Genomic DNA, 103404 nt, shown 5'->3' on the forward strand with positions numbered 1-103404 from the left:
GAGGGGTTCGGCGAAATTGTAGTGGCGGTGAAGATGCCGTCTTCCCGCGAATAGACGAAAAGACCCCAGAACCTTTACTGTACTCTGGTATTGGATTTTGGTCCAGTATGTGTAGGATAGGTGGGAGCCTTTGAAGTCCCGGCGCTAGCCGGGATGGAGGCGACGTTGAAATACCACCCTTACTGTATTAGAATTCTAACCTCGTCCCTTCTAACAGGGCGTGGAACAGTGCTAGACGGGCAGTTTGACTGGGGCGGTTTCCTCCTAAAGAGTAACGGAGGAGCACAAAGGTTCCCTCAGTGCGGTTGGCAATCGCACGGTGAGTGTAAGGGCAGAAGGGAGCTTAACTGTGAGTCTGACAAGACGAACAGATGCGAAAGCAGGTCCTAATGATCCGGCGGTTTAATGTGGAATTGCCGTCGCTCAACGAATAATAGGTACTCTGGGGATAACAGGCTTATCGGTTCCGAGAGTTCATATCGACGAACCGGTTTGGCACCTCGATGTCGGCTCATCGTATCCTGGGGCTGGAGAAGGTCCCAAGGGTCCGGCTGTTCGCCGGTTAAAACGGTACGCGAGCTGGGTTCAGAACGTCGTGAGACAGTTCGGTCTCTATCTTTCGCGGGTGCAGGATACTTGCGAGGAGTTGCCCGTAGTACGAGAGGACCCGGGCAAACGAACCTCTGGTGTTCCAGCTGTCACGCCAGTGGCAAAGGCTGGGTAGCCATGTTCGGAAGGGATAAGCGCTGAAAGCATCTAAGCGCCAAGCCCCCCTCAAAACTAGGTATCCCCCATCGCAAGATGGTCTAAGGCACCTTGTAGTCTACGAGGTTGATAGGCCGGAAGTGTAAGCCCTGTAAGGGGCGAGCTTACCGGTACTAATATGCCGATCGGCTTGGCCACTTTAAATTTTAAGTGGCAAGTTCAGGGTTGTAGTCAATATTCTGCTATGCAGTTGTTGAATGTGGTAGTCCGCGGTCCCGTATGGGGCCGCGGCTACCATCGATATTTGATGGTTTGAATATACCCGTATGGATATATTCAAACCACCTAGAGGTTTCCTGGTGGTTATACCGAGGGGGTCACACCCGTTCCCATACCGAATACGGAAGTTAAGCCCCTCAGGGCCGATGGTACTTAGCTGGCAACGGCTCGGGAGAGTAGGACGCTGCCGGGATAAATAGCCCCCGCATTTCACTATGCGGGGGTTTTATTTTACGCGCTATCCGCCTTGACACAAAGTCAATATATGGTATAATTCTTTTGCGATGAAGATCTTACGTTATGGGCAAAGAAGGGCAGCCGGTTATACTCTCATTGAGATGACTATTGTCCTGTTCATCATCCTGGCGTTTCTCGCTATGAGCGTGCCTTTCTTCGGTAGATTCTCGTCATCTACCGGCCTCAGGACCGCGGAGAGGGAGGTCGGCACGGTCCTCAGGACGGCGAGGAGTTACGCCATTTCGCGGAACAGCAATTTTAACGCGGAATTCGATACGAGCGTTACGCCTAATACATACCGCATTACGGATTCCGGAGGCACAACAGTCGATAGCACAAAATTATATCAGTTGCCGGCGGGCATAAATTTTACCGCTACGGTCACGGTCACATTCACCCCGAACGGCGGGCTTACAAGCGCCATCGATGCGAGCGTGACGGTCGCAGAAATAAAAGACGCTACAAAATTCAGGACAATAACAGTGGATGCCGTGACAGGGGCGGTAACAATGCCATGATAAAATTCATTTCTAATGCAAAGGGTTTTACCTTAATAGAGATAGTCATCTCTCTCGGCATCCTGATGATAGGGATACTCGCGGTCCTGGCGCTATTCCCGGTCGGTTTCGATTCGGCGAGCCGTTCGGCCGATTTGACTAAGGCCACGATATTTGCGCAGGATCGGATGGAAGAGATAAAGAGGTTAGGCTATCCGGTCGCCGCTGTTCCATCCGCGACGGCTTTTTCCGATCCGAGGTTCAGCTATATGGTCACGGTCTCTACCGCCGGGTTGCCGGCAAATTGCCAACAGGTCACGTTAACCGTATCATGGAATTATAAACAGAGAACCCTTAATGAGAATTTCGTCACAATCATCGCGTCGCTCGGCCCGTAGAAAGGGCCTCACCTTAATAGAGATACTGGTCGTATCCGTCATATTCTCTATAATCGCGACCTCGCTCTTTATAGTCTTCAAGGCCGGCCTGGATTCATGGCGCAGGACCCAGGGCCATCTTGAGATCTATCAGAACGCGCGCGCCTCCCTGGATATGATGACGAGGGACCTTTCGGCCGCATATTTGAATTCCGGCAATGCGGATATCACGTTCCGCGGTTTTGCTTCCGGCTCCGGCAGCACATGGGTAACCCCGAGCGGGGGGAGCGAAGTCTTTTTTGTCGCCGCGCTTAATCCTACCCAGAACGATCCTAACGTCAAGTTTGAATTATGCCAGGTGGGATACTGGCTTAACAGCACTACTCATGAACTTACCAGGTATTATTACCCTCAGCTTGCGTCCCCGCCCGACTACGACTTCAGTGCGCACGCCGGTGACGCCGGGCAGAACCACAAGATCGCCGATAACGTAGTTGCTTCTGCTACACAGCCGGCATTCTCCCTGACTTTTTTCGATTCCGCGGGCACTCAAACGACTACGTGGGATTCAAGGGCCGGCGGCGCCCAGGCAGGGCAAAAGCCGTCTAAAGTCCAGATAATTTTAACTATTCAGGAACCGAATTCTACAAAGACCCAAACCTTCTCAACCGGTGTTTATATTCCGTAGAAGAGGGCTATTTATTAAGCAATAAATTCATCCCAAAAAGCAAAAGAGTACCATTGACAAGGCCGTTTCTATCGTCTAAACTTATATAGAAACCGATCCCTTTGGCGTGCTAACTGTGGAGAGGATAAGCTGAAGGGATTAAAAAAGTGGAGAATTTCGAAACGTGATGAAACATTGGACAGGGAAAAATAGGCGGGGCATAGCGTTACTGTTGACGATAGGTGTTTTGGGCCTGATATCGCTCATCGGGATAAGCTTTGCCCTGAACATGCTCCTTACGCGCAAGGAAGCGGCCAATTTCCTCAATTCCTCGAGGGCGCGTTATATAGCTGAGGCGGGCATAAAGAGAGCGGTGATGGATATACGCGCACAGGTAACCTCCGTCTCCTATACTAATCTCAAGACTTATATCGCGAATTATGTTGTTTCCAGCGGAACGAACGTCCCTCTTGGCGAAGGGACCTATACCCTTACCATCACGTCCGAGGAAGATAAGGTAAATCTCAATACATTCGACGAAACGGACGCCAGTCAGATCGATATCCTTAAGACATTCCTTACAAATCAGCAGGTCGCGAACATAATAGATTACAGGGATACGGATTCGACAAACACGGCAATAAGCGGTATATCGGGCAATATCGAGGGAGCCGCGCAGTGCAAGAACAAACCTTTTGATTCGATAAACGAGATAAGGGCCGCGACGGGAATAGACCAGAATACTTTCGCGAACAATAAGGACAAGATCACGGTTTATAAGCCTATAATGAGAGGCGGGCTTCTCGGGAAGTATTACGGGGGGGCATCCGGGCCGGGGATATCAGGGGTCTCGCCGGACGTCACCATAGATAAGGCGGGATTTGCCAAGAAGGTCGTCGAACTTGGCCCTGTTTACCAAACCCCGAACGACACCCAGCTTCCCGGCACGGACGGATATGAGTCCACTCCTTCCGATGTGGGCTGGTCTGAGACGCACGACGCAGAGTTTGCCGGCGGAAGCTCGGTTGCCACTATCGTGAATTTCGGAGTCGACAGGTTCGGCGTCATATGGGACGGTTATATCGAGATAATGCCGGATGAGACCGGGGCGCCCATCACTTTCCGCGTGATGGTCGACGACGGCGCCAAACTTTTTTTGGATGACAATACGGCCAATGTCCTCCAGGGTACGAGCTGGCAGGACCAGGACAAGACCGAATACAGCGGGGATTATACGTTCCAGGCGGCGGGCTGGCATAAGATCCGGATCGAATATTATGATAACACCTACGGGAATACGGTGATGTTAAAGTGGAAAGGCGCCAGCTGGGCGGGCGCATCGGTCGTCCCGGCCGAAAGGCTCGGCTATGACCCCCTGATGAAGACGGGCCTTACATACAACCACGCGGGGATATACACCATAACTTCCACGGCTTCTGTCCTAAGTAGCGGCCTGACGGCGGCGACCAGGCAGTTGACCGCGACGGTGGAGGTCTTCGGCACCTGGACCCAGACGACAAAAGAGGAGTTTTGCGCCGCCTGGTTCAATGAACAGGGTAATTTCCGCGACGGCGAGGTCTTTAACGTGAACTGGCTCGACAGCTGCCCGACCGAGGGCGATTACTGGGATGCCGGCGCCTCAAAGATGCGCTGGGAAGAGGCCGGAACATATACCAAAACGCCTGATTCGGTAAAACTCGGCTATTGGGACAATTTCGACGAAGACCCGGCTTTTTCCACCGCCATGATGAAGGGCTATCAATGGAATCGCTCGTGGTGGAATATCCCGGACGTGACCTTAAATATAAGTTTTCAGGATGTCAGGGATAACGACGGGGACGGCGACAACGAAATTTACATCAAATGCAATACGTTTGAGGCGAAGCATTTTGAGCTGAACAGGTATTATTTTAAGCCTGATACCCAAAGCGTGTTCGTGAGGGCTTATCTGAAAGAGCCTGCCCCGTCTACCAGGATAGCCTGGAGAGGGAACGGGATATTATATCCGTTTGCGGTTCCGCCGGCGCCTCCTATGGGACTTTATCCTGGTGCTGGAAGAGACCAATCGGGTAATTATAAAAGTATTTATTATTATGACGAAAACGGTAATGGCCAACTAGATTATCATCAAAATCCAGTTTATCCTTTTAATTACATCTTGGACGACCCACAAGTTTTTCCTGTTTATGACGCCTATAACGGCGATGCCCCGGTGTATATATACAGTCCGGAGGGCAAAACCAATACCGCTTTGGAACCTATTCCCGCGCCGGGCAGTTATCACTATTGGCAGCCGGAAGGGACCGGCTGCGGTTGCTGGCTTTTCGCCAAAGGCTCTGCTGATGATCCTCAACAGTGGGCGAATTGCCTGCAACCTAATGGTTACAAGACATTGTTAACCGATGCGCACGGAACCGTCCAGGTATTGACCGAGCCCAGACCTCTCTGGCCGGACGGGGACACTTGCGAGATACGGCTCTATCAGGGTGCGTTCTTCCATCCGCAATTTGATTATCTTGCGGAGAAAGTCATGGCGATGATAGGATCCGATAGCGACTACTATTATAGTTGGGTAAATGGAGTTATAGAAAATAGTGATCCGAACTGGGCGGCCGGTTATCCCTCCAATCCCATATTCAAATTTGTGGCAAACAACCAGTATCTGGGCGCTGACTGGACTGACCTTGATAGGGGACAACATATAATAGGCGCTAACGACACCTGGCCTTATGCCGGTGCCGTCACCGAGATGCAGACGCATTGGGACGATATACGCTGTATCCCGCCGAGCGGATATCTTGTCTCCACGCCGTTTTACAGCGGAGGATCGATAAAATGGGGGACCGTCTCCTGGTCGGCCCAGACGCCGTCCGGTAACACCGCCGGAGTTTATTTCAGGACAGCCTCTTCCTATAATAATATCCCGGCGTTAGATTCGGGATGGACCGCAGCTGCCAGTAACGGCGCGGCCATAGGCGGGACCAACCCTTGGATACAATACAAGATCGCATTAGCCAAATCGGATATCAACAAGGGCCAGTATACAACAAGCTCGCAGACCCCGGTCTTTGAAGACCTGACATGCACTTATCTGCCTACGGCGCGTATTAAATATTGGAGGGAAGGGTCATGAAGAAGGCGTTCATATTGTTGACAATCGCGATAGTTATTTCTATGCCGGTTTCGTCACGTGCCGATACAATAACTCTCCAGAACGGCAGGACGCTTAACGGGCAGATAATAGGCCAGCCCGATGATTATATAGAGATAAAGCTGGGCTCCGGAAAGATGAAGCTGAGCAGGAAAGATATCAAATCTTTTGAGATAAAAGAGCCGGCCGAGGGTTATTCCAATCCCGACTCCAAAGAGACGGCGCCTGGTAGGACTAACGCGCCGGCAACGCTTTCGAACATAAATTTAAAAGCCGAATACGCAAAGAGCAAGATAAGGATCACGGGTAAGGCCGACCTGCCGCGCGGGACAAAACTTACGCTCAATTTTAAGAGGCAGGACAAGGTCCTCATAACGAAACGTATTACCGTCCGGAGCGGTGATTTTTTCACTCTTATCGAGCCGTTCGAAAGACAGCTTTCGCCTGGTAAATACGCCATCGAAGCGAGAGCGGAAGCGGATAATAAGGAAATAGCCGCGGGGTCATGCGACCTAGTTGTGGGTTCCGTCTCGCAGGTATCCGAAAGGGAGAAGAGCGATAAGCAGCGTCTCACCGAGACCGCGGACAGGGTCCAGTCGCTTTACAACGATTTGAATACGGCCTACGAAACGAACAAAAAGAATTTCGACAAGAAGAAATGGGATGAATGGTCCGCCTCATGGCTCCGGATGACGAACGACCAGATGCGGATGTTCATGGATTACTCGAACGGCAATGTCGAAACGTTATACCCCAAGGTGCATGGTAGCCTGGAAGTATCCTTCCGCCAGCTCGTTCTTCTTAATACGGCCTATTCGATGGAATTTGCCGCGCAAAAGAAACCTGGCGAAGTAGGACAGGGGCCAACCTCGATGATGCTCAATCCGCAATTCCTCAAAAATTCCATCGATTCGACGCTGGCCGACGCGCGGAAAGAGATCAACCTGACCGTTACAAGATAAGAGGCCGTTTTTTCCGCTTGACAAGGATTTGCGCCTACGTTATATTGACTAATACTTATGGATAGATACCCCGCGCAGAACATCCGTAACGTAATTTTTGTCTCGCATTCCGGTTCGGGGAAGACTTCACTGATCGAGGCGCTCCTCTTTAACGCCAAGATGACCACCCGGCTCGGAAAGGTAGCGGAAGGCAACACCCACTCCGACTACAATGCCGACGAGATAGAACGAAAGATCTCCATCACCTCGAAATTCCTTCACCTTATCTGGAAGAACACAAGGGTCCATATCCTCGATACGCCGGGGTACGCCGATTTCGTCGGCGACGTGATAGCCCCGCTGCGGGCGGCTGATGCGGCCGTGCTTTTGATCGAGGCGGTCCACGGCATAGAGGTCGGGACCGAACGCGTATGGCAATTCCTGGAGGAGAGGAACCTCCCTCGCGCGATATTCATAAATAAACTTGATAAAGAGAACGCCAATTTTGAGAATACCCTCAACTCGATACGTGACAGGTTCGGGAAACAGTGCGTCGCGCTCCAGCTTCCCGTAGGGGAGGAGCTTTCGCTCAAAGGCGTAGAGGGCGTCCTGCCGAAGGACGGCAGATATAAGGAAGAGTTGCTCGACGCGGTCGTCGAGACCGACGACACGCTTACCGAGGAATTCCTGGAAGGCAAAGAGATCTCCCAGGAGGAGATGGCCAAGGCGCTAAAGTCGGCGTGTATCTCGGGAAAGATCATCCCGGTCTTTTGCGGCTCGGCAGTCCAGAATATCGGGGTGACGCAGCTCCTGGACGCGATCGTCGACCTTTTTCCGTCGCCGGCAGACAGGCCGCCGGTCGAGGGCATAAACCCGAAGACGAAAGAACCGGCCAAGAGAAATCCCGTCGATACCGAACCCTTCTCTGCTTTCATATTCAAGGATATATTCGATCCTTACGTGGGCCACCTTACGCTCTTCAGGGTATTCTCAGGGACGATAGAATCGAACACCGGATTCTATAATTCATCGAGGGACCTCAAGGAACGCATAGGGCAGATTTATGTCCTGCAGGGCAAGGAGCAGGTGCCCATACAGAAGGCCGGCGCCGGAGATATAGCCGCCGTCGCCAAGCTCAAGGATTCCCACAATAACGACACCCTTTGCGACGAGAAGAACCCCATCGTCTTCCCTGCGACGACATTCCCGGAGCCGTGCATATCCGATTCCGTAAAACCCAAGACGCGCCAGGACGAGGAGAAGATAATGGGCGCATTGACCCGGCTCGCCTCGGAAGACCCGACATTCAAGATAACCCGCGACGAACAGACCCACGAGCTCGTTATATCGGGAATGGGAGACCTCCACCTGGATGTCATGCTCGACAGGATGAAGAAGCGTTTCGGCGTCGATGTAGAGGTGGGCGTTCCCAAAGTCCCCTATAAAGAGACAATAAAAAAGACCGTCAAGATACAGGGCAAATTCAAGAGGCAGTCCGGCGGCCGCGGGCAATACGGTGACTGCTGGCTCGAACTTGAGCCCCTGCCGCACGGACAGCAATTTGAGTTCGTGGATAAGGTCGTAGGCGGCGCGATCCCCAGGCAATTTATTCCGTCGGTCGAGAAAGGGGTAAGGGAAGCGATGAACAAGGGCTTCCTTGCCGGATACCCTGTCGTTGATATCAGGGTGACCGTTTACGACGGCTCGTTCCACGAAGTCGACTCCTCGGATATGGCCTTCCAGATAGCCGGCTCGATGGCCTTTAAGAGCGGGCAGGAGCAGGCGGGCCCGGTCCTTTTGGAGCCGATAATGAGCGTTGAGATAATCGTCCCTAATGATCACCTCGGACAGATAACCGGCGATATTAACTCCCGCCGCGGGAGGATAATGGGCATCGAGGGAAGGGGCAAGCAGGAATATGTCAAGGCCACGATACCCCTGTCCGAGATGTTCAAATACGCGACCGAACTCCGTTCCATGACAGGCGGCCGCGGCTCATATTCGATGAAGTTCGACCACTACGAGGAAGTCCCCGCCAAGATCACCAACCTGATAGTCGCTAACACCAAGAAGGCGGCCGAAGAAGCAGCCGGCGGCCACGCCAACCACGGCCACGAGCACCATAAATAGCGCGGTTCCCGCCCAAAAATCCTTTACATTTTAACTCCCAAAATGGTATAATTTTGTATTCAAATTCCACGAAAAATTAATCTAAATCGGAGGTATTTTCTGAGATGTCCGGACATTCAAAATGGAAAACACAAAAGAACAAAAAAGCCGCCGCTGATGCCGTAAAAGGCAGGGCGTTTACCAAAGCTACCAAAGAGATCACCGTCGCCGCGAAGGACGGGGGCGGCGACCCGGATGTGAATCCGAGGCTTCGCTTTGCCCTGGCAAAGGCCAGAGAAGTGAACATGCCCAAAGACAACATAGAAAAGGCGATAAAGAAGGGCACCGGCGAGCTTCCCGGCGTGATCTATGAAACTATCAATTATGAAATCTACGGGCCGGGCGGCGTAGCGATAATGGTCGAAGCCCTGACCGACAACAAAAACAGGGCCTCGGCAGAAATAAAGAATATCCTCTCGCGCAAGGGCGGCAATATGGCCGGCCCGGGCGCTGTCGCGCGCTTTTTCCATAAGAAGGGGCTGATCGTCATCGAAAAAACGAAGATCGACGAGGATAAGCTTATGGATATAGCCCTCAACGCAGGCGCCGAAGACATGAAGACCGAAGATAAGATCTACGAGATAACGACAGACCCCAAGGATTTCGAGAAGGTCAAGAAGGCGCTTGATGACAACAAGATCGAATGCCAGCTGGCCGAGGTGACTAGTGTCCCGACAATGACGGTAAAGGTCGCCGGCGGCCCCGCGAAACAGGTCCTGGCGCTCGTCGAGGCGCTGGAAGATTACGAGGACGTCCAGAACGTATACGCGAATTTCGATATTCCCGACGAGATACTGGAACAGGCGAAGCAGGAATGACAAATCCCGTTAGAAATCCGATTTCTAACGGGGTTAAAATACTGGGCATCGACCCAGGTTTATGCATGACCGGTTACGGCCTGATAGAGGCCGGGCCTAAGGGAATAAAGCTCATTGAAGCGGGTGTCGTAAGGACCTCGGCGAAAGAAAAAGTAGAGGCAAGGATAGAGAAGATATATAAGGCGATAAAAGGCCTCGTCAGGGAGTCGAAGCCGGACGTGCTGGTCCTCGAACAGTTATATTCCCATTACAGGCACCCCGCCACCTCCATACTTATGGGCCATGCCCGCGGCGCGATATGCCTCCTGGCGAAAGAGACCGGGACGGAACTGGTGGGATATTCGGCCACGCGCGTCAAAAAGGCGGTCACAGGCGCCGGCCACGCGAGCAAATACCAGATGCAACGCATGATACAAAACCTTTTCAATATGAAGTCGGCCCCGAACCCGCCTGATATCTCTGACGCGTTGGCGCTCGCGGTCGCTCACGCACACATCTCCCGGATGGACGGGATAGCGGGGTCAAGATGATATCTCATATCCGCGGCAAGATAGCCAAACGCAAAAGCTCATCCCTCATCATCGATGTCGACGGCGGTATCTCTTACGAGGTATTGATCCCAGGCTGCGTGATGAAGTCGATCGACGGACACATCTCCCCGGACGGTTCCATCAAGCTGATAACATACCATTACCACCATACCGACCCCGCGCGCAGCATACCCGTCCTCATAGGTTTCTTAAACGAGATAGAAAAGGAATTTTTCGAGAAGTTCATCACGGTTTCCGGCATCGGGCCCAAGGCTGCGGTCAGGGCCTTAAACGCCTCTATACCTCAGATAGTAAAAGCGATAGCCGACGGTGACCTCGCCGCGCTAAAATCCCTGCCAGGCATCGGGGAACAGCGCGCCAAGGAGATCGTCGCTAAGCTCCAGAATAAGCTCGGGAAGTTCGGGCTGATACAGGAATACGGCGTAGAGATAACGGTCACCAAGGAACCGGATTTTGTGGAAGAGGCGACCGAGATCCTGCTGCAATTGCAGTATAAGAAACCGGAGGCGAAAGAGATGATACGGAAGGCGCTCGAGCGTTCGCCGGGCATCAAGACCGCCGAAGACCTGTTAAACGAAGTCTATAAACATAAGAAACATTCCAAATGAGCGAAGAGAAGAAAGATAAAGAAGGGCGGTTGCGCGAAAAACTCGTCTTCAGCCAGGAGACAGAGGAAGATATAATATTAAACCTTTCCTTGCGTCCCGCGAAGGTCACGGAGTTCGTAGGGCAGAAGGCGGTCGTTGATAACCTGCTCATCGCCGTGTCGGCCGCGAAGAAGAGGAAAGACCCGCTCGAGCACATCCTGTTTTCGGGCCCGCCGGGCCTCGGCAAGACGACGCTAGCCCATATAATAGCCGGCGAGATGGGGACGAAGATAACCGCCACGTCCGGGCCGGCTATCGCGAAGGCCGGCGACCTGATCGGAATCCTTACAAACCTCGGCGATGGAGATATCCTTTTCATAGACGAGATCCACAGGCTCTCTAAGATCGTGGAGGAGTTCCTTTATCCGGCGATGGAGAATTACCAGATAGACTTTGTCATCGACAAAGGCCCTTACGCCAAGACTATTAAATTCAATCTAAAACCGTTCACGCTTATCGGAGCGACGACCCGCTCCGGCCTGTTGAGCGCACCGATGCGCGGCAGGTTCGGGATGTTCTACAGCCTCGATTTTTATCCCGCGGAGGAACTCGTTCATATAATCAAACGTTCCGCTAAAATACTCAAGATAACGCTCGATAAAGATTCCGCCGTTGAAATTGCTCAGCGCGCACGCGGGACTCCGCGCATAGCCAACAGGCTCCTGCGCAGGGTAAGGGATTACGCCGAGGTGAAGAACGCGGGGAAGGTAGACAAAGAGATCGTGGACAAAGCGCTGGCGATGCTCGGCATCGACGCGATGGGCCTCGACGCCCTCGACAGGAAAGTGATGAAAGCTATCATAGATACGTATAGCGGCGGGCCGGTAGGAATAGAATCCCTTGCTGCGACATTGAATGAAGAGGCGGATACTATTTCTGACGTAGTCGAGCCGTTTTTGTTAAAGATAGGATTCCTGAAACGCACACCCCGCGGCAGGGAAGCCGCAAAGTCCGCATATGAGCATTTTAAAGTCCCCTCCAAAAAAGAATCCCAGAAGGAGTTGTTTTAACCGGTCATGCGAACCCGCCTCTGTTTTTTGACGATCTTCGCGGCAATATCGGTAATTACCGCTCCTGCGGTCCACTGCTTACAGGAGTTCACCGCCGCGCACGATCCGGTCCGCGTCCGCGTCGCAGTCGCAAAGGGCGCCGATTCGGTAAGGATCTTCATCGCCGGGAATTTCAGGATAATAGACCATCTCTCAAAAAGCGTCCTACTGGAGGAGAAGTACCTGCCCGAAACAGGCCTTATAGCGACCGATACGGGATTCGGTCTGGACGGTAAGGAGATCAGCGCCAACGCTATCTCGGTGGAACCCGTAGGCGGCTCGCGTGTCTATATAAACGGGCGCATATTCAGGGGCGAGATAAGGGTATTTAAGGACGGAATGAAATTGACCGTCGTAAATACGGTTGACCTGGAAGAATACCTTTACGGCGTCATGCGCAACGAGGTCTCGACGTGGTGGCCGATGGAGGCGCTTAAGGCCCAGGCGATAGCTGCAAGGACCTATGCGTTGAGCCAGATAAAAGAATCGAAGGCGAAAGATTATGATGTCACGGCTGATGTGAGTTCCCAGGTCTACGGAGGTATCTTTTCCGAGAAATGGCGGACAAACAAGGCCGTGGACGAGACGAGGGACCAGGTCCTGACGTATAACGGGGTTATATTCCCGGCTTTTTTCCACGCCACATGCGGCGGCAGCACATTCGACGCCGCTTACCTTTGGAACATCGACCTCCCTCCGCTGAAGGGGGTAAAGTGCAGGTGGTGCAGGAAATCGCCGCACTTTTACTGGGAAAAATGGATGTCGGTAAAAGAGGCGGAGGAGAAACTCGCGGGCGCCGGCTATCCTGTCGGTGACATAATCGGGTTTGAAGCCGTGAAAAGAGATCCGTTCTCAGCCCGGATATTGGAATTAAAGATCAAGGGCGACAAAGGGGAGGCGGTCCTCCTCGCGAAGGATTTCAGGCGGATGATCGGGGCCGATATAGTAAGGAGCACGAATTTCAAGGTCACGGTGATAGGGGAATATGTGGCCTTCGAAGGGCTGGGGTGGGGGCACGGGGTAGGCCTTTGCCAGTGGGGAGCATATTACATGTCCCGCGCCGGCAAGAAGGCGGACGAGATACTTGGATTTTATTATCCCGGCTCAAAGATAACCTATCTTAAGGACGCGAAATGAGACTGAGCGAATTCGATTATAAACTTCCGGAAGAGCTTATCGCGCAATATCCGGCGCAGGCGCGCGAAGCCTCACGGCTTATGGTAGTCCATAAGATATCAAAGAAGATAGAACACAGGAACTTCCGCGACATCGTCGATTATATCGGGCCCCAGGATTGCCTCGTCGTAAACGACACGAAGGTCATAAAGGCGAGGCTTCCGGCGAAGAGAGCGGATACGGGAGCAAAGGCCGAGATAACGCTCATAGAAAAGATGAGCGAGAGGCTCTATAAGTGCCTGATAGATACTTCCACAAAGATAAAAGTCGGCACGAAGTTCACGTTCGGCGCCGCCGAACTCACCGGCGTCATCCGCGGCGAGAGCGAAGGGATAAGGCTTATCGAATTCAGCATAAACGGCGCGGATTTCGGGGCTATACTGGATAAGATAGGCATAGTGCCCCTTCCGCCTTATATAAAGCGTCTGCCGGAGAAATCCGACGAGGAGAGGTACCAGACCGTCTATGCCAGGACGCCGGGAGCGGTCGCGGCACCGACCGCCGGACTGCATTTTACCGACGAGACCCTGGATAAGATCAAAGCCAGGGGTGCGCAGGTCGAGTCGGTGACCCTGCATGTCGGGTATGGGACGTTCAAACCGGTTTCGGTAGACGAGGTCTCTAGGCATAAATTAGAGCCCGAGGTATTTGAATTTAAGGAAGAGGCCGCGCTGAGGTTAAACGATGTTAAAGAGAAGGGCGGTAAAATATTCGCGGTCGGGACAACTACCTGCAGGGTGCTGGAGAACCAGGCGCAACTCGTAAAGGGCTCGAAGAACCGGGTCGAGAAGGGCAAAGGATGGACCAATCTTTTCATATATCCGCCGTATAATTTTAAATTTGTCGACGCGCTGGTGACGAATTTCCATCTGCCGAAAACGACGCTTCTGATGCTCGTCGCGGCTTTTTGCGGCAGGGAAGTCCTTTCCCGGGCCTACGACGAGGCCGTGAAAGAGAAGTACCGGTTTTACAGTTACGGCGACTCGATGTTGATAATATGAAGATAGAGATAATCGCGAAAGACAAGGGGACGAAAGCCCGTGTGGGGAAGGTAAAGACATCGCACGGAGAGTTTGATACCCCGGCGTTCATGCCCGTGGGGACGCAGGCGACGGTAAAGACGCTCTCGAACGACGAGTTGGACGCTTGCGGCGTGCAGATACTCCTGTCGAACGCGTACCACCTCTACCTGCGTCCCGGCGAAGAGATAATAAAGAACGCGGGCGGCCTCCATAAATTCATGAATTGGCAGAAGCCGGTATTGACCGACTCGGGCGGGTTCCAGGTTTTTAGCCTCGCGGTGCTGAGGAAAGTGAGCGACGAAGGCGTGGAGTTCCAGTCGCACATAGACGGCTCGAAGCATATGCTTACGCCGGAGAAGATGTTGGAGTTCCAGACTTGCCTCGGAAGTGATATAATGATGGTACTTGACGAGTGCGTCCATTATCCATGCGAATACGAGATGGCGAAACGCGCCGCCGTAAGGACGCTCGAGTGGGCGAGGCGCTCCAGGGAGCGGTTTGAAAAGGATTTCGATTCCAAGCCCAATAAGAAGCAGGCCATCTTCGGTATAGTGCAGGGCGCCTCCTATAAGGACCTGAGGGAAGATAGCGCGAAGATGCTGGTCAAGATGGATTTTGACGGTTACGCGTTGGGCGGACTCGCGGTAGGCGAACCCCGGGAGATCACCAACGAGATGACGCAATTCACGGCAGCGCTGCTGCCGGAGGGTAAACCGCGTTATCTCATGGGTGTCGGCGAGCCGCAGGATCTCTTCGACGCGGTATCCGCCGGGATCGACATGTTTGACTGTGTCGTCCCGACCAGGAACGGCAGGAACGGCACCGCTTTTACCTCGAACGGGCGTTTCTCCGTGAGGACGGCGGTGAACGCGAAGGGACTGGGCCCTATAGAAGAGGGGTGCGGCTGCTACGCGTGCAGGAACCATACAAGGAGTTATATCAGGCACCTCTTCAACACCGACGAGATCCTCGGCCTGAAGCTGGTATCGCTGCACAACACATATTTTTACCAAGGCCTAATGAAAAAGATAAGACAGGCGATAAGGGGCGGAAAGTTCGTAAAGTTCAGGGATGATTTTATGGAGAGGTACGAACCCGCCGGGACAACGGCGGCACAAAAGAAAGGATAGACGATGGAACAACAAGGCGCAAACGCGATAGCAAGTTTTTTACCACTGATCCTCATATTTGTGGTATTTTATTTCCTGCTCATAAGACCCCAGCAGAAACAGAAGAAGGAACACGAAGAGATGGTGAAGAACCTCGCCAAGAACGATGAGGTCATCACGAGCGGCGGGATACACGGCACGATAGTCAACGTAAAGGATACATCCGTGGTCCTCCGCATTGACGATAACTCGAAGATGGAAGTCGAGAAATACGCGATAGCTTACACGACAAAGAAGAGGACAGGAGAGGAGAAATGAACAGAGGGCTTCCCTGGAAAGCGGGATTAATATTCGCTTTAATAGCGGCTTCATTTTGGCTCATCTATCCGCCTTTTGACGTCAAGGATAAAGACGGGAAGGTGATACAGGAAGGCAAGATAAAGCTCGGCCTCGACTTGAAGGGCGGGATGCATCTTTTGCTTAAAGTCGATACCAGCCACCTGCCGGAGAACGCGCGTGAAGACGCCGGCGACAGGGCTATCGAGGTCATAAGGAACAGGATAGACCAGTTCGGGGTAAGGGAGCCGTCTATCCAGAGGCAAGGCAAGGACGAGATAGTGGTCCAGCTTCCCGGCGTCACCGACCGCGAGCGCGCCTTGAGCATAATCGGGCGGACCGCCCTGCTTGAATTCAAGCTGGTCTCAGATGACGCGGAAAAGATGAAGCAGGCGTTGACCGGCAATGTCCCCGAAGGCTATGAGCTAAAGACTTCCCTAGACGATGAGGGTAAGCTGCTGCTGGAAAAGCAGGCTGTCATGACAGGCGAGGGGCTCTCGAACGCCGCGATACATTTCGACCAGAGCAAATTCAACGAGCCGACGGTCAATATTACGTTTAATTCGGAAGGAGCGAAAAAATTCGCGAGGATAACAAGCGAGAATGTCGGCAGGAGGCTGGCAATAGTCCTTGACGGCAAAGTGCAGTCTGCCCCGGTCATAAGGGAAGCGATACCTTCAGGCGAGGCCGTGATAAGCGGAAGGTTCACGGTCGAGAACGCCAGGGACCTCTCATTGGTATTGAGGACCGGCGCGCTACCTGCCCCCATGTATATCGAAGAGGAGAGGACTGTCGGCCCGTTGCTTGGGCAGGATTCCATCAATAAGGGTATAAAGGCGAGTTTGATAGGAGGCGTGCTTATCCTTGTATTTATGGCCGGTTATTACCTCCTATCCGGTCTCATCGCCGACGTAGCCCTCAGCTTAAACTTGTTGTTCACCCTCGGATGCCTCGGATTTTTGCCTTACGTATTCCCCGGCATATCCGCCACGCTGACCCTCCCCGGTATCGCAGGTATAGCCCTTTCGCTCGGCATGGCAGTCGACGCGAACGTGCTTATCAATGAAAGAATAAGGGAGGAATTGCAGGCCGGAAAGGCGCTGCGGCAGGCAGTCAGCCTCGGTTATGACAAGGCATTCAGCGCCATATTCGACTCGAACCTTACGACGCTGGTCGCGGCTCTATTCCTCTTCCAGTTCGGGACAGGCCCGATAAGGGGCTTTGCTGTGACCCTGACCATCGGCCTCATGGCGAGCATGTTTACGGCGATCTTCGTTACGCGCGTCATAATGGAAACCCTCCTGAACGCCGGGCTGGTAAAATCCCTGCCGATGTTGAAGCTTATCAAGGAGACAAAAATAGATTTTATCGGGAAGAGGAAGATATTTTATGCCATCTCTATCATCGTGATAGGCGTAGGGCTCTTCTCATTTTTCTCGAAACAAGATAAGGCGTACGGAATAGACTTCTCCGGAGGCCAGCTCCAGGAGTTTATGTTCAAGTCCGCCCCGGATATCGAAGGCGTCAGGAAGACGCTGAAAGAGCTTAACCTCGAGGATGCCTCGATCCAGCAGTTCAAGGATAATCCGAGGGTCATACTCATAAGGACCGCAGCCGACAAGAGCACGGACCTTACGAACAAGCTGAAGAGCGCTTTCCCGGACCAGGATATACAGATGCTCAAGATAGAGCATGTCGGGCCGGTCGCGGGAAAGCACCTCAAAACAAAGGCCGTATACGCGATCATATGGTCGCTGATCGGCATATTGGTATATGTCGCTTTCAGGTTCAAGCACTTTAATTTCGCTGTGGCGGGCGTCATAGCCCTTACACATGACGTCCTGGTGGCGTTGGGCTTCCTGGCGTTGACGAACAGGGCAATAGACCTGTTGAGCGTCACGGCTTTCCTTACCATCGCCGGTTATTCGATAAACGATACCATCGTCATCTATGACAGGGTAAGGGAGAATTTGCGGCTAAACAGGAAGATGAGCCTGTATGATGTGATAAACCTGAGCGTCAACCAGACTCTGGGAAGGACGCTATTGACCTCGGGGGTCACGCTCCTCGTGGTATTGGCGATCTTCCTTTACGGCGGCGAGGTCCTGAGCAATTTCGCGTTCGCGCTGCTGGTGGGTTTTGTTTCCGGCGTATATTCGACCGTCTATATCGCCAGCCCGCTTGTGTTGGCATTTCAGCCGAGGAAGAAAGTAATTGGGAAATAATAGGTATATACAGATAAGAAATATCCTTATCTGGATACTCGCACTCAACTGGGGAGTGGCCGTGGCCAAGATCGTATACGGCCTTTTGACGCAGTCCCTGGCCATGACATCCGACGGTTTCCATTCGCTTTCGGACGGGTCGTCGAATATAATCGGCCTGATCGGGATAGCGGTGGCGTCGCGGCCCAGGGATGTCGGCCATCCTTACGGCCACGGCAAGTATGAAACCCTCGCCTCGATGGCCATCGCGGTGGCGCTCTTCTTCATAGCCTTCAAACTCATAACGGAATCTATACACAGGCTGGTCCACCAGGAGCTTATCAATCCCGTGGCAAACGTGGGCAGCTTCATTGTGATGGGCGTGACCCTGGCAGTCAATATAGGCGTGATGAGATATGAATATAGAAGAGGAAAGCAACTGGGCAGCGATTTCCTTGTCGCCGACGCGATGCACACGGGTTCGGACATTTTCACTTCCATCACGGTCGTGATCAGCCTGGTCAGCGTCAGGATGGGGCTTCCCATCATAGACGTCATCGCAGGCATAATAATATCGCTGTTGATCGCGTATATAGGGGTCAGGATACTCATGGAGAGTTCGAAGGTCCTAACCGATTACGCGGTCATCGAAGTGCAGCAAATATGCGACGCGCTCTCCGATATAAAGGAGATAGTCGGCTGCCACCGTATAAGGACGCGCGGCCGCTCCGATGATATCCATGTCGACCTCCACGTGACCGTGGACAAGAACATGCCTGTCGGGAAGGCCCACGACCTGTCTACTACCATCGAGAAGCGCATTCGCGAAAAATTCCCCGGCGTCACAGATGTGATAGTCCATATAGAGCCCGCCTGATATGCAAAAGGCATGGGAGATGGAATCGTTAGACGACAGCGCCGGCGCCGGACTTGCCGAGGCGCTGGGTATATCGCCTGTCCTCGCCCGCCTTCTTATAAAAAGAAGCGTAAATAACCCGCAGGAAGCCCGCAGTTTCCTGTCGTGCGGCCTCTCATCGCTCCATGACCCTTTCCTTTTCAAGGACATGGAGAAAGCGGCCGCGCGGATAAGGTCCGCCATAGAAAATAAGGAGCGCGTCCTCGTTTACGGCGATTACGACGTCGACGGCCTGACAGCCACGGCGCTGTTGTATGCGACGCTGAAGAGATACGGCGTCCACGCGCACAATTATATCCCTGACCGCGTGAAGGAGGGGTACGGCCTTAATCTCGAAGCGCTTGAGAACGCGCGTAAGGACGGCGCAAAACTTGTCATTGCGGTCGATTGCGGTATCACGGCCGCCGAAGAGATAGGTTTCTTAAATAAACATCGCATCGACTCCATAATCCTCGACCACCATCAGCCCGTGAAGGGCAACCTGCCGGAGGCATTAGCGATATTGGACCCGTTCGTTCCGGGCTGCCGTTATCCGTATAAACATCTGGCGAGCGTGGGCCTCGTGTATAAATTAATGCAAGCATTAGGTTGGAGCAGGGAAGAGGACCTCGACTTGGTGGCGCTCGGGACGATATCGGATGTCGCGCCTCTTACCGGGGAGAACAGGGTGCTCGTAAAACACGGCTTGAAATATCTCGCTAAGACGCAGAGGGCCGGCCTAAGGGCGCTTATGGAAGTCGCAGGTATAGGAAAGAAGAAAGAATTTTATACCGAGACTGTGGGATTCATCCTGGGGCCGCGGCTGAATGCCTCGGGCAGGATGAATTCGTCGATGCATTCACTGAAATTGCTCCTGACAGACGATAAAGAAGAGGCGAAAAAACTCGCCGAAGACCTCGATAAGAGCAACCGCGAGCGGCAGGCGATGGAAGCGGCGATACTTAAAGAGGCGATATCGAAGGTCGAGCGCGAAGTGAATTTCAAGGAGCACAGGGTGATAGTCCTCCACGGCGATAAATGGCATCCCGGCGTGATAGGCATAGTCGCCTCGCGCATAGTCGAGAAATTCTACAGGCCGACGATACTGGTCGCGTTCAACGAGAATACGGGCAAGGGGTCGGGGCGCTCGATACGGAATTTCCATCTCTTCGATGCGCTCTCAAAATGTAAGGAGCACCTGATAGAGTTCGGCGGGCATGAGCACGCGGCCGGCATAACCATCTCGAAGGAGAATATAGACGCCTTCCGCGACAGCTTGAACGCCGTCGCTCACGAGGTCCTCCAGCCCCTGGACCTGGTCCCGCGTCTCGAGATAGACGCGTGGATATCCCTTAAGGATATCACCAGGAAATTCCTCAAAGAATTAGAATTGCTAGAGCCGTTCGGGGTGGGCAACCGCAAGCCGGTATTCGCGGTGAAGGGGCTATCGCTTAAAGCGAAGCCGAAGATACTTAACTATAATACGCTGAAGATCTGGGTGACGGACGGGGAACTGACTTACGAGGCGGTCGGTTTCAAGAAAGCCCTTGATTATAAACTCGATTCCGCCTCGCTGGTCTTCGATCTCGCTTTTACGCCTTTGATCAATGTATGGCAGGGGCAGGAGTCGATACAACTGCAGCTTAAGGACCTGAAGTTTAATTAAACCCCTTGCGAGGGACTACGCCTTAACTATCTTACCCGACCTGATGCAAGCAGTGCAGACTTTGAGGGTCTTGATGACGCCTTTCAGATTTACCTTTATCCTCTGTAGATTGGGGGCGAAACGCCTTATGCTTCTGCCCGTTATCTTCTGGCCGACACCGCCGTCCTTCTTGGCCATACCGCGGCGTTTGATGGCCTTACCTGCCATCTTGCCTTTGCCGCATATATCGCATACCTTTGACATGACTTCCTCCTTGAAGTATTATTTAGGGGTATAATGATAACACAAGCGGGGCAAAACATCAACACCAAAAATCAGCCTTTAAATGAGATCCCGGTGCGGTATGTGAAGGGAGTCGGGCCTGCGAGGGCCGAGATACTCGCGCGCCTGGATATCGCCACCGTCGAGGACCTTTTATACCATTTCCCGCGCAGGTATGAAGACCGCAGCCATTTCAATTCCATTAATAAAGTCAAGGTGGGCGATTACGCCACGATAAAAGGGGAAGTGCTTACCGTAGGCCTGCGCCGCGGCAAACCCCGCTTCGGGCGGGGTAAAGTCCTGGCGTTATTCAAGATGGCCGTGGGTGACGATACCGGCGTCATCTACGCGGTCTGGTTCAACCAGCCGTATATGCAGAAAATGTTCAGATCCGGCGATAAGGTAGTCCTTTACGGGAAGGTCGAGAGGTACAAAGATATCCAGATAACGAACCCCGAGTTCGAGATAATAAAAGACGACGGCGAGCCCCGCTCTTCCATGGAAGAGCGGGACACGGAACTGATACACACAGGGAGAATTGTTCCGATATACCCACTGACGGAGGGGATAAGCCAGAGGGGTATGCGCTCGGTCATCAAGAACTTGCTCGACAGGTATCTCGACGGCGCGGAAGAATTCCTTCCCGCCGGTCTAAGGGCAAGGAATAACCTGCCCGAATTGAAAGAAGCTCTCTTCAATATCCATTTTCCCAGGAGTGAGGGCCTGCGCAAAACCGCGTATGAGCGCATCGTCTTCGATGAATTTTTCGCCCTGCAGGCCGCGCTCGCGCAGAGGAAGGCCAGGATAAAGGGGTCGGATGACGGAGTCGCGCATAAGGTCGGGGGGGAACTCCTGGAATCTTTCAAGGAGGTGATACCGTTCAAGCTGACCGGCGCCCAGGCAAAAGCTATAGCAGACATCGAGAAGGACATGGCCAGCACGAAGCCGATGAACCGCCTGCTAGAGGGCGACGTCGGCTCCGGAAAGACGATAGTCGCGGCGTATGCGCTCGTACTGACCGTATCGAACGGCTATCAGGGCGTGCTTATGGCGCCGACCGAGATACTCGCCCAGCAGCATTTCATGAACCTCAACAAATTGCTCAGCCCGCTCGGCATAAATATCGTCATACTTACGAACAGCGTCGTAGATGAGGCGCGCGACGAGGCGAAACGCCTCATAGAAGAGGGCCGGGCGAACATAGTGATAGGTACCCACGCCCTCATCCAGGAAGGTGTCAAATTCAAGGATCTGGGCCTGGCCGCGATAGACGAACAGCATAAGTTCGGCGTCGACCAGCGGGTCCAGTTGAAGCAAAAGGGCTTTAATCCCGATATGCTTTTCATGACCGCCACGCCCATACCGCGGACTCTCGCGATGACCCTGTACGGCGACCTCGACCTCTCCATACTGGACGAAATGCCCAAGGGGCGGATACCTCCGAAAGCCTATTGGGTCGGGGAACAAAGGCGGGAGGGGATATATAAGTTTATCGCACAGGAAGTCGCTGCCGGAAGCCAGGCGTTCATCGTCTATCCGTTAATAGAAAAGGGCAAGAAAGAAGACCTTAAGGCAGCGGCCGATATGTATGAAAAATTCAAAAAAGAGGTCTTTCCGCAATTTAAGGTCGGCTTGGTCCACGGCAGGCTCGATAGCGAAGAGAAAGAACGCGTGATGGCTGATTTCAAATCCGGAAAGGCGCAGATCCTCGTATCGACGACGGTCATAGAGGTCGGCATCGATAACCCCAATGTCTCGGTGATGCTCGTCGAAAATCCCGAGAGGTTCGGGTTGAGCCAGCTCCACCAATTGCGGGGTAGGATAGGAAGGGGCAACCAGCGCTCTTATTGCATCCTGCTTTCCGATACCGAATCCGAAGAGGCGAAGAAGCGGCTCAAAGCCCTTATCGGCACGACCAGCGGATTTAATATCGCGGAAGAGGATTTACAACTGCGCGGGCCGGGCCAATTCTTCGGCACAAGACAGCACGGGCTTCCGGAATTGCGCTACGCCAACCTTGTTGCGAACGTAAAACAGCTTGAGGCAGCGCGCAAGGAGGCATTCGACCTCGTGAGAGGCGATCCCGAGCTTAAGGCGCCCGGGCACAGGAAGATCAGGGAGATCATCAGGCGCAAGTTCTCCGGGAAGACGGAGCTCAAGGCATGATATGCGTATAACAAGCGGCATCTTCAGGAGCAGGATAATCAAGGCGCCGGGCGGCATAAGGCCCACCCTTGATAACGTCCGCAAGGCCATTTTCGATATTCTGGGAGAGGCGGCGGAGGGAGCGGAGGCGCTAGACCTTTTTGCCGGTTCCGGGGCGATGGGCCTGGAGGCTTTGAGCCGCGGCGCTGCATCCTGCATATTTGTGGACAATAACCGCGCCTCAATAAAGGCGACAAAAGAGAACATAGGCGCCCTTGTCCCACACTTTCATGAAAGTGTGGGACAAGGCCCGGGCCGAACCGAGGTCATTTTCGCGGATTCTTTGGCAGCTATACAGAGGCTTGCCCGGAATAATGCCAAATTTGACATTATCTTCATGGACCCGCCTTATTATAAGGAGATCGCCAAAAAAACCTTGTCATTACTGGCCGATTGTGATATATTATCCGAAACTGGCGTAGCGGTTATAGAGCATTCCAAGCATGACCTGTTACCCGATTCAAGCGGGGGTCTGAGGCTCTTTCGTACCGCAAGGTACGGCGACACGCTGGTTTCTTTTTACTGTAAGGGCCAAACCAAATAATGAAGAGAAAAGCGGTCTACCCGGGGACTTTCGACCCCGTAACCTACGGCCACATAGACCTTATAAAGAGAGCGCTCAAGATCTTTGATACCGTTATAATCGCGGTCGCGCACAACGCGGAAAAAGAACCCCTCTTCAGCGTGGATGAGAGGATAGCGATGCTCAAGAAGGCGACCAGGGGCATGAGGGGCGTTGTCATTGAGGATTTCGGCGGCCTGGCCGTCGATTACGTAAGGGGCAAGGGCTCAAGGGTCATGATCCGGGGTATGAGGATGCTGTCGGATTTCGAATACGAGTTCCAGATGGCCTTGACCAACAGGAAACTGGCCCAGGATATCGAGACGATATTCATGATGCCCTCCGAATCCTATTCTTACCTTTCGTCAAAACTTATAAAGGAAGCGTTCGCGCTCGGGGCCGACGTAAAGAGCTTTGTCCCGCCTTTCGTCGCCAAGGCGCTGGCGCAAAAATCAAGATGAAGATAAAGATAAACGATATCCCGAATGAAGGGCTCGCTATCGAGGAGAAGCAAAACGCCTCGGAATTGGACCTGGCGAGGGACGACCTGAAATTCGTCACGCCGGTATCCCTTTCCGTTTTTATAGGCAGGGATAAGGACGAGGCATACGCGCATGTCTCCGCGAGCGGCAAGATCGAGGCGGTATGCAGCCGCTGCCTTTCTTCCTACACCATAGATTTCAAAAAGGATTTCGATTTCAGTTATGACTTAAAGGGCAAGACGACCCTGGACCTCACCGACGATATACGCTCGGAGATAATACTTGAATACCCTGTCAAGCCGTTATGCAAGGACGGCTGCAAGGGACTCTGCCAGGTCTGCGGCAAGAACTTGAACGAGGGCAGCTGCGGCCACAAGACAGACGTGCAGAAATGGAACCGTATAGAGAAAAGCGGCAACTAAAGAAGGAGTAAATAAATGGCATTACCAAAAAGAAAACATTCCAAAATGAGGCGCGATAAATCGCGCACGCACCAAGTGCTGGCTACCCCCGAGGTCACTAAATGCCCGCAATGTTTCGCGCCCGTAAGACCGCATCAGATATGCCCGAGCTGCGGATACTATAAGGGGCGCAAGGTCATCAACATCAAGACTAAGGAAGTGAAGAAGAAATGAGGATAGCCGTTGACGGTATGGGAGGGGATTACGCGCCGAAGGTAGTAGTCGAGGGCGCGATCCTTGCCGCTACAGAATATGGTTTTGAGGTCGTGATAGTCGGAGACAAGGCAAGGATAGACGAGGAGCTTTCGAAGGCCGGCTCAGTCCCGACCGGAGTCACGGTACACCATGCCTCCGAAGTGATCGGGATGGACGAGCCCGGTGCGACAAGCGCGCGCAACAAGAAAGACTCTTCGATATGCGTAGCGACCGACCTGGTCAAAGAAGGCAAGGCCGACGCGGTCGTCTCAGCCGGCAATACGGCGGCTTTTGTCAGCGCCGCTATAATGTCGTTAAGGCGCCTTCCGGGCGTCGAGCGGCCCGGGATCGCGGTCCTGCTTCCTTCCATGAAAGGGCCGATCGTGATGATAGACTGCGGCGCGACGATAAATCCGGAACCCTCGCATCTCATGGGCTTCGGCCTTATGGGTGATGTCTATGTCAGGCATATATTGGGGAAGAAAAACCCGTCGATCGGGCTTTTGAATATAGGCGAGGAATCGAACAAGGGCCCGGATTTCCTGAAGGAGACTCACCTGCTGCTCGAATCGAGCAAGCTTAATTTCCAGGGCAACGCCGAAGGAAGGGATATATTCGCAGGGAAATTCGACGTAATCGTTTGCGACGGCTACACCGGCAATGTCGTCCTGAAAGTCGCCGAATCCATAGCCAGCACAATAGGCTCATTCATAAAAGACGAACTCAAGAGAGACCCGCTCAGGATACTCGGCGGGCTGCTTACCGCCTCGGCGTTCACGGCTGTCAAGAGGCAGATGGATTACGCCGAGCATGGCGGAGCGCCGTTACTCGGGGTCAACGGCATCTGCATCATAAGCCACGGTCGTTCTTCGGCGAAAGCCATAAAGAACGCGATCAGGGTGGCGGGCGCGTTCGTCGAACATCAAGTCAACCAGCATATCCTCGAGTCAGTCAAAAAAATTTCATGACACCAAAATCCAAAACAACAAAAAAACACACAGGGATAACCGCCGGGATCACCGGCCTGGGCGCTTATCTTCCCAAGAAGGTCCTGACCAACGCCGACCTCGAAAAGCTGGTCGATACCTCGGATGAGTGGATAAGGACGCGCACCGGCATATCCGAGCGCAGGATAGCCGACGAGAAAGAAGTTACGTCCGACCTGGCGGCCAACGCCGCGAGGATGGCATTGAAGGACGCAAAACTCGAGATCAAGGATGTGGAACTTATCATATTGGCGTCCATCTCCCCTGATATGCCTTTTCCCGCGACGAGCTGCATCGTCCAGGCGAAACTGGGCGCGGTAAACGCGGCCTGTTTCGATATCAACGCAGCGTGTTCCGGCTTTATACATGAATTGGCGATAGCCCAGCAGTTCGTCGAAAGCGGTATGTACAAGAACGTGCTCGTTATCGGCGCGGAATTGCTTTCGCGTTTTACGGACTGGAAGGACCGTAATACATGCGTCCTGTTCGGCGACGGCGCCGGGGCGGCGGTAATAGCGCCCGTAAGATCAGGAGGCATTATCTCTTCCTATCTGGGGGCCGACGGCACAAAGAGCCAGCTTTTGATGTGCCCGGCAGGCGGGTCGGTCCATCCGGCCTCGCACAAGACCGTCACCGAAGGCATGCATTTCCTTAAGATGCAGGGCAACGATGTATTCAAAAATGCGGTGCGCGTCATGACCGACGCGTGCTCAAAGGTCCTGCATAGGTCCGGGTTAACCGCGAAAGACATAGATTGCGTCATACCGCACCAGGCGAACATAAGGATAATAGAGGCGGTATTAGAGCGCGTGAAGATACCGATGGAGAAGGTCTTCGTGAATGTCGACAGGTACGGCAATATGTCGGCCGCTTCCGCTATCGTCGCCCTTTTCGAGGCGGTCAAGGAAGGCCGCGTCAAAAAAGGAGACAAGGTCCTTTTGGTGGCTTTCGGCAGCGGTTTCGTATGGGGCTCTTGCATAATAGAATGGTAGACTTCGCTCTAATCTTCCCCGGCCAGGGCGCCCAGTATGTCGGCATGGGCCGGGACTTATACCAACAGTTTCCCGCCGCTAAAGTCATATTCGAAAAAGCAAACTATATATTAGGTTTCGATATAACAAAACTCTGTTTCGAAGGGCCGAAGGAAGAATTGACGCGCACGGATATCTGCCAGCCGGCGATATTGACGGCGTCTATTGCGGCCCTGAGGGCGCTTGAATCGGCATCGCCGCTTTCCGGGCAGCTCCTCCCGAAAGCCGCGCTCGGGTTGAGCCTGGGGGAATACACGGCGCTTGTCGCCGCGGGCTCGCTCGCGTTCGAGGACGCGGTCGCGATCGTGAGGAAACGCGGGCAATTCATGGAAGAAGCTTCGCGCCGGAATCCCGGCATCATGGCCTCGGTAATAGGCCTTTCCCTCGAAGAGGCCAAAAAAGTATGCGCTGAGACAGGCGCGGAGATAGCCAACCTTAATTCCCCGGGCCAGATAGTCATCTCAGGGGCCAAAGAAAGGGTCGAGGCCGCCTCGAACCTCGCTAAAGAAAGGGGCGCCAGGAAGGTCATACCTCTCGATGTAAGCGGCGCCTTCCACTCTGGGCTGATGGAGCCTGCCGCCCAAAGATTAGAGGCGGAGGTGGGCAAGGTAGAGATAAGGACGCCGAAGATAAAAGTGGTCACGAACGTCAACGCGGGATACGAATCATCTGCCGATGAGATAAAAGCAAACCTGGTCGCGCAGGTCAAGTCATCGGTCCTTTGGGAGGATTCGATAAAGTTTTTGGCAGGCCAGGGTATTAAAAGATATATAGAAGTGGGGCCTGGCAAGGTCCTGGCAGGGCTTTTAAGAAGGATAGACCCGGCGCTCGAGTGCCTGAACGTAGAGACCGCGGCGGACGTCGCAGCAGTTAAAGAAGCGATAGGAGGCTGATATGATATTTAAGGACAGGGTGAGCCTGATAACCGGCGGCGCAAGGGGCATAGGCAAGGAGATAGCCCTGGCATTCGCCAAAGAGGGCTCGGACATCGTCATTTGTGATGTAAACCAGGAGGCGCTTAACGCCGCCAAGAAGGAGATAGAGGTTCTGGGCCGCAAGGCGGAGACTTTTGTCGTCGACGTCACAAGCCTCTCCCAGGTCGAGGATATGGTCAATAAGACGCTTGACAAATTTCAGAAAATCGATATACTGATTAACAACGCAGGCATAACCAGGGACGCCCTGATCGTGCGGATGAGCGAACAGGATTTCGACTCCGTAATCGCCGTAAACCTAAAGGGCACCTTCAATTGCACGAAGGCGCTTGCCAAGGTTATGATGAAGCAGAGGTACGGAAAGATAGTGTCGATCGCTTCGATAATCGGCATCATGGGCAACGCCGGACAGGCCAATTACGCGGCCTCGAAAGCCGGAATAATAGGGATAACAAAGAGCGTCGCAAAGGAACTGGCATCGAGGAACGTCAATGTCAACGCGATAGCTCCGGGCTTCATCGAAACGGACATGACTGCCAAGTTGCCTGAGAACGTCAAGTCCCAGATGTTGTCCTACATCCCTTTAAATAGATTCGGGAAGGCAAGCGACGTAGCGCAACTGGCTATGTTTTTGGCATCTGACGCGTCGTCATACATAACAGGACAGGTAATCAAGATTGACGGCGGAATGGTCATGTAGTCAACCCAAAAAGGAGGAGTACATGTCGGCTGTAGCGGATAAAGTAAGAGAGATCATAGCGAAACAATTAGGCGTAAAACTTGAAGAAGTCACCCCCCAGGCGACGTTCATCGACGACCTGGGCGCGGATTCGCTTGATACGGTAGAGATAGTAATGGCCCTCGAAGAGGAGTTCAAGGCCGAGATACCTGACGAAGACGCAGAGAAGATGAAGACCGTCGGCGAGGCCATCAAGTATATAGAAGAAAGGGCGGGCAAGGCCTAACCCCACAAGGGGGTAGTCCTTAAGTTTTTTATGGATAAGAGAAGAGTAGTCGTAACCGGCCTTGGTGCCGTCACGCCTGTCGGAAATTCCAAAGACGAATTGTGGAAATCCCTCCTAGCCGGTAAAAGCGGCGCAGGAAAGATAACCCATTTCGACCCCACGGGTTTTGATTCCCAGATCGCCTGCGAAGTCAAGAACTTCGACGCCTCCAGGTATATAACCACGGCTAAGGAGCTGAGGAGGATGGACCGCTTTGTGCAATTTGCGGTCTACGGCGCGAAGATGGCCATGGAGGACGCAGGCTTGGACATAACCAAGGAAGACCCGTACCGCATAGGGGTCCTTGTCGGTTCCGGCATCGGCGGATTAAAAGTCATCCAGGACCAGACCCTCGTGTGGAAGGAGAAGGGTCCCTCGAGGCTCGGCCCGCTCCTTATACCGATGCTTATCGTAAATATGGCCCCCGGACAGATCTCGATATCGTGCGGGATAAAAGGTCCAAATTCCTGCGTCGCCACGGCGTGCGCGACCGGGAACCATTCGATAGGCGAAGCGACCAGGCTTATCCAGCACGGCTACGCAGATATGATGATATGCGGAGGCACCGAAGCGGCTATCGTCGAGACGGGTGTGGGTGGTTTCTGCGCCCTTACGGCCCTCTCAAAGAGGAATGACGCGCCTGAAAAGGCGAGCAGGCCTTTCGATAAGGGCCGCGACGGGTTCGTGATGGGCGAAGGCAGCGGCATCGCTCTGCTGGAATCCCTAGAGCACGCGAAAAAACGCGGCGCGAAGATATATGCCGAGGTCGCCGGTTACGGGATGTGCGGTGACGCTTACCATATGACCGCGCCTGACCCGAACGGCGAGGGCGCAGCGATGTGCATGAAACTTGCCCTCCAGGACGGCGGTTTAAAGCTGGAAGACGTCTCTTATATAAACGCCCACGGCACATCGACCGAGTTGAACGATAAGATAGAAACGCTCGCCATAAAGAAATTATTCGGAAAGCAGGCATATAAGATCCCGGTCAGCTCCACCAAATCGATGACCGGGCATTGTCTGGGCGCGGCCGGAGGAATAGAGTTCATCGCCAGCGTTAAGGCCGTACAAGAGGATATAATCCCGCCCACTATAAATTACGAGACTCCGGATCCGGACTGCGATCTCGATTACGTCCCGAATAAGGCGAGAAGCGCCAAGGTGAACGTCGCCATATCGAACGCCTTTGGCTTCGGCGGGCACAACGCGTGCATCGCCGTAAAGAAATTCCTTCCGTAAAACACAATAAGGGGTGACAAGATGGATTATTTATTGACCGAACAGCAGGTAATGGTGCGTGACCTGGCGCGTAAGATCGCAAAAGAGAAGATAGCGCCTGTCGCCGCCGAGCACGACGAGAAAGAGACCTTCCCGTGGGATATAATGAAGGTCATGGCCGAGTCCGACCTCTGCGGCGTATATATAGAGGAGAAATACGGCGGGCTTGGCGGCGGCGCGATGGAACTTTGCCTCGTGACCGAGGAGCTCTCGCGCGCGTGCGGCGGCATCGCGATATGCTTCGCGGCGACCGCCCTCGGGACATATCCGATAATATTGTTCGGCAATGACGAGCAGAAACAAAAATATCTTCCTGACATAGCCAGCGGCAAGAAACTTGCCGCTTTTGCTTTGACCGAGGCAGGCGCCGGATCAGACGCGGGCGCCATCGCCACGACCGCCAGAAAAGAGGGCGATTACTACGTATTGAACGGCGTCAAGCAGTGGATAACCAACGGCGGAGAGGCGGAGATATATTCGGTCATCGCGATGACCGACAGGGAGAAGGGAGCGCGCGGCGCAAGCTTTTTCATAGTTGAAAAAGGCACCCCTGGTTTTGATTTCGGAAAGAAGGAGAAGAAACTCGGCATTCGCGCTTCGGCGACGCGCGAGCTCATATTCAATGAGTGCAAGGTCCATAAAGATAACCTGCTCGGGCGGGAGGGCATGGGTTTCATAGTCGCGATGAAGACTTTTGACAAGTCGCGCCCGGGTGTCGCGGCGCAGGCAGTCGGCATAGCGCAGGGCGCGCTGGACCACGCGGTCAAATATTCGCGCGAGCGCAAGCAGTTCGGCAAGACGATATCGTCGTTCCAGGGGCTCCAGTTCATGATCGCGGACATGGCTACCCAGATAGAGGCGGCGCGCTCTCTGACCTATGCCGTTGCGAGGATGGTAGATTCGGGAGCGAGGGATGTTTCGAAGGAATCCGCGATGGTGAAGTTATTCGCGTCGGATACCGCTATGAAGGTCACGACCGACGCGATCCAGGTACTCGGCGGTTACGGTTATATGCGCGATTACCCGGTAGAGAAGTACATGCGCGACGCTAAGATAACCCAGATTTACGAAGGCACCAACCAGATACAACGGAACATAATAGCGCTCGAAGTGCTGAAAGAACAATTGAGAAAATGAACCCCACGCATCTCTATATAATACAAGCGCTGAGAATGAAAGTAGGAGGTGTGGGGTGAACATAATCGTCTGCATAAAACAGGTCCCTGACACGCAGGATATAAGGATCAACCCCGAAACCAATACCCTGATGCGCGAGGGCGTGCAATCGATAGTAAATCCGTTCGATATGTACGCCATAGAAGAAGCGTTGAGGATAAAGGAGAAGCTCGGCGGCAAGATCACGGTCATCTGCATGGGCCCGCAGCAGGCGGATTCAGCGCTGCGCGAGGCGGTCTCTATGGGCGTCGACGAGATGGTCCTTATGTGCGACCGCGCCTTCGCCGGCTCCGACACATGGGCTACGAGCTACACCCTCGCGAAAGGCATCCAGAAACTCGGCAAGTTCGACCTTATAATCTGCGGAAAGCAGGCGATAGACGGCGACACGGCGCAGGTCGGGCCGGGGATAGCCGCTACCCTCGATATTCCGCAGGTCACATACGTAAAGAAGACGGAAGAGATAAAAGAGGATATGGCAAGGTTCGAGAAGATGACAGAGGAAGGATTCGAGGTCATCGAGACCCCGCTGCCATGCCTTATCACCGTCGTAAAAGAGATAAATATCCCGCGGCTTCCCTCGTTAAAAGGGAAGATACGCGCCAAACAGGCGCCGGTGACGACGCTGACGGCAAAAGATATCGACGCCGAACCGGAGAAGCTCGGGCTGAAGGGCTCTCCGACGGTCGTAAAGAAGGTGTTTACGCCGCCCAAGAGGACAGGCGGGCAGATCTTGCAGGGCGAGACGAATGAGGTCGTGGCTAAACTCGTCGAGGCGTTAAAAGACATGGTTGTCGCGGCGGGAAAAACATAAAATGGCAGAACAGAATAATTCCCAAGAATGTTCCATACGGATATTGCTGGATAAATGCACGGGATGCACCTTGTGCGTCAAGAGCTGCCCGTTCGGCGCGATAACCATGCAGGACAAGAAGGCCGTCATAGATTTCGGGAAGTGCACGCTCTGCGGCGCCTGCGTGGCTATATGCAAGTTCAAGGCGATAGAGCTTACCACCTGCAAGGTCGAGCCGAAGGCGGACCTTAGCGCTTACAAGGGCGTCTGGGTGTTCGCCGAGCAGAAGAAGGGCAATGTCCAGAGCGTCGTATATGAACTCCTCGGTAAAGGCCGGGAGCTCGCCAATGACCTAGGCACAGAGCTCGCCTGCATCCTGATAGGCGACGGGATGGAAGTCAAGGCCCAGGAGTTATTCTCCCGCGGCGCGGATAAGGTATATCTCGTCGAGGACCCGAAACTCAAGAATTACATGGACGAGCCTTATACCAATGTCATCGTCGAGCTCGTCAAGGAATTCAAGCCCGAAATACTTTTATACGGCGCGACCTCGATCGGCAGGTCGCTTGCCTCACGGGTGGCCGTAAAACTCTATACGGGCCTTACGGCCGACTGCACCGGGCTTGCTATCGACAAAGAAAAGAAATTGCTTTTACAGACCCGCCCGGCGTTCGGCGGGAATATCATGGCGACGATCGTCTGCGAGAATTACCGGCCGCAGATGTCGACGGTCCGCCACAAAGTCTTCAAGGAAGCCGTTGTCGACAAGGCCAGGACCGGCCAGGTAGTAAAGAAGAGCTATCCGGGAAACCTTTACGATTCCCGCACGAAATTACTGGAGATAAAAGAAGAGGAATCAACTACGGCGAACCTCACCGAGGCGAACATAATCGTCTCGGGCGGCAGGGGGCTCGGAAAACCGGAAAATTTCAAGATCATTGAAGACTTGGCGAAGGTATTGGGCGGGGCTGTCGGCGCCTCGCGCTCTGCCGTTGACGCCGAATGGATACCGTACTCGCACCAGGTGGGCCAGACAGGAAAGACCGTCTGCCCGAAGATATATTTCGCATGCGGCATATCCGGGCAGATACAGCATTTGGCCGGCATGTCGTCCTCGGATATCATCATCGCGATAAATAAAGACCCTCTAGCGCCGATATTTACAGTTGCCACCTACGGCATAGTAGGCGACTTAAACGAGGTCGTCCCGGCACTTACACAGAAATTCAAGGAAGTCCTGAAGAAATAATCCCAGAATAGGCCGAAATGGACAACTAGTAAGAATAATGCCCTCGTGGGCAATTTTTTTTGCCTTTATTTTTCCCCTTTTGTGTGGTATATTTAGACAGATAGGAGGTGAAGATGCAAAAGAGTTATTTTAAGGTATTTTTAATTACCTTGTATTGTCTTTCTTTTTTTCTCTCCTCCTCCTCCGCAGAGAACCTTGTCCTAAATGGCAGTTTCGAAGAGACCTTGGATAACAAAAATCCCGGCGCGGCCGGAGATTACGACGCTATCCGATATTGGTTAAGATGGTTTCATCAAAACAGCGAGCGTTCGGAACTGGCAGCGCATAGCGGCAGGTACTCGTTTAAGGCTTGGGCGATCGGCGGTATATTCCAAAATTTTGCGGCACCGATAGAAAAAGGGAAGACCTACCAGATCAATTGTTATATGTACACCCCGGGCAAAGACCGCCTTAAAGGCGCTTCTTACGGTCTAGTAAAATTAGAATGGCTGAATGCGGACGGGATCGTGTTGAATGACCTGACGGTCCGGAGCCCGCATTTTGATAGTAATATGTCGCCTGATACCTGGCATCTGATGTCCGTCCAAGGAGTTGCCCCGGAAAATGCGGTAAATGGACGCGTATCTTTAGAATTTGTAGCCGCTCAGAAAAGCTCGGGCGTGATATTATGGGACGATGTGGAAGCGGGTATCCCCGGCGGGGGAATAACACAATCGAAAGTCTCTAAAGAGGAAGTTAAGAAGGAAGAGGCGCCGAAAGAAGTGACGCCAAAAGAAAAAGAGGATGGAACTATCGATTGGGAATGGTAAAATTCTTTTTATCTGCGATATTGATTTTTTTCACTATATTCAGTTCCATGAATTCAGCAGGCGCCGAAACAGACAGCGAGTTATTTTCCCGAGGAGAAAAATCTTTAAATAACGGCGAATTCGACGGCGCTGTTAAAACTTTCCAGATCTTAATAAATAAATATCCTTACAGCAAATTTCTCCCGTATGCCATTTACGACCAGGCCTTCGCTTTTTTGGAAACCGGCGAATACCAGCGGGCAGAAGAGAATTTTAAGAGGATCAACAAAGACTTTTCATATTTGAAAGATTTGATGCCGAAAGTCCAGTTTGGATTGGCGGAATGTTATTTAAGGATGGGAAAAGATGATCTGGCGGATTCATTCTATAGCGCCTCATTGTCTAAAGACCGGTCCAGGGTCCCCGATGTGATCTTTAGCAAGGCATGCGTTTATTACAAGCGGGATAAGCTGGATTTAGCGGCGACATTTTTTAAAAAAATGATCGAAGGTTATCCGGCCGATCCAAGGGCCTTGGACGCCAAATTCATGCTGGCCAGTATCTATAAAGAGCAGGGAAAATATAAAAAGGCGGTGGATACTTTCAAAACGATCCCCAAGGACTCAAGGATGGGAAACGACGCATGTTTTAAACTGGGCGAGATCGCGTTTAAGGTCAAGAATTATCCCAAGGCGGTGGAATTTTTCCGCAATGTAAGACCCAAGAGCGAGATTTTCGGGGAAAAAACAAATTTGGAAGAACTCGCCCGGTACCAAATGGGGCTGGCTTATTATGAACTGGGCAAAATATACGAGACGCGGATAGTATGCGAGGATTTCCTGGAAAGATATCCCGGAAGCGAGTCGATAAAAGACGTGCGCCACCTGTTGGTCATCGCTTATTTAAAACAAAAAAAGGTTGACGAGGCGGTCCAGGCATTTAAAGATTACGCGCGCCTTGACCCGAAAGGGGCGCAAAAACTTGATGTAAATTTCTTCATAGGAGAATCCTTTTACGAAAGGGGAGAATACAAAGAGGCGATAGGATTTTATAAAAAGCAGCTTGCGGAATCCAAAGACGCCGGGTCTATCGAAAAGAATCTATCTAGATTAGGGGAATGCTACTTTAGCCTTAATGACTACGCTAAGGCGGAAGAGGCCTATAAGGAATATCTAAAAACGTATCCGAACGGGCCGTCAGCGCCGCAATTCGCTTTTAGGTTGGCGTATGTCTTCGCGACCCAGAATAATTATGCCTCAGCGCTGAAGCTCTATAAGATGATCGAAGAGAAGTTCCCTAAGTTGGAGTATATAGATAATGTGATCTATAATATAGGGTGGTGTTATTCCAAATCGGGAGAGCCCGGTGAAGCGCTAACCTATTTTAAAAAATTCATAGAGAGCTATCCGGAAAACAAATTGGCGCCGGCCGCTACGTATGAGATCGGGAATATATATTTTAATAACAGGCAATACGCCCAAGCCGCCGAGTATTATAAGCAACTGGTCGAGAGATATCCCCAAAGCGAAACAATAGAAGCTGCTTCGTACCGGCTCAGCGTAAGTTATCTCTATTCCGCAAAACGGGAGGAGGCGCTGAACGAACTGGTAATTTTCCTGGATAAGAACCCGACCAGTCCTTTAGCCATTGAAGTCATAGGCAGGATCTACGATATCTATTTGAGCCAGAAGAAATACAGGGAAGGGATCGCGGCTTTTGAGGAATTAGCGAAAAAACATTCCCAGCAAAAGGCCATCTTGGCGGAATTATACAGTTGCCTTGCAGACCTGTACCTTATTTCCGGAAATTCGCCGGATGCCGCCAAGACCGTGCAGAAATTACTGTCGTCATATGACGGTTTTTCCGATACTCCTCCCTCAGGAAATGCCGCTTATATTATCGGCCAAGTCCTGGTCAAAGGGAATAATGGACCGGAAGCCGTTAAATTTTACAGCGATATATTGGCCAAATATAAAGATGATGCGCTTACCGAAGTGTCTTTATTCGGGAGGGGCCAAGCCTACCTGAAATTAAAGTCATGGCGGGATGCGATCGGAGATTTCAGCGAATTAATATCCAGATATCCAGATACAAAATACGCAAGCAGGGCCAAATTAGGGATCGCGAATTCCTATTATAATCGCGATATCCTCAGCGAAGCGATCAAATATTATAAAGATGTCGTAGATAATTACAAGGACGAGACGACCGTTGAGGCCCTCTTTAAATTAGGCGACAGCTATTTTTTGCAAAAGAAATATGCCGAGGCCTTACCGAGCTTCCAGCGCGTTGCTATACTATATTCGAATCGCGAAGAATTGGCCGCCGAGTCCCTCTTTAAGGCCGGAGAATGCCAGGAAAAACTGGAAAACAGGCAGGAAGCAAGAGCTTTATACGAGAAACTCGCAGCCAATTACCCTAAAACCGAAGAAGCGAAAAAGGCGCGGGAAAGGTTAAAGGCGATAAAGCGATGACAGCCAAGAAATTCGGGTTGCTTTTTAAGCTCTTATTTGCCTGCTTTTTATTCAGGTGCGCTTTATCTTTTGCGCAGGACGAGATCATATTAAAGAACGGAAACGTTATAAGAGGTTCTATATTAAAGACAGACAGGTCCGGATTAAGCATAGAGGTTTCCGGACAAAAAGCGGTCATAATCGTGCCGTTAACGAATATAGACAGGTTCACGATAGAGGCGCCGGATTTTTTCCGTACGGCGCAGGATTATTATCTCGCTAAAAAATATGAACAAGCTTACCCGCTTTATTTAAATACTATTCAAAAATACGGAGGATTAAGCTGGGGCGAGGAGGCTTATTTTAAGGCGGCCGATTGCCAGGTAAAAATGGGAGATGGCCCCAAAGCGATAGAACTGTATAATAGCTACATCGGCGATTATCCGGACGCCAAATCGGTAAATAAGGCCAGGATGAACTTAGCGGCTCTTTTATCCGGAAAGGGCGATCATGACAATGCGATCAAGATCTACGACGCGGTGATACGCTCAAAAGACGAATCAAACCGTCCTGATGCCTATTACGGAAGCGCAGAATCCTATTTTGCCCAAGGCGCATACGAGCAGGCTTTGGTCAATTATCTTAGGGTAGAGGTGCTTTATTATGATAGAAGCGATCTAGTCGCGAACGCTAAATTTAAAAGCGGAGAGTGTTATGAGAAATTAGGTGAAGACGAAAAGGCGCTGGTAACTTACAGGGAGATAATAGCCGGATTTCCTAAAAGCGATTTCGCCAAAAAATCGAAGGCTAAACTGGAGAAGCTAGAAAAAGGGAGGAAGAAAGATGCTACGTAAAGATGCGGTGCGAACGGTTGGGTTTATTATGGCGTCGGTAATAATCTTATTTTCATTTGCTGTTTTTGCTCAGGAAGTCGCGGTCCCTGCGGCGACAAAAGGAATGACATTTTGGCAGATATGCGTTGCCGGCGGTTGGACCATGATCTTCATCGGCTTATGCTCCATACTCGGCATGGCCCTGATAATCGACCTATTCATCTCGTTGCGTAAATCCGTCATGATGCCGGCCGATTATCTGATGGCGGTCAAGACTTCGATAAAGAACGGGGATATGCAGGGGGCGACAAATCTAGGCAGCCTCAGGAAAGGTTTCCTGGTCAACGTCGTCCAGGCAGGTATAGATAAAAGCGGCCATGAACTACAGATCATCCAGGACTCGATGACCATAGTAGGCGGCAAGGAAGCTACGGGCCTTCAGCAGAAGATCGGCTATCTTTCATCGATAGGAACGATATCCCCGATGCTCGGGCTTCTCGGTACGGTCTTAGGTATGATCCAGTCATTTAACGTTATCGCCTTTGAGGCAGGTTTGGGTAAACCGACACTATTGGCCGCCGGCGTGTCCCAGGCCTTGATCACGACCGCCTTCGGGTTGATCGTCGGTATCCCGGTAATGGCTTTCTTTTTCTACTTCCGTAATAAGGCCCAGGAGATAACCACCGACATAGAGATCACCGCCGGAGAGATAGCGCTGATGCTTGCCGGAAAATCAAAGGGATAAGGGAATGAGATTCCTTAGGCAGAAAATCGAAGAACCGGGGTTCCAGATGGCACCGATGATCGACTGCGTATTCCTGTTGCTGATATTCTTCATGTCCGTATCCACTTTCCACCAATTGGAATCGGTGGAGGGGATAAATTTGCCGGTCGCGGACCAATCCCGGGCCGTCGAAGACGCGGCTCCGAAACTTTCCGTAAACATAAAAAGCGACGGGGCGATAGTCATGAACCAGAATATATACGAGCCTGAACAACTCGCGAAAATATTGTCCGGAACCGGAATAAAACAAACGATCGTAATAAGGGCGGATAAAACTGTCCCGCACGGCAGGGTCCTTGATGTTTTAAGCGCCTGCGCCGCGGCCGGGATCTGGGATATATCGTTCGCTACATTTCAGGAAGAGCCAAAAAAATGAGGCGGAAAGATGAGATTTTTTAAGGGAGGCAACGAAGAGCCGGGGTTCCAGATGGCCCCTATGATCGATTGTGTATTCCTACTGTTGATATTCTTCATGTCCGCCTCCAGTTTTAACGCACCCGAGGCCCAGCTGAACATAGATCTGCCGGCGGTGTCGAGCAAGACACAGGCAAAGATCGGGGAAGATGTAGTAGTAAATGTCCTGTCGGATGGCAGTGTGATGGTGAATGACAAACAATACGGCGGCCCGGGATCAAAGGACCTTCCCGAATTGGTGGGTATGTTGACCGATCTGACCAAGATATTCGAAACACAGCCGGTCATAATATTCGCCGACCCGGATGTTTCGCATGAAAGGGTAGTAGATGTTTTAAACGCTTGCGCCGCAGCGAAGATTAAGTCAGTATCTTTTCTTGTTCCCGAAGAGACAATTTTAAGGATCGGCAACAAATAAAAAGAGCAAAGCGAGGAATGTTAATGCTTAAAGAGATAAAAAAATCCAGAAGTTACGTGTTGGCGTTATGTGTGCATATAGTGATATTGCTGATCATAGGAAATATTCTGATAATGAAGCCCCAGGTAAGACAGGCGTTCTTTGAGGGAAAAATACTATCTTCAAAAGATGTTAATTTTCAGCGGGCTAAGTTCAAACCGGAAGTAAAACTGCCGCAGGAGGCGGCTACTTCGCCGACGAAAGAAATAACCACGCCGGAACAAAAACCCCTCGCGGTCGATAGGCCTCTCGAGCTCCCGGCTCCGGCTATTGCCAAAACCCCTGAATTGGTGCCCGGGGAGATGAAAATAGGGGAACGCAAGGAGGTGATATCCGCAAAACCCTCCCGCGCGTCGTTAGATTTTTCCTCAAAGGCCCGGGTAACCGGAAGCGGCGGTTCGATAAAAGGCACTTTCACCTTTCCTATCTCTACCTACTCCGATTGGGATAACGACCCTTCGACGATCCCGAACTTAATGAACGAGTTCGGCAGGAGGACGAAAGTCAAAGTTTCCATCGACCAGCAGCCCATCAATTTCGGGAATAAGGAAAAGATTTTTCAATACCCGTTGATATATATGAATGGTCATCAAAGTTTTAGTTTTACACAGGATGATGCGGATACCATCCGTGAGTATCTTAAGCGCGGCGGCTTTTTATTCATTGTAAACGATAATGCGAAAGGCGGAGCTTTCGAAGACTCGCTTTACAAAGAGATGAAAAAGATCCTCCCCGGTTCTGAGTTTCAAAAAGTCCCGATGAGCCACCCGATATATCATATTTTTTATGATTTTAAAGGCGATAGGCTGCCGGATGGTTTATATAAAAATTTACCGCCGGAAGGGTACGCGATTTATTACGGCGATAGAATGGTCGTTTATTATCTGGCGACCGGAGACGTTTGCGATGGTTGGACAGAAGCGGAAGGATCCAGATGGCCAGGAACAAGATACATCCCGACCCAAAGTCATAATTTCGGAAAGCTTTCTAATCAAGGCCCCGGTATCGGTTCCGGAGAAGGTGCCGGAGAAGAGGGAATAGAAAATTCCTTCAAGATAGGAGTAAACGTTCTTGTTTATATCCTTTCGAATATGCCATAATTAAAGAAATTAAAGCGATTTTCCCCGCCTTGACAATTCTAACCCTATGTGATATACTTGGTTACAAATATCAGGAGAATTATCTTGCCAGAAGTTTTCCAGCGTATCAATTGGGTCGATGTCCTGATCGTAATTCTTTTATTTAGAACGAGTTATATTGGAGCGCGTAACGGACTTTCCGAAGAGCTCTTCAGGATAATAGGCGTCTTGATGGGCCTCTTTTTTTCGATCAAGTTCTATTCCTTGATCGGAAGCCGCATTAATTCCACCATGGCCCTTCCGCAGGAATATGTCGACGGCGCAACTTTTTTAATACTAATTTTACTGTCTATGTTAAGTTTGAAATTAGTAAGCCTTGGCTTGACCAAGATAGTTAAGTTGGCTTTCGCCGACAAGATAGATAAATGGGGCGGGTTCCTGGCGGGTTTATTCCGGGGCGCGGTCCTGATGAGCCTGCTGTTCATGTTCTTCAGCATCATCCAGGCCGATTACCTGGTAAAGTCGGTCGAGGAGCGTTCCCTGACAGGTCCCTACGTAGCGAAGATAGCGCCCAACGTATATCAGGTCGTAGCGAGGACTTCCCCGGAAATCGTAAAAGCTCTTCCGAAGGTGAAGTAAGCAACTCATTTTTCGATAAGACCACAGGAGGGTAAATTGAAGTTATCTAAATTATATGATTTCGCGGTAAAGGAAGGTATGGCCGCCGACCCGCGCGGCAAGGAAGCGATCGCGAAAGCGCTCGCCAGGGTCAGGAAAGAATACGAGTCGCTTAAGGAGAAGGACAAAGAATTTTTCGATAAGGAAAAACTTACCAATCCCTACGCGGACACGCGCGTATTGAACGGCGCGGGTTCGGCAGAGATAAAGAAAGCGCTCGTCGGAGTGGATATGGAAGTGGGCGAGGTCCTGCTTGCCGACAGGTTGAGGGAAAAGGGAAGGAAGATAGACCTCATACTCTCGCATCATCCCGAGGGGAGCGCGTTGGCCAATTTTTACGAAGTGATGAACATGCAGCCGGATATCTGGTACAAATTCGGCATTCCCATAAATACCGCCGAAGGGCTCATGAGGGACAGGATAAAGGAAGTCGAGCGCCGTGTATTAGCCGGGAACCACACGAGGGCGGTCGACGCCGCGAAACTCCTCGGGATCCCTATGATGTGCATCCATACGCCGGCCGATAACCATGTCACAAGCTATCTCCAGAAGATCTTTGACAGCAAAAAACCCGAAGCATTGGCCGAAGTGGTCGAGATATTGAGGGAGATACCGGAATACAGGAACGCGGCGAAACGCAACGCCGGTCCGAAGATACTTTTCGGCGAGCCGAGGAACAGGCCGGGCAGGATATTCGTGGATATGACCGGCGGGACCGAGGGGCCGAAGGATATGTTCGAGAAGCTCGAGGCCGCAGGCGTCGGGACGATAATCTGCATGCACCTCGGAGAAGATCATTTCAAGAATGTCCAGAAGGGCCACCTGAATATCGTGATAGCCGGGCATATCTCAAGCGATAACCTCGGCTTGAACCTCCTTTTCGACAAGGTCGCGAAAGAGGATAAGATCGAGTTCATCGGCTGTTCGGGATTCGAAAGGATAAGCCGTTAGCGTAATGGCGTTCTCGGAACAGGTCTTAGAAGAGATACAAAGCAAAGCCGATATAGTCGAGATAGTCGGGAGTTACATCCCGTTAAGGCGCGCCGGAAGGAACTATAAGGCGAACTGCCCTTTCCATAAAGAGAAGACCCCGTCCTTTATGGTCAGCCCCTCGAAACAGATATTCCATTGCTTCGGATGCGGAGCCGGAGGCAACGTCTTCGGTTTCGTGATGAAGATGGAGAATATAGACTTCCCGGAAGCGGTCAGGACGATCGCGGAAAAGGCGGGCGTAGAATTGCCGCGTTTTACCCGGGCACAGTTTGAGACGAGCGGATACGCCCTCCAGATATATAAGCTGAACGAATTGGCGGCCTCTTTTTACTCGTCGATGCTTTCAGGGACCGATGCCGGCAGGCGCGCCGCCTCTTACCTCAAGGAACGCGGCGTAAGCGATGAGGTTATCGCGAAGGCCAAGCTGGGATTCGCGCCTGACGACTGGAGCGGCCTCATAAATTTCGCGAAGAGCAAAGGGGTAAGCATTGAGCTTCTTGAGCGCGCCGGTCTGGTCATGCCGCGCGAAGGCGGCGGCCATTACGACAGGTTCCGTAACAAGATAATGTTCCCGATCTTCGACATCAAGAACAGGGTCGTGGCGTTCGGGGCGAGGGTGCTGGACGATTCGACCCCGAAATACATAAATTCCCCGGAGACGGAAGTATATATAAAAAGCAGGCATCTCTACGGGTTTAATTTTTCGATACAGGCGGTAAAGGAGAAGGATTTCTGCATAATAGTTGAGGGTTATCTCGATTTCCTGGTCCCGTACCAGAACGGGATCACGAACATAGCCGCCTCGCTCGGCACCAGCCTTACCGAACTCCAGGCGAGGCTGATAAAGAGATACACCAAGAACGTCGTCATGCTCTACGACGGCGATTCGGCCGGGGAAGCGGCATCGCTGCGCGGCCTCGATATATTCCTGCAGGAGGGGATGCAGGTCAGGGTCGCGACGCTGCCGAAGGGCTGCGACCCGGACTCGTTCGTGAGAAGCAAGGGCGCCGGGGAGTTCGATTCACTGATAGCCGGAGCCGCGGACCTTTTTGATTATAAATTGGGTGTCCTCTCCGCTAGATACGACGCGAAGAGATCGTCGGATAAGGCGAAGATGTGCGCCGAGATGCTGCCGACGATCGCGAAAGTGGCCGATGCGGTCCTGAAATCCGAATATGTGAAAAGGCTCGGCGAGAGGCTGCAGGTGAGCGAAGGGGCGTTGCTTTCGGAGTTGAAAAAGGTCAGGCCTGACCGTGAATATGAGCCTTCGGAAGAGTTCTCTTCATCGTCCGGGAAGTCTAAGGCGGCGATGGCTGAGAAGATAATAATAGGGCTAATGCTCGACGACCCCGGTACGATCGCCCAGGTAAAGGAAACTTTGAAGCCCGAAGATTTCACTGACGAGGGGACGCGGAAAATAGCGGAAGAGATCTTCAGTTCATACGGGGACGGCAAATCTTTCAAGCCGGCCCAGTTGATAAATAAACTAGCGGAGACCGACCTGACCATGCTTATAGCTGAAGCTACGAGCCTTACGGACGATATAAAAGACAAGCCCAAGAACCTCGCGGATTGCATAAGATGGATGAGGTGCAATAACTCGAAGTCGAGGCTCTCGGAACTGCAGAATTTGATAAAGGCAGCGCAGATGATGGGCGACGAGAAACGGGTCACCCAGCTGGTCGCGGAATACAGCGGCCTGGTAAAATGCCAAAAGGATTTCGCAAGGAGATGAAGGCCGTGAAGAAGACGACTAAGAAGACAGCGAAGAAGGCCGATATAAGGAAAAGGATAAAAGGCCTCGAGAAGCTTATAGCGCTCGGCAAGGAGAAAGGGCACCTCACTTTCGAGGAGGTCAATAACCTGCTGCCGGAAGAGGTCACTTCGTCCGAGGACATCGACGAGATCTTTGCCGTTCTCGACAAGGAGAAGATCGAGATAATCGACGCCGACGAGGAGAAGGAGCTCAAAGAGGAAGGCCTCGAGGAAGAGGAGGAGAAGGTCCATAAGCCGGAACCCGAGGCGGAAGAGATCCCTCGCATGGCCCAGATGGAAGACCCTGTCCGCATGTACCTCAAACAGATGGGGCAGATCTCTCTTTTGACGCGCGAGCAGGAATTGGAACTTGCCAAGAAGATCAAGGAAGCCGAGATGCGGTTCAGGGAGGCGGTCTTCGAATGCTGTTTCTGCAGGAAAGAGGTCCTGCGGCTCGTCAACGATATCCTCGCCAGGCAGGTCAATATAGACGAGGTCGTGGATATAGACCCTACCGACAAGATCGAGAAGGTGGTAAAGAAGATCCAGCGGCTGATGAAGAGGCTGCGCGGCGCGAAAAAGACCACCAACCTCGTCCCGCTTTTGATGGAATTCAGGTTCTCGACCTCGGTCGTGGAAGACCTCGCCGCGAAGATGAAGTACCTGCTGTATGAGATAGAGAAGATCGACAGGGATGTCATTAGGTTGAGCGGCAAGGGTTCGCGCGGCCAGATATCCGGGCTCAAGGAGAGGAAGCGTCAGGTAATAAGGGATTTCGGCGAGCCGCTGCTCAGGATAAAGGACCGCATAGCGTATATAAGGAGGCGCGAGAGGCAGTTCGAGAGCGCGCAGAAGAAACTCGTCGAGGCCAATTTAAGGCTTGTTGTTTCGATCGCGAAGAAATACACGAACAGGGGGCTCTCGTTCCTCGACCTCATCCAGGAGGGCAATATCGGGCTCATGCGCGCGGTCGATAAGTTCGAATACGAGAGGGGATATAAATTTTCCACATACGCCACATGGTGGATAAGGCAGGCGATCACGCGCGCGATCGCCGACCAAGCGCGCACCATCCGCATCCCGGTCCATATGACCGAGACGATAAACAAGCTCATCCGCGTATCGCGCAACCTGGTGCAGGAGACCGGCCGCGAGCCGTTGCCTGAAGAGATCGCGCATTCGATGAGAATGGCTACTGAGAAGGTCCGCGGCATTTTAAAGATAGCGCAGGAGCCGATATCACTGCAGACGCCTGTCGGCGACGAGGGCGACACGCACTTCGGGGATTTCATAGAAGACAAGAGGGCTATATCGCCGGCTAACGCGACCGCTTATTCGATGCTGAAGGAACAGCTCGAGGATGTCCTGACGACGCTCACCGAAAGGGAGAAGAAGGTCCTGAAGCTCCGTTTCGGGATAGGCGACGGCTGCCCGCGCACCCTCGAAGAAGTGGGTTCGATATTCAACGTCACTCGCGAGAGGGTAAGGCAGATAGAGGCGAAGGCGCTGCGCAAATTACGCCATCCTATACGTTCCAAGAAACTCAAGACCTTCCTCGAAATGGGCCTTGGTCTGGGTGAAGAGAATACCACGTAATAGTAGCAATTGTTAAACTTGTGCCTGGCATGAAAACGAAAAGATGGGTAATTCTGCGCAGGACATCGCAGGCGGTTTTTTTCCTTTTTTTCGTCTACGTACTGTGGTCGACGACATATCCGCTTAACGGCCCGGTCTCTCCCCGGCTGTTATTTAAGATCGATCCCCTCATCATAATATTCACTTCGGTAAGCGGAAGGGTTCTACTTCCGGGCCTTTTATTTGCCGCCGCGATGCTCGCGCTTACGCTGGTATTCGGGAGGTTCTTCTGCGGATGGCTGTGCCCGCTGGGCTCGACGATAGACCTCGTTGGTTGGCTACGCAGAAAAGGCTGTTTGAAAAGGGAAGAGAAAGATGCGGTCAACGCGAAAGCCCGAAAACCAAAATTCTTTATCCTTGCCGCGATAGCGGTATCCGCGGCGGCGGGTCTTCAACTGGCATGGGTATTCGACCCGCTGGTCATATTTGCGAGGTTCGTCTCGCTTAACCTCATCCCCATCGTCACACCGGGTATAAACCCGCATTTCTTCTCGCATTCTTTTCCCATTTTTATGTATTTCGCCGTAATATGCGGGCTGGCGCTTTTTATACCGCGCCTGTGGTGCAGGTCGTTTTGCCCCCTGGGCGCCATATATGCGCTTACCGCGAAAGCGGCCCTATTGGGGCGGACGGTCAAAGAATGCAAGAACTGCAAAAAATGCAAGAGCGGCTGCCGGATGGGCGCCATAAGGGACGATTCGAGTTATTCGAAGGGCGAGTGCGTCCTTTGTATGGATTGCATCTACGATTGCCCTGCGAATACCACCCGCTTCGAATGGCCGGCCGGAAATAAGATCTGTCCCGCAGCCGGGCCGGCGGAAAAAGAGGGGATAACCAGGCGGGATTTCCTGCTCCTGTCGTCATTGGCCGTATCTTCCTTGGGTTTTAAGTTCGACATGCTGCGTTCCGGGAGAGAGAGGAAAGTGATAAGGCCGCCTGCCGCGCTGGAAGAGAGCGAATTCATAGACCGCTGCGTTAGGTGCGGCAACTGCATGAAGGTCTGCCCGACGAACGGCCTCCAGCCGGTCTCATTCCAATCGGGCATAGAGGGCGTCTGGACGCCGCAGCTCGTCCCTGAGATAGGATATTGCGAATACAATTGCACGCTTTGCGGCAGGACCTGCCCGACCGGGGCGATACGCGGGGTCTCATTGGAGGTAAAGCATGAGACGCGGTTAGGGCTCGCGGCGGTCGACCGTTCGATATGCATCGCCTGGGCCGAGAACAAACAATGCGTCGTCTGCGAGGAGCATTGCCCGGTGGCCGAAAAGGCCATAAAATTAAAGAGGGACACTATAAACGGCGTCGAAGTATTAAGGCCGCTTGTCGACGGGAACCTTTGCGTAGGATGCGGGGCATGCCAGAACAAATGCCCCACGCGCCCGGTCCGGGCGATAAGGGTCACGCCGTTTTAAGGCCGCATTTTGAGCTTGCTAAAACCCCCCCAAAATAGTATCATAGTTATTTACTTTTCGTGAATCTACCGGGGCCATCCCGCGCTTCGCTGGGATTGGGCCAGGGTGTATTATAAGGGCCCATAGCTCAGTTGGTTAGAGCAGCTGACTCATAATCAGCGGGTCATAGGTTCAAGTCCTATTGGGCCCACCATTTTCACCAGTGAGCTAAAGACGGGCGATTGGCTCAGTTGGTTAGAGCGCCACATTCACATTGTGGAGGTCAAAGGTTCGAATCCTTTATCGCCCACCATAGCCATTTTACCGAACGCAGAAAGGCCGTATGCAGAAGGTAAACGTCGAAGAACAGCTTGCGCATCTTATCAAATTGCAGGCCCTCGACAGCAGGCTTTACAACCTGCGCAGGGACAGGAAGGCCAAGCCGAAATTGATACAGGACCTTGAGGTCCGCCGCAACGAGGAGCAGGCCGCGGTAAAGGCGATCGAGGAGAAGATAAAGGACAACCAGGTGAAACGCAAACAGCGTGAGCTCGACCTCTCGACGAAAGAAGAAGGCATTAAGAAGCTGCAGGCCCAGCTCTACCAGCTAAAGACCAACAAAGAATACCAGACGATGCAGCATGAGATCGAAGGGCAGAAGGCCGACAACTCGCGCATCGAGGACGAGATACTGGTATTTATGGAAGAGGCGGAGAACCTGAACAAGGACCTCGGGAAAGAAAAAACGCTCTTTGCCGAGGCCGAGAAACACCTGAACGAGGACAAGAAGACGATAGAAGCGGAGATCGTTTCGCTCGACGGCGAGATCTCAACTCTCGAGACGCAGCGCAAGGATATAACCGCGCTGGTCGACAAGAAGGTCCTCGCCCACTATGAGAAGGTCCTCTCCGGCAGGGACGGCGTCGCGCTCTCCGCGGTGAAGGGGAAGTCGTGCCAGGGCTGTTTCATGAACCTCCCGCCCCAGGTCATAAACGAGATAAAGATGAAGGACAAGATAGTGACCTGCGAGAGCTGCGCGCGGATCCTTTATATCGAGAACGAGGCAGATGCGTAAACGGCTGACCATATTCACGGACGGGGCTTGCCACGGAAACCCCGGGCCGTCCGGCGTGGGAGCAGTAATCCTCAACGATAAAGGCGAGACGGTAAAGAATATCTCGGAATATATCGGCGAGACGACGAATAACGTCGCGGAATATATGGCGCTGATATACGGCCTCCAGCAGGCCTTGATTTTGAGGGCCGACGAGGTTATAATTAATACGGACTCCGAGCTTCTCGCGAAGCAGTTGAAGAAGGAATATAAGATAAAAGACGGTGACCTCAAGATATTGTACAGGCAAGTAGGCCACCTTCTCGGTGGATTCAAGAAAGTTGAAATAAACCATATTGACCGCTCCGGGAACAAGGGGGCGGATAAGCTGGCGAATAAGGCGGTAGGGCAGGAATCGCTCTTTTAGAATAACGGATTTGGGCAAGCCGGATGGCCGCTCCCGGAAACGGGGGAGGAAAGTCCGAGCTCCATAGAGCAGCGTAGCGGGTAATACCCGTCGTCCGTAAGGGCAGGATTAGAGCCACAGTGACGAACAATCCCAGGCGGGAGGCCTGACGGCCTCAACGCCGGGAAGAAGTGAAACGCGGCAATCTCTACGCGGAGCAAGGCCAAATAGGCGCATCTTTCGGGGTTGCTCGCCCCGGTCCCCGCAAGGGGTGGATGCGCGGGTTGGCTGCATGATCCCGCAGGTAACTGCGGGGCTAGATGGATGGCCACCGTCCCTGCGTTAGAACGCAGGGAGACAAAACTCGGCTTACAGGCTTGCCCGATTTTTTTTAAAAAGGAAATGCCGATGGGGATGGAAAGCCGCGCCGGCGCGCGCGTAAGCATAAACGCGACTCTCACGGTCGATGTGGATACGGGAGGGAAGGGGAATATCAGGTTCCTCCGCGAGCCACAGAAAGCCGTGATAGCAGATATAAGCGCCGTCGGCATCGGGGCGGTCTCCCCGATATTCATTCCCAAGGGCGCCGCGTTGACGATCGACATGGACGCCCCGGCATTCATGACCGAGAAACCCGCCAGGATAAAAGGCGAGGTATGTTATTGCCGTCCAGCGAAAGACGGCAAGTACCGGCTGGGCATAAAGTTCGTTGATATAGATAAGGCGTTCCTCGACAAGATAAAAGAATACGTCGAGAAGAACAAAGACAAGGCCGTTTAGGATATTTTATCCAGGGGTTATATGGATATAAAGACAATCTTCAGGTCGATGGTCGATACCGGGGCTTCCGATATCTTTCTCAAGGTCGGGAGCCCGATTAATTTCAGGATAGACGGCCTGCTTAAGCCCCAGGGCCAGGACCCCCTCGCCGAAAAAGATATACGCAAGATGATTGACGATGTATTGAATGAAGGCCAGAAGAAGGCCTTCGAGGACGATCGCGAGATAGATTTCGCGTTGAACGTTGATGGGATCGGCAGGTTCAGGGGCAGCGTATTCCACCAGGACGGGAAGCCTGGCGCGGTCTTCCGTTTTATCAAGGGCAAGATACTTTCGTTCGATGAATTGAACCTTCCCTCAAAAGTCCTGACGAAACTTTCGGTCGAGAAGCGCGGGTTGATCCTCGTGACCGGCGCCACCGGGAGCGGCAAGTCGACCACCATTGCGAGCATCATAGAATATATCAACCAGAACCTTCCAAGCCATGTCGTCACCATCGAAGACCCGATCGAGTTCACGTTTGCCGACAAGAGATCGTTAGTAGAGCAGAGGGAGCTTGGCATCGATACGCCGTCATATCTAGACGCGCTTAAACATGTCATGTACCAGAGCCCGGACGTCATATTTATAGGCAATATCCGCGACCAGGAGACGATGACCGCGGCGATGAACGCGGCCGAGACCGGGCAGCTGGTCGTATCGACGATACATTCGGTAAACGCGACCCAGACAGTCGAAAGAGTGGTCAATTTTTATCCGCCTTACCAGCACGAAGAGATAAGGATGCAGTTGTCGCTGCTCCTTAAGGGCATCATCGCGCAGAGGCTCATCCCTATCAAGGAAGGAAAGGGCAGGATCCCCGCCTGCGAGATAATGCTTCTTACCCCCACGATCTCCTCTCTCATAAGGGAAGGAAAGACGAACGAACTCCTGCAATATATCGAGGAGGGCAACCTCTTCGGGATGCAGACGTTCGACCAGTGCCTCGCCAGGTTCTGCCTCGAGAAGAAGATCTCCGTAGAGGACGCCAGGAGGTTCTGCGATTCCGAAGCTATCCTCGAGCTCGCCCTCAAAGGCATCAAACGCACCGAACGCGGCACCCCCTTTTCCGGACGCTAAATCCCACCAATTTAATCCAAAAATAATATTCCTTCATTAGCCATTAGTCTGCCGCAAATTTTCCCTTGACAAGGGTGGAGGGAGGGTATATACTTTGTATCGTTAGGTGGAGTAAAGTGGTTCAAAGTGGAGGATAAGGTTGTGGATTCCAAATTCGCCTTTGTCGGGGAGCCCTCGTGAGAGGGAAAGGCAAAGAGAAAAAGGTCCAGCCGGTCCTTTTTAAGATTTCGGGATCCACAACCTTTAATTTCTTTATAAGCGGTTACGGGGGGACGGCAGATGTTCTACGGCGAATACGAACATACTATCGACAGGAAGGGGAGGATCATCATACCCTCCAAGTTCCGCGACGTGTTCAAGGAACAGTTCGCCGAGAAGTTCTACGTCACCCGCGGGCTCGACAAGTGCCTCTTCGTATTCACCGAGGAGGAGTGGAAGACCCAGGAACAAAAATTCAAATCGATGTCGTTCACAAAGGCGGTCTCGAGAACATTCAACCGCCTGTTTTTTTCGGGCGCGGCCGACATCACCTGCGACAAACAGGGGAGGATCCTTCTCCCGCAATACCTCAAAGAATATGCCGGGATAAAACGGGACGTCATGATAATCGGCGTCTCGAACAGGATAGAGATATGGTCGAAGGAGGAGTGGCGCAAGTACTACGAGGGCGCCGCGCCGTCGTTCGAAAAGACCGCTGAGAATTTGCTGGACTTGGAAGAGAAAGGCTAAGCAATTAGCGGGGAGATAATACATAAGCCCGTTCTTTTAAAAGAAGTTGTTGAGGCGCTCGCGCCGGCGCCGGGCAAGACGATAGTCGATTGCACGCTCGGGCTCGGCGGCCATGCCGAGGCGATACTGGAAAAGATATTACCCGGCGGCAGGCTGGTCGGGATAGACCGGGACGGCGAAGCGCTTGAGATCGCCAAGGAGAGATTAAGGAGGTTCGGGGAGACGAACATCCTTTTAGTGCAGGGTAGTTTCGGTGAGTTGAAAGCGATCTTTGAAAAATCGAATATCGAAAGAGCCGACGGTTTCTTATTCGATCTCGGCGTCTCTTCGATGCAGTTCGACAAGGCCGAAAGGGGATTCAGCTTCCGTTACGACGCTCCGCTGGATATGCGGATGGACAAGGGGGCTGAATTGACGGCGGAAGAAATGGTTAACAGCTACCCTGAAGCCGATCTGAGCCGGATCATATATGAGTACGGCGAGGAGCGGTTCAGCCGCAGGATAGTTAAAGCTATCGTCGAACGGCGGAAGGAGGGCCGGATCGATACGACGGCCAAGCTTGTTGATGTCATCATGCGCGCTGTCCCGTATCAGGGCAAACACGGGAGGGTGCACCCGGCGACGAGGACTTTCCAGGCGCTAAGGATAGCGGTCAATGACGAATTGAACATCCTCGGGAAGGCGCTGGATGACGCGATAGGGCTGCTGGTTTCCTCAGGAGTGATATGCGTCATTTCGTATCATTCGCTCGAGGACAGGATCGTAAAGAACAAGTTTAAAGAAGCCAAGGCGAATAAGGTTTTGGATATTCTTTACAAGAAGCCACTGACCCCCGGGGACGGGGAGATCGGGGAGAATCCGAGGTCGCGGAGCGCGAAGCTGCGGGCCGCGAGAAGGGTTTAGGGTTTTAGATGAGCACATACAAATTTTTGTCGACAACAGTTATAGTGACCATGGTCGCGCTGGTGTATGTCTTCCAGCAAACGGCCCTGGTGCGCCTTAGCTACGATATAAAGGCCAAGGATAAGATGTATTCCGACCTCCTTGACCGCAGTAAGATATTGCTATATAATGTAAGGCAGCTGGAATCCCCGGCGAGGCTCGAGCGGACGCTGCTCGCGAAACAACAGATGAAGTTTGAGATCCCGTCCAGGGAACGCGTGATCCTCGTCTCGTCAGGGACAGGGGAGACCGGCGTGAAAGATATCACACGCACCGCGGGTTTCTTCGGAAAGATGCGCCAGACGGCCGCCAGCCTCTTCGCTTTAGGCCCGGAAGCGCAGGCAAATTTAGCTAAATAGTCGTAGTTTCTACATACCCATAGTTTTCCGCCGAAAACAAGGGTAGGATACAAGTGTATACAAGAGCCCACAAGACCCGCCTCAACGCGGTATTTTCTTTTTTTATAATTTTATTAAGCATTCTTTTAATCCGCGTTTTATACCTTCAACTCGCCAGGTCCTACAACCTCACTCTCCTAGCCAAAAAACAGCACACTGCGCTAATAGAACTCCAGCCTACCCGAGGCACTATCTTCGACAGGAACATGAGGCCGTTGGCCGTCTCGCTCAACATGGAATCTGTCTTCGCGGACAACAGGGTGATAGCGGATAAGAAGGCCGCTGCGAAAAAGCTCGCATCGGCGATGGGCCTGAGCGAGCAGTACGTCTACCAGCGGATAAACAGGGACAAGGGTTTCGTCTGGATCAAGCGCAAATTAAGCCCCGCCGAATCAGCCAGGGTAAAAGCGCTCAAGATAAAAGGCATAGATTTCCTGAAAGAGTCGAAGAGGGTATACCCCAACAATTCCCTCGCCAGCCAGATAGTCGGCTATGCCGGCACCGACAACAAAGGCCTCGAGGGGCTCGAACTCAAAAACGACGGGTACCTGAAAGGCTCGCCCGGATACAGGGCCACTTACAGGGACGCCCGCCGCCGCGAGATAGCGTCATTCGAATACGAATATTACCCCGCGGCAGACGGCCTCGACCTTGTCCTCACAATAGACGACATAATACAGCATATCGCCGAGCGGGAGCTCGACTGGGCCGTTAAGAAATTCCACCCGATAGGCGCGTGCATAATCGTCATGGACCCTAATAACGGCGACATCCTCGCGATGTCGAGCAGACCCACCTACGACCTTAACGCTTTCCAGCGCGCAAGCGCGGAGAGCAGGCGCAACCGGGCCGTCACCGATATGTATGAGCCCGGTTCGATATTCAAGATAGTCACGGCATCGGCGGCGCTTGAGGAGAAGAAGGTCGGCCTCAAGGACAGGTTCTTCTGCGAGAACGGCGCCTGGAGCCACGGCGGCGGAAAGGTGCTGCACGACCACACCGGGCACGGTTGGCTCACCTTCAGGGAGGTCATCGAGAAGTCATCCAACATCGGGACGGTCAAGGTAGCTTTAAAGCTCGGGGGGAATAACCTTTATACATACGTCAGGAAATTCGGGTTCGGCGATATGACCGGTATCGACCTGCCCGGCGAAGTCCCGGGATTCATACGCCCGCCTTCCAAATGGTCCGGTACGTCGATCTATGCTATTCCGATGGGCCAGGAGGTAAGCGTCTCCGCGTTACAGATGGGATGCGCCATCTCGGTCATCGCCAACGGCGGAAAGCTCGTGAAGCCGCGCGTGATCCAGGCGATACAGGACAAGCACGGCGAGATAATAAAAGAATTTCCTACGGTCGTCGTAAGGGAGACGCTCTCGGAGGGCACGGCCGCGACGATGAGGGATATATTAAGCGGCGTCGTAGCCGACGGGACCGGCAAGCTCGCGCAAGTAGAGGGTTATGATGTCGCCGGAAAGACCGGGACCTCCCAGAAGATCGAGAACGGCGCATATTCCCATTCGAAATTCATAGGCTCATTCGTCGGGTTCGCCCCGGTAAAAGACCCGAAGATCGTGGTCGTTGTGATGCTCGACCAGCCGCATCCGCAGTATTACGGAGGCGTGGTCGCCGCGCCGGTCTTCAGCAAGGTCGTGAAAGACACTTTAAGGTATATGGAGATAAAGCCGCAGAACATAACCGAAGTCAAGAGGCCGGTTGAACTCCAGAGTGTAGAGGATTGATGAAACTAAAAGACCTGTTAAAAGATGTGGAATATAAGGTGCAGTCTGAGTTCCCGCGCGGCCTCGATATCGATATTAAAGGGGTCTCCAGCGATTCCAAGACTATAGGGAAAGACTGCCTTTTTATCGCGGTCTCCGGCACGAACTTCGACGGCCATAAGTTCGCGAATGAGGCCGCTGACAAAGGCGCCTCTGCCGTCGTCCTGGAAAAAGATACGGCGCTTCCCGAGGGTGTCGCGAGGATATTCGTAAGGGATTCGAGGGCCGCGGCGCCGAAGATAGCCAATAATTTCTTCGGCAGGCCTATCGAGAAACTGACCTGCATCGGGATAACCGGCACAAACGGCAAGACGACGATATCGTATCTGATGGATTCCATCGTTTCGGCCGCGGGCCACAAGGCCGGCATCATAGGGACTATAAGTTACAGGATAGGAAAGCGCCTCATACCCGCGACGAACACAACGCCCGGGCCTGTCGAACTCTACGGTTTCATGGGCGAGATGGCAAGGAACGGCAGCGATCACCTCGTGATGGAGGTCTCGTCGCACGCCCTCGACCAGAACAGGGTAGGCGGCATAGATTTCTCCGCGGCTATATTCACTAACCTTACCGGAGACCACCTTGATTACCATAAGACGTTCGACGGATATTTCAGGGCGAAGTCCCGCCTCTTTGAAGGGCTTAAGGACTGCGCGTATGCCGTGATAAACATAGACGATGAGTGGGGCAAAAAACTGGTCAAGGTCTCAAAAGGGAAGGTCGTGACATACGGGACGAAACTCGTCGCCGATTATCTCGCTTCCGATATAAAGCTTTCGCTGGACGGGACGAGGTTCGCGGTCAATTCGCCGAAAGGGGACCTGAAGGTGGATTCGAAACTTATCGGCCTGCACAACGTCTATAATATGACCGCCGCTGCCGCCTGCGGCATGAGCCTCGGTTTTTCCTCCGGCGAGGTAAAGCGTGGGTTAGAGAACCTCACGACCATCCCTGGCAGGCTCGAGCCGGTCGACTGCGGCCAGCCTTTCAAGATATTTGTGGATTACGCGCATACGGACGATGCGTTATTCAATGTCCTCTCCGCGTTAAAACCCCTTATCGGCAAGAAGATAATCGTGGTATTCGGCTGCGGCGGGGACCGCGACAGGACGAAACGCCCGCGGATGGGTAAGGTGGCGAGCGAGATGGCGGATCTCGTCATCGTGACATCCGATAACCCGCGCAGCGAAGAGCCGGAGGCGATAATTGCCGAGATAACCGCCGGGATATCAAAGAAGAATTACAAAGCGGTAACGGACAGGTCGAAAGCCATAGAGGAGGCGCTTTCCGCGGCAAGGGAAGGGGATTGCGTCCTTATAGCCGGCAAAGGCCATGAGACTTACCAGGTATTGAAGAATACGACCGTGGCGTTCGATGACAGGGAGATCGCGAAAAAGATTTGTATAACACAAAAGATATCTTAGAGGCGACAGGCGGGCAATCGATGAACAGCGGCCATAAGGGCGTGTTTTCGCATATCTCGACCGACACGAGGAAGATAGAAAAGGGTTCGCTCTTCATAGCGGTAAAAGGGCCTAACTTTGACGGCCATGATTTCATAGGTGAAGCCGCCAGGAAGGGAGCCGCCGGGGCGGTGGTAAGCCGCGATGTGCCCTCCCCTGAAGCCGGTTTCTCGGTAATACTCGTAAAGGATACCGTCAAGGCGTTGGGCGGTATCGCGAAGTTCCACCGCAGCAGGTTCGATATCCCGGTGATCGCGCTGACCGGCTCGAACGGGAAGACGACCACGAAGGATATGCTGGCGCTTATCCTGTCCGCCAAATACAAAGTCCTGAAGAACGAAGGGACGGAGAACAATTTCATCGGCGTCCCCCTTACGCTTCTGAAATTGAACGAGAGGGATGAGATAGCGGTGATAGAGCTGGGGACGAACCACCCGGGGGAGATAGGATACCTGGCCGACATCATCCAGCCGAATTGCGGGATGATATTGAATGCGGGGCCGTCGCATCTGGAATTCTTCGGTTCGGTAGATAACGTCAGGAAGGAGAAGCTCGACCTTATAAAAAGGGTCGGAGAGGCCGGCTCGGCTGTGGTCAATGGTGATGACGAAATGCTCGTCATCACCACCAGGAAGATGTGCGATGAGGTCGTGACCTTCGGTTTCAACGAGGATTGCGATTTCACGGCCGGGAACGTCCGGGAGAGCGGCTGCGGGATAAATTTCGCGCTCAACGATACGTATCTCGTAAAACTCAGGATGCTCGGCAGGCATAACGTCCAGAACGCGTCCGCTGCGATCGCAGCGGCCTCGTTATACGGGATAGAGACGAAGTCCGCGGTAAAGGCTCTTGAGGATTTCGCCCTGCCGAAGCTCAGGATGGAATACGGGAAATGCGAGGGTATAGATTTCATATTCGACTGTTATAATTCCAACCCCGCTTCGTTGAATAGCGCCATCGTGACGCTGCGGGATATGGAGCCGTATAAGAGGAAGGTGCTCGTGGCCGGAGACATGCTCGAGCTGGGCGAAGCCGGGCCGGAGCTCCATCGCGAGGCCGGCAGGTTCGCGGCAAAGTCCAAGATAAACCTTTTAGTGAGTGTGGGCACGCTCTCCGGGTATATCCTGGAGGGCGCACAGGAGGAGGGCATCGGCGGTATGTCCCTCCTCCGTTTTGCCAATTCGGTAGAGGCCGCGAAGGCCTTGAAAAATATATTGAAACAAGGGGATCTGGTGCTGGTCAAAGGTTCGCGCGGCATGAAAATGGAGGAGATCAAAAAGTGTTTTACCACCTGCTCTACCCGCTGAAAGACCTGTTCTTCGGTTTCAACGTATTCAAGTACATCACTTTCCGCGCCGCCGCCGCAGCTATCACCTCATTCCTCATCTGCATGGTAGTGGGGCCGTTCATCATCGAAAAGCTCCGCGAATTCAAGATAGGGCAGGTAGTCCGCACTCCTGACGACGCCAAGGGAATTTACGAGATGCATAAGAGCAAGGCCGGGACGCCGACAATGGGCGGGCTCCTGATAGTCACCGCCGTGGTCCTCTCGACGCTGCTCTGGGGCGACCTGACGAACAAGTACGTCCTCCTGTCGCTCGTGTCGATGATCTGGCTTTGCGTCGTCGGTTTCCTCGACGATTACCTTAAATTAAGGCTGATGAAGTCCAAGGGGCTTACCGCGAGGTCGAAGTTCATAGGCCAGATAATGCTCGGTTTCCTGATAGGGCTTTACGTATATTGTGACCCGCATATCAGCAAGAACCTCGATGTGCCGTTCCTGAAGAACGCGGCGGTAAACCTCGGCATATTCTATATATTGTTTACCACGGTGGTCATAGTCGGCGCCTCGAACGCGGTCAACCTGACCGACGGGCTTGACGGGCTCGCGGTAGGCTGCACCGTGATAGTCGCGCTCACCTATACCGTTTTTAGCTATATCACAGGCAACGCCAAGATAAGCGAATACCTTAATATCATGTTCATTCCCGGCGCCGGCGAATTGACCGTCTTCTGCGCGGCGATACTCGGGGCCGGACTGGGTTTTCTCTGGTTCAATTCGTTCCCGGCGACGGTCTTCATGGGGGATACCGGCTCGCTGGCGCTCGGCGGGGCTATAGGCATCGTGGCGACGTTCACAAAGAAGGAACTGCTCCTCCTTGTCGTGGGAGGGATATTCGTATTTGAGGCGCTTTCGGTCATCCTCCAGGTCGCGTCGTTCAAACTGCTCAAGAAGAGGATATTCCTCATGGCGCCGATACACCATCATTTCCAGATGAAGGGGTGGTCGGAGACTAAAGTGGTCATAAGGTTCTGGATAATAGGTATAATACTGGCGCTCTTTAGCCTCTCGACATTAAAACTTAGATGAAGACATTCAGGGGGAAAAAAGTAACGGTGGCAGGGCTCGCGAAAAGCGGGATGGCAGCGGCATTCCTGCTCAAGTCGCTCGGCGCGAAAGTCTGGGCCACCGATTCCGGGGACTCGCAGAAATTAAGGGAAGCGAAGGGCCTACTCGAGTGGAAAGGGATAAAAGTCGAGCTCGGGCGGCATACGCCTGAATTCGTGGAAGGAAAAGACCTTATCGTGATAAGCCCGGGAGTACCTGAGGACTCGCAGGTATTGAAATGGGCGGCGGAGTATAAAGTCCCGGTAATAGGCGAAGTAGAGCTTGGCTATCTCTGCTGCAAGGCGGCTGTAGTCGCGGTCACCGGGACGAACGGGAAATCGACTACCACGACGCTGATAGGGGAGATATTAAAAAAGGGCGGCAAGCGCGCGGTCGTCTGCGGCAACATCGGGAACCCGTTCTGCGGCGAGATAGCGAAGGTCAAGAAGAACTCTGTCGTCGTCCTCGAGGTCAGCTCGTTCCAGCTCGGGAGCATAAAGACGTTCAGGCCGCACGTCGCCGTAATGTTGAATATTTCGCAGAACCATTTCGACAGGCATCCGGACCTCCGCTCTTATATCAGCGCGAAGGCGCGCATATTCGGGAACCAGGAGAAAGGGGACTGGGCGGTATTGAATTACGACGACCCGCTGGTAAGGAAGCTTAAGGAGAAGACGAAGGCGAAGGCGCTCTTATTCTCGCGGAAGAATAAGAGGACGGCGGCCTTCTTCGAGGACGGCTCGGTCTTTATCGGCCGCGGCGGGAAGGCGCAGAGAATATGCGGCGCATCGGAACTTAAGATAAAGGGGACGCATAATATCGAGAACATCCTCGCCTGCCTCTGTGTCGCCTCGATCTTCGGGATAAGCCCGAAGAAGATAAAAGAAGCGCTGGTGGGTTTCAAGGGGTTAGAGCACAGGTTCGAGCACGTTAAGACGGTCGGCGGCGTGGAGTTCATAAACGACTCCAAGGGGACTACGGTCCTGGCGACGATGATGGCGCTTGAGTCCTGCGTAAAACCGGTCATACTTATCGCCGGAGGCCACGACAAGGGAAGCGATTTCCGGAAGGCGCGCCGGGTCGTGGGCGCGAAGGTCAAGAAGCTTGTCCTGATAGGCGAGGCGAAAGAGAAGATAAGGGACCATCTTATGGGCGCGGCCCCGTATATATTCGCGGAGACGATGGAAGACGCGGTGAAGAAGTCGTTCGGCGAGGCGGAAGAAGGCGATTGCGTACTCCTTTCGCCGATGTGCGCGAGTTTCGACATGTTCAGGAATTTCGAGGAGCGGGGTCGTGTGTTCAAGGAGATAATCCGCGCGCTCAAAGAGGAGAGATAAGGCGGAGTGAGAAAACTCAGAACGCAGCTTTTCATGGTGACGGTCGTGCTTCTTGCCATCGGCGTCGTTATGGTCTATAGCGCGAGCGCGATAAACGCCCAGGAATTCCTGAAGGACAGCGCCTATTACCTTAAACGCCATCTCCTGTATCTTTTTATCGGCCTCATCGCGTCGCTGATGGTGATGTCGGTGGATTACAATTCCCTGAAGAAATATGTGAAGCCGGTCCTCATCGCCACGTTCGTCCTGCTTATTCTGGTCCTGATCCCGGGGATAAGCCGCGAGATAGCCGGCGCGAGGCGCTGGTTCAGGTTCTCATTCCTGAGTTTCCAGCCGTCGCAGGTATGCAAGATCGTGATGATACTTTATCTCGCAGATTTCCTTTCGAGGAAACAGGGAGAGATAAAGAGTTTCAGGGAAGGTTTCATGCCGCCGATGATAATACTCGGCTTCAGCGTCGGGCTGATCCTGCTAGAGCCTGACCTGGGAACCGCGGTCGCTATAGGCGCCGTCTCGTTCATGATGCTCTTTGTCGCCGGGATCAAATTGAGGCACCTAGTCCCGATGCTGTTGGGCTCGATACCTATACTGGGCGCCCTCATATTCCATAAGGCCTACAGGATGAGGAGGATATTTGCTTTTTTGGATCCCTGGAAGGACCCGCAAGGCGTCGGGTTCCAGATAATCCAGTCTTATATAGCGCTCGGGTCCGGCGGCCCGTTCGGGGTCGGGCTCGGCCAGTCGCGGCAGAAATTGCTCTATCTCCCGGGGGCGCATACGGATTTCATATTTTCCATAATCGGGGAGGAACTGGGCCTCATAGGCGCCGGCGCGGTGATAATCCTCTTCGCGCTCTTCATCTGGCTGGGTTTCAGGATAGCGTTGAGGGCGAGGGACCTCTTTGGGCACCTGGTCGCGCTGGGGGTCGTCTCGATCATTGGGCTCGAGGCGGTCATCAATATCGCCGTCGCGACCGGCTCTATGCCGACTAAGGGGCTGCCGCTGCCTTTCATAAGCTACGGAGGCTCGTCGCTCGTATTCGATATGATCGGAGTGGCGCTTCTGCTCAATGTCGCCAAATACAGCGAGAGCCCTTACGAGAAGGAAGAATAATTAATGAATCCCGACCATAACGTTTATAAAAACGGGATGAAGATACTTATCGCGTGCGGAGGGACAGGCGGGCATATCTTCCCCGGGTTGAGCCTTGCCCAGGAGATAAAGGAGAGGGGCGCCGGCGAGGTCCTGCTTGTCGGGACGGACCATCCCCTTGAGATGAGGCTCTTCGGGTCGTTCGATATTCCCTACAGGCTTATGCCCGTGGCGAAACTATCTGCGAACCCGGTAAAGTTCCTGAAATTCCTCGCGCGGTTCACCTCGGCTTGCCTGAGGTCCGTCAAGTTGTTATTTGATTATAAGCCCGATATCGTGGTTGGTTTCGGCGGATACGCCTCATTCCCGATATGCAAATTCGCCGCGCTCACGGGAAAACCGCTTTTTCTGCACGAGCAGAATTGCGAAGCCGGGCTGGCGAACAGGATATTGGCGCTTCTGGCGAGGCGCGTCGCGGTGAGTTTCAAGGAGACGGAGAAGTCCTTCGGGAGGAAAGCGGTGTTTACCGGCAACCCGATACGCAAAAAACTCCTGATGACAAAAAGAGAGGATGCGCGGAGGTTTTATAAGTTCAGCCCGGACAAATTCACGGTCCTTATCCTCGGAGGAAGCCAGGGCGCTCAGAGGATAAATATGATAGTCGGTGATATGCTCGGGATATTGAGCGAAGAGGAGAAGAAACAGATAAACATACTTCATATCGCCGGCATGAAGAATATCGATGATGTGCGGAAAAAATACGAAGGGAGCGGCGTGGACGGCTGCGTATACGATTTTGTCGGGGATATAGGATACGCGTATGCGATGGCAGACCTCATCGTCTCGCGCGCCGGGGCTACGGCGCTCTTTGAGATCGCGGCCCTGGGCAAACCATCGATAATGGTCCCTTACAGGTTCGCCGGGGGGCACCAGTACCATAATGCCGCCGCGCTCGCAAAGGTTGGCGGGACTATAATTATGGAGGAACTCGGCCTCACGCCGCAGATGCTGAAGGAAAAAATATTTGAGTTGAAGGATGATAAGGAGAGGTTAAAGTCGATGTCGGACGCGGCGAAAAAATTTGCCGTTCCCGACGCGGCTAAGCGTCTTACTGATTGTATCATACCTTGAAATTTAACGTCTCGCGAAGAGCCGGTTTATGACGCAGTAGATATTAGATGAAGCGAGTAATAAATAAGGCCGAGCGAGACTTAAATTTCAAGGGATAAAACAATATTATAAGGTGATCATGAAACTAAAAGGTAAGAAGCACATTCATTTCGTCGGCATCGGCGGCATCGGGATGAGCGCCATCGCCTTCGTCCTGCTCAAGCGGGGCCTTAAGGTCTCCGGCTCGGACGTCAGGCGTTCGCGCATCGTCGAGAAGCTAGAATCGCTCGGCGGCAAATTCCACGAAGGCCATCACGAGAAGAACATAGAGGGCGCCGATATCGTTGTATTCTCGTCATCGATCACGCCGGAGAACCCCGAGCTAAAGGCCGCGCGCAATAAAAAGATAAAGACGCTCCACCGCGCCGATATGCTCGCCCTGATAATGAACGGCAGGAAAGGGATCGCGGTTACCGGCGCGCACGGCAAGACGACGACATCATCGCTCATCGCCCATATCCTGTACAGGGCGGGGCTCGACCCGACCGCGATCCTCGGCGGCGAGGTGAAATCGCTGGAGGGCAACGCCAGGGTAGGCAAGGGCGGGCATTTTGTGGTGGAGGCGGACGAGAGCGACGGCTCGTTCGTCCACCTGAAACCGTTCTACGGGGTCATCACGAATATCGACGCCGAGCACCTCGATTATTACAGGAACATGGGGGAGATAATATCCTGGTACCTGAAATTCGTCGAGAAGATCAAGCCGGGCGGGAAACTCTTCGCCTGCGGCGACTGCGATAACTTGAAGCGGGCTCTCCGCGGCTATCCCAAGGAGGTCGTCACCTTCGGCCTTTCGGCCGGCGGCGATATATTTCCCGGGAAGATAAAAATGCACGACTCGCATTCCGAGTTCGAGATAATCTACCGCGGCAAGAACCTGGGGCGGGCCGCAATAAACATCCCGGGGATACATAACGTCTCGAACGCAATGGCCGCGTTCGCCGTGGCGCTGGAGCTGGGCCTTGATTTCGGGACGATAAAGAAGGCGGTCGAGGATTTTACCGGCGCGGCGCGGAGGTTTCAGGTCAAGTATTCCGGAAACGGGATAAAGGTGATAGACGATTACGCGCACCATCCGGCCGAGATAAAGGCGACCATATTGGCTGCTAAGAACTGGAAACCCAAGCGGCTTATAGCGGTCTTCCAGCCGCACCGCTTCTCCAGGACAAAGTACCTGAAGGACAGGTTCGGGAACTGTTTCGATGTGGCCGACCGGTTGATACTTACGGATATTTACGCGGCGTCGGAGGACGAGCTCGATGGCGTCTCCGGCAAAAGCATCTACGAGGAAGTGAAAAAGCACGGCCACAAGGACGTCATATACCTGCCCAAGAAAGAATTAAAAGAATATCTCTTGAAGGATATAAAACGCGGTGATATGGTCCTGATGATGGGCGCCGGGGATATTACCTCGATAGCCGGGGAGCTGGCGCAGGAGCTTTTGAAAAAGAGGGGAAAGATATCAAAAAAGAACCCTTAGGCTTCATAAGGGGCTCGGTCAAGCTCGACGAGCCGATGGACCGCCATACGACATTCAAGATAGGCGGGCCGGCGGATATTTTTGTCTGTCCGGAGGACGTCGACGACCTGCTGGTAATCCTGCGCTACGCCGTTTCGCATAAAGCGGATTATTTCATGATCGGCGGCGGCAGCAAACTCCTGGTCGGGGACAAGGGCATACGGGGGTTTGTCGTCTTTTTAGGAGCGCCGTCCTTTGGCGGGATAGAATTCGACGGAGATACGGCCATCGCGGGCTGCGGGATAAAGACCCACGAGCTGATAACGAAGGCCGCGGAGAAGGACCTGGGAGGCCTTGAGTTCCTCGCCGGGATACCCGGGACGCTCGGCGGCGCCATCACGATGAACGCCGGGTGGCCGTCAAGGGCGATAGGGGATCTCGTCGAGGAGATAACCGCGCTCAAGGACCTCGAGAAGGTGAAATTGGGCAAAGAGAGCCTTAAATTCTCGTACCGTTCTTCTAACCTCGCCGGTTTGGTCCTGGTTTCAGCGAGGCTCAGGCTGGAAAAGAAGGCCAAGGATAAGATAGAGGCCGAAACGAAGAAAAACCTGGAGAAAAAAAGAAAAACGCAGGAGCTCGGCTATCCCAGCGTGGGGAGTATCTTTCTCAACCCGTCGGGAAGTTCGCCGGCCTGGGAGCTTATAGACAAGTGCGGCTTGAGAGGAAAATCGGTAGGAGGCGCTGCGGTCTCGGAGAAGCACGCGAACTTCATCATAAACAGGGGAAATGCCTCGGCGGCCGACGTCAGGAAATTAATAGATGAGATACAAAAAATAGTTTTTAAAGAACATCAAATTATGTTAAAATTAGAGACTAAATTAATAGGAGAGTTTTAATGGATAAGGTGGGATCGAGGATAGGGGTCCTGATGGGCGGGCCATCCGCCGAGAGGGACGTCTCCCTGCGCTCGGGAAGGGCCATAACAGATGCCCTGTTGAGCAAGGGCTACAACGCGATCCCTATGGAGATATGGCTCCCGACGAGGGACGAACTGAGGTCGGCGGGTATCGACGTCGCCTTCATCGCCCTCCACGGGACATTCGGCGAGGACGGACAGATACAGACGATATTAGAGGACCTAAGGATACCCTATACCGGTTCGAAAGTAAAAGCGAGCCGGCTTGGAATGGATAAGATCGCATCGCGTAAGTTATTCAAAAAAGCCGGGCTCAACATCCCGGGATACCACGTGATCGAGAACGGGGCCAGGCCGAAACTGAAATTCCCGGCGCCGGTCGTCGTCAAACCCTCGGCACAAGGCTCCTCGGTCGGGGTTTCTATAATAGACAAGGTCGAGGGACTGGACGGCGCAATTAAGGAAGCGTTCAAGTTCGGCGAACAGGTGATCCTCGAGGAGTTCATACACGGAAAGGAGCTTACCGTGGGGGTAGTCGACGACAAGCCGCTGCCCGTAATACAGGTCGTCCCAAAAAGGCGCTATTACGATGAGGTCGCCAAATATACGGCCGGGATGACCGACTATCTCTGTCCCGCGCCCATATCCGAAGGAGAGGCGAGGCTCGCGCAGGACGCCGGCATCAGGGCGCATAACGCCCTCGGCTGCAGGTCTTTCTCCAGGGTCGATATGATACTTGACGACGGGGGGAAGATAGTCGTCCTCGAGGTAAATACGATACCGGGAATGACCCAGCTCAGCCTCCTGCCGAAGGCCGCGAAGACGAGAGGGATGGATTTTCCACTGTTGTGCGAGAAGATGCTCGAATCGGCTTATAAATAATATGGCGAGAAAAAGGAAATCAGGTTCGGAAGCCTCAAAGCAGTTCAGCGGTTTCATGAAACGCAACAGGGTTGCGGCGGCCGTCATTGTTATATTCGTGTTGGCCGTGGCAGCGGCCGTCCTGTGGTTTAATAATTTCCTCTCATCAGCACCGTGCTTTGAGGTAAAAAAGGTCGAGATAGTAAAACCGGGCAGCGAAGGGAACTTATATATACAAGAGGAATATTTTAACCTCGAATATCCCGTCAATTTTTTCACGGTGGATACCGCGGCGCTCGCCGGCAAAATAAAAGCGGCGCACCCCGAATTCCAGATAGTGGTGATAACCAAGTTCCTGCCCAACCGCATCATCGCGAATATAAAGGACAGGGAGGCGGTGGCGAGGATAAGGTTTGGGAAAGTCCTGCCAGTGGATTTCGACTGCGTCATCGTCTCGGATACAGGCAGCCTCGATTCGCTCCCCCTTATTACCGGCCTTGAGTCCCGGCTCGCGGACCCCAAAGAGGGCACGAGGGTGAAGTCGAGGAGGCTCAACACCGCCCTCGATATCCTCCGGCGCATCTATTCGAGGAAGGAGTTCGCGAGATCGGCGGTCACGACCGTCGATATGACATATCCGGAAAAGGCTTTTTTCGTGATGGGCGGGATGACGATAGTGGTCGGCAATAATGATCTCGACAGGAAGCTAGATTCGTTGGCCGCGGCACTGAACAATCCAAAGGTGGACAGGTCGAAGATCGATTCGATAGACCTCAGGTTCACCGATGCCGCGGTGACGTTTAAACCGGAAAAGAAATGAAGAAGGTATTAGCCGGACTGGATATAAGCGAGGATTTCGTGACCTGCTCGGTCTGTTCGACCGAGGAGAAGGATACCTTGTCGCTGTTGGGATCCGCCTCGGTGCCGTCGAGGGGGATGGATAACGGCGCGATATCGGATATAAGCGAGGTAGCTTTGTCGGTCGCCTCAGCCGTCGAAAAGGCGGAGGCCTCGGCGAAGACAAAGATCGTGTCCCTCGTGACTAACTGCGACGGCGCGAGCCTGCGCGTCTATAACACCAAAGGGAGTGTGACCGTCGCCGAGAAAGAGAACGAGATAAGCAGGCACGAGGTCGAGCGGGTGACCGAGGCCGCCAGGACGATAGCGCTTCCCTTCGACAGGGAGATAGTCCATTCGATAACGCGCGATTTTATCCTCGACGGCCAGGACGGGATCAAGGATCCGACCGGGATGTTCGGCACGCGGCTTGAGGCGGACATGGAATTCGTGACTGCCTTGGTGACCAACCTCCACAATGTCAGGAGATCGATAAATACGGCGGGTTTTGAGATCAGGGATATAATCCTCTCGGGCATAGCGGTCGGGCACGCGATACTTGAAGAACTCGAGAAGGAATTGGGCGTAATATTCATTTTCATCTCCTATTCCGCCACGCATATGATCGTGTATAACGGCGGAGAGATAAGATCCATCGAGATAATACCGGCCGGCAGCGGCGGGATGACCGGGCTCATCGCCGATAATTTCAAGATACCCCGCGAGTACGCGGCAGACCTGTTGAAACGCGAGATATCCCTTGATAAGCCCGCGGCCTCCGAACCGGCCGCGCAGGGGAGCGTTTCGCCGGAGGGGGACAAGATAGTCCTGAGACTTGGCGGTTCGAGCCGTTCCCTCTCCAGGAAGGCCCTCGCCGAGGCGGTAAGGCCGGAGGCCGAGGAGCTCATAAAACAGATAGGAGGCAAACTGAAAGATATGCTTGCCGCCAAGGAAGCCGCGATGGGTTGCGTGGTCGCCGGCGACCTGACCGCCCTGGGAGGTTTCCTTGAGATGCTGGAATTATCCCTCAGCATGCCCGTGAAGATGGGGCTCGTCAAAGGAGTGGCCGGGGGGGATATGGCCAGGGCCGGCGCCGGGCAAATAGTTTCGGTCGGGCTGGTAAAATACTGGGCCAGGGAAGGCGCGAAGAAGAAGGCCAGGAGGAATATCTTCGGGAACACGCCTTTAGGTAAGCTCGTCGACAGGGTAAACCGGATATTCAGCGAGTATTTCTAAAAGATGATCCCTGAAAATATACGGGGCGTAAAGGAGCGTATCCGCCTCGCGGCCGGGAAGATAGGAAAGAACGACCGGGATATCACGCTCGTCTGCGTGACCAAGACCGTAGACGTCCCGCGGATAGAAGAGGCCCTTGCCGCGGGCGTTACGGATATAGGCGAAAACTATGTACAGGCCGCGGAGATAAAATTTAAGGCGATCGAATACAGGGCAAAGTGGCACCTTATCGGCCACCTGCAGACAAATAAGGTCAAAGAGGCGGTGAGGATGTTCGATCTCATCCACTCGGTGGATTCCCTGAAATTGGCCGAGGAGATATCGAAACGGTCGGCCGGGCTCCTGGACCCGAAGAAGGTATTGATAGAGGTCAAGACTTCGGAGGAGGCGACAAAATACGGGGTATTGCCGGAGCAGGCGCTTCCCCTTATAGAAAAGATAGCCGTATTACCCCATATAAAGGTCATGGGCCTGATGACGATGGCGCCGTTCACTGAGAACCCGGAGGATTCGAGGCCGTATTTTGAGAGGTTGAAGAAATTGTCCCTGCTTATCTTGACGAAAAGGATCAGAAATGTGGACATGAGGTATCTCTCGATGGGCATGACCCAGGATTTCGAGGTAGCGATAGAGGAAGGCGCGAATATAATAAGGATAGGGCATGCGATATTTGGCGGATAAAAGAATAGGCGTCATCGGCCTTGGGAATATGGGCGGGGCGATAATAAACGGCCTCCTCACATCCGGCGCCGTCAAAAGGACGGGCGTTACAGGTTTTGATAACGACCGGGCCAAGCGTGTGGTTGCCGTTAAGAAATATGGAATATTGGCAACCGGATCGATACTTGAGGCCGTAGCGCACAGCGATATCGTAATCTTCGCGGTCAAGCCGCAAAATATCGGAGAGGTGCTAGAAGAGGTATCTTCTTACGGCAAGGGCCGGTTATATATCTCGATCGCGGCTGGGATAAATACCCGCAGGATAGAGAAGGCCCTTGCGCGCATACGAAGGCCCCGCGTCATAAGGGTGATGCCGAATACGCCGGCGCTTGTAGGCGAGGGCATCACGGCTGTTTGCAGAGGCAGATACGCGACTGCCGGAGACCTGAAGGCCGCGAACGGGATATTTTCGAGCGTTGGGGAGACGATAAATTTAAACGAGAGATATTTTGACCTTGTCACCGCGGTATCGGGAAGCGGCCCGGCCTATTTCTTTTACCTCAAAGAGGCGCTCATAGAATCGGCTGTCAGCCTCGGGATGGACAGGGCTACGGCAAAAAGACTCGTATCGAAGACCGCCCTCGGCGCGGCGCGGCTGCTTATAGAATCGGGGCATGAGCCGCAGGCCCTGCGCCGGAGCGTGACGTCAAAGGGCGGCACTACCGAACAGGCGATAAAAGTATTCGACCGGGCCGGGATGAAGAGGATAGTCGGGAAAGCCGTGACCGCCGCGGCGCGCCGTTCAAAAGAATTATCGGGGGAATAAGGGATGTTCGTATTGAGCAATCTGATATTCTGGGCCGCGCGAATGCTTGAGATCCTGCTAAATATATTATGTATCCTGATATTTTTCCGGGCGGTCATAAGCTGGGTCAATCCCGACCCGTTCAACCCGCTTGTGCAGTTCCTGAACAGGTCCACCGACCCGATACTGGCGCCTATAAGGAGGTTCATCCCCCCGTTGGGGCCCATGGATATCTCGCCGTGGATAGCGACGATAGTCCTCTATTCCGTAAATAAATATTTTCTGGTGCCGACACTTCTGGAGCTGGCGATGAGGTTAAGGTAATAGCCGCATCCCGGAAATAAGGAGAGACAAATGCACGAACTGAAAAAGAAGATCGACGATACGTTCAACTTCATAAAAGATGAACTGAAAGAAGTCCCCAAGATCGATGTCGCGATAATCCTGGGTACCGGCCTGGGCAACCTCACCGGGAGGATAAAAGAGAAGAAGGGCATAGAATACTGGAAGATACCGAACTTCCCTGTATCGACGGTCAAGGGGCACAAAGGGGAGCTTGTCTTCGGCAAGATAGGCGACAAGAATGTCGTCGCGATGGAAGGCAGGTTCCACCATTACGAGGGATACCCGCTGGACCAGGTCACTTATCCGGTCAGGGTGGTAAAGGCGCTCGGCGCGAAGATACTAGTCGTCTCTAATGCCGCGGGCGGTATGAACCCGGGTTACAAAGCCGGAGACCTCATGGCGATAGCCGACCATATAAATTTTACAGGGGTCAATCCCCTGATAGGGCCGAATGATGAATCGCTGGGCCCCAGGTTCCCGGATTTCTGCGACCTGTACGACCCGAAGCTTATCGCCTTGGCCGAAGAGATCGCGAAGGATGAGAAGATCAGGATGCATAAAGGCGTATATGTAGGCGTCACCGGACCGAACCTCGAGACGCGCGCGGAGTATAAGTTCTTCCAGATGATCGGGGCCGACGCGGTAGGGATGTCGACCGTGCCGGAAGTCATCGTAGCCAGGCACGCGGGCCTCCGGATATTCGGCATAAGCGTCATAACCGACGTTTGCCTTCCCGAGACGCTCAAGCCCTGCAACATAGATGAGATAATAAAGGCGGCCAACGAAGCCGAGCCGAAACTCACGAAATTGATATATACCCTGATAGAGAGAATATGAATCCCACGCCCTAATGAGGCGCGGAGAAAATATAGAGGATGGGATGAACTATAAAGATACGCTGAACCTGCCCAAGACGGATTTCCCGATGAAGGCCGACCTCCCGAAGAGGGAGCCGGAGATGCTCAAGTTCTGGGAGGAGAAGGATATATACGGCCATATCCGGAAAAAATTCTCGGGCAAGCCCAAATATATACTGCATGACGGGCCGCCGTATGCCAACGGCGACATCCATATCGGCCATGCCCTGAACAAGACGCTCAAGGACATAGTCGTCAAATACAAGACGATGCGCGGCTTCGATTCGCCCTATGTCCCGGGATGGGACTGCCACGGCCTCCCGGTCGAGCACGTCTTATTCAAAGAGCTCAAGATATCGAAGGGGCAGATCGGCCAGCTTGAATTCCGTAATAAGGCCGCGGATTACGCGCTCAGGTTTGTCGGGACGCAGAAAGAGCAGTTCAAGCGCCTCGGGATATTCGGCGAATGGGACGACCCGTACCTCACGCTCAAGCCCGAGTATGTCGTCGGCATCATACGCTCGTTCGGGAAACTTGTCGAAGGCGGTTACGTCTATAAGGGAGTAAAACCTGTCAACTGGTGCCTGCGCTGCGAGACGGCGCTCGCGGAGGCAGAGGTGGAATACGCGGACCATACCTCGCCGTCAATATTCGTGAAGTTCAAGGTCACAGACAGGAGATTCCCGGACGGAAAACATTTCCTGGTGATCTGGACGACGACTCCTTGGACCCTGGTCGCGAATGTCGCGGTCGCGGTCCATCCCGCCCTTGACTACGTGACGGTCGAGGCCGGCGGAGAGCACTATATACTAGCGAAGGACCTTCTCGAGTCCGTCGCGGCCAAGGCAGGTTTTAAAGATTATAAAGTCATCTCGACCATAAAAGGCAAGGACCTCGAAGGCCTCCTCTATAAACATCCGTTCATCGAAAGGGAAGGGAAGGTCGTCCTCGCGGATTACGTTTCGAACGAAGAAGGTGCCGGATGCGTCCACACCGCGCCGGGCCACGGCATGGAAGATTACCTTACGGGACAGAAATACGGCCTGCCGACGATAATGCCGGTCGACGAGAGGGGATTATTCGATAAGACTGCCGGGGAATTCACCGGGATGCATGTCTTCAAGGCGAACGGCGCAATATTGGAGAGGTTGATGAAGGACGGCAACCTCCTGTATTCCGGGACGATCGCGCATTCTTATCCGCATTGCTGGAGGTGTAAGGAGCCGGTCATATTCAGGGCGACGGTCCAGTGGTTCATAAATGTTGACCATAATGCGCTAAGGAAACAGACGCTCGAAGAGATAAAACGCGTGAAATGGGTCCCGTCTATCGGAGAGAACAGGATCTCGGCTATGATAGAGAACAGGCCCGATTGGTGCCTCTCGCGCCAGAGGTACTGGGGCGTGCCGATACCGGCATTCTACTGCGAGTCGTGCAAGAAACCGGTGCTTGATCCCGGCCTGATAAACCATATCGCGGACCTGATGGAAAAAGAAGGTTCGAACGTATGGTTCAGCAGGCCCGCGGAAGAGCTGTTGCCCGCGGGGTTCGCCTGCCCGGGGTGCAAAGGAAAAAAATTCAGGAAAGAAGAGGATATACTCGACGTCTGGTTCGATTCCGGCGTCAGCCACCAATCCGTATTGAGGAAAAGGAAAGAGCTCGCCTTCCCGGCAGACCTTTACCTGGAGGGCAGCGACCAGCACCGCGGGTGGTTCCAGGCCGCGGTACTTACCTCTATGCCGATAGAGCATAAGGCGCCGTTCAAGAGCGTCCTGACGCACGGTTTCGTCGTTGACGGCGAGGGAAGGAAGATGTCAAAATCCCTGGGTAACGTCATTTCGCCGCAGGACGTGATAAAGACGCACGGCGCCGACGTCCTGAGGATGTGGGTCGCGTCGTGCGATTACTACGAGGATATAAGGATATCAAAAGAGATAATCGAGCGCACTTCCGAGGCGTACCGCAAGATCAGGAACACGGCTCGCTTTATACTGGGGAATCTTTTCGATTTCGACCCGGGCAAAGACAGGCTCGCGCATAAAGACCTCCTTGAGATAGATAAATGGGCGGTCTCGAAGGCCTTCTCGCTGGTCCATGAGATAGAAGGTTATTATGACGCCTTCGAGTTCCACAAGGTCTTCCGCGCCCTGTACAGCTTTTGCACCGTTGAGCTTTCCAGTTTTTATCTTGACGTTTCAAAGGACAGGTTGTATACTTATGCGCCGAACTCGAGAGAGCGGAGATCGTGCCAGACCGTGATCTATGAGATAGTGATGGCCCTGGCGAAAACGCTCGCGCCGATGGCGCCGTTTACAGCCGATGAGATATGGCAGAAGGCCAGGCGGGATGACCCGGAATCAAGCGTCCACGCTTCGCTTTGGCCCGAGGCCCGCGAGGGGTATATCGACAAGTCCCTCGAGGAGAGATGGGAGAAGATATTCGTCCTTCGTCCTTATATAATGAAGGCGATAGAGGAGAAGAGGGCCAAGGGCGTAATAGGCGATTCGATGGAAGCTTCGGTCACGCTGTATATAAAGGATACCGGTAAATACAGGTTCCTGCATGATTTCGCAAGAGAGCTCGCGGGAGTATTCCTGGTCTCGGATTTCAGGCTCGAGGAAGCAGGCAGTATGCCGGCAGGAAAAGAGGGATTGCTCGAGGCCGAAGGGCTGGGCATTTACGTGGATAAGGCCGCCGGAGGCAAATGCGGCCGCTGCTGGACGTATAAAAAAGAGGTCGGAACCGACCCGGAACATCCGGAGCTTTGCGGGCGCTGCTCAAAAGTATTAAAAGGAGAATAACATGATGAAGCTTGACAAGGAAGAACTCGAAAAATATAAGAAGATGCTCCTGAAGAAGAAAGAGGAGATGTTGAAAGAGGTCCGCGGCGTCCAGAAGGATTCCTTGAATACGTCGCAGAGGGACGCCTCGGGAGACCTGTCGGCATACACTTTCCACATGGCCGATGTCGCTACCGACAGTTTCGACAGGGAGTTTTCCCTCGGCATCGCGACAAACGTCCAGCAAAAGATACTCTACGCTATAGAAGAGGCGCTCAAGCGCATCGAGGATAAGACCTTCGGTATATGCACAGAATGCGAGAAGCAGATACCCAAGCAGCGCCTTACTGCCATGCCATGGGCTGCCCTATGCCTCGAGTGCCAGGCTAAAGAGGATCCGCAGAAGAAGATAATCTAATGCACTCCTTTCTGAGGAAAGGACTGGCGCCTTTTATTATCGCCGCCTCGGTCGTCATTATAGACCAGGTTACCAAGGCGATAGCGGTAGCGAAATTGACCTCCGTTGGTTCACTCCCCGCGATCGGCACGATCGTAAGTTTCACCCTTGTCAAGAATACCGGCGCCGCTTTCGGGCTCTTCAGGTACCAGACCGTCGTTTTAGTCGTCATTTCCGTCATAGCGATAGCGTTTACCATTTTCTATCTGGCAAAGAAGAAACCCGCCCTATACCTGCCGTTCTCGCTCATACTCGGAGGCGCTGCGGGAAACCTCATCGACAGGTTGCATCCCGGCGGTTACGTGATAGATTTCATAGACCTGCACTTCTGGCCGGTCTTCAACGTCGCGGACTCCTGTATAACGATAGGGGCTGTATTGCTCTTCGTGATAATTTTGAGAGGCAAGGATGCATCCCGTACTGTTTAAGATAGGTTCCTATCCCGTATATTCCTACGGCGCGATGCTCGCGCTGGCTTTCCTCGTCTGCTCATTTCTCGCCAAAAGGCGCGCCGCCTCGCTCGGCATGGGCGGCGAAAAGGTCCTCGACCTCATGATCACCCTTATCGTATCCGGCGTCATCGGCGGCAGGCTTATGTTCGTCCTTTTGGACCTCGATTATTTCAGGTCAAGGCCCCTGGATATATTCAAAATCTGGGAAGGCGGTCTCGCCTGGTACGGCGGCTTCATCCTGGCGGTCATAAGCGGTGCGGTCTTCCTGCGAATGCATAAGATGCATTTACTGAAGACGGCAGACCTTGTAATCCCGTATATCGCCCTGGGCCAGGCGATCGGCCGCATAGGATGTTTCCTGAACGGCTGCTGCTACGGCAAGGCTACGGCGCTGCCTATCGGCGTGGTCTTCAACCCGGAACAGGGCGCGGTCCTTCCGACTCAGCTCTTCGAGTCAGTTGCTATGTTCATCGTCTATCTTATCTTAAGGAGGCGCGTCCCGTCGAACGGGAGGACGCTTTTTTTGTATCTTATGCTCTATTCGGCTTTCAGGTTCTCGGTCGAGTTCCTTCGCGGAGATAATATGCTTACCGTAATGGGATTGACCTTTTCTCAGGCCGTATCGATAGCCATTTTCGCGGCGGCGGTGATATTATGGAAAATTATACCTTCGAAGTAGGGTCTGAGGCGGCCTCCACGCGCCTCGACCAGTACCTCGTCTCAGTATTGCCTAAGACGGTCTCGCGCTCCCACTTGAAAAAACTTATAGGCGCCGGGTGCATCCTCGTTAACGGCAAACCGGCCAAACCGCACCATAAGGTCAAGTCCGGAGAGAAGATAGAAGTCTCATTCGAGGAGCCGGCCTCCCCGGAACTGAAGGCCGAGGATATAGCCCTCAAGATAATATACGAAGACGACGATATAATAGTGATAAACAAACAGCCGGGCATCGCAGTCCATCCCGCGCCGGGCACGCGTTCCGGAACGATAGTCAACGCCCTGCTTAACCACTGCAGGAAACTTTCCGACTTGAACGAGGGGAGGCCGGGAATAGTCCATCGCCTCGACAAGGACACATCCGGCGTGATGGTCGCGGCGAAAAATAACGCCAGCCACGCAGAACTCGCGAGGCAGTTCAAGGACCGCGCCGTAAAGAAGAATTACCTGGCCCTGGCCAAGGGCGTCATCGAGTTGGACAACGGCGTCGTGGACCTGCCGATCGGCAGGCACCCGAGCAACCGGCAGAAGATGGCGGTCAGGTACGATTCGGAACGGAAAGCCGTCACGGAATATAAGGTAATAAAGAGGTTCGACGATTTCACCCTCGTCAAGCTGGACCTGAAGACAGGCAGGACGCACCAGATACGCGTACATATGGCGTATATCGGCCATCCCGTCCTGGGCGATGAGAAATACGGCTCTAAAGGGAATTTCCCCAGGCAGGCGCTCCATTCATATTATCTCAGGCTGCGCCACCCCAAGGACGGCAGGGAGATGGAGTTCAAGGCAGACCTTCCGGACGATATGAGGAAAATGATGGGGCCCGATTTTTTTCTTGCGTTTTAAAACCTTATTATATATAATAAATTGCAGTAGAACCCCAAAAAGGAGGAACAAATGAAATCGTTCCGGCTTATCGTCATACTATTAGCTATCCTATGCGTAGTCTTTTTGGTATTTTCTTTAGTTACCTTCAGCGGACTCCAGACCGAGAAGAAGAACCGCGTCGCAACAGAGAATTCCTATAAGGATCTGCTGGCAAACAAGGAGGACCTTCAGAAGCAGCTCGACGACCAGAAGAAACTTAAGACCGATCTCGAGTCGCAACTTGCCGACCTGAAAGGCAAGGTCACCTCATTGCAGGATAAGGCCGAGAAGCTGGCCGCCCAGATCGCGGAAGAAAAGAAAGACAAGGAGGAAGCCCTCGCCAAGTTGAGCGATAAAGATAAAGAGATAGAGGAGGTAAAGACGAACTGGGAGAGCGAGAAGTCTTCCCGCGCCGCAGTCCAGGAACAGTTCGATAAACTCCAGAAGGAATACGTCGCGGTCCAGAAGAAACTGGGTGATCTGCAGGCCACCAACCAGGGCCTCTTAAAACAGGTAGAGGACCTCCAGGCGAAAAAGGAAGTGGATCTTGAAAGGATAGTGGTCAAGCCCGGCGTTGACGCCGAAGGCAAAGTCCTCGTCGTAAATAAGGAATTCAATTTTATAGTCGTCGCCGCGGGCAACAATAAAGGCATCACCCCGGGCGTGACATTTGGTGTCTACAGGAACAATAAGCTTGTCGCCAAGGCCACAGTCGAGAAGGTCTACGAGACGATGTCGGCCGCCAACATACTGCCTGACAGCGGTGAGATAAAAGAGGGCGACATAGCGAAAGCTATGTAACTTGAGCTCTGCCACTATAAGACCCGCCAAAAGATTACGCGGTTCCCTGACTTTACCAGGCGATAAATCCATCTCCCACAGGGCCGTAATGCTCGCCTCGCTCGCGAACGGCACGAGCGTCATAAAAAATATCCTCCATTCGGACGATACCCTTACCACGATAGAGGCGTTCCGCGCCCTCGGCATCGACATCAACATCAAAGAAGATCATGACGAAATAACCATAATTGGGCGCGGCCTTAACGGCCTAAAAGAACCGGCAGGCCCGCTTTTTATGCGCAATTCCGGAACATCGATGCGGCTCCTCCTTGGTATACTGGCCGGCCAGCCTTTTGCGGCGACATTGACAGCGGATAAAGGATTGGCCGCTAGGCCGATGCGCCGGGTCACCGAACCGCTTTCGGTGATGGGCGCGAAATTCGAAGGCAGGAACAAGGCCGATTACGCGCCGATAACCGTCCGCGGCGGCAAGTTAAATCCCATAGATTATGTCTCTCCGGTCGCGAGCGCGCAGGTAAAATCCGCTATCCTCCTTGCCGGGCTTTACGCCGGAGGGAAGACATCGGTCACCGAGCCTTCGAGATCGCGCGACCATACGGAGCGCATGCTTAAGGCGTTCGGCGCGCGCGTCTCTGTCGAGGGCCTTAAAGTCTCGGTCGAGGGCAAGGCGGACCTGCGGGCGCGGGAAATAGACGTCCCCGGAGACATATCCGGCGCCGCGTTCTTCCTGGTCGCCGCGACGATAGTAAAGGACTCGGCCGTGACCCTTAAGTCAGTAGGCGTCAATCCCACCAGGACCGGAATAATAGATATCCTCAATAAGATGGGCGGGAAGATAGCGATAGAAAACGCGAGAGAGACAGCGTCCGAACCGGTCGGCGATATATTCATAGAGAGCGCTGATCTGCGCGGCGCGACGATAGAGGGGGACCTCGTCCCGCGCTCGATAGATGAATTGCCTGTCGTCATGGTCGCGGCCGCTTATGCCAAGGGCACGACAATAATAAAAGGCGCGCAGGAGCTCAAGGTCAAGGAGACCGACAGGATAAGTTCCATGGCCGCGAACTTGAAAAACATGGGAGCGAAGTTCAGCCTGAAGGGCGACGATATCGTCATCGAGGGGACAGGCGCGCTCAAAGGCATCACCGCGATGAGTTTCGGCGACCACAGGACCGCGATGTCGATGGCAGTCGCCGGCCTCGCGGCAAAGGGCGATACCACCATCGACGACACCGCCTGCATCGCCAAGTCATATCCCAACTTCTTAAAGGACCTCGATTCACTTTTAATATAATTCCCCGGCCGCAAATTCACAAGGGTCTAGAACGCGGGTCTTTTCCCCTCATCGCGCGCTTGCGGGCCCCTGCGAGGCCCGCTGCGCTTGAAATCCTCTCGCTCTCGCAGGGTATTATATACGGGCGATCCGTGCCCGCTCGAGTCTTTCCAATGCGATGAGGGGCAAAAGCCCTCGTTCTCTAATCAGTGAATTTGCTGCCGCGGCTTGTATTTAGAACTCAATATATGGCCCGTAGACCTTTGTGTCTTTTAAGCCTTGAAATTTAACGTATCGCGAAGAGCCGGTTTATGACGCAGTAGATACCCGATCAAGGCGAGTAATAAAGAAAGGCCGAGCGAGACTTAAATTTCAAGGCGAACGTCCCTGCAAGAACACAAGGTCGAAGGGCCTGCATATATATGCAGGAAGGCGCGACACAAGCCGCGGGAGGAGTGCTTTAATTATTGACATTTAAAGGGTGGTTTGGTATCCTCTTATGATACTGGGAGGGTGGGTCAAAATTAACACCATTTTCCCATAAACAAAGAAAGAGGTGTTGGGTGAACGTTTTCGATGTCTTAAAAAGGGGATTTAACAACATCTCCGGCATGTTCAGTAACGACATGGGCATCGACCTTGGCACCGCGAGCACGCTCGTTTACGTAAAAGGCCAAGGGATAGTGCTTTGCGAACCTTCGGTCGTCGCCATACAGAAGGGGACTAACCACGTCCTGGCGGTCGGCGAAGAGGCGAAGCGGATGTTAGGCCGTACCCCCGGTTCGATAGTGGCTATAAGGCCGATGAAAGACGGAGTTATCGCTGATTTCGAAATAACGGAGGCGATGCTCCGTTATTTTATTAATAAGGTCCACAACAGGCGAGTTTTGGTCAGGCCGCGCATGGTCATCGCCATACCTTCCGGCATTACCGAAGTCGAGAAGCGCGCGGTCAAGGATTCTGCGGAAAGGGCAGGCGCCCGAGAGGTATACCTCGTCGAGGAGCCGATAGCCGCCGCGATAGGCGTAGGCCTGCCGATACAGGAACCCGCCGGCAACATGATAATCGACATCGGCGGCGGCACGACGGAGATGGCGGTAGTCTCTCTCTCGGACGTCGTATACTCGAAATCGATCCGCATAGGCGGCGACGAGATGGACGACGCGATAATTCAGCACCTGAAAAAGACTTATAACCTCATGATCGGCGAACGCACCGCCGAGGAGATAAAGATAAAGATAGGCTCGGCTTACCCGCTCGAGGAAGAGATGACGATGGAAGTCCGCGGCCGCGATCTGGTGGCAGGTCTTCCAAAGACAGTCACAATATCTTCTGAGGAGGTAAGAGAGGCTCTTGCTGAGCCAATAGCTGCCATAGTGGAGGCGGTCAGGATTACCCTCGAGCGCACACCGCCGGAGCTTTCCGCAGACCTGATAGAGCGCGGGATGGTCCTGGCAGGAGGCGGCGGATTGCTGAGGGGGCTGGACAAACTCCTTTCGGAACAGACCGGCCTTCCCGTGCATATAGCGGAGGATCCGATAACCGCGGTCGCCCTCGGGACAGGGATGGTATTAAGCGAAATAAAGTATCTCAAAAAAGTTACGGTTACTACCGCTTCTAAGTCCCCTGAATCACAGTAAACGATGTGAAAAAATTTCAGAACAAACCTTTAACTGTCGTAGCCGCAGTATCCTTTGTCATTATCCTGCTGATCGCGTTTGAGTCCCTCACGAACAGAACGACCCTAGGCCTCCATTCCATCCTGCAGGTTCCCGCTCAGATAGCCTCCGCCGTATTCGGGACCGGGTTCGAGCTCCTGCATTTCAAAAGCATAGCCAATGAAAATAAAAGGTTAAAGCGCGATGTCGCGGCGCTGGGTTCGCGCGCGGCCGCGCTCGATGAGGCCGTCTCCGAGAACAGGAGGCTCAAGGGCCTGCTCTCGATGAAGGATAAGATCGGCAGGCGCTCCGTGGCCGCCAAAGTGACGGGACTTGACATCTCGAACTGGGCCGAGAGCCTGATAATAAACAAGGGCATAAAAGACGGTATTAAGGAAGATATGGCCGCGCTGGCCGACGGTGTCGTGATAGGGAAGGTCACGGCCGTCGGCAGGGTGAGTTCCCGCGTATCCCTGGTCAGCGATCCTGAGATAAGGGTCGCGGTCGTATCACAAAGGGGAAGGGCGGGCGGCCTGATGTACGGCATCGCGCACGGCAGGTGCATAATGAAGTTCATCCCGAAGGATGCGGACATAAAAGCCGGCGACACGGTGGTGATTTCAGGCACTAGCGGCGTATACCCGCAGGGTTTCCTTGTGGGGAAAGTCATAGACGTAAAAATGGAATTCAACATGATGTACCAGTTCGCGGTCATAGAGCCGGCTATAAACCCGATGGCGGTTGAGGAGGTATTAACGGTAGAATGAGTTGGCCGCGGATCATCATAACACTCGTCATTATTTCGGTCCTTGAGGCGGGAAGCCGCAATTACATAAAACTCCTCGGCGCAAGCCCGGAACTTGTCCTTATAGGCGTGTTATTTTTTTCGCTTAATTCCGATAAAGAGAAGGGCGCGGTCTGCGGCTTCGCCGGCGGCCTCCTGGAGATGGTCTTCTCCGGGGCGCATCCGCTGATACTTGTACTTTACGGCGCGATAGGCTACGCTGCAGGTTTATATAAAGAAGCGCTTTACAGGCATCTGGCGTCGGCGCAGATGATAATCGCCGCTATCGCGGTCGTCTTTTCGACACTTATTTACGGCCTGCTTATCTCTTCGGCCGGTTTTCCTTACTATAAGGCTGTCATCTTCATTACCATACCCGTTGCGATATACACTTCGTTATTGGCGCCCCCGGTCTTCAGGGCCCTCGAGTTCTTCATGCCGTCGATAGAGACGGACTATAAAGAGATAGTCTTCAAGAAAAAGGTATTTGAGGGCAGGCGGCCTCAATAGGTCATAAAAATATGCGCGGCAGGATCTATTCGATAATAGTAGATGTCTTATTCCTGGTCATACTGGCGGGGTTGGCCTATCTCCAGATATTGAGGTGGCCGCTCTACCACGACCTCTCAAGGAAGAACCACATAAGGCTGATACCGATGCCCGGCCTGCGCGGCACTATCTATGACAGGAACGGCCTCGCCATAGTCGATAACCGCCTTTCTTTCGACGTGGTCATCATTCCTCAGGAGGTGGAGAATGTCGATACGACATACGGCCGTCTCTCCCGGGCCCTGGGCATTTCGAGGTCCCGCATCGAATCGATCGTGAAAAAGGATTATACCGCGCCGTTCGCGCCGATAACCATCGCCGGCGACGTCGATAAGGACCTCGCTTTCCGCCTCGAGGAGAAGAAACAGGAGCTTCCCGGCGTTCTGGTCCTGCCGAGGACCCTCCGGTGGTATATCTACGGGGAAAGGACGTCGCACCTGATCGGTTACTTAAGCCTCATAAACAAGGAAGAGCTTGAGAGACTCGGCGATTACGGGTATTCGATCAGCGACCTTGTCGGCCGTGACGGCATCGAGCGGGCCTATGACAAATACCTGAAAGGCGAGGACGGAGGCACGCAGCTGGAGGTGGACGCTACCGGCAGGCTCGTGAAGATCCTCGGAAGCAAGAACCAGAAGAAGGGCACGGATATCACCCTGACCGTCGACGTTAAACTGCAGGCTTATGCCGCAGACTGTCTCGAGGGGGTCAAAGGGTCGGTCGTCATAATGGACCCGCGCAACGGCGAGATACTTGCTATGGCGTCCTCGCCGTCATTCGACTCGAATATATTCGTCGAGCGCGGCAAGGGCGAACAGGCGGCGGGCTATATGAAATCGGGCTCGCACCCGATGCTCAACCGGGCGATAAACGGCCAGTATCCCGCGGGTTCTATCTTTAAGATAATAATGTCTGATGCCGGACTCGAGACGAAAACGATAACCGAACACTCGACTTTTGTCTGCAATGGGAAATTTTTCCTCGGCAGGGCCGAGTTCGACTGTTGGAAAGAGGGGGGACACGGACCGCAGGACCTGCGCGACGCGATAACGCATTCATGCAACGTTTATTTCTATAATCTGGGGCACAAGCTGGGGCCGAATGTGATCTCCGAATACTCCCAGAAGTTCGGCCTCGGGAAACCTACGGGAATAGATATTGCAGGCGAGAGCTCCGGACTTGTGCCGAGCCCGGCCTGGAAAAAGGCGAAGAGGGGACAGAACTGGTATGAGGGCGAGACGATCAATTATGCCATAGGCCAGGGGGACCTCCTGGTGACGCCGCTGCAGATGGTCGAGGTCGTCTCCGTGTTCGCGACCGAAGGCAGCGCGCCTAGGCCGCATATCATAAAGAAGATCGGCAATGCCGATGTCCAGGCACCGAAGCCGAAGACGATACCGGTCTCAAAGGCCGCGATCGAGACCATAAAGTCCGCGATGGTGAACGCCGTCGCCTCGAATACAGGGACCGGGCAGAGGGCCAGGATAGAAGGGATAAAGGTAGCAGCGAAGACAGGCACCGCGCAGACGACTAACGGCGAACCGCACGCGTGGTTTTTGGGTTTTGCGCCCGCCGGCGATCCGAAGATAGCTTTTGTGGTGATGGTCGAACACGGCGGCCACGGAGGCGTGACCGCAGCCGACATAGCAAAGAAGATACTCGATTTCGCGAAGGATAACACGGAAGTATTCAAATGAAGAACGGCTATAAGTTAAAAGGCGAATTTGATTACGGGCTCGTGCTCATAACGGCAGTCATCCTGCTCATGGGGCTCTTCGTCATCTACAGCGCCTCGTACCAGAAACTCGTCTCTTCGAACGCGAACCTCGCGATGAGGCAGGTCAATTCCGCATTGATCGGCCTTCTCATCGCTGCGGCGATATTCAGGATAGGTTACCAGAGGATAATAGATTTCAGTTATTATATCTTCGGCCTGAATGTCCTATTCCTGATCCTGGTCCTCGTCCCCGGCATCGGCGATGTCCGCTACGGGGCGAGGCGGTGGATAGACTTCGGCTCATTCGCATTCCAGCCGTCGGAATTCGCGAAGGTTACTTTTATATTCGCGCTGGCGAAGTATCTCGGGGACATAAAGGAAGGGATAGAAAGACCGAAGGCTCTCATTGTCCCTTTTGCCATGGCGGTGGTCCCGATGCTCCTCATATTCAAGGAGCCGGACCTTGGCACGGCTTTGATATTCGTCCCGATCCTGCTCACCATGCTGCTTATAGCCGGCGCGCGGTTGAAATACCTTCTTTTAGTGATCGGCGCGGGCCTGGCGTGCGCGCCGTTTTTATGGTTCATCCTGAAGGATTACCAGAGGGCGCGGCTTTTGGTCTTCCTGAACCCGAATCTCGATCCTCTCGGCGCCGGATACACGATCATACAGTCCAAAATAGCGATAGGCTCGGGAGGGATCTTCGGAAAGGGGTGGCTTTCCGGGACGCAGAACCAGCTGAATTTCCTGCCTGAACGCCACACGGATTTCATCTTCTCGGTAGTGGGCGAGGAGTGGGGGTTTATCGGGGGCGCCCTGCTCTTGTTCCTTTTTTACAGGTTCGTCGGAAAGGGGATAAGGATAGCCGAAACGACAAGCGACACATACGGGAAAGCCCTTGCCTACGGGATCACCACGATGTTCGCGGTGCATGTGATAGTTAATATCGGCATGGTCTGCGGCATAATGCCTGTCGTCGGCCTGCCGCTTCCTTTCGTATCATACGGCGGTTCCTTCCTCATGATGTCCCTCGCCTGCGTCGGCATCCTTGAGAATATAAAAAACAAACGCAAGGTGTTCTGATGCTGACCGGCGAGATGCTCCTCGGCGTGAGAAAACCCGCCCGGTACACGGGCGGCGAATGGAACAGCGTTGTAAAAGGGGATAAAGGGATAGATTGCAGGGTCGCCTTATGCTTTCCGGACCTCTACGAGGTCGGGATGAGCCATCTGGGGTTGAAGATCCTCTACTCCATCCTTAATGACAGGGGCGATGTCGCGTGCGAACGCTCATTCGCTCCCTGGCACGATATGGAAAAGGTCATGAGAGAGAAGGGAATACCGCTCTTCTCGCTCGAGACGAAACGCCCTCTCGGCAAATTCGACATAGTCGGCTTCTCCCTCCAGTACGAGCTGAGTTATACGAATATACTCAACATGCTCGACCTCTCCGGAGTACCGATTTTTTCGAAAGACCGCGACAACTCCGCTCCTCTCGTAGTGGGCGGCGGGCCGTGCGCGTTCAATCCCGAACCGCTTGCGGATTTCTTCGATTGTTTCATAATAGGCGAAGCTGAAGAGGCCCTTCCGGAGGTGGTCGACGCCGTGATAGAAAATAAAAAAACCGGGCTGGACCGGCGACGGTTATTGGAGAGGCTTGCCGCGATCGAGGGCGTTTATGTCCCGTCAATCCCGGGGAAGGTAAAGAAAAGGATCGTCGCTGATCTCGATTCCGCGCCTTTCCCTGAAAAGCCGGTAGTCCCTTTCATAGATATCGTCCATGACAGGATACAGATAGAGATAATGCGCGGCTGCAGGAGGGCGTGCAATTTCTGCCAGGCGTGCGCGATCTACGGGCCTAACCGTTTCCGTTCCCCGGAAAAGATACTCTCGCTGGCCGAGAATATCTATAAAAATACGGGTTATGACGAGATATCTCTCGTATCTCTCTCGTCCGGGGACCATCCGCAGATAATGGAAATAGTGGCGTCACTTACGAAGGCCTTTAAAGAGAGGGCGGTAAGCATCTCGTTCCCTTCCATCAGGGTCGAGGAGATGACGAGCCGCCTCCCGCTTGAGCTCGCGTCGGGAAGGCGAACCGGGCTTACCTTCGCGCCCGAGGTCGGCAGCGACAAGATGCGCAAGGTGATCAATAAGAATATACCGCCCGAGGCGCTTAAGGAATGCGCCTACCAGGCCTTCAAGAATAATTGGCGCAGGATAAAACTCTATTTCATGATCGGCCTGCCCGGCGAGGAAGACAGCGATCTCGATGCCATCGTCGACCTGGCCAGGGAGGTCTCCGAGACAAAAAAGAAGGTTGACGGGAGGCCCGCGGATATAAACGCCGCGGTATCGGTATTCATCCCGAAACCGCATACGAGGTTCGAGCGCGAGGCGATGCTGCCGGTTGATGAGGTATACAGGAGGCAGAGGTATATCAGGGAGAAGGCGAGGCGCACGAGGGTGAAATTTGTTTTTCATGACCCGAAGATGAGCTACCTGGAGTCGGTCCTCGCGCGCGGGGACAGGAATCTCTCCAGCGCGCTTTATCTTGCCTGGAAAAGCGGGTGCAGGTTCGACAGCTGGAAGGAAAATTTCGATCTCGAAAAGTGGCTGCCGGTTTTCCGGGAGGCCGGCATAGACCCGGATCGTTATTCATTGAGAGAGCGGGGGTTAGACGAAGAACTTCCCTGGGGATTCATCGCGCTGCGATAATTATGTTTGACACCTAATTTAGGAACAGGTATACTTTTTATAATAAATTACGAAGGGAGATGATAAAGATGGCAGGAATTATCAAAAAACTATCGCTTATACCCGCCGGCCTCCGTTACAAGTTGACCGTAGTTTTCGTGTTGATGTCCTTCATACCGCTTGCCATCTGTGTCTATCTCGCATATAATTTTATTTATTTTCCGTTCCTCCAGCCCAATATAGACCTGGATTTTACGACGAAAAACGTCTCGCTCGTCATAGGCCTAACTATCCTTATCGCCTTGCTCGGTTTCAAGATCATCTGGGATATCGCCTCGCCGATAATCGATATGGCCATCAGAGCCAGGGGGATCGCTAACGGCGATTACTCAAGGAGCATAGAAGTCAAGAGCGAGGACGAGGTAGGGGAACTCGGCATTACCCTTAACACGCTCACCCGCCGTATACGCGAGAATATGGACGAACTCCGCTCCTACGGGGAGAGGACAAAAGAGATAAACGTTGAGATAAACAAGAAGGTCCTGATCATGTCGGGCCTCCTGCAGGTCAGCAACCTCATCTCGCAGGGCGCTTCGCTCGACGAGATCCTCAAGATAGCCATCGAGAAGATAAGCCAGGCCGAGGAAGATTCATCCGCGTTCCTGATGCTTGCCGAGGAGAAGAACACCCTCGTGATGAAGGAAAGCGAGAACCTGAGCGGGAGCTTGAATTCGTTCAGGATCAAGGTAGGTACCGGCCTCCTCGGGAAGCTCGTCGCCGAGAACAAAATGGTCAGCATAGACCGGCGTTCGCGGATGACGCCTGACATCGAGGAATTCCTTAAGGTCTTCAGTGTCAAGAATTGCCTTCTGTGTCCCATCGTCGCGCACGGCCACGGCTTCGGGATCGTAGGGTTATGCAATACGATTGCGGATTATGAGTTCAAGGAAGAGGATACCGAGCTTATAAAACTTTTCGGGAAACAGATGGCCATAGCCGTGGAGAACGAGATACTGACCACCAAGGCGAAGGAACTGGCCATCAAGGATGAGCTCACCGGCCTCTATAACGAGAAGTTCATCATTTCCCGCCTCGAGGAAGAGATCAAGCGCGCGGCATTGTACCAGAGGCCGTGCTCGTTCCTTATCTTCAATATCGACGACCTCAGTTTATACAGGGATATAAACGGGGAGTTGTCGGCCGAAGAGACCATAAAGAAGATCGGCAAGATAATAGAATCGAACATCACCGAGGTCGACAGGATAGGCAGGTTGAGCGGCGATACGTTCGCGGTGATACTGCCGGAGAAGAACAAGAAACAAGCGAATACGGCGGCGGAAGTCCTCAAGCAGCGCGTCGAGGCCTTCGGCATCGCCGGCGGCAAAGGTTATCCGCGCAACTTCGTGACGGTGAGCGGCGGCGTGAGCGAGAACCCCATAGACGGCGTGAGCGCCGAAGACCTGATAAAAAAAGCGACTTTATCCTTGAACGAAGCCAAATCAAAAGGAAAGAATACGATCGTCTCTTAATCCTAAGGAGGTCCCATGGTAAATGTCCAGATAGAGACACTGCTTAAATTGATGGTCCAGAAGGGGGCGTCCGACCTGCATATCTCCGTGTTTTCCCCGCCCCAGTTTAGGATAGACGAGCAGTTGGTGCCGACCGAATTCGGCTTCCTCACGGCCGAGGACACCAAGAGGCTGGCTTACAGCATGCTCAAGCCGCAGCACATAGAGAAGTTCGAACGCGAGCTTGAACTTGATATCTCGTTCGGCATAGAGGGGCTTGGGCGCTTCAGGGTAAATGTATTCCTCCAAAGGGGATATGTCGGCGCTGCGGTAAGGCTGCTCCCCCTCCACATAATGAGTTTCGAGGAGTGCGGCCTCCCGCTCAATGTCGTCGAGGACCTCTGCAAAAGGCCCAAGGGGCTCGTCCTCGTCACGGGCGCCACCGGAAGCGGCAAGTCCACGACCCTCGCTTCGATGGTCGACAAGATAAATTCGGAGAGAAATTGCCATATCGTGATAGTGGAGGACCCGATCGAGTATGTCCATAAGAACAAAAAAGCGCTGGTTGACCAGCGCGAAGTCGGGCCGGACACGCAGTCATTCGCGCAATCGCTGAAGCATGTCCTGAGGCAGGACCCGAACGTAATCCTCATCGGCGAGATGCGCGACCTCGAGACGATCGAGGCTGCCCTGGATATCGCCGAGACCGGGCATCTCGTCCTGTCTACGCTACATACCTCGGACGCGGTCCAGACGATAAACAGGGTCATAGATGTCTTCCCGTCCCACCAACAGCAACAGGTAAGGATACAGCTCTCGTTCGTGCTTCTCGGCATCCTCGCCCAGCAGCTCATACCGAAGGCCACCGGCCACGGCAGGGTCCTGGCGACGGAGGTATTGATCGCCACACCCGCGGTGAGGAGCCTTATACGCGAGGCTAAGACGCACCAATTGTATTCCGTCATACAGACGAGCCAGAAAGAGGGCATGAGGACGATGAACCAGACGCTCTTCGAACTTTATAACAAGAAATTGATAAGCTACGAAGACGCGATACTCCGAAGCACTGATCCGGACGATCTTGACAGGTTATTCAGGAAATAGGGCCATATGGCGTCGGTAAAGCGCGTAATAACTAAAACAATAGGACAGCTCCTCCTGGAAAAAGGCGTGATAAAACAGGCGCATCTCGAAGAGGCCTTGAAGATCCAGAAGGAGAAGGGCGGGCTTTTAGGCCAGATCCTGGCTGGTCTGGGATATGTAACTGAAGAGCAAATAGCCCAAGCCATCACGGTCCAATACGGCTTCCCGTACCTTCCGCTGGCTAATTACGAGATGGACGAGTCGGCGATAAAGATGGTGCCTGAGAATGTCGCGCGCCAGTATTGCCTTATCCCGATAGATAAGATCGGCAATACCGTGACCATCGCGATGGCCGATCCCCTTAACATCCAGGCCGTCGAAGACATAGAGCTGGTGACCGGCTGCTCGATACAGATATTCGTTTCAACGGCGACCGACATAAAGCAGGCGATAGACAAGTTCTACAAAAAATAGGAGACCCTGACAGCCGATGCCATCTGGGATCAAGGAACGGCTAAGCGAGATACTGATAAAAAAAGGGGCTATAACCGAAGAGAAATTAAACCAGGCCCTTCAAGCCCAGAAAGAGAAGGGCGGTTCGCTGGGAGACATCCTTGTCTCTTTGGGAGCCATAACCCAGAGGGATCTTTTAGCGATACTAAGCCAGGAACTCGGCATCCCGCCGATATCCCTTTCCAAATTCAAGATCGACCCTGAAATAACGAAGTTCATCCCGAAAAAGATCGCCGCCAATTACCAGATCATGCCTATATCGAAGATGGGTAATGTCCTGACCGTCGCGATGGCCGACCCGCTTAATGTCTTCGCGCTCGACGACATAAGGAATGTCACGGGTATGGATATCACGCCCATCATAACCACACAGGACGATGTGAAGGCCGCGATAGAGCAGCATTACGGCAGCGCGGCGACATCCACCATCGAAGCGCTGGTAAAGGAGACGAATATAGAGCTCATCTCTTCCAGGAGAATAGAAGATGAGTCTGTCGAGGTGCTGGGCGCGGTCGCTGATACCCCTGTGGTAAAACTTACGAACGCCATAGTCCTGGACGCGACAAAAGCGCGGGCGAGCGATATCCTGATAGAGCCGATGGAAGACCACCTGCGCGTCAGGTATAAGATCGACGGGATATTCAGGGAAGCGCAGTCGCTTCCAAGGTCTATACAATCGGGCATAATATCCAGGATAAAAGTCATGTCGAACCTCAATATCGCCGAGCGGCGCCTGCCCCAGGACGGCAGGTTCAAGATAAAGGTGCAGGAGAGGGAAGTCGACTTCAGGGTCTCGACAGTCCCGACCGCGTTCGGCGAAAAAGTGGCGCTCAGGATCCTCGATAAATCCCAGGCCATGCTCGATGTAGATAAGCTGGGTTTCGAGAAGGAACCTCTCGACGAGCTCAAGAAGGCCTCGAGGAGGCCCCACGGGATGATACTCGTCTGCGGCCCGGCGGGTTCCGGCAAGACGACTACGCTCTACTCGGTCATCAAGCATATAGACGCTCCGGAAAAGAATTTTGTCACCGTAGAAGACCCGGTCGAATACCTGCTCCCCGGGATAAACCAGGTCAATATAAACCCGAATATCGGGTTGACATACGCGGCCACTCTCCGTTCGATATTGCGCCAGGACCCGAACGTCATAATGGTAGGCGAGATAAGGGACCTCGAGACCGTCGACATCGCGATAAAGGCTGCGCTGACCGGACACCTCGTCCTAAGCACGCTGCATACCAACACGGCGACCGGTGTCATCATGAGGCTGATGAACATGGGCGTCGAGCCGTTCCTCATCAGTTCGTCGGTGGTACTTGTCGCGGCCCAACGGCTTGTCAGGAAGGTATGCCCGCGCTGTAAGGAAGTCCAGGAAATCCACAAGACATTACTCGAAAAACTTAAGATAAAGGCGCCGGAGAATGTGAAGTTTTACAAGGGCAAAGGTTGCGATCATTGTTTCAAGACCGGGTTCAGGGGAAGGGTAGGCCTTATAGAAGCGGTAGCTATAAACGCGGAGTTGAGGGAATTGATCGCCAAGAGGGCGCACGAGAGCACCGTATACGAAGCGGCGCGCCGCGCCGGGCTCGTAACTTTAAGGGAGAGCGGATTAAGGAAGGTATTTGACGGCACCACGACCCTAGAGGAGGTAGTGCGCGTGACCCTCGGCGAGCAGGATTAAGCCATGGCCCAGAGCATAAGGGATAAATTAGCCGAAGTCCTCGTTAAGAAGGGCTCCATTTCGAAAGAAAAACTGGACGAGGCGATAAAAGCCCAGAAGGCGCATGGCGGCAGCCTGAGCAAGATCCTTGTGCAGAAGGGGCTCGCCAACGAGAATGACCTCCTCGCGATATTCAGCCAGGAACTTAATATTACCCCGATAAACCTGGCGAAATACAAAATAGACAAGGAGATCATCTCGCTCGTGCCGGAGAAGATCGCGCGGCTTTACCACCTTATCCCTGTCTCGAAGATCGGCAACCGTATGACAGTAGCCATGTCCGATCCGCTCGATATATTCGCCCTCGACGACCTGAAGATTCTCACCAAATACGAGATAGACCCTGTTATAGCGACCGACAAGGATATAATCGCGGCGATCGCAAGCTATTACGGGGAAGAAGTGTTCTCAATAGATAAATTGGTAAAAGATGCCAAGGGCGAAGAATTGCAGCTCCTTTCGTCCGAAGACGCGGAGCGGTTCGATGTCTCGACCCTCGCCATAGAGAGCCAGAAGGCGCCGATACTCAAGATGGTCGACGTCATTATAAGCGAGGCGCTCAAACGCCGCGCCTCTGACATCCATGTCGAGCCGATGGAGACTGACCTGCGCCTGCGCTACCGTATCGACGGCGCCCTCACGGAATTCTCGCACCTGCCGAAATCGAACCAGAACGCGGTGCTTACCAGGATCAAGATAATGTCGGATATGGATATCACCGAATGGCGCCTACCGCAGGACGGCAGGTTCAAGGTGAGGATGGAGGAGAGGGAGATAGATTTCCGCGTCTCTACCCTGCCGCTGGTCCACGGCGAGAAGGTCGTCCTGAGGGTCCTCGATAAATCGAGCATAAAAGTTTCCCCTGAAAAGCTGGGCTTTCTTCCCAAGACCCTGGAGGAATTGAGGGAAGCCATCTCCAGGCCTTACGGGATGTTCTTGGTGACCGGCCCGACAGGGAGCGGCAAGTCCACGACCCTTTATTCCATCCTTAACATATTGAATACGCCGGAAAAGAATATCGTCACCATAGAAGACCCGATCGAATATGAGCTCATGGGGATAACCCAGGTGCAGGTCAAGCCGGAGATAGGCCTTACCTTCGCGGGCGGCCTGCGCGCTTTCCTGCGCCAGGCGCCGGATATCGTGATGGTCGGGGAGATCCGCGATTTCGAGACCGCGGATATCGCCATCAAAGCGTCGCTTACCGGACAGCTGCTCCTTTCAACACTGCACACGAATGACGCGCCGAGCGCCATAACGAGGCTTATAGATATGGGCGTCGAGCCGTTTTTGGTCGCCTCCAGCGTGGTATTCATATGCGCGCAGAGGCTGATGAAGAGGGTATGCGCGAATTGCAAGGAGAAGATCGATATCCCGAAGGAGATGCTGGATAAGTTAGGATATAAGGAAAGGTCTAAAGGCCCTGAGGGGTCTAAAGGCCCTGAGGGGTCCAAGGCGGTTTTTTATAAGGGGAAAGGGTGCGCCAAGTGCAACAATACCGGCTATTACGGGAGGTTCGCCATCCTCGAAAACCTCACTGTAGACGACAAGATAAAAGAGATGATACTTGACAGGGTGCAGAGCGATAAGATAAAAGAATATGCTATGAAGGAAAAGGGGATGCTCACCCTGCGCGCGGCGGCGCTCGAAAACCTGGCTTTGGGGAATACCACGGTTGAGGAAGTCTTGAGGGTAACGTCGGAGGAATAAGTGCCACAATTTAAATATGTCGCTAAGGATAAGGACGGCAGGACCGTATCCGGTTCCATGGAAGCGCCCAGCAGCATCGCCCTGGTAGATACGCTCAGGCAGAAAGAATATGTGATAATCTCGTTGGGCGAGGCGAAGGAAGCGGCCAGGGGCCAGGCCTTCGGCGGCGCTAAGATAAAGCTCGACGACCTGGTCGTCTTCTCCAGGCAGCTAGCTACCATGGTGGACGCGGGCATACCGCTCGTCGGAGCCCTTGACGCGCTCCAGGAGCAGATGGAGAGCAAGGGTTTCAAGAACGTCGTTAAGAAGGTCCGCGATAACGTCGAGGGCGGGTTGAGCCTATCCGAAGCGCTGGGCAAACAGCCGAACGTATTCTCTCCTTTTTTCATAAACATGGTCAGGGCAGGCGAATCGAGCGGAAACCTGGATGAGATACTCGACAGGGTCGCCATCTATATGGAAAAGACGATCGCCCTGATAAGGAAAGTGAAATCGAGCCTTATTTATCCGGCGGTCGTAGTCACGATGGCGATCCTTATCACGACTTTCTTGATAGTCAAAGTCGTCCCGACATTCGAGAGCATATTCGCCACCATCGGCGTAACGTTGCCCCTGCCGACGCTTATACTGATAAAGATATCACATATCGTGAGGAGCTACCTGCTTTTCGTGATCATAGGGCTGGTGATAGGGTCCATAACGCTTTCGCAGGTGGTCAAGACCGATAAAGGAAAGCTTGCCTTCGATACCTTTCTATTGAAGATACCGGTCATCGGGCCGTTATTAAGGAAGGTAGCCATCGCGAGGTTCGCGCGCACGCTTTCGACGTTACAGAAGAGCGGCGTCTCGATATTGACGGCGCTTGAAATAGTAGGGAAGACCTCGGGTAACAGGGTAATAGAAGCGGCGGTCCTGAAGACCAAGATGAGCATCAAGGAAGGCGAGTCGATAGCGCAGCCGCTCACGGCAAGCAAAGTTTTCCCGCCTATGGTAACGAGGATGATCTCGGTCGGAGAACAGACCGGCAAACTCGAGGAGATGCTCGGGAAGGTCGCCGATTTTTACGAGAGCGAAGTCGACGCCGCAGTATCCGGGTTGACGAGCCTCATAGAGCCGCTGATAATCGCTTTCCTCGGGATCGTGGTAGGCGGAATCGTCGTGTCGATGTTCCTGCCGATAGTGAAGTTGATCCAGGTCGTCGGAAGATAGAAACGCTTGACAGAGGTTGCTTTTATGTTATACTTTAACTGAAGAAACGGAAGTCCCAATCTAGGAAGAAAGGAGGGGAAATAAAATGAGAACGCTAGTAGGAAGAAAAGGTTTTACGCTCGTTGAGATCATGATCGTAGTTGCCATTATAGCTCTTTTAGCAGCCATAGCGATACCCAACTTACTACGTGCTAGACTCAACGCCAACGAAGCAGCAGCTATAAGTTCACTCCGTACGATAAGTACGGCATGTGAAAGTTTCAGAGCCGCCCAGAGCCCGGTGTCTTATCCGGCTAACCTGGCAGCTTTAGGCGCTGCTAATCCCCCGTACATCGATGCGACATTGGCCGGTGGTACAAAGCAGGGATATACGTTTACCTATGCATTAGTGAACGTGAACCAGTATACCTGCACGGGCGCGCCTGTAACGGCGAACGTTACCGGTACGAGGACATTCTTTGTTGACGAGTCGGGCGTAATAAGATTGACGAACGCCGCGGGCAACCCGATCGAATAATGCTCAGGGCGTAAAGTATGCAAAAAGGCGAGGAGTAAAATCCTCGCCTTTTTGTTATACTTGCCCTGAGCCCTTCAGCGGAGTTTACCCTGAGCGGAGCCGAAGGGCTCAGGGTAAACTCCGGTAAAGGGTTGACATTTTATCGTTTTGGTTATAGATTAAACAGCATGGCGAAAGATCCGGATCGCAGAAAAGGGTTTACGCTTGTCGAGATAATGATAGTCGTGGCCATACTGGTCACGCTGGCGGTCATCGCGATACCCGGTTTCTTGAGGGCGAGGGTCATCGCGAATGAATCGTCGGCGATAGGCTCGATGAGGACGATAAGCACCGGATGCGAGAGTTACCGGAGCATGCAGAACCCACCCTCATATCCTCCGGACCTCCAGACCTTGAGCACCGAAACTCCCCCGTATATAGATCCTGCTCTGGGAAGCGGGTCGAAGCAGGGGTATAATTTCAATTACACCCTTGTGGACCCGAACCAGTTTACCTGCACGGCGACGCCCGTAACCGTCAATATATCAGGAGTCAGGACTTTTTTTGTGGATGAGTCAGGCGTGATAAGGGTAAACGACGCGTCAGGCATACCCGTCGAATAAGGACCCCGCGCTTCTCAGTATGCCACTATACCTTGCCTTTGCATCTTCTGTAATACTTCCGGCGGAGGCATCTTAGGCGGTTTCTTCGGCAGGTCAGGGGATGGCTCATAGACCTTCGGCGCATTTCCCGTTCCGCCGCTCAAACTGTTATCGGGATTTCTTGTATTTTCGATTGAAGCCGCGGGTGCAGGGGATGTCGGCGGTATCGATGGCACCGGTTTCGCGGACGGAGTGCTTACGGACTGCGAAACCGGATATCCGGCGTTCTCCTGTGCCGGGGGCAGTTCGTATTTTCCCGCCTGAAGCGGGATCTGCTCTTCCGGTTTGGCTTCAGGAGCCGCAGTCACAGCCGGCTTCGGCTGAGGCCTGCCGAGCGAGAGGATGATAATTATTGCCAGGACGCATAAGGATAATATTATGGCTATTTGTGTTTTTGATATCTTCATTGTTCCCTCCATGCTACCCCTATGTACTTTTTAGTATCCGGGAAGTAAGGGGGCGGCGCGTCGCGCAGCCTCCTGTCGTAGACGTAATTTTTTGAAAAACCGCTGGCTTTGGTGCTTGTAGTTATATTGAAACTTCCTACGGGCCCCCGCTGGTTCTGGGTTATCCCGCCGTATATGTTCAAGGCACCTTTCATGCTCGAGGTCCAATCTTCCAGGTAGAAGGAGTCGGCCATGGCCATTACGGCCGCCTGGATAGTAAGGTTTCCGTTTGTCGGGCATGCGCTTTGCTTGATCACGACATCGCCTTCGGCTATGAGCCCCAGCGTGTCGGTCGAGTTCGGGTTCGTCTGCGGATTGATGTTATATTGTACGTTTCCCGTGATAATAATGTCATCGTTTGTTCCTATGGAGAGACGGCCGTTCAATGTCCCGGATACCTTGGCATATCCGTATTCGCTGATATGTCCCCACCTATCCAGCTTGTTCTGTACGTATATAGCCCCGTTTGCCGGTACGGGCATATTGGTATTATTGTAACCGCCGGTCGCGTTCGTCACGTTCATCGTGCCGTTGGCGTTTAAAGTTATCGTAGTGTTCCCCGTAAAGACACGGCCGCCGGATGCGGCTGCGTTACGGAGGGGTTCCGTATCATCATGGTCAGGCATTTCTATAGTGTCGGCGTTGAAATCAACCGGCTGGGCAAAATACGGGTTATCATCTCCGGGATGCATGTAATTTATACTCGGGCCGTGATGTTGGGTCGGATGGAGGTCTATAAGGTCGGGGAATTGGGGGTCGCCCGAAATATTGAAGCTGTCGTTAGTGTGTACGGGGCCGTCCAGCGAGTCGACCGTTACGAACCATACATCAAGCGGGCCGTAACTCTCGGTATTTGTAAACCAGATATTCTTGGCGAAAGTATCGCGCTGGACTTCGTAATATACGGTTCGGGTCGAATCCCCGGACGTCCCTACAGATACTATCTCGTATTTTTTCGGCCAGTTTGTCGGATTGCTTGCGTTCGGCACGACCGTTACGGAGTATGTCCCGGTAGTCAGGGCAGGTTTCGGCACGCCCGTTATCACGGGATTAAAGATGGGAGCCGTGCCGGCAGGCGGGGTAGGTTGGGCTTTCAGCCAGGCAAAGCCGTAATCGATCCCCGTCTCAGCCGCGGCGAGCGCCGCCAAAGAATCCTTTTCTCTTTGCGCTGTCCTCATCTCCGCCACGCTGCGGGCCACATAGGCTGCGATGAGGATAAGGATCACAGCGACTACCGAATAAGCCACGATCAGTATAAACCCTTTTTTGTGTCCCATTTTTAGTCCCTCAATAAGACGGCGCTGGTTAAAGTCATCGGGATCAGCCTTCTCTCCGCAGTGGTCTTCGTCGTCTGCAACGTTATCAAGAACGTCGTGAGCGAGTATTCCTGGCCGTCGTTCAGTGTATGAGAATCCTTTTGCAGGCGGAACGTGAGGCCGGTCACATTGTTTGCAAGCACTTTGGCGGTATTGTCCTGGAGTCTTATCAGCTGGTTATTATTCACGTAATAAGAGATAGGAGCGGACAAGTTTGGCATGCCGGCATTAGTTATCACGGAACCGTAGGCGCCGTAATTATTATTACCGGCGACGACGGTCACGACCCGGAAGACGACGGAGTTATAGTCGGTATCCGTATTGTCTACGTATTTCGCGCCCGCCATATTAGTCAGGGAGGCCAAATTGGCCTGCCGCAATTCCCTTGTCATGTACATGACGCCTTTCCTCGCTTCCTGTGTGGCCTGTATCTCCGCGTCTCCCGAATGCCAGGCCGCGCCTCCTATAACAAGGAAACGCGCAAGGATCCCTCCGATAACGACCACTATGCCTATGGTCACCATCAATTCGACCAGGCTTAACCCTTTACGAGGCCCCGTGTTCATCTGTCCGTTACCACCTCTGAAATAATAGCCGGCGATTTCAAATAACCGTTAGCGTCCGCCTGTTCCGTGCCGTCGCGCACGCCGTTAAGCGCTATCCCGCCGCCGCTGCCGTTATCCGCCCCGATTATCCTTCCGCCTTTTTGCCGCCAGGAGACGGAGATGGTCACTCTTTTGAGATCCGTGCTATTGGGAATGGCGTCGACATAGACCACGCCTTTGGCATTCTGGACGGCGAAACCCGGTATATCGAACGTGTTATAGTCGTAATGATTGACTATGTTGAGCTTCTGGTAACGTATCTCTTCAAGTTTCTGCTGGATCGCGTTCGTCGCTAAAGTCAAGTTTCTTGCCGTCTCGCTCAGGTTAAAACAGAGGACATATGCCCCCAAAAGCCCGCCTATCGCGACGAGCATTATCGCGCCCGAGAACATGACTTCCATCAGCGTAAAACCGGATTTCGCGGAACGAAACAACATCTTATCATCCCTCCAATTAGAAGTTTACTATAATGCCGGGTCAATATCAAGACTTTTGCAACGTCCCGCCGCAGCGGGGCTCTTAAGAGGGGAATCTCGTAAAAATTGGCAATTTTTCTTGACTTTTTTGCTCAAAAAATATAAACTAAAACTCAATGAAAGAAGAAAAACTATCATATCGCGGTTTTACTCTTGTTGAAATAATGATAGTTATCGCCATTATAGCTACTTTGGCGGCCATCGCTATCCCTGTCTTCCTCACATCCCGCATAAACGCGAACGAGGCATCGGCTATAGTATCGTGCCGGACGATCGGATCGGCCTGCAACAGCTATTACGCGAATTCCAACCCCCATACTTTTCCGGCTGCCCTGGATAACCTGGCGGCGCCGGATTCCGATCCGCCTTACATCGATTCGGTCCTGGGTGTGACCAAGCAAAAACAGGGTTACAGGTTCAATTATACTTTCATCGACGCGGAGAATTTCGAGTTGAACGCAGAACCGACAACTCCCGGAAGGACGGGGAACAGGTATTTTTTCACGGACAGCACGGGCATAATAAGGGCAAAGAACGGGGGTCAGGCGGGCGAGTCCGATCCCCCGATAGAGTAGGATATGAAAGAGATCAAATTCCCGTTCTTGAATTTGAACAGGACAAAGGTTAAGGTCGGCATAGATATAGGCACTTCTTCCGTAAAGGTATTGGCCCTCTCGCGGAAAAAAACAGGCGGGTTCCAGCTTGATTTTTTCGCCGTCCAGTCTATTGACGGGGACCGCTCGAAAGAGAAGGTAGTCGAAACGATAAAGCGCGCCGTCGCTCCTTCGGAGACCAAGGTCCAGGGCGTAACGATCGCCGTTTCAGGGCAGGGAGTCGTCGTGCGCCAGGTTCTCTTCCCGAAGATGAGCGAGGGCGAATTGAAATCCGCCTTGCAGTTCGAGGCCGAAAAGCATATCCCGTTCAACATAAATGAAGTCTATATAGACGTGCAAGTGATCGATCAGAACGCCGAAGGCAACAAGATGAAGGTCCTCATCGTGGCTTCGAAGAAAGACCTCGTTGACGAGTACATGGGTTATGTCAGCGGGGCGGAGTTGACGGCCGAGGCCATAGATTGCGACGCTATCGCCGTGACGAACGCTTTTATGTTCAATAATCCCGGGTTAGGCAAGGATAAGACGGTCGCCCTTCTGAATATCGGCGCGAGCATGACCAACGTCTGCATACTCAAGAACGAGACGCTCAATTTTACCCGCGATATCCCGGTGGATGTAAAAAGCGCGGATACGCTCGAGAACCAGGTCAGGCTCTCGTTCGACTATTACGAGAACCAGTTCGGCAAAGGGATAGACGGTATATACGTGAGCGGCGGCGGCGCGAAAGAGACGGCGCTGCTGCAGCGTTTCTCCCAGGCTTTCGGGTTTGAGGTCTCGGCATGGGACCCGGTAAAAAACCTGGCGGTCTCCCCTAAAATAGATACGCAGGCCCTTAAGGACGCCTCCGGCCAACTGGCCGTCTGCGTCGGGCTCGCGATAAGAAGGTAGGCGATGATAGAAATAAATCTTTTGCCGCCGCATCTGAAAGCCAGGAAGAGGGAGCCGATGAAGCTGCCTTCGCTGCCCGTCATGCCGGTCGCCGCCGGCATCGTCGTCTTCCTGCTTGTCATACAGGTCCTCTTATGGGTCTTTATCCAGGTAAAAACCGTTTCCCGCGATTCCCTCAAAAAGAAAGCCGTCTCTATCGCCGCGTCGAATAAAGAGGCTATTACAATCGACAGTACCCTGAGGGAGATGTCCTCAAAGGTCGCAATAGTCGATAAACTGTCCGGCTCTAGGTTCGGGCTGGCGAAGATGCTCAATGATATTTCCGATTCTATGACATCGGGCGTCTGGTTGAGGATCATCGATATCAAGAAGGGCGAATCGCCCGCAGAACCCGGCATCCTGAAGGAGGTGCTGGTGATAGAGGGTTCAAGCGTCATCTCCGGGGGCACCGACGAGTACACGATAGGCAAATTCGTCAATTCACTGAAAGAGAACGCGTCCTTCTCGTCGGATTTCGACAATATCGAGATCGCGAAGGAGGAGCGTAAAAAGATACAGAATACCGAGATAATGGATTTTATCGTCATGTGCCATTTTAAGAAGGGGAAGGGGTTATAAAGATATGCCCGCGCCTTTTAACATACCGCGCATCCCAAAGGCCGACCTTGAGAAGATAGTGCTTATAGGGATAGCGGGTTTTATAGTTGTATTCAGCCTGATCCAGTTCCTGATGATCCCTTCTTTTCGCAAGTTAAGCGAGTTAAGGAAAGATATCATCAAGGAAACAGAGACCCTGAAAAAAGATGAGGCCCTCATAGCGAGCAAATCCCAGTTGCAGGCCCGGTTGGCGGCGGCGCAGGAAAAACTCAAAGTTTATGAAAATGCCATGCCGCGTTACAGTGAAATGCCGGGTATCCTGCAGAAGATCGCGGAGGTCGCTTACGAAAATAAGGTCAAGATAATAAAGGTCGAGCCTCTCCGCACGGAGAAAGCCGAGCCGGCAAAACCCAAGGCGGCGCAGGCAAAACCCGAGGCAAAAAAACCCGCCTCTATATATATGGAGATCCCTATACAGGTAGAGGTAAAAGGAGGCTATCACGCCATAGGCCAGTTCATAAACGGCGTCGAGACTGCCGTTAATATTATGTCGATAGGGGATATAGAGATCAAGGCGAACCCCGAGGATATGCAGAACCATAACGCCAGGCTCCTGATAGTCGCTTATGTCCTGCGCGAGGAGACCCAATCGAAATGAGGAACGCGGCATTCATAGGGCTTTTGATCCTTATCGCGTTCGCGCCGTATGCCCCGGGGAACGAAAATTTCAAGTACGACCCCAAAAATAAACGTGACCCGTTCAGGCCCCTTGTCGACAGGGACGGCAACATACTTCCCGAAATGAGGGCGGTTACGGCCAATGTCGAACTGACCCTTGAGGGGATAGTCTGGTCCAGGAACGGGGATTCATATGCTATCGTAGGAGGTTCGGTCGTCAGGGCCGGGGATATCCTGGGAGATTATAAGGTCAAAAATATAGAGAAGACGAGGGTGATCCTCGAAAGAGACGGCGAAGAATCAGTCATAAATTTGAGAGGCGAGGAGGAATAACATGTCCAAGCGCGAAAAGATCTCAATCGTAGGCGTCGTGTTTTTGAGCGCGTTTTTTTACGGGTCCGCATGCGGGCAGGAGCCGCCGGCCGCGCCGGCCGCGGTAGAGCAGCCTGTCGCCGCGCAGCCTGTCGCGGTTCCTCAGCAGGAGCCCGCGTCGGAGAAGAGCACCGTGACCCTTGATTTTAAGGATGCCGATATACAGAATGTCCTCCGGGTACTGGCTTACAAGAGCGGCGTAAATATCGTTACGGGCAAGGAGGTCGTGGGGACCGTCACTATACGGCTTGTGGATGTGCCGTGGGAACAGGCGCTGGACGTCATCCTTAATACATACGGTTTCGCGTATGAACGCGAAGGCAACATCATCACAGTCTCGACCGTTGACGCCCTGAAGGAACGCAGGGAGAAGAAGAAGGAATTGACCGAGATAGAGGGCGTCAGCAGCAGGGTCTTCAATTTACAATATCTCGACGCGCAGGACGCCAAGAAGATGCTTGAGCCGCAGTTGTCGCCGCAGGGCAAGATATCGGTCCTTGAGGTAACCGGGCAGAAAGGGTGGAAGATCGGCGTGCCGCAAGCCGGTGGCCAGTCGACGGATGAAGGCAAAGAGAGAAGGGAAAGGGAAAACTCCAGGTCGCGCTCGCTGGTGGTGACCGATACGTTGACCTATCTCGACAGGATGTCGAAGATATTAAAAGAGATGGATGTCAAGCCCGTCCAGATCCTTATAGAGGCGAGGATAATGGAGGTCAGCAAGAACGTCCTGAGGGATATAGGGATGGAGTGGAGCACCGGGTCAAGACTGCAGAACCACCAGGCCTTGACTACGGCAGGGGTCCTGAACGGTGGGGTTAAAGTGAAGTTCGGCAGCGCTTCTAAGACGACAGGCACGATATCGGGAAGCAATTATTCTCAATCGGAGCCTACCGACCCTCTCGGTTATCAGCCTTCAAATTTCAATCCGCTTTCCACGAACCTCAACCCTTATAACGCGGGGCTCCAGCTGCTCTACCAGAAACTCTTCGGGACGCAGATGGAAGCTATGGTCCACGCGCTTGAGGAAGATGTGAGGACCAATACGCTGTCCGCGCCTAAGATACTGACGCTTTCCGGCCAGGAAGCGATCATCCTTATCGGCACGAAGTATCCGATAGTCGAGAGCAGTATTTCAGGCACTTCGGGTACCGCGACAGAGAACCTGGCTTATTACCAGGATATAGGCGTCCAGCTTTATGTAGTCCCCCAGGTAAGCGGTGACGAAAAATTCATTAACATGATAGTCCATCCGGTCATTTCCGAGAGAACGGCGCTCACCGTCGGGTTGAATGATTACCCGGTCATAGACACGAGAGAGACAGAGACCCAGATCTTGATGGCGGACGGCGAAACGATAGTCATCGGCGGCCTTCTCAGGAACGTCAAATCGAAGAGCAGGATAGGGATACCAATATTGGGAGACATCCCGGTCATCGGCAACCTCTTTTCGCGGGCGACCAACAATACCGATAAAATAGACCTCCTTATATTCATAACGGCAAGGGTTGTAAGGCCGGGAGAGTTCACCGACCAGGAGATGGCGATGGTCAAGCAGGCCTTGGAGGCCGGACAGGCCAATGTCACCCCGGCTGCCGAGCCGGAGAAGAAGGAGAAGAAGAAGGAAGATAAAAAGAAAGAGAAACCGGCCGCGCCGGTGGCCGCGGAAGGATTCAGCAAGTCGAACAGGGGCTATTTGAGTAAATAAGAGGTCACAAGGAGGAAACAGTGAAAAGGATTTTTTTTGCGTTAATTCTTATGTCGGTGGCCGTTCTCCCGTTGGCGGCGCAGGATTACAAGAGTTCCGATTTTGACGCCGCTTTCCAGGACGCCACGAAGATGACCCTCTCCGGCGTAGAAGCGGCCAAAGGCACCGATCTTCTCGTCAAGGATACCGCCAGCGTCCTGCACAGGGAACAGATGGCGATACTCGACGAACTCGCGAAGCTGCATAAAGAGATCGCCGACTTGAAGAAGGACATCAAGACCATAAAGAGCCAGGTTGAATAATTACCGGGTCTTCTTTGCCAAGAAAGAGCAGATGAAGTTCATCTCGCATCTCGATCTCGTCCGGCTTTTCCAGCGGGCGGCCCGCCGCGCCGGCATATCCCTCGTGATCTCGCAGGGGTTCAGCCCGAGGCCAAAGATAAGTTTTAAGCGCGCGTTGAAGCTCGGCGTGGAGAGCGAGGCCGAGGAGGCGGTATTCCATCTCAAGGATATGGTATCGAAAGAGGATTTCGGTAACAGATTGCAGGCGCAGTTGCCTGGAGGGATAATCATTAATAATATAGAGGAAATAAGTTAATGGGAAAAGAAATTCTGATCAACATCGAGCCGCAGGAGACAAGGCTCGCGGTGCTCGAGAACAAGGTCCTCGAGGAGTTTTCGGTCGAGAGATTGGGTGAGAAGAGGCTCGTCGGCAATGTCATCAAGGGCAGGGTGAACTCCGTCGTGCCGGCTGTCAAGGCCGCGTTCGTCGGACTCGGGCTGGAGAAGAACGGTTATCTCTATCTCGCGGATATCGTCGGTATAGGGATGGATTTCGAATCGATCGACAAGGAAGAGGAGGTGGTAAGGCCTCCCAGGGGCATACAGCCGCACCAGTCGATAGACCAGCTGGTAAAAAAAGGACAGGAAGTCCTCGTCCAGGTGACGAAGGAGCCGTTCGGCACGAAGGGCGCGCGCCTCACTACCCATATCTCATTACCCGGCCGCTATATAGTTTTATTGCCGTACGACAGGCACCTCGGGATCTCGCGCCGCATATCGGACGATAAGGAACGCGCGCGGCTTAAGGATATATTGAGGGGGCTTGAAGTCCCGAAGGAGATGGGCGTCATAATCAGGACCGCGGGCATCGGGCAATCCAAGCGGGAACTCGGCAGGGACCTCAAATATCTCTTGGGCATCTGGAGGAAGATAAAATTCGGCGCGGCGAAGAAACAGGCGCCGGCCCAGCTGCATGAGGAATATGACCTGGTGCTCAGGGTCGCGCGGGATTACCTTACCGAGGACGTCGAGAAACTTATAATAGATAACCGCGACGAATACAGGAAGATACAGCATTTCCTTAGCGCGGTCGCCCCTCACCTCAGGCCTAAAGTCGAACTTTATGAAGGCGACATCCCGCTTTACGACAGGAAGGGCATAGAGAAGGACGTCGAGAAATTATTCGAGCGCAAGGTCCCGCTGAGATGCGGCGGTTATATCGTCATCGAGCCGACCGAAGGGCTCGTCGCGATAGACGTCAACAGCGGGAAGTTCACCGAGAAGAAGAGCCTAGAGGAGACGGCGTTCGCAGTGAACATGGAAGCCGCCCGCGAAGTCGCGCGCCAGATACGCCTGCGCGACCTCGGCGGCATTATCGTGATCGATTTCATCGACATGATGCAGGCCGGCAAGAGGCGCAAAGTATTCGAGGCGCTCACAGACTCGTTGAAGCGCGATAAGGCGAAGACAGACGTATCTCCGCTCTCAGAGATCTGTCTCGTCGAGATGACGCGCCAGAGGATGCGCCGCAGCGTCGAGAGCATGTCATTCAGGGAATGCCCGTATTGCCAGGGCAGGGGCCTGATAAAATCGGTCTCGACCGTATCCATCCAGGCATTAAGGAAAGTCAAAAAATATCTCAAGGAGACGAAGAAGAAGCAGGTCGAACTCCTCGTTAATCCCGAGGTCACCTCGCGCCTCTTCAATGAGGACCGCCAGGCGATAGAATCCATCGAGCGCGTCTTCCACGCCAAGATCATCATCAAGGCAGACCCGCTGCTCCACGTCGAAGAGATAAAGCTTATTTAGTAGGTACTCATGAAAGTAACCGCGATAGTAGGCACTTACCGTAAGGGCGGTATCACCGATACCGCCGTCGATGAGATCCTTGCCTCGGCCAAAGAATCGGGGGCCGAGGTGTCGAAGATCTATCTTCTCGATAAGCACATCGAATTCTGCACCAATTGCAGGGCGTGCACCCAGAAAGAGGGGACGAAACGCGGGGAATGCCCGATCTCGGATGATATGAACGGCATACTCGACGAGATCGAACGTTCGGATTCTATCGTGGTCGCCTCGCCGATGAATTATTATACCGTAACGGCCTTGATGAAGAAATTCATCGAACGGCTTATCTGTTTCGCGTATTGGCCGTGGGAAGGGCACGTTCCCAAAATGAGAAGCACTCTGATAAATAAACGCGCCGTTGTCGTAGCCTCTTCTGCGGCTCCTGCATTATTTGCCATTTTCACACCCGGTACCGTGAGCCTTTTGAAGATCACCGCCGGCAACCTCGGTGCGAAGACGATAGGAACTCTCTTCATGGGCCTCGCCGCTCAAAAGCCGAAACAGGAATTAAACCCTCGGCATAAGAAACAAGCCCGCCTTTTAGGAAAAAAACTGGCCGCCTGATGGCAACAAAGATAGAGCTATTCCAGGGTGATATTACGACGCTGGCGGTCGACGCTATCGTTAACGCCGCGAATAAGACGTTGCTAGGCGGCGGGGGAGTGGACGGCGCGATACACCGAGCAGCCGGCCCGAAACTTCTCGCCGAATGCGCCACGCTCGGCGGATGCGAGACAGGCGGAGCGAAGATAACCAGGGGCTACAACCTCCCGGCGAAACATGTGATTCACACAGTCGGCCCTGTCTGGCGCGACGGCAAGCACAACGAGCCGGAATTACTCGCCTCATGTTATCGTAATTCTCTCAACCTCGCGAAGGAACACGGCCTCAAAACCATCGCTTT

At 53.2% G+C, this 103404-nt stretch carries 103 protein-coding genes, 2 tRNA genes, 2 rRNA genes and 1 other RNA gene; 103 read left to right on the forward strand and 5 right to left on the reverse strand.

What is annotated here, in order from left to right:
• From PHO67_05840 to recJ, 19 genes are all read left to right on the forward strand, one after another.
• Positions 1–903 (forward strand): 23S ribosomal RNA (locus PHO67_05840); the annotation flags it as partial.
• Between the two features lie 157 nt (positions 904–1060).
• Positions 1061–1177 (forward strand): 5S ribosomal RNA (gene rrf / locus PHO67_05845).
• 91 nt (positions 1178–1268) lie between these two features.
• On the forward strand, positions 1269–1739 hold the full coding sequence (locus tag PHO67_05850; protein ID MDD5546658.1) for a prepilin-type N-terminal cleavage/methylation domain-containing protein: 471 nt from the start codon (positions 1269–1271) through the stop codon (positions 1737–1739).
• Complete coding sequence (locus tag PHO67_05855; protein MDD5546659.1) at positions 1736–2116, forward strand: prepilin-type N-terminal cleavage/methylation domain-containing protein; 381 nt, start codon at positions 1736–1738, stop codon at positions 2114–2116. Before PHO67_05850 ends, PHO67_05855 begins: the two co-directional genes overlap by 4 nt.
• Positions 2076–2783, forward strand: coding sequence for a prepilin-type N-terminal cleavage/methylation domain-containing protein (locus PHO67_05860; GenBank protein MDD5546660.1), 708 nt, complete (start codon positions 2076–2078; stop codon positions 2781–2783). Before PHO67_05855 ends, PHO67_05860 begins: the two co-directional genes overlap by 41 nt.
• Positions 2784–2949: 166 nt before the next feature.
• A complete protein-coding gene (locus PHO67_05865; protein ID MDD5546661.1) occupies positions 2950–5895 on the forward strand; it encodes a PA14 domain-containing protein in 2946 nt (981 codons plus the stop codon).
• A complete protein-coding gene (locus PHO67_05870; GenBank protein ID MDD5546662.1) occupies positions 5892–6875 on the forward strand; it encodes a hypothetical protein in 984 nt (327 codons plus the stop codon). The genes PHO67_05865 and PHO67_05870 overlap by 4 nt, the downstream gene beginning before the upstream one ends.
• 57 nt (positions 6876–6932) lie before the next feature.
• Positions 6933–8984, forward strand: a complete 2052-nt coding sequence (gene fusA / locus PHO67_05875) for an elongation factor G (GenBank protein MDD5546663.1) — start codon at positions 6933–6935, stop codon at positions 8982–8984.
• 104 nt (positions 8985–9088) lie between these two features.
• Positions 9089–9841 (forward strand): YebC/PmpR family DNA-binding transcriptional regulator, encoded by a 753-nt coding sequence (locus tag PHO67_05880; GenBank protein ID MDD5546664.1) that lies wholly within the window; start codon positions 9089–9091, stop codon positions 9839–9841.
• Positions 9838–10371 (forward strand): crossover junction endodeoxyribonuclease RuvC, encoded by a 534-nt coding sequence (gene ruvC / locus PHO67_05885; GenBank protein MDD5546665.1) that lies wholly within the window; start codon positions 9838–9840, stop codon positions 10369–10371. The genes PHO67_05880 and ruvC overlap by 4 nt, the downstream gene beginning before the upstream one ends.
• On the forward strand, positions 10368–11000 hold the full coding sequence (locus tag PHO67_05890) for a helix-hairpin-helix domain-containing protein (protein ID MDD5546666.1): 633 nt from the start codon (positions 10368–10370) through the stop codon (positions 10998–11000). Before ruvC ends, PHO67_05890 begins: the two co-directional genes overlap by 4 nt.
• The gene (ruvB, locus tag PHO67_05895) at positions 10997–12049 is read left to right on the forward strand and encodes a Holliday junction branch migration DNA helicase RuvB (protein ID MDD5546667.1); all 1053 of its coding nucleotides are present in this window, start codon (positions 10997–10999) and stop codon (positions 12047–12049) included. The genes PHO67_05890 and ruvB overlap by 4 nt, the downstream gene beginning before the upstream one ends.
• Positions 12050–12055: 6 nt before the next feature.
• The gene (locus tag PHO67_05900; protein ID MDD5546668.1) at positions 12056–13225 is read left to right on the forward strand and encodes a SpoIID/LytB domain-containing protein; all 1170 of its coding nucleotides are present in this window, start codon (positions 12056–12058) and stop codon (positions 13223–13225) included.
• A complete protein-coding gene (gene queA, locus PHO67_05905) occupies positions 13222–14265 on the forward strand; it encodes a tRNA preQ1(34) S-adenosylmethionine ribosyltransferase-isomerase QueA (protein ID MDD5546669.1) in 1044 nt (347 codons plus the stop codon). Before PHO67_05900 ends, queA begins: the two co-directional genes overlap by 4 nt.
• Positions 14262–15416 carry a tRNA guanosine(34) transglycosylase Tgt gene (gene tgt, locus PHO67_05910; protein MDD5546670.1) on the forward strand — a complete coding sequence of 385 codons (1155 nt, stop codon included), beginning with the start codon at positions 14262–14264 and terminating at the stop codon, positions 15414–15416. Before queA ends, tgt begins: the two co-directional genes overlap by 4 nt.
• 3 nt (positions 15417–15419) lie before the next feature.
• Positions 15420–15713 carry a preprotein translocase subunit YajC gene (gene yajC, locus PHO67_05915; protein MDD5546671.1) on the forward strand — a complete coding sequence of 98 codons (294 nt, stop codon included), beginning with the start codon at positions 15420–15422 and terminating at the stop codon, positions 15711–15713.
• Positions 15710–17956 carry a protein translocase subunit SecD gene (gene secD / locus PHO67_05920; GenBank protein ID MDD5546672.1) on the forward strand — a complete coding sequence of 749 codons (2247 nt, stop codon included), beginning with the start codon at positions 15710–15712 and terminating at the stop codon, positions 17954–17956. The genes yajC and secD overlap by 4 nt, the downstream gene beginning before the upstream one ends.
• On the forward strand, positions 17946–18812 hold the full coding sequence (locus tag PHO67_05925) for a cation diffusion facilitator family transporter (GenBank protein ID MDD5546673.1): 867 nt from the start codon (positions 17946–17948) through the stop codon (positions 18810–18812). The genes secD and PHO67_05925 overlap by 11 nt, the downstream gene beginning before the upstream one ends.
• A gap of 19 nt (positions 18813–18831) precedes the next feature.
• Positions 18832–20496, forward strand: a complete 1665-nt coding sequence (gene recJ, locus PHO67_05930) for a single-stranded-DNA-specific exonuclease RecJ (GenBank protein MDD5546674.1) — start codon at positions 18832–18834, stop codon at positions 20494–20496.
• Positions 20497–20511: 15 nt separating this feature from the next.
• On the opposite strand, the gene rpmB is transcribed toward recJ, so the two are convergent.
• Complete coding sequence (gene rpmB, locus PHO67_05935) at positions 20512–20739, reverse strand: 50S ribosomal protein L28 (protein ID MDD5546675.1); 228 nt, start codon at positions 20737–20739, stop codon at positions 20512–20514.
• 33 nt (positions 20740–20772) lie between these two features.
• Here rpmB and recG point away from each other — a divergent pair, with 33 nt between their 5' ends.
• The 73 genes from recG (at position 20773) to PHO67_06300 (ending at position 92632) form a co-directional block, all read left to right on the forward strand.
• A complete protein-coding gene (gene recG, locus PHO67_05940) occupies positions 20773–22923 on the forward strand; it encodes an ATP-dependent DNA helicase RecG (GenBank protein ID MDD5546676.1) in 2151 nt (716 codons plus the stop codon).
• A gap of 1 nt (position 22924) precedes the next feature.
• Positions 22925–23506, forward strand: a complete 582-nt coding sequence (gene rsmD / locus PHO67_05945; protein ID MDD5546677.1) for a 16S rRNA (guanine(966)-N(2))-methyltransferase RsmD — start codon at positions 22925–22927, stop codon at positions 23504–23506.
• Positions 23506–23985 (forward strand): pantetheine-phosphate adenylyltransferase, encoded by a 480-nt coding sequence (gene coaD / locus PHO67_05950; protein MDD5546678.1) that lies wholly within the window; start codon positions 23506–23508, stop codon positions 23983–23985. The genes rsmD and coaD overlap by 1 nt, the downstream gene beginning before the upstream one ends.
• On the forward strand, positions 23982–24428 hold the full coding sequence (locus PHO67_05955) for a YceD family protein (protein MDD5546679.1): 447 nt from the start codon (positions 23982–23984) through the stop codon (positions 24426–24428). The genes coaD and PHO67_05955 overlap by 4 nt, the downstream gene beginning before the upstream one ends.
• Before the next feature lie 15 nt (positions 24429–24443).
• On the forward strand, positions 24444–24641 hold the full coding sequence (gene rpmF / locus PHO67_05960) for a 50S ribosomal protein L32 (protein ID MDD5546680.1): 198 nt from the start codon (positions 24444–24446) through the stop codon (positions 24639–24641).
• The gene (gene plsX / locus PHO67_05965) at positions 24638–25630 is read left to right on the forward strand and encodes a phosphate acyltransferase PlsX (GenBank protein MDD5546681.1); all 993 of its coding nucleotides are present in this window, start codon (positions 24638–24640) and stop codon (positions 25628–25630) included. The genes rpmF and plsX overlap by 4 nt, the downstream gene beginning before the upstream one ends.
• Entirely contained in the window at positions 25627–26640 is a 1014-nt protein-coding gene (locus tag PHO67_05970) for a ketoacyl-ACP synthase III (protein ID MDD5546682.1), read from the forward strand. Before plsX ends, PHO67_05970 begins: the two co-directional genes overlap by 4 nt.
• Positions 26634–27572, forward strand: coding sequence for an ACP S-malonyltransferase (gene fabD, locus PHO67_05975; protein MDD5546683.1), 939 nt, complete (start codon positions 26634–26636; stop codon positions 27570–27572). The genes PHO67_05970 and fabD overlap by 7 nt, the downstream gene beginning before the upstream one ends.
• 1 nt (position 27573) lies before the next feature.
• Positions 27574–28314: a 3-oxoacyl-[acyl-carrier-protein] reductase gene (gene fabG / locus PHO67_05980; GenBank protein MDD5546684.1), complete on the forward strand. Its 741-nt coding sequence runs from the start codon at positions 27574–27576 to the stop codon at positions 28312–28314.
• Positions 28315–28336: 22 nt separating this feature from the next.
• Positions 28337–28579, forward strand: a complete 243-nt coding sequence (gene acpP / locus PHO67_05985) for an acyl carrier protein (protein ID MDD5546685.1) — start codon at positions 28337–28339, stop codon at positions 28577–28579.
• Between the two features lie 30 nt (positions 28580–28609).
• Entirely contained in the window at positions 28610–29857 is a 1248-nt protein-coding gene (gene fabF, locus PHO67_05990; GenBank protein MDD5546686.1) for a beta-ketoacyl-ACP synthase II, read from the forward strand.
• Between the two features lie 21 nt (positions 29858–29878).
• Positions 29879–31033, forward strand: a complete 1155-nt coding sequence (locus PHO67_05995) for an acyl-CoA dehydrogenase family protein (protein ID MDD5546687.1) — start codon at positions 29879–29881, stop codon at positions 31031–31033.
• 55 nt (positions 31034–31088) lie between these two features.
• Complete coding sequence (locus PHO67_06000; GenBank protein MDD5546688.1) at positions 31089–31886, forward strand: electron transfer flavoprotein subunit beta/FixA family protein; 798 nt, start codon at positions 31089–31091, stop codon at positions 31884–31886.
• 1 nt (position 31887) lies between these two features.
• Positions 31888–33114 (forward strand): electron transfer flavoprotein subunit alpha, encoded by a 1227-nt coding sequence (locus PHO67_06005; GenBank protein ID MDD5546689.1) that lies wholly within the window; start codon positions 31888–31890, stop codon positions 33112–33114.
• 113 nt (positions 33115–33227) lie between these two features.
• Positions 33228–33923 carry a hypothetical protein gene (locus PHO67_06010; GenBank protein MDD5546690.1) on the forward strand — a complete coding sequence of 232 codons (696 nt, stop codon included), beginning with the start codon at positions 33228–33230 and terminating at the stop codon, positions 33921–33923.
• A gap of 47 nt (positions 33924–33970) precedes the next feature.
• Positions 33971–36376, forward strand: coding sequence for a tetratricopeptide repeat protein (locus tag PHO67_06015; GenBank protein ID MDD5546691.1), 2406 nt, complete (start codon positions 33971–33973; stop codon positions 36374–36376).
• The gene (locus PHO67_06020) at positions 36373–37209 is read left to right on the forward strand and encodes a tetratricopeptide repeat protein (protein MDD5546692.1); all 837 of its coding nucleotides are present in this window, start codon (positions 36373–36375) and stop codon (positions 37207–37209) included. The genes PHO67_06015 and PHO67_06020 overlap by 4 nt, the downstream gene beginning before the upstream one ends.
• Positions 37199–37933, forward strand: a complete 735-nt coding sequence (locus PHO67_06025) for a MotA/TolQ/ExbB proton channel family protein (GenBank protein MDD5546693.1) — start codon at positions 37199–37201, stop codon at positions 37931–37933. The genes PHO67_06020 and PHO67_06025 overlap by 11 nt, the downstream gene beginning before the upstream one ends.
• Before the next feature lie 4 nt (positions 37934–37937).
• A complete protein-coding gene (locus PHO67_06030; protein ID MDD5546694.1) occupies positions 37938–38348 on the forward strand; it encodes a biopolymer transporter ExbD in 411 nt (136 codons plus the stop codon).
• Positions 38349–38357: 9 nt separating this feature from the next.
• Positions 38358–38804 carry a biopolymer transporter ExbD gene (locus PHO67_06035; GenBank protein MDD5546695.1) on the forward strand — a complete coding sequence of 149 codons (447 nt, stop codon included), beginning with the start codon at positions 38358–38360 and terminating at the stop codon, positions 38802–38804.
• Between the two features lie 23 nt (positions 38805–38827).
• Positions 38828–39943, forward strand: coding sequence for a DUF4159 domain-containing protein (locus PHO67_06040; GenBank protein ID MDD5546696.1), 1116 nt, complete (start codon positions 38828–38830; stop codon positions 39941–39943).
• Between the two features lie 84 nt (positions 39944–40027).
• Positions 40028–40561: a CvpA family protein gene (locus tag PHO67_06045; protein ID MDD5546697.1), complete on the forward strand. Its 534-nt coding sequence runs from the start codon at positions 40028–40030 to the stop codon at positions 40559–40561.
• A 36-nt stretch (positions 40562–40597) separates the two neighbouring features.
• Entirely contained in the window at positions 40598–41551 is a 954-nt protein-coding gene (locus tag PHO67_06050; GenBank protein ID MDD5546698.1) for an NGG1p interacting factor NIF3, read from the forward strand.
• Positions 41552–41555: 4 nt separating this feature from the next.
• Positions 41556–43328 carry a DNA primase gene (dnaG, locus tag PHO67_06055; GenBank protein ID MDD5546699.1) on the forward strand — a complete coding sequence of 591 codons (1773 nt, stop codon included), beginning with the start codon at positions 41556–41558 and terminating at the stop codon, positions 43326–43328.
• Positions 43301–44944 (forward strand): RNA polymerase sigma factor RpoD, encoded by a 1644-nt coding sequence (gene rpoD / locus PHO67_06060; GenBank protein MDD5546700.1) that lies wholly within the window; start codon positions 43301–43303, stop codon positions 44942–44944. Before dnaG ends, rpoD begins: the two co-directional genes overlap by 28 nt.
• A 29-nt stretch (positions 44945–44973) precedes the next feature.
• Complete coding sequence (locus tag PHO67_06065; protein MDD5546701.1) at positions 44974–46398, forward strand: 4Fe-4S binding protein; 1425 nt, start codon at positions 44974–44976, stop codon at positions 46396–46398.
• A gap of 116 nt (positions 46399–46514) precedes the next feature.
• Positions 46515–46591 (forward strand) — tRNA-Ile (locus PHO67_06070).
• Positions 46592–46613: 22 nt separating this feature from the next.
• Positions 46614–46690, forward strand: a tRNA-Val gene (locus PHO67_06075).
• Positions 46691–46720: 30 nt separating this feature from the next.
• Entirely contained in the window at positions 46721–47452 is a 732-nt protein-coding gene (locus PHO67_06080) for a C4-type zinc ribbon domain-containing protein (GenBank protein MDD5546702.1), read from the forward strand.
• Positions 47445–47858 carry a ribonuclease HI family protein gene (locus PHO67_06085; protein MDD5546703.1) on the forward strand — a complete coding sequence of 138 codons (414 nt, stop codon included), beginning with the start codon at positions 47445–47447 and terminating at the stop codon, positions 47856–47858. Before PHO67_06080 ends, PHO67_06085 begins: the two co-directional genes overlap by 8 nt.
• An 11-nt stretch (positions 47859–47869) precedes the next feature.
• Positions 47870–48225: RNase P RNA component class A (gene rnpB, locus PHO67_06090), an RNA gene on the forward strand.
• Between the two features lie 20 nt (positions 48226–48245).
• A complete protein-coding gene (locus tag PHO67_06095) occupies positions 48246–48617 on the forward strand; it encodes a PilZ domain-containing protein (protein MDD5546704.1) in 372 nt (123 codons plus the stop codon).
• Between the two features lie 21 nt (positions 48618–48638).
• Entirely contained in the window at positions 48639–49736 is a 1098-nt protein-coding gene (locus tag PHO67_06100; protein MDD5546705.1) for a PilT/PilU family type 4a pilus ATPase, read from the forward strand.
• Positions 49737–50015: 279 nt separating this feature from the next.
• Complete coding sequence (mraZ, locus tag PHO67_06105; protein ID MDD5546706.1) at positions 50016–50465, forward strand: division/cell wall cluster transcriptional repressor MraZ; 450 nt, start codon at positions 50016–50018, stop codon at positions 50463–50465.
• Positions 50466–50483: 18 nt separating this feature from the next.
• Positions 50484–51368: a 16S rRNA (cytosine(1402)-N(4))-methyltransferase RsmH gene (rsmH, locus tag PHO67_06110; protein MDD5546707.1), complete on the forward strand. Its 885-nt coding sequence runs from the start codon at positions 50484–50486 to the stop codon at positions 51366–51368.
• A gap of 8 nt (positions 51369–51376) precedes the next feature.
• A complete protein-coding gene (locus PHO67_06115; GenBank protein MDD5546708.1) occupies positions 51377–51766 on the forward strand; it encodes a hypothetical protein in 390 nt (129 codons plus the stop codon).
• Positions 51767–51819: 53 nt separating this feature from the next.
• The gene (locus tag PHO67_06120; GenBank protein MDD5546709.1) at positions 51820–53547 is read left to right on the forward strand and encodes a penicillin-binding transpeptidase domain-containing protein; all 1728 of its coding nucleotides are present in this window, start codon (positions 51820–51822) and stop codon (positions 53545–53547) included.
• Positions 53547–55013 carry a UDP-N-acetylmuramoyl-L-alanyl-D-glutamate--2,6-diaminopimelate ligase gene (locus tag PHO67_06125; GenBank protein ID MDD5546710.1) on the forward strand — a complete coding sequence of 489 codons (1467 nt, stop codon included), beginning with the start codon at positions 53547–53549 and terminating at the stop codon, positions 55011–55013. Before PHO67_06120 ends, PHO67_06125 begins: the two co-directional genes overlap by 1 nt.
• Positions 54989–56359: a UDP-N-acetylmuramoyl-tripeptide--D-alanyl-D-alanine ligase gene (locus tag PHO67_06130; protein MDD5546711.1), complete on the forward strand. Its 1371-nt coding sequence runs from the start codon at positions 54989–54991 to the stop codon at positions 56357–56359. Before PHO67_06125 ends, PHO67_06130 begins: the two co-directional genes overlap by 25 nt.
• Positions 56332–57423, forward strand: a complete 1092-nt coding sequence (mraY, locus tag PHO67_06135) for a phospho-N-acetylmuramoyl-pentapeptide-transferase (GenBank protein MDD5546712.1) — start codon at positions 56332–56334, stop codon at positions 57421–57423. The genes PHO67_06130 and mraY overlap by 28 nt, the downstream gene beginning before the upstream one ends.
• Positions 57420–58778: a UDP-N-acetylmuramoyl-L-alanine--D-glutamate ligase gene (murD, locus tag PHO67_06140; protein MDD5546713.1), complete on the forward strand. Its 1359-nt coding sequence runs from the start codon at positions 57420–57422 to the stop codon at positions 58776–58778. The genes mraY and murD overlap by 4 nt, the downstream gene beginning before the upstream one ends.
• A gap of 33 nt (positions 58779–58811) precedes the next feature.
• Positions 58812–59891: a putative lipid II flippase FtsW gene (gene ftsW / locus PHO67_06145; protein MDD5546714.1), complete on the forward strand. Its 1080-nt coding sequence runs from the start codon at positions 58812–58814 to the stop codon at positions 59889–59891.
• Between the two features lie 3 nt (positions 59892–59894).
• Positions 59895–61001 carry an undecaprenyldiphospho-muramoylpentapeptide beta-N-acetylglucosaminyltransferase gene (murG, locus tag PHO67_06150; GenBank protein ID MDD5546715.1) on the forward strand — a complete coding sequence of 369 codons (1107 nt, stop codon included), beginning with the start codon at positions 59895–59897 and terminating at the stop codon, positions 60999–61001.
• Positions 61002–61119: 118 nt separating this feature from the next.
• The gene (gene murC / locus PHO67_06155) at positions 61120–62520 is read left to right on the forward strand and encodes a UDP-N-acetylmuramate--L-alanine ligase (protein ID MDD5546716.1); all 1401 of its coding nucleotides are present in this window, start codon (positions 61120–61122) and stop codon (positions 62518–62520) included.
• 5 nt (positions 62521–62525) lie between these two features.
• Positions 62526–63395 (forward strand): UDP-N-acetylmuramate dehydrogenase, encoded by an 870-nt coding sequence (gene murB, locus PHO67_06160; protein ID MDD5546717.1) that lies wholly within the window; start codon positions 62526–62528, stop codon positions 63393–63395.
• Positions 63395–64297, forward strand: a complete 903-nt coding sequence (locus tag PHO67_06165) for a D-alanine--D-alanine ligase (protein MDD5546718.1) — start codon at positions 63395–63397, stop codon at positions 64295–64297. The genes murB and PHO67_06165 overlap by 1 nt, the downstream gene beginning before the upstream one ends.
• Position 64298: 1 nt before the next feature.
• Positions 64299–65096 carry a hypothetical protein gene (locus tag PHO67_06170; GenBank protein ID MDD5546719.1) on the forward strand — a complete coding sequence of 266 codons (798 nt, stop codon included), beginning with the start codon at positions 64299–64301 and terminating at the stop codon, positions 65094–65096.
• Complete coding sequence (ftsA, locus tag PHO67_06175) at positions 65093–66349, forward strand: cell division protein FtsA (GenBank protein MDD5546720.1); 1257 nt, start codon at positions 65093–65095, stop codon at positions 66347–66349. Before PHO67_06170 ends, ftsA begins: the two co-directional genes overlap by 4 nt.
• A 3-nt stretch (positions 66350–66352) precedes the next feature.
• Entirely contained in the window at positions 66353–67030 is a 678-nt protein-coding gene (locus PHO67_06180) for a YggS family pyridoxal phosphate-dependent enzyme (protein MDD5546721.1), read from the forward strand.
• Positions 67011–67835 carry a pyrroline-5-carboxylate reductase gene (proC, locus tag PHO67_06185; GenBank protein ID MDD5546722.1) on the forward strand — a complete coding sequence of 275 codons (825 nt, stop codon included), beginning with the start codon at positions 67011–67013 and terminating at the stop codon, positions 67833–67835. Before PHO67_06180 ends, proC begins: the two co-directional genes overlap by 20 nt.
• Positions 67836–67847: 12 nt before the next feature.
• Entirely contained in the window at positions 67848–68138 is a 291-nt protein-coding gene (locus PHO67_06190) for a YggT family protein (GenBank protein MDD5546723.1), read from the forward strand.
• Between the two features lie 30 nt (positions 68139–68168).
• On the forward strand, positions 68169–68996 hold the full coding sequence (locus PHO67_06195) for a purine-nucleoside phosphorylase (protein MDD5546724.1): 828 nt from the start codon (positions 68169–68171) through the stop codon (positions 68994–68996).
• 43 nt (positions 68997–69039) lie between these two features.
• Positions 69040–71817, forward strand: a complete 2778-nt coding sequence (ileS, locus tag PHO67_06200; protein ID MDD5546725.1) for an isoleucine--tRNA ligase — start codon at positions 69040–69042, stop codon at positions 71815–71817.
• A gap of 1 nt (position 71818) precedes the next feature.
• The gene (locus PHO67_06205; GenBank protein ID MDD5546726.1) at positions 71819–72214 is read left to right on the forward strand and encodes a TraR/DksA family transcriptional regulator; all 396 of its coding nucleotides are present in this window, start codon (positions 71819–71821) and stop codon (positions 72212–72214) included.
• Positions 72214–72681 carry a signal peptidase II gene (lspA, locus tag PHO67_06210; GenBank protein MDD5546727.1) on the forward strand — a complete coding sequence of 156 codons (468 nt, stop codon included), beginning with the start codon at positions 72214–72216 and terminating at the stop codon, positions 72679–72681. Before PHO67_06205 ends, lspA begins: the two co-directional genes overlap by 1 nt.
• Positions 72662–73384 (forward strand): prolipoprotein diacylglyceryl transferase, encoded by a 723-nt coding sequence (gene lgt, locus PHO67_06215; protein MDD5546728.1) that lies wholly within the window; start codon positions 72662–72664, stop codon positions 73382–73384. Before lspA ends, lgt begins: the two co-directional genes overlap by 20 nt.
• Positions 73360–74271 carry an RluA family pseudouridine synthase gene (locus PHO67_06220; GenBank protein MDD5546729.1) on the forward strand — a complete coding sequence of 304 codons (912 nt, stop codon included), beginning with the start codon at positions 73360–73362 and terminating at the stop codon, positions 74269–74271. Before lgt ends, PHO67_06220 begins: the two co-directional genes overlap by 25 nt.
• Before the next feature lie 51 nt (positions 74272–74322).
• The gene (locus PHO67_06225; GenBank protein ID MDD5546730.1) at positions 74323–75093 is read left to right on the forward strand and encodes a hypothetical protein; all 771 of its coding nucleotides are present in this window, start codon (positions 74323–74325) and stop codon (positions 75091–75093) included.
• Position 75094: 1 nt separating this feature from the next.
• Positions 75095–76387 carry a 3-phosphoshikimate 1-carboxyvinyltransferase gene (gene aroA, locus PHO67_06230; protein ID MDD5546731.1) on the forward strand — a complete coding sequence of 431 codons (1293 nt, stop codon included), beginning with the start codon at positions 75095–75097 and terminating at the stop codon, positions 76385–76387.
• 590 nt (positions 76388–76977) lie between these two features.
• The gene (locus PHO67_06235) at positions 76978–78006 is read left to right on the forward strand and encodes a rod shape-determining protein (protein ID MDD5546732.1); all 1029 of its coding nucleotides are present in this window, start codon (positions 76978–76980) and stop codon (positions 78004–78006) included.
• Between the two features lie 5 nt (positions 78007–78011).
• Positions 78012–78791 (forward strand): rod shape-determining protein MreC, encoded by a 780-nt coding sequence (gene mreC / locus PHO67_06240; protein ID MDD5546733.1) that lies wholly within the window; start codon positions 78012–78014, stop codon positions 78789–78791.
• The gene (mreD, locus tag PHO67_06245) at positions 78788–79318 is read left to right on the forward strand and encodes a rod shape-determining protein MreD (GenBank protein ID MDD5546734.1); all 531 of its coding nucleotides are present in this window, start codon (positions 78788–78790) and stop codon (positions 79316–79318) included. The genes mreC and mreD overlap by 4 nt, the downstream gene beginning before the upstream one ends.
• An 11-nt stretch (positions 79319–79329) precedes the next feature.
• The gene (mrdA, locus tag PHO67_06250) at positions 79330–81054 is read left to right on the forward strand and encodes a penicillin-binding protein 2 (protein MDD5546735.1); all 1725 of its coding nucleotides are present in this window, start codon (positions 79330–79332) and stop codon (positions 81052–81054) included.
• On the forward strand, positions 81051–82157 hold the full coding sequence (gene rodA / locus PHO67_06255) for a rod shape-determining protein RodA (protein ID MDD5546736.1): 1107 nt from the start codon (positions 81051–81053) through the stop codon (positions 82155–82157). The genes mrdA and rodA overlap by 4 nt, the downstream gene beginning before the upstream one ends.
• Complete coding sequence (locus PHO67_06260) at positions 82157–83791, forward strand: radical SAM protein (GenBank protein ID MDD5546737.1); 1635 nt, start codon at positions 82157–82159, stop codon at positions 83789–83791. The genes rodA and PHO67_06260 overlap by 1 nt, the downstream gene beginning before the upstream one ends.
• A 68-nt stretch (positions 83792–83859) precedes the next feature.
• The gene (locus PHO67_06265) at positions 83860–85299 is read left to right on the forward strand and encodes a diguanylate cyclase (protein ID MDD5546738.1); all 1440 of its coding nucleotides are present in this window, start codon (positions 83860–83862) and stop codon (positions 85297–85299) included.
• A 15-nt stretch (positions 85300–85314) separates the two neighbouring features.
• Positions 85315–86382 carry a type IV pilus twitching motility protein PilT gene (locus tag PHO67_06270; protein MDD5546739.1) on the forward strand — a complete coding sequence of 356 codons (1068 nt, stop codon included), beginning with the start codon at positions 85315–85317 and terminating at the stop codon, positions 86380–86382.
• Positions 86383–86388: 6 nt separating this feature from the next.
• Complete coding sequence (locus PHO67_06275; protein MDD5546740.1) at positions 86389–86835, forward strand: hypothetical protein; 447 nt, start codon at positions 86389–86391, stop codon at positions 86833–86835.
• A 16-nt stretch (positions 86836–86851) separates the two neighbouring features.
• Positions 86852–88555 (forward strand): ATPase, T2SS/T4P/T4SS family, encoded by a 1704-nt coding sequence (locus tag PHO67_06280; GenBank protein MDD5546741.1) that lies wholly within the window; start codon positions 86852–86854, stop codon positions 88553–88555.
• 3 nt (positions 88556–88558) lie between these two features.
• On the forward strand, positions 88559–90304 hold the full coding sequence (locus PHO67_06285; protein MDD5546742.1) for a GspE/PulE family protein: 1746 nt from the start codon (positions 88559–88561) through the stop codon (positions 90302–90304).
• Entirely contained in the window at positions 90305–91513 is a 1209-nt protein-coding gene (locus PHO67_06290) for a type II secretion system F family protein (GenBank protein ID MDD5546743.1), read from the forward strand.
• A gap of 85 nt (positions 91514–91598) precedes the next feature.
• Positions 91599–92030 carry a prepilin-type N-terminal cleavage/methylation domain-containing protein gene (locus PHO67_06295; GenBank protein ID MDD5546744.1) on the forward strand — a complete coding sequence of 144 codons (432 nt, stop codon included), beginning with the start codon at positions 91599–91601 and terminating at the stop codon, positions 92028–92030.
• 167 nt (positions 92031–92197) lie between these two features.
• Complete coding sequence (locus PHO67_06300) at positions 92198–92632, forward strand: type II secretion system protein (GenBank protein ID MDD5546745.1); 435 nt, start codon at positions 92198–92200, stop codon at positions 92630–92632.
• Positions 92633–92646: 14 nt separating this feature from the next.
• On the opposite strand, the gene PHO67_06305 is transcribed toward PHO67_06300, so the two are convergent.
• From PHO67_06305 to PHO67_06320, 4 genes are read right to left on the reverse strand one after another with little or no spacing between them, the layout of a single operon-like run.
• Positions 92647–93078, reverse strand: coding sequence for a hypothetical protein (locus tag PHO67_06305; GenBank protein MDD5546746.1), 432 nt, complete (start codon positions 93076–93078; stop codon positions 92647–92649).
• A complete protein-coding gene (locus tag PHO67_06310) occupies positions 93075–94394 on the reverse strand; it encodes a hypothetical protein (protein ID MDD5546747.1) in 1320 nt (439 codons plus the stop codon). The genes PHO67_06305 and PHO67_06310 overlap by 4 nt, the downstream gene beginning before the upstream one ends.
• Positions 94395–94396: 2 nt before the next feature.
• Positions 94397–94999 carry a hypothetical protein gene (locus PHO67_06315; GenBank protein MDD5546748.1) on the reverse strand — a complete coding sequence of 201 codons (603 nt, stop codon included), beginning with the start codon at positions 94997–94999 and terminating at the stop codon, positions 94397–94399.
• The gene (locus PHO67_06320) at positions 94996–95475 is read right to left on the reverse strand and encodes a prepilin-type N-terminal cleavage/methylation domain-containing protein (GenBank protein MDD5546749.1); all 480 of its coding nucleotides are present in this window, start codon (positions 95473–95475) and stop codon (positions 94996–94998) included. The genes PHO67_06315 and PHO67_06320 overlap by 4 nt, the downstream gene beginning before the upstream one ends.
• A 155-nt stretch (positions 95476–95630) precedes the next feature.
• Here PHO67_06320 and PHO67_06325 point away from each other — a divergent pair, with 155 nt between their 5' ends.
• From PHO67_06325 to PHO67_06375, 11 genes are all read left to right on the forward strand, one after another.
• Positions 95631–96089: a prepilin-type N-terminal cleavage/methylation domain-containing protein gene (locus PHO67_06325; protein ID MDD5546750.1), complete on the forward strand. Its 459-nt coding sequence runs from the start codon at positions 95631–95633 to the stop codon at positions 96087–96089.
• A gap of 3 nt (positions 96090–96092) precedes the next feature.
• Positions 96093–97019 carry a pilus assembly protein PilM gene (gene pilM / locus PHO67_06330; GenBank protein ID MDD5546751.1) on the forward strand — a complete coding sequence of 309 codons (927 nt, stop codon included), beginning with the start codon at positions 96093–96095 and terminating at the stop codon, positions 97017–97019.
• Between the two features lie 3 nt (positions 97020–97022).
• Positions 97023–97637 carry a hypothetical protein gene (locus PHO67_06335; protein ID MDD5546752.1) on the forward strand — a complete coding sequence of 205 codons (615 nt, stop codon included), beginning with the start codon at positions 97023–97025 and terminating at the stop codon, positions 97635–97637.
• A gap of 4 nt (positions 97638–97641) precedes the next feature.
• The gene (gene pilO, locus PHO67_06340; protein ID MDD5546753.1) at positions 97642–98274 is read left to right on the forward strand and encodes a type 4a pilus biogenesis protein PilO; all 633 of its coding nucleotides are present in this window, start codon (positions 97642–97644) and stop codon (positions 98272–98274) included.
• The gene (locus tag PHO67_06345; GenBank protein MDD5546754.1) at positions 98271–98627 is read left to right on the forward strand and encodes a hypothetical protein; all 357 of its coding nucleotides are present in this window, start codon (positions 98271–98273) and stop codon (positions 98625–98627) included. The genes pilO and PHO67_06345 overlap by 4 nt, the downstream gene beginning before the upstream one ends.
• 1 nt (position 98628) lies before the next feature.
• Positions 98629–100371 carry a secretin and TonB N-terminal domain-containing protein gene (locus tag PHO67_06350; GenBank protein MDD5546755.1) on the forward strand — a complete coding sequence of 581 codons (1743 nt, stop codon included), beginning with the start codon at positions 98629–98631 and terminating at the stop codon, positions 100369–100371.
• 20 nt (positions 100372–100391) lie between these two features.
• A complete protein-coding gene (locus tag PHO67_06355; protein ID MDD5546756.1) occupies positions 100392–100673 on the forward strand; it encodes a hypothetical protein in 282 nt (93 codons plus the stop codon).
• Positions 100666–100968 carry a TIGR03936 family radical SAM-associated protein gene (locus PHO67_06360; protein ID MDD5546757.1) on the forward strand — a complete coding sequence of 101 codons (303 nt, stop codon included), beginning with the start codon at positions 100666–100668 and terminating at the stop codon, positions 100966–100968. Before PHO67_06355 ends, PHO67_06360 begins: the two co-directional genes overlap by 8 nt.
• The gene (locus PHO67_06365) at positions 100968–102461 is read left to right on the forward strand and encodes an Rne/Rng family ribonuclease (protein ID MDD5546758.1); all 1494 of its coding nucleotides are present in this window, start codon (positions 100968–100970) and stop codon (positions 102459–102461) included. The genes PHO67_06360 and PHO67_06365 overlap by 1 nt, the downstream gene beginning before the upstream one ends.
• A 9-nt stretch (positions 102462–102470) precedes the next feature.
• Positions 102471–103064, forward strand: coding sequence for a flavodoxin family protein (locus PHO67_06370; GenBank protein ID MDD5546759.1), 594 nt, complete (start codon positions 102471–102473; stop codon positions 103062–103064).
• Positions 103064–103404, forward strand: a 341-nt coding sequence (locus PHO67_06375; GenBank protein MDD5546760.1) for a macro domain-containing protein, incomplete at its 3' end; no start/stop codon positions are given. The genes PHO67_06370 and PHO67_06375, both read left to right, overlap by 1 nt.

The organism is Candidatus Omnitrophota bacterium, from assembly GCA_028716565.1.
Taxonomy (GTDB): Bacteria; Omnitrophota; Gorgyraeia; order Pluralincolimonadales; family Pluralincolimonadaceae; genus Pluralincolimonas.

What these genes read in the sequence shown, in the direction of transcription:
- PHO67_06180 (MDD5546721.1), top strand. Translation starts at nt 66,353, where the DNA reads ATGATCCCTGAAAATATACGGGGCGTAAAGGAGCGTATCCGCCTCGCG.
- mrdA (MDD5546735.1), top strand. Translation starts at nt 79,330, where the DNA reads ATGCGCGGCAGGATCTATTCGATAATAGTAGATGTCTTATTCCTGGTC.
- pilO (MDD5546753.1), top strand. Translation starts at nt 97,642, where the DNA reads ATGCCCGCGCCTTTTAACATACCGCGCATCCCAAAGGCCGACCTTGAG.
- PHO67_06205 (MDD5546726.1), top strand. Translation starts at nt 71,819, where the DNA reads ATGATGAAGCTTGACAAGGAAGAACTCGAAAAATATAAGAAGATGCTC.
- PHO67_06310 (MDD5546747.1), bottom strand. Translation starts at nt 94,394, where the DNA reads ATGGGACACAAAAAAGGGTTTATACTGATCGTGGCTTATTCGGTAGTC.
- acpP (MDD5546685.1), top strand. Translation starts at nt 28,337, where the DNA reads ATGTCGGCTGTAGCGGATAAAGTAAGAGAGATCATAGCGAAACAATTA.
- rsmD (MDD5546677.1), top strand. Translation starts at nt 22,925, where the DNA reads ATGCGTATAACAAGCGGCATCTTCAGGAGCAGGATAATCAAGGCGCCG.
- coaD (MDD5546678.1), top strand. Translation starts at nt 23,506, where the DNA reads ATGAAGAGAAAAGCGGTCTACCCGGGGACTTTCGACCCCGTAACCTAC.
- recJ (MDD5546674.1), top strand. Translation starts at nt 18,832, where the DNA reads ATGGAATCGTTAGACGACAGCGCCGGCGCCGGACTTGCCGAGGCGCTG.
- PHO67_06370 (MDD5546759.1), top strand. Translation starts at nt 102,471, where the DNA reads ATGAAAGTAACCGCGATAGTAGGCACTTACCGTAAGGGCGGTATCACC.
- PHO67_06115 (MDD5546708.1), top strand. Translation starts at nt 51,377, where the DNA reads ATGAGCACATACAAATTTTTGTCGACAACAGTTATAGTGACCATGGTC.
- ftsW (MDD5546714.1), top strand. Translation starts at nt 58,812, where the DNA reads ATGGTGACGGTCGTGCTTCTTGCCATCGGCGTCGTTATGGTCTATAGC.
- PHO67_05855 (MDD5546659.1), top strand. Translation starts at nt 1,736, where the DNA reads ATGATAAAATTCATTTCTAATGCAAAGGGTTTTACCTTAATAGAGATA.
- PHO67_06085 (MDD5546703.1), top strand. Translation starts at nt 47,445, where the DNA reads ATGCGTAAACGGCTGACCATATTCACGGACGGGGCTTGCCACGGAAAC.
- plsX (MDD5546681.1), top strand. Translation starts at nt 24,638, where the DNA reads ATGAGGATAGCCGTTGACGGTATGGGAGGGGATTACGCGCCGAAGGTA.
- proC (MDD5546722.1), top strand. Translation starts at nt 67,011, where the DNA reads ATGCGATATTTGGCGGATAAAAGAATAGGCGTCATCGGCCTTGGGAAT.
- PHO67_06300 (MDD5546745.1), top strand. Translation starts at nt 92,198, where the DNA reads ATGGCGAAAGATCCGGATCGCAGAAAAGGGTTTACGCTTGTCGAGATA.
- PHO67_06315 (MDD5546748.1), bottom strand. Translation starts at nt 94,999, where the DNA reads ATGAACACGGGGCCTCGTAAAGGGTTAAGCCTGGTCGAATTGATGGTG.
- tgt (MDD5546670.1), top strand. Translation starts at nt 14,262, where the DNA reads ATGAAGATAGAGATAATCGCGAAAGACAAGGGGACGAAAGCCCGTGTG.
- PHO67_05865 (MDD5546661.1), top strand. Translation starts at nt 2,950, where the DNA reads ATGAAACATTGGACAGGGAAAAATAGGCGGGGCATAGCGTTACTGTTG.
- rodA (MDD5546736.1), top strand. Translation starts at nt 81,051, where the DNA reads ATGAAGAACGGCTATAAGTTAAAAGGCGAATTTGATTACGGGCTCGTG.
- PHO67_06040 (MDD5546696.1), top strand. Translation starts at nt 38,828, where the DNA reads ATGCTTAAAGAGATAAAAAAATCCAGAAGTTACGTGTTGGCGTTATGT.
- PHO67_06260 (MDD5546737.1), top strand. Translation starts at nt 82,157, where the DNA reads ATGCTGACCGGCGAGATGCTCCTCGGCGTGAGAAAACCCGCCCGGTAC.
- lgt (MDD5546728.1), top strand. Translation starts at nt 72,662, where the DNA reads ATGCATCCCGTACTGTTTAAGATAGGTTCCTATCCCGTATATTCCTAC.
- recG (MDD5546676.1), top strand. Translation starts at nt 20,773, where the DNA reads ATGATAACACAAGCGGGGCAAAACATCAACACCAAAAATCAGCCTTTA.
- pilM (MDD5546751.1), top strand. Translation starts at nt 96,093, where the DNA reads ATGAAAGAGATCAAATTCCCGTTCTTGAATTTGAACAGGACAAAGGTT.
- PHO67_06010 (MDD5546690.1), top strand. Translation starts at nt 33,228, where the DNA reads ATGCAAAAGAGTTATTTTAAGGTATTTTTAATTACCTTGTATTGTCTT.
- PHO67_06170 (MDD5546719.1), top strand. Translation starts at nt 64,299, where the DNA reads ATGGCGAGAAAAAGGAAATCAGGTTCGGAAGCCTCAAAGCAGTTCAGC.
- murG (MDD5546715.1), top strand. Translation starts at nt 59,895, where the DNA reads ATGAATCCCGACCATAACGTTTATAAAAACGGGATGAAGATACTTATC.
- PHO67_05995 (MDD5546687.1), top strand. Translation starts at nt 29,879, where the DNA reads ATGGATTATTTATTGACCGAACAGCAGGTAATGGTGCGTGACCTGGCG.
- ruvC (MDD5546665.1), top strand. Translation starts at nt 9,838, where the DNA reads ATGACAAATCCCGTTAGAAATCCGATTTCTAACGGGGTTAAAATACTG.
- PHO67_05880 (MDD5546664.1), top strand. Translation starts at nt 9,089, where the DNA reads ATGTCCGGACATTCAAAATGGAAAACACAAAAGAACAAAAAAGCCGCC.
- PHO67_05870 (MDD5546662.1), top strand. Translation starts at nt 5,892, where the DNA reads ATGAAGAAGGCGTTCATATTGTTGACAATCGCGATAGTTATTTCTATG.
- PHO67_06345 (MDD5546754.1), top strand. Translation starts at nt 98,271, where the DNA reads ATGAGGAACGCGGCATTCATAGGGCTTTTGATCCTTATCGCGTTCGCG.
- PHO67_06195 (MDD5546724.1), top strand. Translation starts at nt 68,169, where the DNA reads ATGCACGAACTGAAAAAGAAGATCGACGATACGTTCAACTTCATAAAA.
- fabD (MDD5546683.1), top strand. Translation starts at nt 26,634, where the DNA reads ATGGTAGACTTCGCTCTAATCTTCCCCGGCCAGGGCGCCCAGTATGTC.
- PHO67_05900 (MDD5546668.1), top strand. Translation starts at nt 12,056, where the DNA reads ATGCGAACCCGCCTCTGTTTTTTGACGATCTTCGCGGCAATATCGGTA.
- PHO67_06035 (MDD5546695.1), top strand. Translation starts at nt 38,358, where the DNA reads ATGAGATTTTTTAAGGGAGGCAACGAAGAGCCGGGGTTCCAGATGGCC.
- PHO67_06020 (MDD5546692.1), top strand. Translation starts at nt 36,373, where the DNA reads ATGACAGCCAAGAAATTCGGGTTGCTTTTTAAGCTCTTATTTGCCTGC.
- PHO67_06030 (MDD5546694.1), top strand. Translation starts at nt 37,938, where the DNA reads ATGAGATTCCTTAGGCAGAAAATCGAAGAACCGGGGTTCCAGATGGCA.
- rpmB (MDD5546675.1), bottom strand. Translation starts at nt 20,739, where the DNA reads ATGTCAAAGGTATGCGATATATGCGGCAAAGGCAAGATGGCAGGTAAG.
- PHO67_06305 (MDD5546746.1), bottom strand. Translation starts at nt 93,078, where the DNA reads ATGAAGATATCAAAAACACAAATAGCCATAATATTATCCTTATGCGTC.
- PHO67_06365 (MDD5546758.1), top strand. Translation starts at nt 100,968, where the DNA reads ATGGGAAAAGAAATTCTGATCAACATCGAGCCGCAGGAGACAAGGCTC.
- ruvB (MDD5546667.1), top strand. Translation starts at nt 10,997, where the DNA reads ATGAGCGAAGAGAAGAAAGATAAAGAAGGGCGGTTGCGCGAAAAACTC.
- mraZ (MDD5546706.1), top strand. Translation starts at nt 50,016, where the DNA reads ATGTTCTACGGCGAATACGAACATACTATCGACAGGAAGGGGAGGATC.
- rpoD (MDD5546700.1), top strand. Translation starts at nt 43,301, where the DNA reads ATGCCAAAAGGATTTCGCAAGGAGATGAAGGCCGTGAAGAAGACGACT.
- murC (MDD5546716.1), top strand. Translation starts at nt 61,120, where the DNA reads ATGAAACTAAAAGGTAAGAAGCACATTCATTTCGTCGGCATCGGCGGC.
- PHO67_05860 (MDD5546660.1), top strand. Translation starts at nt 2,076, where the DNA reads ATGAGAATTTCGTCACAATCATCGCGTCGCTCGGCCCGTAGAAAGGGC.
- PHO67_06320 (MDD5546749.1), bottom strand. Translation starts at nt 95,475, where the DNA reads ATGTTGTTTCGTTCCGCGAAATCCGGTTTTACGCTGATGGAAGTCATG.
- queA (MDD5546669.1), top strand. Translation starts at nt 13,222, where the DNA reads ATGAGACTGAGCGAATTCGATTATAAACTTCCGGAAGAGCTTATCGCG.
- PHO67_06100 (MDD5546705.1), top strand. Translation starts at nt 48,639, where the DNA reads ATGGATATAAAGACAATCTTCAGGTCGATGGTCGATACCGGGGCTTCC.
- PHO67_05955 (MDD5546679.1), top strand. Translation starts at nt 23,982, where the DNA reads ATGAAGATAAAGATAAACGATATCCCGAATGAAGGGCTCGCTATCGAG.
- fusA (MDD5546663.1), top strand. Translation starts at nt 6,933, where the DNA reads ATGGATAGATACCCCGCGCAGAACATCCGTAACGTAATTTTTGTCTCG.
- PHO67_06080 (MDD5546702.1), top strand. Translation starts at nt 46,721, where the DNA reads ATGCAGAAGGTAAACGTCGAAGAACAGCTTGCGCATCTTATCAAATTG.
- PHO67_06265 (MDD5546738.1), top strand. Translation starts at nt 83,860, where the DNA reads ATGGCAGGAATTATCAAAAAACTATCGCTTATACCCGCCGGCCTCCGT.
- PHO67_06125 (MDD5546710.1), top strand. Translation starts at nt 53,547, where the DNA reads ATGAAACTAAAAGACCTGTTAAAAGATGTGGAATATAAGGTGCAGTCT.
- yajC (MDD5546671.1), top strand. Translation starts at nt 15,420, where the DNA reads ATGGAACAACAAGGCGCAAACGCGATAGCAAGTTTTTTACCACTGATC.
- PHO67_06165 (MDD5546718.1), top strand. Translation starts at nt 63,395, where the DNA reads ATGGATAAGGTGGGATCGAGGATAGGGGTCCTGATGGGCGGGCCATCC.
- PHO67_06275 (MDD5546740.1), top strand. Translation starts at nt 86,389, where the DNA reads ATGGCGTCGGTAAAGCGCGTAATAACTAAAACAATAGGACAGCTCCTC.
- PHO67_05970 (MDD5546682.1), top strand. Translation starts at nt 25,627, where the DNA reads ATGACACCAAAATCCAAAACAACAAAAAAACACACAGGGATAACCGCC.
- PHO67_06295 (MDD5546744.1), top strand. Translation starts at nt 91,599, where the DNA reads ATGAGAACGCTAGTAGGAAGAAAAGGTTTTACGCTCGTTGAGATCATG.
- lspA (MDD5546727.1), top strand. Translation starts at nt 72,214, where the DNA reads ATGCACTCCTTTCTGAGGAAAGGACTGGCGCCTTTTATTATCGCCGCC.
- fabG (MDD5546684.1), top strand. Translation starts at nt 27,574, where the DNA reads ATGATATTTAAGGACAGGGTGAGCCTGATAACCGGCGGCGCAAGGGGC.
- PHO67_06220 (MDD5546729.1), top strand. Translation starts at nt 73,360, where the DNA reads ATGGAAAATTATACCTTCGAAGTAGGGTCTGAGGCGGCCTCCACGCGC.
- PHO67_06350 (MDD5546755.1), top strand. Translation starts at nt 98,629, where the DNA reads ATGTCCAAGCGCGAAAAGATCTCAATCGTAGGCGTCGTGTTTTTGAGC.
- PHO67_06225 (MDD5546730.1), top strand. Translation starts at nt 74,323, where the DNA reads ATGAAATCGTTCCGGCTTATCGTCATACTATTAGCTATCCTATGCGTA.
- rpmF (MDD5546680.1), top strand. Translation starts at nt 24,444, where the DNA reads ATGGCATTACCAAAAAGAAAACATTCCAAAATGAGGCGCGATAAATCG.
- PHO67_05850 (MDD5546658.1), top strand. Translation starts at nt 1,269, where the DNA reads ATGAAGATCTTACGTTATGGGCAAAGAAGGGCAGCCGGTTATACTCTC.
- dnaG (MDD5546699.1), top strand. Translation starts at nt 41,556, where the DNA reads ATGGCGTTCTCGGAACAGGTCTTAGAAGAGATACAAAGCAAAGCCGAT.
- PHO67_06095 (MDD5546704.1), top strand. Translation starts at nt 48,246, where the DNA reads ATGGGGATGGAAAGCCGCGCCGGCGCGCGCGTAAGCATAAACGCGACT.
- ileS (MDD5546725.1), top strand. Translation starts at nt 69,040, where the DNA reads ATGAACTATAAAGATACGCTGAACCTGCCCAAGACGGATTTCCCGATG.
- mreD (MDD5546734.1), top strand. Translation starts at nt 78,788, where the DNA reads ATGAGTTGGCCGCGGATCATCATAACACTCGTCATTATTTCGGTCCTT.
- PHO67_06280 (MDD5546741.1), top strand. Translation starts at nt 86,852, where the DNA reads ATGCCATCTGGGATCAAGGAACGGCTAAGCGAGATACTGATAAAAAAA.
- PHO67_06335 (MDD5546752.1), top strand. Translation starts at nt 97,023, where the DNA reads ATGATAGAAATAAATCTTTTGCCGCCGCATCTGAAAGCCAGGAAGAGG.
- secD (MDD5546672.1), top strand. Translation starts at nt 15,710, where the DNA reads ATGAACAGAGGGCTTCCCTGGAAAGCGGGATTAATATTCGCTTTAATA.
- PHO67_06005 (MDD5546689.1), top strand. Translation starts at nt 31,888, where the DNA reads ATGGCAGAACAGAATAATTCCCAAGAATGTTCCATACGGATATTGCTG.
- fabF (MDD5546686.1), top strand. Translation starts at nt 28,610, where the DNA reads ATGGATAAGAGAAGAGTAGTCGTAACCGGCCTTGGTGCCGTCACGCCT.
- PHO67_06065 (MDD5546701.1), top strand. Translation starts at nt 44,974, where the DNA reads ATGAAAACGAAAAGATGGGTAATTCTGCGCAGGACATCGCAGGCGGTT.
- PHO67_06325 (MDD5546750.1), top strand. Translation starts at nt 95,631, where the DNA reads ATGAAAGAAGAAAAACTATCATATCGCGGTTTTACTCTTGTTGAAATA.
- PHO67_06285 (MDD5546742.1), top strand. Translation starts at nt 88,559, where the DNA reads ATGGCCCAGAGCATAAGGGATAAATTAGCCGAAGTCCTCGTTAAGAAG.
- PHO67_06025 (MDD5546693.1), top strand. Translation starts at nt 37,199, where the DNA reads ATGCTACGTAAAGATGCGGTGCGAACGGTTGGGTTTATTATGGCGTCG.
- PHO67_06235 (MDD5546732.1), top strand. Translation starts at nt 76,978, where the DNA reads ATGTTCAGTAACGACATGGGCATCGACCTTGGCACCGCGAGCACGCTC.
- ftsA (MDD5546720.1), top strand. Translation starts at nt 65,093, where the DNA reads ATGAAGAAGGTATTAGCCGGACTGGATATAAGCGAGGATTTCGTGACC.
- PHO67_06015 (MDD5546691.1), top strand. Translation starts at nt 33,971, where the DNA reads ATGAATTCAGCAGGCGCCGAAACAGACAGCGAGTTATTTTCCCGAGGA.
- PHO67_06270 (MDD5546739.1), top strand. Translation starts at nt 85,315, where the DNA reads ATGGTAAATGTCCAGATAGAGACACTGCTTAAATTGATGGTCCAGAAG.
- murD (MDD5546713.1), top strand. Translation starts at nt 57,420, where the DNA reads ATGAAGACATTCAGGGGGAAAAAAGTAACGGTGGCAGGGCTCGCGAAA.
- PHO67_05890 (MDD5546666.1), top strand. Translation starts at nt 10,368, where the DNA reads ATGATATCTCATATCCGCGGCAAGATAGCCAAACGCAAAAGCTCATCC.